This is a genomic window from Micromonospora sp. HM134 (assembly GCF_007833915.1).
Taxonomy (GTDB): Bacteria; Actinomycetota; Actinomycetes; order Mycobacteriales; family Micromonosporaceae; genus Micromonospora; species Micromonospora wenchangensis.
The window spans coordinates 57672-169412 of record NZ_CP041061.1; the positions used below are offsets into that span (position 1 = coordinate 57672).

The window sequence follows — 111741 nt, forward strand, 5'->3', positions numbered from 1 at the left end:
CCGGCGGCGGCCCTGTTCACCGCCCGGCTGACCCGGGTCCGCCCGGAACCGCCCGGCCCGGACGAGTTGCCCGCCCTCACCGCGCTGGTCCGCCGCCTCGACGGCCTGCCGCTGGCGATCGAGCTGATGGCGGCCCGGGGCCGCATCCTCGACCTGCCCGAACTGCTCGACCGGTACGGCGACCGGGTGCTCGACCTGGCCGGCCCGGATCTCGGCGGGCGGGGCTGGGAGGCCGCGCCGCCGCGGCGTACCGACGAACCGGCCCGGTCCACGGTCGCGGTGACCCTGCGCGAGGCGGTCGCCACCAGCTACCGGCTGCTCGACGGGTGGGAGCAGGCCGCGTTGCGCCGGCTCTCGGTGTTCGCCAACCGGTGGTCGGTGGAACTGGCCGAGGAACTGCTCGCCGACGAGGCCGACCGGGACCCGTCGGTGGTGGTCGACCCGGTGCCGCTGCTCGACCGGCTCGTCGAGTTGGGCCTGCTCAGCGTCCGGGGTGCCGGGCCGCTGCGGTTCCGCCTGCTCGACGCGGTCCGCGAGTACGCCGTCGAGCAGGCCGCCGGCCGGGGCGAGCTGACCGCCGTCCGTCGCCGGCACGCGGTGGTGATCACCCGGTTGGTGGCCCGTACCGCACCGGACCTGGTCGGGGCGCGACAGCCGGCGGCCGTCCGTCAGCTCGACGAGGCGACCGGGGACATCGGCGCGGCACTGGCGCACGCCGCCGGGGACGATCCGGTCACCGCGCTGCGGCTGGCCGCCGAGCTGACCCGCTGGTGGCGGATGCGGGGGCGGGACGTCAGCGGCCGGCAGTGGCTGTGCCGGCTGCTCGCCGATCCCCGTACCGCCGACGCCGATCCGGTGCTGCGGGCCTGGGCGCTGCTCGGGGTGGCCCGGCTGGCCGCCGAGCACGGCGCGGCGGCGCAGGAACTGCCTGCCGCCCGTGCCGCGCTCGCGGTGCTGGCCGGTCGGGCCGACGTGGCCGGGGAGCTGGCGGCGCGGACGGTCCTCGGCACCCTGCTGGTCGCGACCGGCGGGTACGACGAGGCGGCCGAGCAGGCGCATGCGGTGCTGACCCTGGCCACCCGGCACGGCCGGACCCGGGACATGGCGGTCGCCCAGCACCATCTGGCCTGGCACGAGATCCGCCTCGCCGACCTGTCGGCGGCCCGGCGGCGGCTGGCCGCGGTGGACCGGCTGGCCGCCCAGTGCGGGGAGCCCCGCCTGCGCCTGCTGGCCCGTGCCGACCTGGCCGAGGTGGCCCGGCTGGAGGGTCGCCACGGTGACGCGGTGGACCAGGGCCGGCGGGTCGTCGCCGCGCTGGCCGGGGTGGGTGATCCGGGGCACCGACGGCGGGTGCTCGGCACGGTGGGGCTGGCGCTGGCCCGGTCGGGTCGGCTGGACGAGGCCGCCGAGGTCCTGGCCGAGCTGCGCTGCGACGGCCGTCCGGGGCTGCCCGGGTCCCGGTCGGAGGCGGGCGCGGCCGGGGGTCGTCCGGGCGGCGGCGGGCCGGTCCGGGCGGAGGAGTCGGTCTGCGCGCTGATCGAGGGCACCATGGCCCAGCACCGGGGGGACCGGGAGTTGGCGGCGGAGTGGTTCGCGGTGGCGGAAGCTGCCGGTGCGGCCGGTCAGGACCGGCGGGACGTGGTCGAGGCCCTGGTCGGGTTGGCCGTGAGCACCGGCTCCGCCGAGGTGCGGGAGCGGCTGGCGCAGGCGTGCCGGCGCGGCGGCATCCGGCTGCTGCCGGACGAGGAACGTCTGCTGGGCTAGGCGCGGGGGTGGCGCGAGCGAACGAGCCCCCTGGTCAAACCCCTCGCTCAATCGCTCGCGCCGGCACCCCCCGGTGCTCCCCCGCGCGATGAAGGCTAGCCAGCCGGGCCGTCCGTTTTGCGGCGATCGGCGGCTCTGCGACCGGTGGGGCCGACGGGTTCTGCCGCTTTTTCTGCCGGTCCGCCGGCATCCTGTTGGCGGGCGGTCAGCAGGACGGCGGCTCGTCGGTCGGCGCCTGGTCGGTGCTGCCGGCGGTCGCCCCCGGGTGGACGGCGTCGCGTACCCGGCGCAGGCCGTCCAGCATGGCGGCGAGGGTCCGGGGTTCGAGTTGACCGGTGAACCACTGCTCGATGATCTGGAGGTGGCCGGGCAGGGTCTCGTCCAGCCGCTGCATGCCGGCCGGGGTGACCACCGCGTACGAGCTGCGCCGGTCGGACGGGCAGGCGCGACGCCGGAGCAGCCCGTCGCGCTCCATCCGGTCCACCACCCGGGTGACGCCGCTGGTGGACAGGGAGGTCTGTGCGGCCAGGTCGGTCATCCGCAGTTGGTTGCCGGGGGAGCGGGCCAGGCGCATCAGCACCTCGAACTCGACCGCGGAGACGCCGTGCTCCTCGTACTGCGCGGTGAACCGGGCGGTCAGCCCGGCGTGCGCCTCGACCAGGAGGCCGACGGCGGTGATCCGGGGGTCGTCGAACACAGTCTCGTCCACCTGGCCATCCTAGCAGTGCTTGACACGGGGAATATTGCTGCGGTTATAGTTGCTCAGGCAGTCGTTGGGCTACTAAACAATCTTCCCCGGAGGGCAGTTACATGACCAGCACCGAGTCGGTTACCCGCGACTGGGACGGCCTCACCATCCCCGCTGCCGGCACCTACCTGCTGGACGCCGCGCACAAGCGGGTCGGCTTCGTCGCCCGCCACATGATGGTCAGCAAGGTACGCGGCGAGTTCGCCGACGCCACCGCCACCATCACCGTCGCCGAGGACCCGTTGCAGTCCTCGGTCACCGCCACCATCCAGGCGGCCAGCATCAACACCGCCCAGGCCGACCGGGACGGCCACCTGCGCAGCCCCGAGTTCCTCGACGTCGAGCAGTTCCCGACGCTGGAATACCGCAGCACCGCCGTGAAGTCCCACGACGGCAACGAGTTCGTCCTGCTCGGTGACCTCACCATCAAGGGCGTCACCCGCCAGGTCGAGCTGGAGGTCGAGTTCGAGGGCGTCGGCCGCACCCCGTTCGGCACCGACGTGTTCGGCTTCACCGCCAGCACCGAGATCGACCGCGAGGACTTCGGCCTGACCTGGAACGTCGCCCTGGAAACCGGTGGCGTGCTGGTCGGCAAGAAGATCAAGATCGAGATCGAGGGCGAGGCCATCCGGCAGGCCTGAGCCCGGCACGTCGAAGCCCCCGCTCACCGCGAGCGGGGGCTTCCCCGTGCCCGCGTGCGGATTGTCACTGTCCGGCGACGGCGACATCCGGTGCTGGTGGACGGCCGCTGGGTAGAGAAGCGGGACAGCGCATACCCGGTGGGCACTGGCCCCGGCGCGTGGGCGCTCTTATGGTGGTTCACACTGCGCGCCGGGACGGTCACCGCCCCGCGCGTCTCACGCCTGGAGGAAACATGGGTAGGGACGTCGAGCAGGGCGCGTTCTCCCGGGAGGACCGGGTCCGCTACCGGCAGAAGGTGCGGCGCTGCCTGGACGTCTTCGCGTTGATGCTCGACGACTTCGGTTTCGACGCCGACCGGCCGATGACCGGTCTGGAGATCGAACTCAACCTGATGGACCCGGACGCCGAACCGGCGATGCGCAACGACGAGATCCTCGCCGCCATCGCCGACCCGCTCTTCCAGACCGAACTCGGCCAGTTCAACCTGGAACTGAACGCCGCGCCCCGGCTGATCGAGGGGGGCGGCTTCGCCCACTACGAGAGCGACCTGCGCAGCAGCCTCACCCGGGCCGACGAGCGGGCGGCCCGCTCGAACGCCCGGATCGTCATGGTCGGCATCCTGCCCACCCTGACCGAACGGCACCTGGTGGCCGACAACCTCTCCACCAACGAGCGGTACCGGGTGCTCAACGACCAGATCGTCGGCGCCCGGGGCGAGGACATCGAACTGGACATCCGGGGAGTCGAGCGGCTGCGGACGCACACCGACTCGATCGTCCCCGAGGCCGCCTGCACCAGCCTCCAGTTCCACCTCCAGGTCGCGCCGGACAGCTTCGCCGACTACTGGAACGCCTCCCAGGCCATCGCCGGCGTCCAGGTCGCCGTCGGCGCGAACTCGCCGTTCCTCTACGGCCGGCAACTCTGGGCCGAAACCCGGATCGCCCTGTTCCAGCAGGCCACCGACACCCGCCCGGACGAGCTGAAGGCCCAGGGGGTACGCCCCCGGGTGTGGTTCGGGGAACGCTGGATCACCTCGATCTTCGACCTGTTCGAGGAGAACGTCAGGTACTTCCCGCCGTTGCTGCCGATCTGCGCCGACGAGGACCCGGTCGAGGTGCTGCACGCCGGTGGCGTCCCGCAACTGTCCGAGCTGCGGCTGCACAACGGCACCGTCTACCGCTGGAACCGCCCGGTGTACGACATCATGAACGGCCGCCCGCACCTGCGGGTGGAGAACCGGGTGCTGCCGGCCGGCCCGACCGTGGTCGACATGCTGGCCAACGCCGCCTTCTACTTCGGGCTGGCGCGCGGGCTGGCCGAGTCCGACCGGCCGATCTGGAGCCAGCTCACCTTCAGCTCCGCCGAGGAGAACTTCCACGCCGCCGCCCGACGGGGCATGGACGCCGTGCTGCACTGGCCCCGGCTCGGCGAGGTGCCGGTCACCAAGCTGGTCCTCGACACGCTCCTGCCGAAGGCGGCCACCGGGCTGGACCGGTTCGGTGTCGCCCCCGCCGAACGGGACCGGCTGCTCGGCATCATCGAGCAGCGCTGCCGTACCGGCCGCAACGGCGCGGTCTGGCAGACCGAGACGGTGTGGGCCGCGCAGCGGCAGCGCAACCTGGACCGGGACGCGGCGCTGCGCCACATGGCCAACCGGTACGCCGAACTCCAGCGCAGCAACGAACCGGTGCACACCTGGCCGGTGGACTGAGCCCCGGGGCGGCGGTCGACGGTCAGGGGGTGCGGCGACCGGGGCGGGGCCTGGGCACGGCGGGCGGGTCCGTCGGGCGCACCCCCGCCGGGTCGCCCTCCGGCTGGCCGCCACCGGGCGATCCGGGGTCCTGGTCCGTCCGGGGTCCGGCGGGCGTCGCACCGGCTGCCGGGGCGCTGCGACCCCGGCGGACCGGCCGGGCCCGACCGACCGCCGAGGGAGCGGAACCGCCCCCGGCGTCCGGCAGCGGTGCCGGGTCACCGCCCGGGTCGGCCGGACCGGTCGTGCCGGTGGGGGAGGTCGACTCCCGGTCGGGGGCGGTGTCCACGGGGCCGGTCGGCGGGTCCGCCGCAGCGGCCGGGAGGTCGGGCCGGGTGTCCGGTTCGGCGGGTGCGACCGGGTCGGTGCCGGCCGGCAGGTCGTCCGGTTCGCCGGCACGGGGACGGGGCACCGACGGCGTCGTCCGGGCGGCGGCCCGTCGTTCGGCCCGCTGGGCGAGCGAGGCCACCAGCACCGACCCGGCCGCGCCGACGATGACCGCGTAGGGCGCGACGAGGTGGGCGGAGACCTGGGCCGGGGAGATCGTGGCCAGCCGGGGCACGGCGAGGAAGTAGGCCACCGCGACGAGCAGCGGCCCGGCGGCCCCGGAGACCACCGCACCGAGCCGCAGCTCGGGCGTCCGGGCGGCCCGTCGGGCGGCCGACGCGCCGATCAGCAGGGCCGAGCCCAGGGCGAGCAGCGCGCCCGGCCAGTAGAGGTGGTCCCGCCACCAGAACCGGGGGCTGTCCTGGGCGATCTGCCAGATGCCGAGCTGGGCGCTGGTCAGCCCCCGGCCGGCGAGCACCCCGTCGACGACGGAGACCACGGCCAGCAGCCAGAGCCAGCCGACGGTGGCGATCACGTTCGTCGCGGCGGCCCGTGAGTGCAGCGCCCAGACCGCCACCACCAGCCCCACCAGCACGCCCACCCCGGCGTACCCGGCCGCGACGGTCTGCGGCGAGAAGGTCTCCGGTACGGACGCGGCCCGCGACGGCACCGCGACCAGCAGTACGGTGATCAGCGCGCCGACCGCGCCGGCCACCGCGAGGGTGACCCGGTGCAGCGCGCTACCGGCGGCGACGTCCCCGCCCCGCTCGTGCAGCCGTTGGGCGCAGACCGCCCCGGCGACGGTGGAGACGGCGGCGATCCAGGTCGCCCAGGCGAGGCTGGCGAACCAGGACGGCTCGGTGGCTCCGGCGTCGACCGGCGTCCAGTTGATGATGCCCAGGCCGTAGCCGAAGCCCAACTGCGCGGCGCCCACACCGGCGGCGACGCCCAGCGCGGTGAGCACCGATCCTCCCCAGCCGCGTCCCGCCATGCCGGGACTGTAGCGTTCCCTGGTCGAGGCGGCGAGTCGGACGACCGCCGGAGCACGGCCGGTGACCGCTGGGCGGCGGCCGGTACCGTTTCGGGGACGAGGCGGGGGAGCGGCATGGACGACGAGTACACCGAACAGGACAGTGTGGAACGGGACCGGCCGGGCCGGGGCACGTTGCTGCTCGGCGGCACCCTGGCGACGGTCCTGCTGGCCGCCGTCGGGGGCACCGTCGGATGGGTGCTGGCCGACCCCGGCGACCCGGAGACCGGCGCCACCCCGGCAGCGGCGGCCAGCGGACCGTCCACCCCGGTCGACGCGCCGACCACCGCCCGGCCGACCACCGCGCGGGCCACCACACCCCCGCCCCCCGCCGCCACCGGTGGTGGGTTGACCGTGCCCCGGCTGGTGGGGCTCGACTTCGAGAAGGCGCGGGACGCGCTGCACGACCGGAAGCTCGGCTGGCGGCTGGTGTTCGGCACCGGATCGGGCCGGACGGTGACCCGTACCGTGCCCGCCCAGGACACGTCGGTGAAGCCGGGCACCACCGTGCGGGTCGAGGTCAGCGGGCCGGCACCCGAGGTCGAGGTGCCGGACCTGATCGGCGAGGACTGCGACGACGCCGCCGACGAACTGGGCGAGGTGGGCCTGTTCCCCCGGTACCCCACCGGCAACCGTGGTGAGGTCACCGCCCAGGTGCCGGCGGCCGACGCGACCGCGCACTGGAACGACCAGGTCGCCATCTCCTGCGGTGACCGACCGACGCCGACCGCCGGGGCGACGCCGACGGGCTGACGGGCGGGTCGCCGCGCCGGTCCCGGTGGATGCCGGCCCCGACCGTTACCGTGGTGGGGCCGAGGGCCACGCCCGCCTGGCCGGCCCGGGGCCGCGCACGGTGGGTCGAGCGCCCGCCGTCCGCCAGGTGGCGAGAGGACGTGCGATGAGCGACGACCGCCAGGACCCACCCGCCGACGACGCGACCCGCCCACTGCCCCGCCCACCCGACGACGCGACCGGCCGGCTGCCGGCTGCCGACCGGACCGCGCCGCTGCCGGCGGACCGGCCCCCGGCGGGTGGGCCGCTCCCGGTCGACGCCACCGCCCGGCAGGAGCCGGTGGACGCGACCCGCCCGCTGCCACCCGCCGACGGGACGACCCGGCCCGAGCCGGCCGGTGCGCCGGTCTGGTCCGGTCGGGCCGGGGTGCCGCCGCCACGGGCCGCCGACCCCCGGGAGCCGGCCGAGTGGTACGCCGAGGAGCAGCGCGGCCGACGCTGGTGGACGCCGATCCTGCTGGGGGTGCTCGGGCTCGTCCTGCTGGGGCTGGTCGGGGTGGGGATCTGGCTGGCCCTGCGGGCGGTGGACACCCCGTCGGACGGGACACCGACCCCACCGCCGACGGCCGTGCCGACGACGGGCGCCGCCCCGAGCACCGCACCGCCCACCACCGCGCCGACCACCGGGCCGCCGACGACCCCACCGACCACCGCGCCGTCGACCGAGCCGGCGGCGATCGCGGTGCCGCCGCTGGTCGGCCTCTCCCAGGAGACGGCGGAGGCGCTGCTGGGGCGGCTCGGGTTGTCCTCCCGGGTGCAGACGCGGGAGTCGGACCGGCCACCCGGCACCGTCCTGTCCACCGATCCGGAGGCCGGCCGGCCGGTGAGGCCGGGTGACGAGGTGACCCTGGTGGTGGCCGCCGAGCCGTCGGCGTCGCCGACCGGCACCGCCACCCCGACCGCCACCCCCACCGGGTGACGGGCCCGGGGCGTTCCGCCGGCCCGGCTCACCACATCCGGCGTCGGGTCCCCACCAGGCCCAGCCCGGCCAGGGAGATGGCCAGCCCGAGCAGGCCGGAGTAGAACAGCGACTGGGCGACGGTCTGCGGGTCGTCCGACGGGTGCCGGGGCTCGGCGAGCGCGGAGGCCCCACCGCCGCCGACCCCGGACTGAGTCGTCCCTCGGTCCCCGCCCGGGTCGGCCGCTTCGTCGCCGTCGGCCGGCAGGTCGTCCCCGGGTGGGGTGTCGGGCCGGCTCCCGGCGGGCGGTGCCGGCTCGGGCCGCGTACCGTCGCCGGGCGGGGCGTCGGCGGGCTCGGCCACGGTGATCTCGGGGGCCGGCACCGGCTCGGCGAGCCGGGTGGCCGACTCGGCCGGGTAGCGGGCCACCACCACGAGGGTGAGGACCGTGCCGATCAGGACCAGCAGCCCGAAGGCGTGTCCGAGGCGGGACCTGTGGTGCCGCCGCGCGGCGGGCAGATAGACCATGGCCATCCCAGGTTCAGGGGCCGGATACGCGCGGGGTGGAGACGTTCGCCGGGGTGGGCGTACCGAGTCTATGGCGGCGGTACGCCCTCCGGCCGGGTAATCGGGGAGTCAGCCCACCGCGATCGGCGCGCGGTTGACCGGCCGGCGCGACCGCGCGGTGTGCTGACGCGGTACGGCTGCGGCCCGCAGCTGGGTCAGCCCGGCCCGCTGGACGAAGATCGAGCGGCGGCTGACCGCGTCGCCCGCGGCGTTCAGCTGGTAGCCGTCGAGCCAGAGCCAGCCGTCGTACGTCGGCCAGTCGAGCACCCGGATCACCCGGAAGGTGATCGGTCGGAGGAACTGCACACTGGCGGCGCGGGTCACGTGCAGAACGTCACCGGAGCGGGGAAGCACATGGGCTCCTGGGAGGATATGGCCGGCGTCGCGTGGCCGGCCGGTGCGGAACGGGGACGGATGCGTTTCCGGCGACGGGGTTGTGCCTCGCGGGCCGGTGCTCGTTGTGGTGGTGGCCGGGGGCGTACCCGCTGGTGGTGGATCGCGCCACCCGGCCATCACCCGGCTGCTCACGGGTGTTACCGCTCCCGCCGCCGCAGCCTTCGGGCGTGCAGCGGCGGGGTCATCAACCCGGGGCAGGTCTCGTGGACTCCTGCGGCCCGGGGCACCCACCCGGCCGGGCGAGCCCCGGGTGATGATCACACCGGGAAATCGACCGGAAACGGTGAGTGACTCGAACCATACGGACAGAGTGCATCAGTGTGATGCGGGATGCAAGTTGCACGTAGACTTTTGCCGATACGCGAAGGCGACACGTGAACCGGGCGCTTGATCACGCCGACTCCGGAGCGGCACACTGGACGCGGTTCCGCCCGACGCGGCCGGCCGACGACCGGTTCCACCCCTTTGCCGCGAACGATCGCCCGCCGCCCGTCGGTCGCGCCCCCGGCGGGTGTGGACGCAGGCGCGATCGACCGGAGGTAACCGGGTGAGCGCGAGGCACCAGCTTCCCCCGTCATCGGCACCTGGGGCGATGCGATGAGCGAACGGCGGAGCCCCACCATCCGGCGTCGTCGGCTCGGGGCCGAGCTGCGCCGCCTGCGCGACGGTGCCGGAATCACCATAGAGGCCGTCGCCGAGCAACTGGAGTGCTCCGCCTCCAAGGTCTCGCGGATCGAGACCGGACACACCTCCGCGACACCCCGCGACGTGCGGGACATGCTCCGCATCTACGGGGTGGTGGGCGTGGAGAGCGAGGAACTGGTGCAGATCGCCCGCGAGGCGCGGCAGAAGGGGTGGTGGCATCCCTACAGCACGGTGCTCGTCGGGGCGTACGTCGGCCTGGAGGCGGCGGCCGGCTCCATCCGCGCGTACGAACAGCAGGTCGTGCCCGGTCTGCTGGAGACCGAGGAGTACGCCAGCGCGATGATCCAGGCCGCCCGCCCGGACTTCACCGCCGACCAGGTGCAACAACGGGTGCGTGTCCGACTGGGCCGTCAGTCGTTGTTGACCCAGGACGATCCGGTCGATCTGTGGGTGGTGCTCGATGAAGCGGTGTTGAGTCGGCCGGTGGGCGGTGACGCGGTGATGCGTAACCAGCTCAGGCGGCTGGTGGAGGTGGCCGAACTGCCGAACGTGACGTTGCAGGTCCTGCCCTTCGAGGTGGGAGCGCACGCCGGCATGGACGGGACGTTCACCATTCTCAGCTTCCCCGAATCGGTTGATCCGGATGTCGTGTACGCGGAGAACGCCACGGGTGGGCTCTTCCTGGAGAAGAGCGACGAGCTACAGAAGTACAGCTTCATCTTCGATCACATTCGAGCAGTGGCCAGGCGACCGGAGGAGTCCATAGCACACATCGCAGAACTGGCAGAGGAGCCGTTGTGGAAATGGCGACCAAGAGGTTCCCCGAGGACCTGACGCAGGCAACCTGGTTCAAGAGCTCAAGAAGCGGGCCGAACTGTGACAACTGCGTCGAGGTGGCTTACGTGATCGGGGCGGTCGGGGTACGGGACTCGAAGGACAAGACAGGTCCCGCCCTCGTATTCGCCCCCGGGGAATGGAACGCCTTCGTCGCCGACGCTCGGAACGGCGCGTTCGGCCAACACTGACCAACGCAGCGTGGCGTTGACCGCGGGCCGGTCGGGGGACACTCCCCGGCCGGCCCGTCGCCACTCGCGCCCCGGGTCGTTGAACCCCTCGGTACGGCGCTGGTCGACGATCCGCCGCAGGTGGCGGCAACCGAGCGAGGCAGGCGATACGCAGATGACGACGATCGGCTCAGACAACCTCACCAACGGCCCCGGCAAGACCGAACGGTTCGGCGGGAAGTACCGTGGCGCGCGCCGCGACACCGTGCTCACCGAGGTCGGCGCCGCCGACACCGAGTTGGGCCGCGACAACACCCCCGCCCCCGAGCAGGCCGGCTCGTCGCTGTCGCTGCCCTCGCTCGACCCGAACCCGCTCACCGAGCCGTCGTTCCCGCCGGCCGGCTGGCCGACGGAACCCCCCGAGTCGCTCGTCGACCACCCGCTGCTGCGCGGCCTGCTGCTGGAGCTGCCGCCGAAGGGCAGCGTCCCGCCGCCGGGCTGGCTGGACCGGTGGTTCGAGGCGACCCGGGCGATCCTGGAACTGCTATACGTGCAGGGAGCCGGCCGCAGCCGATGAGGCGGGCAGCCCGGCCAGCGCGGGGCGGGTGCCCGGCAGGGTCCGCTCGGCGAGCCGGCTGTGCCGCAGCCCGTGGCGTACCCCGATGGCGAGGACGGCCAGCCCGCCGACGGTGAGCGCCACCCCGGTCACCCCGGTGCCGGCGCTCAGGTCGAGCCCGCCGGCCCGCAGCAGGCCCGGCAGGGTGGCCAGCGCGGTCACCTGTACGGGCAGCCCGATCAGCGGGTGCCCGGCGGCGGCCCGCAGGCCGTACGGCGCGGGGGTCTCCGGCGCGGCGGTGAACGCGCCCGCCCCGGCCCGCAGCCGGCGGACCCGGCGCACCGTGCAGGCGGCCACCGCGAGCGCCGGCACGGCCACCAGCGGAAGCTGCCCGGCGGCCCGGTCGACCGGGGTGTCCCCGCCGCTGATCGTGCCGGCGGCCAGCACCGTCGCGGTCAGGGCGAGCCCGGCGACGGAGAGAGCGAGCAGCCATCCGGTACGCCGTCGCAGGGCGCGGGCCCGGTCCAGCCGGGGGAGTCCGTCCGCCACGACGCCGGCGGCGAGCCAGACGGCGGCGATCGACAGCAGCACGATGAGATGCCCATCCATGGACACAGCCTTGCCCACAACGGCGGGCGGCGAATCCGGGACGAGCCCCTGTTCCCACCCCGGAGCATCCCGTAGGGGTGGCCGTGTCCCGGCCGGTCGGTCCAGCGGCACGGGACCGACCGGGTCGTCATCCCCGGCCGGTCGTCCGCAGTGGACGGATCAGACCGCGAAGGTGGCCGGCCGTTCGGTGGCCGGAGCCGGCGGCCGGGCCTTCCACAGTCCGGTCTTCTGGCCGGCGAGACGGGTCAGGTAGGCCGGGTTGAGGATGACGTACCGCCGCCAGAGCCGCTTCGGCTCCAGCCCGAGCCGCCAGAACCACTCCAGGCCGGCCCGCTGCATCCACGGCGGCGGCTGCCGGAGCAGGCCGGCGTGGTAGTCGAAGGCCGCGCCGACGGCCATCAGCGGCATGTCCAGCAGGGGCCGCATCGCGTACGTGAAGACCTCCTGGCGGGGGCAGCCCAGGCCGACCAGGACGAGCCGGGCGCCGCTGGCCCGGATCCGGTCGGCGATCTCGACGTCCTCGCCGGGCTGCACGGCGCGGAACTTCGACGGCTCCACCCCGGCGATCTTCAGGGCCGGGAACATCCGCTCCAGCGCCGGGATGAGCTTCGCCAGCGTCTCCTCGGTCGACCCGTACAGGTAGACCGGAAGGCCCTCGTCGGCGAAGCGGCGCAGCACGTGCAGGGTCAGCGTCGGGCCGTAGACCCGGTCGGCCAGGCCGGCGTGGTGCAGCAGGTTGAGCGCCCAGCGCACCGGCTGGCCGTCCGGGGTGACCACGTCGAACGAGTTGAGCCGGGCGTTGTGCGCCGGGTCGAGGACCCCGGTCATCACCCCGTGCACGGCCAGCGCGGTCAGCGCCAGCGGCCGGCGGTCCCGGGCCGCCGCGACCACCTGTTCGGTCGCCGAGGCGTAGTCGGTGGCGTCGACCAGGACGCCGAGGACGTTCCGCTTGCCCTGCCCGGTCATGCTCCCGGCACCCACTTGTCGACGTTGGCCTGGTAGATCTCCCGCATGATCATGGGTACGTCGTAGACCTGCTTCCAGCCCGGGTAGTCGGCCTGGAACGCCTCGTTCGAGCCGATCCACCACTTGTGGTCGCCGATCCGGTTCGCGTCGACGTACTCGGTGATCATTTCCTGGCCGGTGATCTCCTCGGCCAGGGCGAACGCCTCCCGGTTGGAGGTGTTGGAGTGCCGGCCGCCGCCCAGGTTGTAGACCGCCGCCGAGCGCGGCTCCCGGAAGAACGCCTCGAACGCCGACACCACGTCCGAGCTGTGGATGGCGTCCCGGACCTGCTTGCCCTGGTACCCGAAGATCTTGTAGGTGCGGCGTTCCATGTTGGCCCGCATCACGTACCCGAGGAAGCCGTGCAGCTCGGTCGCCGAGTGCGCCGGGCCGGTCAGCGTGCCGCCCCGGAAACAGGCCGTCCGCATGTCGAAGTAGCGGCCGTACTCCTGCACCATCACGTCGGCGGCGACCTTGGAGGCCCCGAAGACCGAGTGCAGGCAGGCGTCGATCGACATGTCCTCGCGGATGCCCTGCTCGTACGGGTGCCCCGGCTCGATCTCCCACCGGGTCTCCTGCTCCACCAGCGGCAGGCTGTTCGGCCGGTCGCCGTAGACCTTGTTGGTCGAGCAGTGGATCAGCGGCGCGGCGATGCAGTGCTCCCGCACGTTCTGCAGGATGTTGAGGGTGCCGACGGCGTTGACGTCGAAGTCGGTGAACGGGTCCCGCACCGCCCAGTCGTGCGACGGCTGGGCCGCGGTGTGGATCACCACGGCGATGTCCCGGCCGTACCGGGCGAAGAGCTTGCCGAGGGTGTCCCGGTCGCGGATGTCGATGCTGTGGTGCGCGTACGCCGACCCCAGCTCGTCGGCCAGCCGCCGGACGTTCCACGCGGTCGAGGCCTCGGCACCGAAGAACTCCTGCCGCATGTCGTTGTCGATGCCGACCACGTCCAGGCCGAGCCCGGCGAAGTGCCGGACCGCCTCGGAACCGATCAGACCGCCCGACCCGGTCACCAACGCGACACTCACACGACACTCCTGGTCAAGGTAGGAGGCTGGAAAAAACCATCGGAGCATAGCCTGACGTCCGGTACGCCCCGATACGAAGTGAGGGCCCCGCAGCTACGGAGCCCTCGTCTGGTGGTGGGGATGGGGGGAGTTGAACCCCCACGTCCTTTCGGACACACGGACCTGAACCGTGCGCGTCTGCCATTCCGCCACATCCCCGTGGCACGACCCTCGAACGCGGTCGGAAGCGTCGACCCCGCCGTCTCCGGCGGGCCCGGAACATCCTACCCGGTCCTGTGGTCTCGCCTCGACCGGTTACCGTTCCTGCGAGCGGTCACCCTTCGTGGCGGACGAAAGAGTAGCACGGTCCGGAGGGCCGCTCCGAACGGGCCGCCGCGCGGTGGCCGAGCGGCGCGCGAGCTGCATGCGCGCCGTCCAGATACCATCATGTCCTCGGGACCCGAGGAGGAGCCGGTGAGCGTGCTGCAACGCTTCGAGAAGCGTCTGGAAGGCCTGGTAGAAGGGGCCTTCGCCAAGGTCTTCAAAGGGGTGGTCCACCCCGTGGAGATCCTCAACGCCATGCAGCGGGAGGCCGAGGCGCACAAGGCCATCCTCGCTGGTGGCCGCACCCTGGTGCCGAACCGCTACGTGATCGATCTCTCCCCGTACGACCACAGCCGGTTGGCGCCGTACGCCGCCGCCCTGGCCCAGGAGCTGGCCCAGTCGCAGGCGGAGTTCATCGGCGAGCAGGCGTGGACGGTCTACGGCGACGTGATCGTCGAGGTCGAGCGTGGCGAGGGGCTGGACACCGGCATGTTCCGGGTCACCGCCGAGGTCTACACCGGCGGCGAGGTCGCTCCGGTCTCCTCCCCGGGCGGCTACGACCCCGGCCCGCCGGCCTACCCGTCGTACGACCAGGGGGGCGGCTACGGCCCGCCGCCCGGCCACGGCGGCGGCGCGCGCAACGTCCGGCTGGTCTCCGGCGACGGCCGTACCTACCCGTTGCAGATGGGCTCGACCGTGATCGGCCGGGGTGACCAGGCCAACCTGCGCCTGCCCGACGTCGGGATCTCCCGCCGACACGCCCGGCTGGACTTCGACGGCGGCCAGGTCGTGCTGACCGACCTCGGGTCGACCAACGGCACCATGGTCAACGGCCAGCGGGTCTCGGCCGTCGCCCTGAACCCGGGCGACATGATCCAGCTCGGCACCACGACGCTGACCTTCCGCGTGGACGGCTGACCCGCCTTGCCGGAACTCGTCATCACCGTCGCCCGGTTCGGGTTCCTCATCCTGCTGTGGATCTTCGTGTTCACGGTGGTCGGTGTCATCCGTCGGGATCTCTTCGCGGGCGCCCGGTCGGGGCGGCTGGTGGCCGCGCCGCGCGCGGTCGGGGCCTCCACCCAGCAGCAGGCGGCGAAGCCGGCGAAGGTGAAGCGGGGTCGGGCGGCCCACCAGTTGGTGGTCACCGCCGGCCAGCTCGCCGGCACCCGGATCACCCTCGGTGAAGCGCAGATCACCATCGGTCGGGCCGAGGACTCCACCCTCGTCATCACCGATGACTACGCCTCCGCCCGGCACGCCCGGCTGGTGCCCCGGGACGGGCAGTGGTTCGTCGAGGATCTCGGTTCGACTAACGGCACGTACCTCGATCGCGCTAAGGTCACCGGACCAACCCCCGTCCCCCTCGGCGTGCCGATCCGTATCGGCCGCACCTCTCTCGAATTACGGCCATGACTCTGACCCTGCGCTATGCGGCCCACAGCGACCGCGGTCTGATCCGAGACGGAAACCAGGACTCCGTCTACGCCGGGCCGCGGCTCCTCGCCGTCGCCGACGGCATGGGCGGCATGGCCGCCGGTGACGTCGCCAGCAACATCGTCATCGGTGCCATGGCGCCGCTCGACGAGGACGTCCCGGGGGACGCGCTCGTCGACGCGCTGCGATCGGCCGTGGGCACCGCCAACCAGCAGCTCCGCGACACGGTGGACGCCAACCCGCAGCTGGAGGGGATGGGCACCACGCTCACCGCGACCCTCTTCTCGGGCAGCAAGCTCGGCATGGTCCACATCGGTGACTCGCGGGCCTACCTCCTGCGCAACGGTGAGTTCTCCCAGATCACCAAGGACGACACCTACGTCCAGATGCTCGTCGACGAGGGGCGGATCAGCGCGGAGGAGGCGAGCAGCCACCCCCAGCGCTCGCTGCTCACCCGCGCCCTCGACGGCCGGGACATCGACCCGGAATACAGCGTCCGGCAGGTGCTGCCCGGGGACCGCTACCTGATCTGCAGCGACGGCCTCTCCGGCGTGGTCAGCGCGGAGACCATCGGTGACAGCCTGCGCGAGTACACCGACCCGCAGCAGTGCGTCGAGCGGCTGGTGCAGCTCGCCCTGCGCGGCGGCGGCCCGGACAACATCACCGTGATCATCGCGGACGCCACCGACCAGGACATCGTCGAGGCGAGCCCGATCGTCGGCGGGGCCGCGGCCCGGGACCGGGGTATGGCCACCGCCGCCGACGACTCGACCCCGGCCGCCCGCGCGTCGGCGCTGTCCGCGCCGCGTCCGGCCGCGCCGGAGGAGCCGGCGGCCAACCGGGACGACGACCCGGAGCGCCCGCGCCGGCCGCTGCGCACCGCGGCGATGCTGGCGGCCCTGCTGGTCATCCTCGGTGGTGGCCTGTTCGCCGGCTGGAGCTACACCCAGCGGCAGTACTACGTCGGGGCGACCGACAGCGGGCAGCTCGCGGTCTTCCGCGGCGTCCCCGGCCAGGTGGCCGGCCTCGACCTGTCCAGCGTGCACTCGACCAGCCAGGCCAAGCTCGACGACCTCACCCTGGCCGCCCAGGAGCAGGTCAAGCAGGGCATCCAGGCCAAGAGCCGACCGGACGCACTGCGCCGGCTGGCCGAGCTGACCAGCGACGACCCGACCAACCCGAACCTCAAGCCGGTCTGCCCGCCGGTGCCGCCGCTGATCACCGGCTCACCCGTGCCGGCGAACTCGTCGGCGCCGGCCGTCCCGGGCTCACCCAGCCCCGGCGCGACCGGGGTCCCGGGTGCCAACGGCACTCCCACGCCGCCCACCACACCCGACGCCTCGGCCTCCGACGCGGTTCCGCCGGCCGGAGACCCGGCGGGCTGCCGGTCGCCCGAGTGACCGTCGGCTGAGATCCGAGGGACACCTCCTTGACCGCAGCGGCCCACCCGGTAGTCTCGCCCGTCGCGACGGGCGAGCGGCCCGGCGTACGTCTGGCGCGGTCCCGGCGTAACGCCGAACTGTCCCTGCTGGTGCTGGCGATGGTGCTGGTGGCCGCGTACGGGGCGATCGTCGAGGCGAACCTGCTCGACACCGTCACCCGCGACTTCTGGATGCCGGCCGCCGCGCTCGGGCTGGTCTTCCTCGGCATGCACCTGGTGATCAGGTGGCTGGCGCCGTTCGCCGATCCGGCCCTGCTGCCGGCGGTCGCTCTGCTCAACGGCATCGGGGTGGGCTTCCTGCGCCGGCTCGACCTCGGCAAGGCCGCCCCGGCCGACCGGGAGACGCTTGCCATCTTCGCCGGCACCGGCGGCCGGCAGCTGGCCTGGACGCTGGCCGCGGTGGTCCTCGCCGCCGGCCTGCTGGTGCTGATGCGTGACCACCGGGCGGTCTCCCGGTACGCGTACACCCTGGGGCTGGCCGGCATCGTGCTGGTGATGATCCCGGCGGTGCTGCCCGGCCGGTTCTCCGAGATCAACGGCGCGAAGCTGTGGATCAGGGTGGGCGGGTTCAGCATCCAGCCCGGTGAGTTCGCCAAGCTGGCGCTGCTGGTCTTCTTCGCCTACTACCTGGTCCGCAAGCGTGAGGTGCTCTCGCTGGCCAGCCGCCGCATCCTCGGCATCGACTTCCCGCGCGGCCGGGACCTCGGCCCGGTGCTCGGGGTGTGGATGATCAGTCTGCTGGTCCTGGTCTTCGAGAAGGACCTCGGCACCTCGCTGCTCTACTTCGGCATGTTCGTGGTGACCCTCTACATCGCCACCGAACGGGTCAGTTGGCTGCTGATCGGTCTGGTCCTCTTCTTCGGCGGCGCCTACCTCGCGTACGTGCTCGGGGGCACGGTGGGTGGCCCGTTCGCCAACTTCTACACCCGCGCCGAGATCTGGCTCGACCCGTTCGCCGAGCCGTACGACCGGGGTTACCAGCTGGTGCAGGGGCTGCTCGGTCTGGGCAGCGGCGGCCTGTTCGGCTCCGGGCCGGGCGCCGGGGAGCCGCTGGAGATCCCCGAGGTGCAGAACGACTTCATCTTCGCCGGCATCGGTGAGGAGATCGGCCTGTTCGGGTTGACCGCGCTGCTGGTGGTCTACCTGCTCATCGTCGAGCGGGGGCTGCGGGCCGGGCTGGCGGTGCGGGACTCGTTCGGCAAGCTGGTCGCCGGTGGTCTCGCCTTCACCCTGGGCCTGCAGGTCTTCGTGATCGTCGGCGGGATCAGCAAGCTCATCCCGCTGACCGGTCAGACCACCCCGTTCCTCTCCGCCGGTGGTTCGTCGCTGATGGCGAACTGGCTGCTCATCGCGGTGCTGCTGCGGATCTCCGACGCCGCCCGGCGGCCGGTGGCCCAGGGTGGCGGCACGGCGGGCCGACCCGGTGGTGGTCCGCCGGAACAGCTGCACGGTGCTCCCACGGAGGTGATCCGCCCGTGAACGCGCCCCTGCGCCGCGTCGGCGTCGTCGTCATGGTCCTGTTCGGGCTGCTCTTCGCCAACCTGAACTGGATCCAGGCCTACAAGGCGGACGAGTACCGCAACAGCGACTACAACGGCCGGGTCCAGGTGGCCGAGTACGAGCGTCGGCGGGGCAACATCGAGGCCGGCGGCACCGCCGTGGCCACCAGCAAGGAGACCGGCGGCAAGCTGAAGTTCCAGCGCACCTACCCCGGCGGGTCGAAGTACGCCCACGTGCTCGGTTACAAGCCGGTCAACCTGGCCGACACCGGCATCGAGCGGTTGGAGAACGACTTCCTCGCCGGTACCAGCGACGCCCTGCTCGGCAACCGGATCAAGGACATGTTCACCGGTGACGAGACCGGCGGCGGCAACGTGCTGCTGAGCATCTCCAAGCGCGCCCAGGACACCGCGTACGAGCAGTTGCGCAACAACCGCAACGGGGTGAAGAAGGGCGCGGCGATCGCCATCGACCCGCGTACCGGTGCGGTGCAGGCGCTCGTCTCGATGCCCGGCTTCGACCCGAACCCGCTTGTCGACCACGACACCAACGTGGCCTCGGCGGCCTACAACAAGTACGAGCAGGACCCGGACGGCCCGCTGAAGAACCGGGCGCTGTCGGAGGTCCTGCCACCCGGCTCCACCTTCAAGATCGTGATCGCCGCCGCCGCGTTGGAGAACGGGGTCGGCAAGGACACCGAGATCCCGGCCGGGGCGAGCTGGACCCCGCCGACCTCGGGCACGCCGATCCGCAACGCCGCCGCGTCGATCTGCCCGGAGGCGCAGGTCACCCTGATCGACGCGGTCACCGAGTCGTGCAACACCGGCTTCGCCCAGCTCGGCGTCCGGCTCGGCGCGGACACGGTGAAGGAGAAGGCCCGACAGTTCGGCTTCGAGCAGGACGACCTCACCGTCGGCCAGCTCGGCGAGGGGGGCCTGCCGGTGGCGGCCAGCCGGACCGGGGACATGCAGAACCCCGACGGCGGCACCGACCCGGCCGCGCTGGCCCAGTCCTCCATCGGCCAGAACAACGTCCGGATGACCCCGTTGCAGGGGGCGCTGATCGCCGGCTCGGTCGCCAACAAGGGCCGGCAGATGCGCCCCTACCTGGTCAAGCAGCTCCTCGGGCCGGACCGCACCACCAGCTACTACAACGCCCAGCCCCGGGAGCTGCGCCAGCCGGTCAGCGGCCAGGTCGCCGACGACCTGCGGGACATGATGGTCAGCGTGGTGAAGAACGGCACCGGTCGCTCCGCCGACATCGACGGCTACACGGTCGGCGGCAAGACCGGCACCGCCCAGTCCGCCCCGGACCGGCCCGACCACGGCTGGTTCATCGGCTTCGCCCTGGACAAGAACGGCAACGCCGTCTCCGCCGTCTGCGTGGAGCTGGAGCAGGCCGGCAGCGGCGGCAGCGCCGAGGCGGCCCGGATCGGTGGCCGGATCATGCAGGCGGCCATCGCCGATGCGGGGGGCCGCTGACATGCTCAGCCCCGGGGTGCAGCTCGGCAACCGCTACCGTCTCGACGAGCGGATCGCCAGCGGCGGCATGGGCGACGTGTGGCGCGGCACCGACCAGGTGCTGGGCCGTACGGTGGCGGTGAAGAGCCTGCTTCCGGCGCTGCTCGACGAGCCCGGCTTCGCCGAACGCTTCCGCGGCGAGGCGCGCACCATGGCCACCATCAACCACCCCGGCGTGGTCGACGTCTACGACTTCGGCAGCGACCAGCAGATCGCCTTCCTGGTGATGGAGTACGTCGAGGGTGACGCCCTGTCGGCGACGCTCAGCCGGGTCGGCCGGCTCACCCCGGCCCGGACGATGGCGCTGCTCGCCCAGGCCGCCGACGCGCTGCACGCCGCCCACGAGAAGGGCATCGTGCACCGCGACGTCAAGCCGGGCAACCTGCTCGTGCGGCCGAACGGCACGCTGGTGCTCACCGACTTCGGCATCGCCCGGTCCGAGCTGGTCGGCCAGCTCACCGCCGCCGGGTCGGTGCTCGGCACCGCCTCGTACATCTCCCCTGAGCAGGCCACCGGCGCGGTCGCCACGCCCGCCTCCGACGTGTACGCGCTCGGTGTGGTGGCCTACCAGTGCCTCGCCGGCCGGCGGCCGTTCGAGGGGGACAACCCGCTTGAAATCGCGATGAAGCACGTGCGGGACACTCCCCGCCCGCTGCCCGGGGACATTCCGCCGCCGGTCAAGGCGATCGTGGAGCGGGCGATGGCCAAGGAGCCCGGCCACCGTTGGCCGAGCGCCGCCGCGCTCGCCTCCGTCGCCCGGCAGGCTAAGCAGGCCCTCTCCCAGCAGGCCCGTGCCGGTGGCGGACATCCCGGCCCGGTCTCCGGTGGCCCGGTGTCCGGGGCACCGGCGTCCCCGGCCGGCCCGATGGCCCGCGCCCAGGTGCCCGCCGTACCCCGGCAGCAGTCCGGCGTGCCGGCCCACCCGCACCGGCCGGCGGTGAGCGGGCAGGCACGGCCCCCGGTGGGTGGGCAGCAGGCCCGGCCGGCGATGGGTGGGCAGCAGGCCCGGCCGGCGGTCGCGGCCCGGCACCCGCAGCCGCAGCCGCAGTCACAGCCGGTGAACCAGCGTCCACCGGCCCAGGCCAACCCGATGACCCGGCCCTACCCGCAGCAGTCCCGGGGGGCGGCCCCCGTGCCGTCCGCCCAGCTCCGCGCGGACCGGCCCGTGTACGCCCGGCAGCCCCTCCCACCCCCCGCCCCGCCCGCCCGTTCCCGGTCCGGCATGGTGGCCCTGGCGATCCTGCTGGCGGTGCTGGTGCTGGTCTGCTCCGGTGTGCTCGCGTACGCGACCCGGCAGGGCAACCTGGCCACCGATCCCGGTGCGCCGGGCACGACGTCCGGCGCGCTGAGTGCCCTCGGACGCGACGATCCGGCCGGGACGTCGTACCGTCGGGTGGTACGGCTCGGACCGGGTGCCGGCGAGACGACGACGAGCGAAGGACGACGAACGCGATGACAGCCCAGGCCCGCCTGCTCGGTGGCAGGTACCAGGTCGGCGAGCTGCTCGGTTACGGCGGCATGGCCGAGGTGCACCGCGGTCGGGACCTCCGGCTCGGTCGGGACGTCGCGATCAAGATGCTCCGGACGGACCTGGCCCGGGACGCCACCTTCCAGATGCGGTTCCGGCGGGAGGCGCAGAACGCCGCCTCGCTGAACCACCCGGCGATCGTCGCCGTCTACGACACCGGCGAGGAGACCGCCCCGACCGGGGAGACCCTCCCGTTCATCGTGATGGAGTTCGTGAACGGGCGGACCCTCAAGGAGGTCCTCGGCGTCGAGGGGCGGCTCCAGCCGCGCCGGGCGCTGGAGATCTGCGCCGACATGTGCGCGGCCCTGGAGTTCAGCCACCGGCACGGGATCATCCACCGGGACATCAAGCCCGGCAACGTGATGCTGACGCAGACCGGTCAGGTCAAGGTGATGGACTTCGGCATCGCCCGCGCGCTGGCCAGCGGCGCCACCACGATGACGCAGACCAGCGCGGTGATCGGCACGGCCCAGTACCTCTCCCCCGAGCAGGCGCGCGGCGAGGCCGTCGACGCCCGCTCCGACGTGTACGCCGCCGGCTGCGTGCTGTTCGAGCTGGTCTGCGGCCACCCGCCGTTCGTCGGTGACAGCCCGGTCAGCGTGGCGTACCAGCACGTGCGGGAGGCCCCGCCGACGCCGAGCGACATCAACCCGGACGTCACCCCGGCGATCGACGCGATCGTGCTCAAGGCGCTGTCGAAGAACCCGCTCAACCGCTACCAGAGCGCCGGTGAGATGCGGGCCGACCTGCTCCGCGCCGCCGCCGGCCGGCCGGTGATGGCCACCCCCGTCCTGAGTCAGGACGAGACGACCCCGATGGCCGCGGCGGCGAGCGGCTACCCGACCCAGGTGGTGGGGCAGCAGACCCGGCAGATCCCGGCCCGGGTCGGTGACCCGCAGCGGCGCAGGAGTTCGGCCTGGGTGATCGCGGCGTTCGCGGCGGTCGGCGTCCTGGCGGTGATCGCCCTGGTCGCGGCGCTGCTGATGAACGGTCAGGAGCCGAAGAAGAGCCCGGTGCCCAACCTGGCGGGCAAGACGCAGGACGTCGCGTTCGCCGAGATCCGCAACTCCGGCCTGGTGCCGGCGACCGGCGACCAGGTCTTCGACAGCACCTGCAAGGTGGGCACGGTGGTCAGGCAGGACCCGCCGGCCGGCACCGCGCTGGAGGAGAACGGCCAGGTGACGGTGAGCCTCTGCGGCGGCAAGCCCGAGGTCAGCATCCCCAATGGCCTCAAGGGCAGCAAGGTCGAGAGCGCCCAGACCCGGCTCAAGGACGAGAAGTTCACCGTCAAGGTGGTGACGAAGGACAGCGAGGAGAGCGAGGACATCGTTCTCGACGTGTCCCCGCCCGAGGGCGAGAAAGTGCCGGAGGGCACCGAGGTGACCCTGACCGTCTCCCGGGGCAACGTCCGGGAGGTGCCGGACGTCAAGGACCTCAGCCAGACGGAGGCCACCCGGGCCCTGCAGAACGCCGGTTTCAAGGTCAACCCGGAACTCGGCTCGGAGGTGCCGGCGGACGAGGCCGGCAAGGTGCAGAGCCAGAACCCGAAGGCCGGCACCAAGAAGGCCAAGGGGAGCACGGTCACCATCGTGGTGAGCGTGCCGGAGGTGACCGAGTCGCCGACGCCGCCGGCACCGACCACGCCGGTGCCGACCACCACACCGCCCGGTGACGGCACGGGGGGCGGGTTCCCGCTGCCCACCCCGCCGTTCCGCAGCGACGACGACTGACCCGTACCCCCGGACGTACCGGGCCCGGTCCGCAGGGACCGGGCCCGGCTCTGTCGGGGGCACGACGGCGCGGGTCTGCCCGCCGGACCGGGACGGACAGGCGTCGAGGGTACGGCGGGCGCGGGCCGGGACGGAGAGGCGTCGGGTGGGCGGCGGGCCGGTGCGGCGGCCCGTCAGAGGGTGGCGAAGGCGGCCCGGCGGCGGGCGTCGACCTCGGCGGCCAGCTCCGGGGCGCGTTCCAGGGCCTCCGGGTGGCCGCACGCGGAGACCCAGTTGGCCAGCATCAGGTGGCCGCCCTCGGTGAGCACCGACTCCGGGTGGAACTGCACCCCCTCGATCGGCAGCGTCCGGTGCCGCATCGCCATCACCACGCCGGAGGCCGTCCAGCCGGTGACCTCCAGCTCGTCGGGCAGCGTCTCGGGCAGCACCGCCAGCGAGTGGTAGCGGGTGGCGGTGAACGGGTCGGGCAGGCCGGCCAGCACCCCGACCGAGTGGTGCCGCACCTCGGAGGTCTTGCCGTGCAGCAGTTCGGGGGCCCGGGTGACGGTGCCGCCGAACGCCTCCCCGATCGCCTGGTGGCCCAGGCAGACGCCGAAGATCGGCAGCTCGCCGGCGTACCGGTGGATGACGTCGAGGCAGATGCCGGCACGGTCCGGACTGCCCGGCCCCGGCGAGAGCAGGATGCCGGCCGCGCCGACCCGACCGACCTCGGCGACGTCGATCTCGTCGTTGCGCCGGACCTCGCACTCCACCCCGAGCTGCCCCAGGTACTGCACGAGGTTGAAGACGAAGGAGTCGTAGTTGTCGATCACGAGGACGCGCATGGGCTCACCGGCTTGGGGAGGGGGCGGGCGGGGTGTTGTTCCGGTCGGTGTCGTACGGCAGGTCGTGCCCGTCGCCGGCCGGCGCGTCCGGGTCGACGGCGGAGTCGCCGCCCGGGTTGCCGGAGTCCTGGGTGACCTGCACGTCGTCGAAGGGCAGCAGCGGCTCGGCCCAGGGGAACACCACGTACCAGAGCAGCGCCACCGTCGCGGTGGCGAGCAGCACCGAGCCGATCAGCTTGCCGGGCAGCCCGAAGGGCAGCTTGCGCCAGATCCAGGAGTACATCGTCGTCAGCCCCTCAGCTCCGGCGGCGGGCCCTGCGACTTGGGCTGCGTACGGTCGAGCTCGGCGTGGACGATCAACCGCTGGTAGTTGTCGAACTTCGGGTTGCAGGTGGTGAGGGTGAGCAGCTTGCGGGTGGGTTTCGCGTTCGGCTCGCCGGGCACCGGGGCGACCACCTCGACCTGGTCGGGGCGGACGATCCGGGACTGGTACACCTTGTAGACGTACCAGTCCTGCTTGCCCTCCAGGAGGATCGCGTCGCCGGACTTCAGCTCGTCGAGACGCCAGAAGGTGGCCCGGTTGCGGTGCCCGGCGACGGAGAAGTTGCCCACCTCGCCGGGGAGCGCGCTCTTCGGGTAGTGGCCCGGGGCGTACCGGATGTCCTCCTGGGTGACGCCCTCGACGACGACCCAGTTCTTGTCGAGGCTGGGGATGTAGAGCCCGGCGATGGGCTGGCCCTCGGCCGGGGCGACCGCCTTGGCCGGACCGGGGCTGACCGTCGGGTCGCCGGTCGGGCCCCACGCCTGGGCGAGTTGCTGGTTGAGCTTGCTCTGGTGGGCGTCGACCAGGGCGGACTTGCCCCAGATCTCGTATCCGGCGAAGAGGAGCACCACCAGGCCGAAGGTGATCAGCACCTCGCCGCTGACCCGGACGCCGGTCCGCAGCCGGGAGGCGAAGGTGGGCCGGGTCAGCTCCGAGTAGACGCTCTTGTAGCCCTTCCCGGTCTGCTCCGGGCGTAGCTGCACCACCCGTTCACCGCGGCGGGGTGGCGGGGGCGGGACGGGGTCGCCGGCCCCGTCGGGTTCGGGGGCGGGTGGCACCGCGCCCATCAGCGCGGTGGAGTCGAGCGCCGGGCCGGTCGGCCGGGCCGGCAGCACCGGGAGCAGCGCCGTCGCCGCCGGGTCGACCGTGCGGTCCGGCTGCCGACCGGTGGACGCGGGCGGGATGGGGCGGCCCGGCCAGGCGGGCGGCGGCTGGCGGGTGGGCAGCACCGGTGCGGGCCAGGGGCCGGCGGGTCTCGGGTCGGCGGCCTGCGGGCGGGCGGTGGCGGGCGGCGTGGACCGGTCGACCGGGGGGAGGAAGGCGGTCGGCCCGTCGTGCTGGTCGGGGCGCGGGTCCCCGCCCTGCCGGGTCATCGCGGCACCGTCGCCGATCGCAGCGCCGTCGAGTCCTCGAACGCGGGCACGGTGACGGAGCCGACGTGCTCGGAGTAACCGAGCTGGTAGTGGTCGACCGCCTGCTTGAACAACCCGACTCCCTGAGAGCCGGCGAGGGCCTGCTGGAGGGCAGCGGGATCGCCGATTGCTACGATCTTGAATGGTGGCGAGTACACCCGGCCGTGCAACAGCAGGGTGTTACCGACGCAGCGTACCGCGCTGGTGGAGAGCACGCGGACGTTCATGATGGACATGGCCTCCGCACCTCCGGCCCACAGCGCGTTGACCACCGCCTGCACGTCACCCTGGTGGACGACCAGGTCGTCGTTGGTGGCCCCCTTGGGCAGGGTGCCGTCGCTGCGCCGGGGGGCGTCGTTCAGCTCGACGGTCACCCCGGGCCCGGTGAGCGCGGTGAACCCGGCCGCCTGCTGGAGCGCCTGGGCGCGGTCGCGCTGCTCCTTGATCGGTTCGTCGGTGTCGGCCAGGGCGGCGGTCTCGCCCTCCACGTCGGCGCGCAGCCGGGCGGCCCGCAGCTCGCTTGCGGCCACCTGTTCCCGGCGGTCCTCGATGAGCTGGGTGAGCTGGGGCCGGCGGTCCTCGCGCAGGGCGGTGCCACCGGCGGTGGTCGCCGTGGTGGTGAAGAGCAGCCCGGCCGCGGCGGCGATCAGCGGCACGCCTACCGACCAGCCCGGCCGGCGCTGCCGGGGACGGCGTGGCAGGAAGGCGGCGACCGCCCGGCGCATGGCCTTCTGCCAGGACGCCGCACCGGATGTGTACTCCACCGAGCGTTCCTCTCCCGTCGTGTGGTGACGCCCGTCACGACCCGGGACGGTCACCGGCGTCGCGTCGACCCGCCCGATCCGGTCACCGCGTGCACCGGATCGACCCCATTCATGGCCTGGAGCGGCCTTCGGGACTACGCTAGCTGTCGAACATTATTGGCCATGGACCGTCGCCCCCGCGCCCGGTTGTCAGGCCGGACGAGGTCGTCACCCCTCTGGAGAGCGTCGTGCCCAAGTCTCAGGTCCGTAAGAAGAAGGTGTACACCCCGCCGACGGACGTTCGTCCGACGACAACGGCGGCGACGCGCAAGCCTAGCCCGGTGTGGCTGCCGGCGACCGCTGTCGCGCTGATCGTCGGCGGCATCGGCTGGCTGGTGGTCTATTACCTCTCCGAGCAGGAGTACCCGGTCGCCTCGTGGGGCTACTGGAACCTCGCGGTCGGGTTCGGCGCGATGGTGGGCTCGCTGATCCTGCTCTCCCGCTGGCGTTGAGCGCGGCGCTCCGGCGCGCTCCGCGACACGTCCCAGGTCACCCCGGACGGCCCCAGCCCGGCGCTTCGGCGTCGGGAGCCCTATGGTGTCCGCAGGGCGGCGTGGCCTGGTGCGAGAAGACTCACGTTACCGTTGGGTAACTTTCGCGTAGGCTGCACTGCATGACCGAGCGGAGCGAGGTCATCGACCGGTCCGGTCGGGGGTGCGGCGGCGTCACGCCGGCCACCCCCTGAGCCGGCCCCCGGTCGCCGAGCCGCTCGACAGGCAGCAGACCGGGAGGCCAACTCGATGGGCAGCGTCCAGATCGTCACCACGGTCCTCGCCGCCGCCATCACCGCCGTGGCGGTGTGGCTCGCGGTGCGCGCGGTGCTGAAGATGGTGGCCGTCATCCGGCTGGGGCAACCCGCGCCGGAACGGTTCGCCGACAAGGGCACCCGGGCGAAGACGATGCTGGTCGAGACGGCCGGCCACACCCGGATGCTCCGGTGGGGCGTGGTGGGTGCCGCGCACTGGTTCGTGATGGTCGGCTTCATCGTGCTGTCGCTGCTGGTGCTGGAGGCGTACTTCGAGGTCGTCTCACCGACCGGCGGCCTGCCGCTGATCGGCGGCCTCGCCGTCTACGGCCTGGTCACCGAGGTGATCGCGGTGCTCGGCACGGTCGGCATCGGAGTGCTGATCGCGATCCGGGTCCGCAACCGGCCGACCCGTCCGGGCGGGCGCTCCCGGTTCACCGGTTCCACCATGTGGCAGGGCTACTTCGTCGAGGCGGTCGTCCTCACCGTGCTGATCATGGGGTTCGTGATCCGCGGCTTCAAGGTCGCCACCGACCACTTCGAGTACCCGGTCTGGGCCACCCCGGTGAGTCACGCCGTCGGCGCGCTGCTTCCCGCCTGGCCGGCCGGCGTCAGCATCGCCGCCCTCATCAAGATCGCCATCTCGATGACCTGGCTGATCGTCATCGCGCTGAACGTGACGATGGGCGTCGCCTGGCACCGCTTCCTGGCGTTCTTCAACATCTTCTTCAAGCGGGAGCCGGCCCGGCCCGCCGGCTCCGGGCTCGGCCCGCTGCGCCCGATGACGAGCAACGGCAAGCCGCTCGACTTCGAGGAGGCCGACCCGGAGAAGGACCAGTTCGGTGTCGCCCAGGTCGAGCAGTTCACCTGGAAGGGCCTGCTCGACTTCAGCACCTGCACCGAGTGCGGGCGCTGCCAGTCGCAGTGCCCGGCCTGGAACACCGGCAAGCCGCTGTCGCCCAAGCTGCTCGTGCTCAGCCTCCGCGACCACGCGTACGCCAAGGCGCCCTACCTGTTGGCCGGCGGCGGCAAGGACCTCACCGGCGAGGAGAAGGCCACCGCAGCGCAGCTCGCCCACCTCGACGTGCTCACCCTCGCCGAGGCCGAGAAGCCGCTGATCGGCGACGCCGAGGCCGGCGGCGTCATCGACCCGGACGTGCTGTGGTCCTGCACCACCTGCGGGGCCTGCGTCGAGCAGTGTCCGGTCGACATCGAGCACGTCGACCACATCGTCGACATGCGCCGCTACCAGGTGCTGATCGAGTCGAGCTTCCCGTCCGAGGCCGGCGTCATGCTGCGCAACCTGGAGAACAAGGGCAACCCGTGGGGCGCCCCGCAGAACACCCGCGAGGACTGGACCAAGGGGCTGGGCTTCGAGGTGCCCCGGGTCGGCGAGGTCGACGACTTCGAGTACCTGTTCTGGGTCGGCTGCGCCGGGGCGTTCGAGGACCGGGCCAAGAAGACCACCCGGGCGGTCGCCACCCTGCTGCACGAGGCGGGCGTCTCCTTCGCCATCCTCGGTGAGGGCGAGACCTGCTCCGGTGACCCGGCCCGCCGGATCGGCAACGAGTTCGTCTTCCAGATGCTCGCCCAGCAGAACGTCGAGACCCTCAACGAGGCGTTCGAGGGCCGGGAGCAGGCCAAGCGCAAGATCGTCGCCACCTGCCCGCACTGCTTCAACACCCTCGGCAACGAGTACGGCCAGCTCGGCGGCGAGTTCGAGGTGGTCCACCACACCCAGCTCCTGGCGCACCTGGTCAGCACCGGCCGGCTCACCCCGGTGCAGCCGGTCGACGGCGGCGTCACCTACCACGACCCCTGCTACCTGGGCCGGCACAACCGGGTCTTCGCCGCCCCGCGCGAGGTGCTCGGCAGCGCCCTCAACGGCGGTGGTAGGGCCGACGCCGACCTGATCGAGATGCCGCGCAACAGTGAGCGCTCCTTCTGCTGCGGTGCCGGCGGCGCCCGGATGTGGATGGAGGAGAAGATCGGCAAGCGGATCAACGTGGACCGGGTCGAGGAGGCCATGTCCACCGGGGCGCGGACGGTCGCCGTCGGCTGCCCGTTCTGCTCGACGATGCTCAACGACGGGGTCAACGGCAAGGGAGCCGGCGAGCAGGTCGAGGTGGTCGACGTGGCCAGCGTGCTGCTGCGCTCGGTCAAGCCGGACACCGCACCCGGCGGGAAGGAGACCGCGCCGGCCGCCGGCTGAGGTCGTACCGTCGCCGTGGGCGGACGCACGACGGCGACGGCACCCACCGGTGCCGCCGCCGTGGCGGTGGTTCACAACGCCGTAACGGTCAGGACGTCGTGGTGGTGATGATGGCGGCCGTGGTGGTGACCGTGGTCGCCACCATGATCGCGGCCTGGGTCTCCTCGATCGCCTTCTTCGTCGCCGCGGACGCCCAGTCCCCGTCGGCGATCTCCGTGGTGCGGGCCTTCAGCCGCTCCTTCGGCAGTTCCCGGAAGAGCTTGCGGTCCAGCCCCACCGCGCGGGTCAGGCCGAGCAGCGCGGCCGTCCGGGCCTCCACCGGGCCGTCGGCGAGCAGCGCGTCGACCATCCGCTGCCGGGCCGCCGTCTCCGCCACCGGCTCCGCGCCGGTCGGCGACGGGTAGCGGGTACGCGGGAAGACCAGCAGCACCCGGTCGGACTCCCGGCGCAGCACCCCCTCTTCGACCAGGCCCGACAGCACCCGGTCGGGCAGCCCCTTGGCCAGCCGGCTGATCCAGTCCTTGGGGCGGCGACGCTTGCCGTCGGCGGCCACCTGGGCGAGGGCGTCGTCGAGCACCGGGCGGCCGACCGGCGTCGGGTCGGTCACCACCAGCCGGTCGTCGGCCACCTCGACCCGACCGGCGAGCGCCAGTTCGAGCAGCACCGCGCCGGACAGCCCGTAGTCGAGGTGCGGCCGGCCGAGCCGGTTCACGCCGGTGTCGTCGTAGGCGAGCAGGACCAGTTCGTCAGCGAGGGTGAGCGGTGCCATGCCGTCCACGCTAACCCCGTGGCGCGAACCCCGCCCGTGGGCGACCCGGCGGTGACGCCGGTGACCGTGTGCCACGCACCGGTGACCGCCGGGGGTGGATCTGAAACAATCACGTCCATCGACTCACTGCTGCTCGGCACGCTGCTGCCCCTGGCCGGCTTCGTGCTGCTGACCGCCGGCAACGCGTTCTTCGTCGCGGCCGAGTTCGCCCTGGTCACCGTCGACCGGGCGGAGATCGACAGGCGGGCCGAGGCCGGCGACGCCACCGCCGCCACGGTACGCCGGGCGCTGCGCGAACTGTCCTTCCAGCTCTCCGGGGCGCAGCTCGGCATCACCCTCACCGCGCTGCTCACCGGCTACCTGGCCGAGCCCGCCCTGTCCCGGCTGTTCGCCCCGCTGCTGGCCCCGCTGGGCGGGACGGACCGGTTCGGCCCGCTGCTCGCCCTGGCGCTGGCCACCCTGCTGTCGATGCTCTTCGGTGAGCTGGTGCCGAAGAACCTGGCGCTGGCCCGGCCGATGCCGGCGGCGCTGGCCACCGCCGGCCCGATGCGGGCCTTCTCCCGGGCCTTCGGCTGGCTGATCCGGGCGCTGAACGACTCGGCGAACCGGCTGGTCCGCCAGCTCGGCGTGGAACCGCAGGAGGAACTGGCCAGCGCCCGCTCGCCGGAGGAACTCGGGCTGCTCGCGGCCATCTCGGCCCGCGCGGGCGCGCTGCCGCCGGACACCGCGATGCTGCTGCGCCGGACCATCCGCTTCGGCGACAAGCGGGCCGCCGAGGCGATGACCCCCCGGGTGGACGTGATCGCGCTGCGGGCCACCGCCACCGTCGCCGAACTGCTGGACCTGTCCCGGCGGACCGGCCGGACCCGGTTCCCCGTCTTCGAGGAGACCCTCGACCTGGTCACCGGGGTCGCGGCCGTGCCGGACGCGCTCGGCGTGCCGCTGGCCGCGCGGGCCCGCACCACAGTCGCCTCGGTCGCCCGCGAGCCGGTGTACGTCCCGGAGAGCCTGGACCTCGACGGCGTGCTGGCGGCGCTGAAGGCCGCCGGTGCCGACCTGGCCATCGTCGTCGACGAGTACGGCGGCACCGACGGGGTGGTGACCGTGGAGGACCTGGTCGAGGAGCTGGTCGGGGAGATCGCCGACGAGTTCGACCCGGCCACGGTGGACGACGCCCACGCCACCGGGCTGACCGTGCCGGGCGGGGAACGGACCGTCCTGGTCGACGGGGTGCTGCGGGAGGACGAGCTGTTCGAGCAGACCGGGTTCCGGCTCCCCGAGGGCCCGTACGAGACACTGGCGGGCTTCCTGATGGCCCGGTTGGGGCACATCCCGCTGCCGGGCGAGACGACCCGGGCGGACGGCTACGCGTTCACCGTCGTCGAGGTGGAGCGGCACCGGATCGAACAGGTCCGGGTGGTCCGCCCCGAGGAGCCGCACGCCGATGACTGAGCTGCTGGTGGCGGTGGTGCTGCTGCTCGGCAACGCGTTCTTCGTGGGCAGCGAGTTCGCCCTGATCGCGTCGCGTCGTACGGTGGTGGAGCCGATGGCCGCCACGTCGAAGCGGGCCCGGTGGGCGTTGTCGGCGATGAACCAGATCCCGCTGATGATCGCCGGGGCGCAGTTGGGCATCACCGTCTGTTCGCTCGGGTTGGGCGCGATCGCCGAGCCGGCCCTGGCCCACCTGCTGGAGCCGATGTTCCACGCGGTGCTGCTGCCGGCGGGCGCGGTGCACCCGGTCTCCTTCCTGATCGCGCTGGGCGTGGTGGTGTTCCTGCACACCGTGGTCGGCGAGATGGTGCCCAAGAACATCACCCTGGCCGGGCCGGAGCCGTCGGCGCTCTGGCTGGGGCCGGCGATGCTGGCGTTCTGCCTGGCCACCAAGCCGTTGCTGCTGGCGATGAAGTGGGCGGCGCGGCAGGTGCTGCGGCTGTGGGCGGTGGAGGCGACCGACGCGGTCAAGACGGTCTTCACCGCCGAGGAGTTGGCGGGGCTGGTCGCCCAGGCCCGCACCGAGGGGCTGCTCGACGCCGAGGAGCACGCCCGGATCACCGGGGCGTTGGCGTTGCACGACCGTACGGCGGCCGACGCGCTGCAACCGTGGTCCACGGTGACCACGGTGGCCGAGGACGTCTCACCGGCGTCCCTGGAGGTGCTGGCGACCGGCACCGGCCGGTCCCGGTTCCCGGTGGTGCAGCGTTCCACCCGCCGGGTGCTGGGGTTCGTGCACGTCAAGGACGTCCTCGGGTACGCCGGGGTGGCTCGTCGCGCGCCGGTGCCGGCCGAGGTCTACCGGCCGCTGGCGGTGGTCCCGCCGGACCGTACGCTGGCCGATCTGCTGCTGGCGATGCGGCGCGAGCGGCGGCACATGGTGCTGGTGAGCGACGGTCGCCGCCCGCTGGGTGTGGTCACGCTCGACGACGTATTGACTGCCATCGTTGGAAAATGAGTGCACACCCTTTGTGTGCAAGCGATTGCACTGATGTGATGGAGTGCCCACCCGCCTTGATTCCCCACCGCGACTGCCCCTAATGTTGCACCGGCCGCTGTGGGACGTCTGCCTCCTTCTTCCCCTTAGCGAGGCGCCCGGCGGTCGGTTGCAAAGGAGTCGACGCCGGTGGCAACCATGCCCCCTCACCGTCACGCCCAGGGCCAGCCGCACGCACGGCCGGCAGCCCTCCGGCGGGTCGCCCGCCGCCTGCTCACCCTGGTCGCGGCGGTCGCCGTCGGTGCCGGGATGCTCGCCGTGCCGGCCCACGCCGCGCCGTCGCCCGAGGAGATCGAGGCGGCCCTCGACAAGCAGTGGGAGCAGATCGAACCGACCATCGAGAGCCACCACAAAGTCCAGGAGCAGCTGAAGGTCAACCGCAAGAAGGCCGCCGACCTCCAGAAGAAGATCGAGCCGCTGGCCCTGCAGAGCGAACTCGCCCTGGGCCGGGTAGGCGACCTCGCCTCCCGCTACTACAAGTCCGGCCCCTCGCAGGAGCTGAGCGCGCTGCTCACCACCACCAAGCCGGGCACTCTCGCCGCGCAGCTGACCATCCTGGACCGGCTCGCCGCCGAGCAGCGCCGGGAGGTCGAGGCCGTGCTCGTGGTGCGCCGCAAGTACGACGCCGAGAAGCAGAAGCTCGACACGCTGATCGCCGCCGAGGTGAAGCAGGAGAAGGAACTCGCGGCCAAGAAGAAGCAGATCAACGCCGAGATCAAGCGGTTGCAGGCGGCGATGCCGAAGACCACGGTGAAGGTGAACGGCTGCCCCACGATCAACGGTGTGGTCAGCTCCGCCGCCCGGACCGCGATCGCGACCGCCTGCGCGCAGGTCGGTGACCCGTACGTCTGGGGTGCCACCGGGCCGAACTCGTTCGACTGCTCCGGGCTCACCCAGTTCGCGTACAAGGCGGCCGGCATCTCGCTGACCCACTTCACCGGTGCGCAGTGGAACGAGGGCAAGGCCATCCCGCGCTCCGAGGCCCGCCCCGGCGACCTGGTGTTCTTCTTCAGCGACCTGCACCACGTCGGGCTCTACCTGGGCAACGACATGATGGTGCACGCGCCCCGGACCGGTAAGCCGGTCCAGGTGACCAGCATCAACTACATGCCGGTGGCCGGCTTCCGCCGACCCTGACCAGCGCATACGCCAACCCCCGGCCCGATGGGCCGGGGGTTGCGTGTTTTCCGGTCACGTAGTGTGCCGGCCCGGCGGGTTGCGGATCGATAACGACCGTCTCTACTCTGGTCAATCGTCGGTCGGCACCAGGTCCGCCCCACCCGGGGTGGCGTCGACCGGCACCGCCGAGTCGCCTCCGGGCGAGCCGGGGACCCAGGTACGCCGGGGTGAATCCGCGACCACCGCGGTAGGGCGCTCCCTTCCCGCCCGAACCCGTCAGCTAACCCGGTAGGCGGTCGAGGAAGAAGGAGCCCGGAGCCCGGTGGCACACCATGCCCCGCGGCCACCGTCGCACCGGACGACCCAGGTCGCCCGGAACACGACGGTGCCGCGCCCACGCTGGTCCCGCTTCACCACCACCCTCGCCACCCTGGCCGCTGCCGCTGTCGTGTTGACCGGTGGCCCCACGGCGGCGCACGCCGACCCCTCGGTCGCCGAGATCGAACGGCAGATCGACCAGGACTGGAACAAGCTCGAACCACTCATCGAACAGCACAACGCCACCCGCACCGACCTCGCCGCCAAGCGCCGGCAGGCCGACGCGCTCGGTAAGCGCATCGCCCCCCTGCAACGCCGCGTCGACCAGGCGATGAACCAGGTCAGCGGCCTCGCCGTGCAGGCGTACAAGGGCGAGAACGTGTCCACCGTCAACGCCCTGCTGGGCAGCCGCAGCCCGAGCCAGGTGGTCGAGCAGCTGGGGCTGCTGGACCGGTTCGCCAGCCGCCAGCAGCGCGAGGTGCGGGAGGTCGCCCAACTACGCGACGAACTCGCCGCGACCAAGGCGCCGCTGGACGAGATGGTCGCCCAGCTCACCCGTACCGAAGCGCAGCTCGCGGCCCGCAAGAAGCAGATCAACACCGAGATCGACAGGTTGCAGAAACTGCGGCTGAAGGTCTACGGCAACGGCGGCGGTGGCAAGCTGCGCCCGGCCCCGTGCCCCGCCGGCTACCCCGGTGGTCCGGCCGGTACGGCGGTCAAGTTCGCCTGCGCCCAGATCGGCAAGCTGTACGTGTGGGGCGCGGCCGGCCCGGACAACTACGACTGTTCCGGGCTGACCATGGCGGCCTGGGCGAAGGCCGGGGTGTCGTTGCCGCACAACGCCCGGCAGCAGCGCCAGGTCACCGACCGGGTTAGCCGGGCCGACCTGCGCCCCGGCGACCTGGTCTTCTACTACTCCGACCTGCACCACGTCGGGATGTACGTCGGGGACGGCTGGGTCGTGCACGCGTCCCAGGCCGGCAAGCCGATCACGATGAAGCGGGTCGACGACGGACCGGTCAACAGCTACGGCCGGCCCGGCTGAGCCACCGCGTCCGGGCCCCGGCCAGGGGCCCGGACGCGGCACGCCACGTCAGCGGATGGGCCAGGTACGCCAGTTCTGCCAGGAGCGGCTGGGGGTCGGCCCCCGCTGGCCCTGGTAGCGCGACCCGTACACGGCGGAGCCGTACGGGTGCTCGGCCGGCGAGGAGAGCCGGAAGATGCAGAGCTGACCGATCTTCATGCCCGGCCAGAGGGTGATCGGCAGGTTGGCCACGTTCGACAGCTCCAGCGTGACGTGGCCGGAGAAGCCCGGGTCGATGAAACCGGCGGTCGAGTGGGTGAGCAGTCCCAGCCGGCCCAGGCTCGACTTGCCCTCCAACCGGCCGGCGAGTTGGTCGCCGAGCGAGATGACCTCAAGCGTGGAGGCGAGCACGAACTCGCCCGGGTGCAGCACGAACGGCTCGCCCGCCGGCACCTCGACCATCGACGTCAGGTCGTCCTGCTGCACCGCCGGGTCGATGTGGGTGTAGAGGTGGTTGTTGAACACCCGGAACAGCTTGTCGAGGCGCACGTCGATGCTGGACGGCTGCACCAGACTCGGCTCGAACGGCTCCAGCGCCAGCGCGCCCGCCTTGATCTCGGAGACGAGGTCCCGGTCGGAGAGCAGCATCGGGACACCATATCCAGCGCCCCGGCCGGACCCGCCCACCGGGCCGCCCCACCGGCCGGCGTCGTCGCCGCCTCCGAGGCGTACGTCGGGCCGTTCGACCTGCGTGTCGGACTGTCTTTCGAACGCCTGTTCGATAGAATGACGGCATGGCATCCTGGTCCGCATTCGCCGCCGACGAGCCCCGACTCGCCGACGGGATCCGCCTTCTTCTCCAGCAGTACGGGTCGGGTTTCGGCTACCTGGCCACCGTCCGCGCCGACGGCGGGCCCCGGGTGCACCCGGTCTGCCCGCTGGTCACCGACGGCGGGCTGTTCTGCTTCGTGGTCGACTCGCCCAAGCGGCGTGACCTCGAACGCGACGGCCGCTACGCGCTCCACTCGTTCCCGCCCGAGGAGAGCGACGACGAGGCGTACGTCGCCGGTCGTGCCGAGCCGGTGACCGACCCGGCCCGGGTGGCGCTGGTGGCCGAGATCGGCCGGGCCGCGCCCCAGGTCGACTGGCGGCTCTTCGAGTTCAGCGTCGACGTCGCCATGCTCACCCGCCGCGACCAGGGCGGCCCGTTCAGCGGCGACGCCGGGCGGCCTTCCGTACAGGTCTGGCTCGATCCGGTGCCCGGCCGGCACGGTGTCGCCGGCCTGCCCGACCAGCGACCGTCCCGGCGCGGTCGGCACGGGTTCGACACCCGCCGCACCGCCGCCTGACCCCCCCCGGAAACGACGGTGCCGGCCCCGTCCCGGAGGGACGGAGCCGGCACCTGACGCTGTGCCGTGCAGCCGGTCAGGCCGACGCGCGGTACGCGGTCCAGGCGTTCACCATGCGGCTCGCCTGCCCAGGGGTGAACTGGTACATGCACGAGTCGTAGGTGTAGTCCATGAAGTTGGTGATCGGGTCCTTGCCGGCCGCAGTGCAGGTGTCCCGGCCGGTCGGGCACTCGAAGGCCGGCTCACGCTCGGCCGGGGTGTCCGAGACGCCGTCGCCCGAGCCCGAGCAGCCACCCTGGAAGGTGTGGTAGAGGTTCAGCCAGTGGCCGACCTCGTGGGTGCCGGTGTCGCCCAGGTTGTAGTTGGTGGCGGTGCCGTTCGGCAGCGACTCGCCGAGCACCACGACGCCGTCCATCACGTCCAGGGTGCGCTTGGGGAAGGTCGCCCAGCCGAGCAGGTCGTCGCTCAGCTCGCCCAGGTAGATGTTGAGGGTGTTCTTGCCGCCGGTGCGCAGCGAGGTCTTCATCGACCGCTCGGCCGGGGAGCCCTGCACGATCGGGTACCACGATGCGTTGGTGACCCGGTTGATCTTCTGAAGCTGGAAGGCGAACCCGGTGGCGGCCCCACCGGTCGCACCGCTGTACGCCTGGTTCAGCACGCTGATCTGCGAGTTGATCATCGAGTCGGGGATGTTGCCCCCGGCCCGGGTGCTGTCCCGCTGGATGACGTGCACGACGACCGGGATGGTGATCGGGGCCAGCGCCACCGTCACACCCTCGGTCGAGCCGGTGCGGTAGCTGGACTTCGACCGCAGGGCGCTGTTACGCAGGGCGGCGGCGAACTCCGCCTCCCGCTCCTGGACCTGCTTGGCGGTCAGCTCGTTCGGGTCGTGCCGCTTGTGGGCGGCCTTGCTGCCGCCACGGACGCGGGCGTCGGAGTGAACGTCCGCGTGGGCGTCGGCCGGCTCCGCGCAGGAAGTGTTGCCGGGGGCTGCGGAGTACGCGGAAGCCGCAGGTACGACGCCCACCGCAGCGGTGCTCAACAGCAGCGCGAAGGTCGTCGACGCGACACCGGCGGCACGCCGGGTCAGCAGGTTGGGACGCAGTCCCATGGGCCCACCTCTTTCTGGCGGCGCGGCAGGGGGTATGTCGCGCCGAGGTCGTGAACGTGGGGGTGACGTTACAACTGATCGACACGTTTGAGAACGTCCCTAAGCTGCTTCTGTGAAACATCTGACCGTTTCATTTGCGCCCTTCGTGTCCGGATGGTCACGACTGGTTGTCGACGGCGCGCGGGGGTGCCCGGGTGCGCGGGCGTGGTCACCTCAGGTACAGTGGTCCCGCTTGCGGGTGTAGTTCAATGGCAGAACATCAGCTTCCCAAGCTGACAGTGCGGGTTCGATTCCCGTCACCCGCTCCACGTGCGTAAGCCCTGGTCAGGACACGCGTCCCGCCAGGGCTTACGTGTCTCTAGGTCATGTTGCCCGGCTTGCGCCGGGCCGCCCTGGTCGCCTCGTCGATCGCGCCGGCGATGCCACGGTCGGCCTCCCTGACGCGAGGGTGTCACCGGTGCCCGCCCGACCGCACCCACTGCCGAGCAGCACCGGATTCACGGGAGCCCTGCGGCCTGAGGAGCTGCCGGTCGTCGCATGGCTGAGCGAGCGGGCATACACCTGGCGCGTCCTTTAGACCTGATGACGTAAACGACTCACACCGGTGGCGGCACCGGCATCGACGTCAGCACCGCCGCCGCCCAACACCTGCCGCGTGCCGTCCGTCGCGGAGACGGGAACGCCGCCCAGGATGGACACGCCGTGTCCGGGGTCGCAGGACCCCGTTGCCTGCCGCCCGTTGCCTGCCGCCCGACGCCCGTCGCCCGACGCCCCTCACCCCTCACCCCTCGCCCGTCGTCCGACGCCTGCCGTCCGCCGTCCGTCGCCTGCCGTCCGATGCCCCTCGCCCGTCGCCTGCCGTCCGTTGCCTGTCCTCCTTGGCCTGCTGGCCTGATTCGTTGACGACATCAGCTCGAAAGGACGCGCTAGGACTACCTGACCCCGGGCCGACCTGGGCGACAGTCCGGGGCGGAAACCTCGACACTTCCCCGTCGGGGATCATGTGGGTGCCATCGCCCCTGCTCCGAGGAGGTCGCCGTGCCGGCGAAGCTGACCCGGGACGAGGCCGTCGTCCTCGTCGAGCGGATCATGCGGCTCGACTATGCCGACGACGGCGAGCTGAACGACTGGCTGGACAGCCTCGAACGCGACCCCGTCTGTCCGGACGTCTCCGATCTGATCTTCACGACCATCCCGGAGCTGACGGCCACCGAGGTCGTCGACCGCGCGCTGGCCTACCGGCCGATCGCGATGCGGGCCACCCCGTGGCCGGAGACCGAGGAGCAGGCCCGGCCTGACTGACCCAGGTGCGCACGTGCGCGGCCGGCGCGGGAACGGCGGGGCCGGGGCGGCACGTACGCTGGCGATCATGCGGATTGGCATCGTGATCCTTCCCGACCAGCGCTGGCCGGAGGCGCGTCGGCGCTGGCAGCAGGTGGACGAGTGGGGCTTCGATCACGCCTGGACGTACGACCACCTGGGGTGGCGGGACCTGGTCGACGGTCCCTGGTTCGACTCGATGTCGACGCTGACCGCCGCCGCCATGGTCACCGACCGGGTCCGGCTGGGCACCCTGGTCGCCTCACCCAACTTCCGGCATCCGGCGGCGTTCGCCCGGCAGGTCACCACCCTCGACGACGTCTGCGGCGGGCGGCTGCTGCTGGGCCTCGGCGCGGGCGGCATCGGCTTCGACTCGGCGGTGCTGGGCGGGGAGACGCTGCCGCCCCGGCCGAGGGTGGACCGGTTCGGCGAGTTCACCGAGCTGCTGGACCTGATCCTGCGGGAGGACGGCACCACCTGGCGGGGCGACTGGTTCAGCGCGGTGGACGCCCGGAACAACCCCGGCTGCGTGCAGCAGCCCCGGGTGCCGTTCGTGATGGCAGCCAACGGGCCCCGGTCGATGCGGCTGGTCGCCCGGTTCGGTCAGGGCTGGGTCACCACCGGCACCGGTGAGGAGGAGCTGACGGCCTGGTGGGACGGGGTGGCGACGCTCTGCGCCCGGATGGACCGTACCCTCGACGAGGCCGGCCGCGACCCGGCGAGCCTGCCCCGCTACCTCTCCCTGGACTCGGCGCCGGTCTTCTCGCTGCGCAGCGCCGACTTCTTCGCCGAGCAGGTGGCGCGGGCGGCGGCGCTCGGCTTCACCGACGTGATCACCCACTGGCCCCGGGCCAGCAGTTGGTACGCGGGCGACGAGGCGGTCCTGGCCGACGTCGCCACCCGGCTGCTGCCGGAGCTGCGCACGGCCTGACGGGTGCCACCCCGGGGGCTGGTTCAGGTGCCGAGATCGCCGGCGGGCGTCCCGCCGTCGCCGGCCGAGACCAGCCGGAACCGGATGCAGACGATCGCGGTGTCGTCGGTGACCGGGGTGCCGACCCGCGCCCAGTAGCCGGCGTGCCCCGCCCGCCAGTCCTCGATGGACCGGTCCCCCTCCCCCTCGGAGCGGGCGAAGTCCCAGGAGACCCCGGCGAAGGGGACCACCTCGATCCCGGTCACCTCGACCACCCCGACGAGGGCGTCCCGGTCGTCGACCAGGGCCAGCCGTTCGCCGACGTGCTCCAACTCCTCGGTTTCGTCGGCGTACTCGGTGAGCAGGCCGGCGGTGGCCGTCTTCACCCCGGCCAGCACCAGCGTGTTGAGCGTGGTGCGCAACTCGCCGGGGGTGCCGAGGGCGAGCGTGCGGAGTCCGCCGATCCGTGGCCACATGCGGCCGAGGCTACCGCCGCGCCGATTTCCGTCGCCCGGTTTCGATGCCCCCCACGGTCGGCTCCGCCGTCGCTACGGTGGGTCCGACGACGAAGAGGAACCATGGACCGACGCGCGGTGCTCGTCCCCGGACGGGGCTACGACACCCACTACCCGCTGTTCGCCTACCCGGGTGAGGGCCTGCGCCGGGCGGGCTTCGACGTCCACGAGATCGGCTGGCAGCCGCCGGAGGGGATCGGGATGGACGGCGCGCCCCCGTCGGTGGCGATGGACTGGGTCGCCGGGCAGGTCTGCACGGCGGTCGAGGAGTTCGTGCGGCTCACCTGGCCGGGCTGACACCGGGCCGCAGGTCAGGGCAGGTCGGCGGGGGTGAGCAGCCCGCGTACGCCCAGTTCGGCGGCGACCGGGTCGGGCAGGTCGACGACCACGGCGGCGACGCCGACCCAGTGCGCGCCCCGGGCCTCGCAGAGGTCCCGGACGGCCCGTACCTGGGCGCCGGTGGCGACCCAGTCGTCGACCATGAGCACCCGGTCGTCCGCGCCGAGCCGGTCGTCGCGTACCGCGAGGTCGACCTGCCGGCCCCGGAAGTCGGGGGGGCTCTGCGCCCAGGTCAGCGGGCCGGCGGGGAGGCGTCCGTCGCCGGGCTTGTGGGCCGGGACGAAGCCGACGCCCAGGGCGGTCGCGGCGAGCGGCCCGAGCATCAACCCGGTCACCGCGGGGGCGACGACGACGGTGGGCCGGTCGGCGCGGAACGGCTCGACCAGGGCCGGACCGAGCCAGGCCAGCACCTGCGGGTCCCGCCACCAGCGGGAGACGTCGCTGACCAGGTGGCTGCTGCCGGGCCCCGGATCGACCCAGGCGAACAGTTCGGCGAGGCGGGCACGCAGCGCGGTGGTCATGCCCACATCCTCGGCGGCGAATGCCACCGGTGGCATTCTGGCCCGTGCGGCCCAGCGGTCCTCGGCTGATCGGTCACACGTATCACTGTAATTCTGGGCATACCACCATGATCACGTTGACTTCGGAAGTGCTTCTCTCGTTACGGTCCGAGCCGTTATGCAGGCATACGAAAGGACCGAGCCGGTGGTTGGCAGGCACTCCCGTACCCGGATCTTCTCCTCGCCCGCCGGCATCGCCGCCACCGCGGCGCTCGGTGTCGCGCTCGCCGTCGGCGGCACCGTCGGCGCGGTGCAGCTGACCGCCGACGACGCGCCGGCCACCGTGGTCGTCGACCCGGTCGCCCCCAGCGCCGCCACCACCACCGACGCACCGACCCCGAGCCCGAGCCCGAGCGCCACCGCCTCCCCGAGCGCCAGCCCGTCGCCCACCGTCACCGCCAGCCCGAAGGCCACCCGAACCCAGGCCGCCTCCCGGAGCAAGCCGCGCACGGCCGCACCCAAGCCGTCCGCCACCACGAAGAAGGCGGCCCCGAAGAGCACCGTGGTCGACAGCGGCTCCTGCGGTGCGTCCTTCTACGACGAGGGCCAGTTGACCGCCAACGGGGAGAACTTCGACCCGAGCGCGATGACCGCCGCCCACAAGACCCTGCCGTTCAACACCAAGGTCCGGGTGACCAACCCGGCCAACGGCAAGTCCGTCACCGTACGGATCAACGACCGTGGCCCGTTCATCGACGGGCGTTGCATCGACCTGTCCCGGGCCGCCTTCGCCGCGATCGCCTCGGTCGACCTGGGTGAGCTGACCGTCAGGTACGAGGTGCTGGGCTGACGGCGAACGGTGGCACCAGCGGGACGGCCGGGCAGAACACCCTCAATCGTGGGGCTAGGTTCATTCTCCGGCCCGGTTCCATCAGGCATGCTGTCCCACGTACGTAAACATGCCTTCCAGTTGGGCCGAGGCCCACTGAGTCCCGGGTCCCGCGCCGGCGTCGGCGCGGCCGTCGGGCTGCTCGCGCTCGTCTCGGCGATCGAGTCGGCCGACGGCCGTGCGGTGCACTACGTCGCGCTGATGGCGGTGGCGCCGATCCTGGCCGCCGGCTTCGCCTCGTGGCGCGCGGTGGCCGGGGTGGGTTTCCTCGCGCTGCTGCTCGGGGCGGGTTTCGCGGTGGCCGATCCGGCGATGAAGCTGACCACGGCGGTGTCGCTGGTCGGGATCGCCTTCGCCACCGTGGTGGCGGCGAGCGTGGCGGCGGTCCGGCAGGGGCAGGTGGAGCGGATCGGCGAGTTGTCCAAGTTGGCCTCGGTGGCCCAGCAGGCCGTGCTGCGTCCGCTCGGTCCGCAGGTCGGCACCCTGGCGGTGGCGGCCCGGTACATCTCCCCCACGGCCACCGCCGAGATCGGCGGCGACCTGTACGAGGCGATCGACACCCCGTACGGCGTCCGCATGATCATCGGGGACGTGCGGGGCAAGGGGCTGGACGCCGTCCGGCTCGCCAGCATCGTGCTCGGTTCCTACCGGCACGTCGCGTACGAGCGGCCCGACCTGCGGGCGGTGGTGGCCGACCTGGACCGGGCGGTGGCCCGCAACGTGGGGGACGAGGACTTCGTCACGGCGGCCGTGGTCGAGGAGCGCGGCGGGACGCTGACCATCGTCAACTGCGGCCACCCTGCGCCGCTGCTGCTGCGCCGGGGTGCGGTGATCCCGCTGGAGCCGCCCGCCCCCGCCCCGCCGTTGGGGTTCATGCCGGTGGTCCGGCCCCGGGTCGAGCGGCTGGAGCCCGGGGACCGGCTGCTGCTGTTCACCGACGGCCTCGGCGAGGCGCGGCGGGACGGCGAGTTCTTCCCGACCGCCGACCGGGCCTGGCGGCTGCTCGGCCACGGCACGGTCGGCGACGGTCTGGCCTCCCTGGAGACCGCGTTGGTCGAGTGGGTGCACGGCCGGCTCGACGACGACATCGCCCTGGTCCTGATGGAGTACACCGGCCCGCGTAGCGGGGTGACGGTGGCGGTGCCCTCGTGGGAGGTCGGCGCGGCCGAGAGCTGACCGCCGGGTGTGTAACCGCCGTCACTTCCGCGCCCGGGTTGTCGCTGCCTACCCGTGAGTAATACAGTGGGGGTTACTGATCGGTAACACCTGTCCGGAAGCGGGGCCAGCGAACATGACCCACTACAAGAGCAACCTTCGGGACCTTGAGTTCAACCTGTTCGAGGTCTTCGGGGCGGACCAGACGTTCGGCCAGGCGCCGTACACGGACCTGGACGTCGACACCGCCCGCAGCTTCCTCTCCGAGGTCGACCGCCTGGCCCGCGAGGACCTGGCGGCCAGCTACCAGGACAGCGACCGCAACCCGCCGGTCTTCGACCCCGCCACGCACACCGCGCCGCTGCCGGAGTCGTTCAAGAAGTCGTACCAGGCGTTCATGGACTCCGAGTTCTGGCGGCTGGACCTCCCCGAGTCCCTGGGCGGCAGCAGCGCCCCGCGCGCCCTCTGGTGGTCGCTCGCCGAGCTCGTGCTCGGCGCCAACGCCCCGGTCTGGATGTACGCCTCCGGCCCGTCCTTCGCGCACGTGCTGCACGTCGAGGGCACCGAGGAGCAGCAGAAGTGGGCCAAGCTCTTCATCGACAAGCAGTGGGGCTCCACGATGGTGCTGACCGAGCCGGACGCCGGCTCGGACGTCGGCGCCGGCCGTACCCGCGCCGTCCAGCAGCCCGACGGCTCCTGGCACATCGAGGGCGTGAAGCGGTTCATCACCTCCGGTGAGCACGACCTGAGCGACAACATCGTGCACTACGTGCTGGCCCGCCCGGTCGGTGTGGAGGGCGTCGGCGGGCCGGGCACCAAGGGGCTGTCGCTGTTCGTCGTCCCGAAGTTCCACTTCGACGCCGAGACCGGTGAGCTGGGCGAGCGCAACGGCGTCTTCGCCACCAACGTCGAGCACAAGATGGGCATCAAGGTCTCCAACACCTGCGAGGTGACCTTCGGCGAGCACGGCGTACCGGCCAAGGGCTGGCTGCTGGGCGACAAGCACGACGGCATCCGGCAGATGTTCATGATCATCGAGTACGCCCGGATGATGGTCGGCACCAAGGCGATCGCCACCCTGTCCACCGGCTACCTCAACGCCCTGGAGTACGCGAAGAACCGGGTACAGGGCGCCGACCTGATCCAGCAGGCCGACAAGGCCGCGCCCCGGGTCACCATCACCCACCACCCGGACGTCCGTCGTTCGCTGCTGATGCAGAAGTCGTACGCCGAGGGCCTGCGGGCGCTGGTCTGCTACACCGCCACCTGGCAGGACAAGGTCGCGCTCGCCGAGGCGGCCGGCGACGAGAAGGCGACCAAGCTGGCCAAGCGGGTCAACGACCTGCTCCTGCCGCTGGTCAAGGGCGTCGGCTCGGAGCGGGCGTACGAACTGCTCGGCCACGAGGCGCTCCAGACCTACGGCGGTTCGGGCTTCCTCCAGGACTACCCCCTGGAGCAGTACGTCCGGGACGCCAAGATCGACACCCTGTACGAGGGCACCACCGCGATCCAGAGCCTCGACCTGATCTTCCGGAAGATCGTCCGGGACAACGGCAGGGCGCTGACCGCCGTCGCCGGGGAGATCCAGGAGTTCATCACCACCGAGGCCGGCAACGGGCAGCTCAAGGAGGAGCGGCTGGCGCTCGGCCGGGCGCTCGCCGAGATCCAGAACATCCTCGGCGTGCTGACCGGCTGGCTCGGCGAGGCCCAGGGCGGCGACGCCCGCAGCCTCTACAAGGTCGGCCTGAGCAGCCGCCGTTTCCTGCTCGCCCTGGGCGACCTGGTGGTCGGCTGGCTGCTCCAGAAGCAGGCCGACGTGGCGCTGAAGGCGCTGGCCGGCGAGGTCTCCGCCACCGACCGGGCGTTCTACACCGGCAAGGTGGCCGCCGCCCGGTTCTTCGCCCGCGAGGTGCTGCCCCGCATCGGCGCCGACCGGCGGATCATCGAGGGTGCCGACCTGGACATCATGGACCTCCCGGAGGAGGCGTTCTGATCCCGGCCGGTCGATAGTTCGCAACGGGGCCGATGTTGCGGTATCCGAACGCCTGGATACCGCAACATCGGCCCCGTCGCACCTGCCGCCCCCCGGATTTGCCCGCCCCGATCCCGGTAGGCGGGGGGCTGGGCGGGTAAGCCGCGCGGACCACGTCGTCAGGGCACGCCCAACGGCCACCGCACGGGGGAGTGCAGCGCACATGGGTATCGGTAGCGGCATCTTTCTCATCGCGCTCGGCGCGATCATGACGTTCGCCATCCGGGCCAACGTCTGGTGGATCGACCTGCGCGCGGTCGGCTGGGTGTTCATCCTGGCCGGGCTGGCCGTACTGCTCACCACGCTGTGGTTCTGGCAGGACCGGCGTAAGCGGGCCCGTACCCTCATCGTCGAGGAGAACCGGCTCTCCCACCCGACCGCGATGATGCCGCCGCCGCCCGACCCGCCGCCGCCCACCGCACCCCCGTCCTGACCGCGCGGCCGTCCCGGTTGCTGCCTGAGGGGTCAGCCGCGGGCGGTGTGCCGGGCGATGATCGGGGCGGCGCCGGGGGTCAGCTCCGCCCACGGCACCGCTGCCCGGTGCACCACCAGGTCGGTGGTCCGCAGCCCCTCCCGGTCGGCCCGTTCCGGGTCGAGCAGCGCCGAGAGCAGCGAGACGCCCGGATTGTGCGCGACGAGCAGCACCGTGCCGGCCTCCGGTTCGACCGTCCGCACCAGGTCGAGCAGATCGTCCGGGTGTGCCTCGTACGCGGCGGCGGCGTACCGCACCACCGGAGCCGTCCCCGCCGGGCCACCCTCCGGCGGGGACCCGGTCATGCCCAGCGCCACGTCGTGCCAGGTCTGCCTGGTCCGGCGGGCCGCCGAACAGATCACCACGTCGGGGAGCAGACCCTGCCGGGCCAGCCACGCACCGGCGGCGGCGGCGTCCGCGTGGCCCCGGGCGGTCAGCCTGCGTTCCACGTCGGGGCCGGTCGTGGGCTGTTCGGCCTTGGCGTGCCGGAGCAGCACCAGTGTCCGTGTCTCGGCCTCGCCGTCCGTCATGGCACCAGCTTGCCTGATTGGCGCGGGTGTCGCCTGGGTAAGTCGATGGATGCCACTCGCTCATCGATGCCCTCGATGGCCGTGGCGGGTGGGTAACGCCAGCTGACAGCCAAGGAGGCGACGTCATGGGCATCGGTGCCAGCATCTTCCTCATCGCGGTGGGCGCGATCTTCGCGTTCGCCGTCGACGCCAATCTGGGATGGCTCAACCTCGACGTGGTCGGCTGGGTGCTGATGCTCGCCGGTGTCGTCGGGCTGCTGACCACCCTCTACTTCTGGAACAGCCGCCGCCGGGCGGTCGTCACCACCGCGGTGCGGCAGGACCAGGTCGTCGCCGACCGGGTCGTGCCGGTGCAGGGCGACCGGGTGGTGCGCGAGGAGTACCGCGAGACGCGCGGCTCGGGTTACCCGGTCTGACCGTCCCGCACCCCACGATCTCGAGGGCCCCGCAACGGCGCGGGGCCCTCGAACTGTCTGCGGTTCTTTCCCGGGGCTGGGCGGGGTCAGGCGAAGAGGGCGAAGTAGATCGCGATGTGGTGACAGAGGGCGGCGATCAGGGTGCAGGCGTGGAAGAACTCGTGGTGGCCGAAGACGGTGGGCCACGGGTTCGGCCGGCGCAGCGCGTAGAAGACGGCACCGACGCTGTAGACCGCCCCGCCGACGGCGAGCAGCACCAGCACGGCGACCCCGCCCTGGCGCAGGATCTGCGGGAGGATCGCCACCGACACCCAGCCGAGGGCCAGGTAGAGCGGTGCGGAGACCCAGCGTGGGGCGTGCGGCCAGATCAGCTTGACGGCGACCCCCGCCAACGCCCCGCCCCAGACCAGGCCGAGCATCAGGACGGCCGTCGGCCGGTCGAGCAGCAGGACGCAGAGCGGGGTGTACGTGCCGGCGATGAACACGAAGATCATCGAGTGGTCCATCCGGCGCATGATCTGGTAGCCGCGCTCCGACCACACCCGGCGGTGGTAGAGGGCGCTGGTGCCGAACAGGCCGCAGACTGTCACGCTGTAGATCAGGCAGCTGACCAGGGGTGTCCAGCCGGGCCGGGTGGCCGCGATCGCACTGAGCACGATGCCGCAGACGAGCGCGACGAAGAACGCGTAGGTGTGCAGCCAGCCGCGCATCCTGGGCTTACCGATGTCGACAGGCTTGAGTCGAAGCGGTGCGGAGGTGGTCACGCAACCAGGTTACGGCACCGTAGGTTACTTCTAGGTAGTGCGACCCGTCACCACACCGGTCGGGTCCACCTACCCTGGACGGCCCATCGATCGGAGAGTATGGCGCAATGCGGATCCGACCCGTGGGCCGGCACGCCCTCCTGCTCGACTGCGACGACCCCGCCCAGGTGGAGCGGTGGCGGGCCGAGCTGTGGCGACGTCGGGAAGCCGGTGAGCTGAGCGCCGCCGAGATCGTCCCGGCCGCCGGCACCGTACTGCTCGACGGGGTGCCCGACCCGGCGTCGACGGCCGCCCGGATCGCCGGCTGGACCCCCGACCCGGCCGTCACCACCGCCGAGGTCGCCACCGTCGAGGTGCCCACCGTGTACGACGGGGAGGACCTGCCCCGGATCGCCGCGCACTGGCGACTCACCGTGCCCCAGGTGGTGCACCGCCTGGAGAGCACCGAGTTCCGGGTGGGGTTCTGCGGGTTCGCCCCCGGCTTCGCCTACCTGACCGGGCTGCCCCCGCAGTACGCGGTGCCCCGACTGCCCACCCCGCGCCCCCGGGTGCCGGCCGGCTCGGTGGCCCTGGCCGGGCCGTACGCGGGGATCTATCCGAGCGCGTCGCCGGGCGGCTGGCTGCTGGTGGGGCGGACCACGCTGACCCTGTTCGACGTGTCCGCCGACCCACCCGCCACCCTCACCCCCGGCACCCGGGTCCGGCTGGTGACCGGATGACCGCACCGCAGGACACCACAGGTGCGATCGAGGTACGGCGGGCGGGACCGCTTACCACGGTGCAGGATCTGGGGCGGCCCGGGTGGGCGCACCTCGGCGTACCCCGGTCGGGGGCGCTCGACCCGGCGGCGCTGGCGCTGGCGAACCGGCTGGTCGGCAACCCGGCGGACGCCGCCGGGTTGGAGCTGACCCTCGGCGGCGGTGAGCTGCGGCTGACCCGGGCCGCCACGGTGGCGGTGACCGGGGCCGACGTCGACGTCCGGGTCGACCGACGGCCCGGTGACGTGGGCCGGCCGCTGGCGGTGCCGGCGGGCGCGGTGCTGCGGATCGGTACGCCCCGGCACGGGCTGCGCACCTGGCTCGCGGTCGACGGCGGGATCGCCGTCGCGCCGGTGCTCGGCAGCCGGTCCACCGACACCCTGTCCGGCCTCGGACCGCCCCCGGTCCGCGACGGCGACCTGCTCCCGCTCGGCCGACCGGCCGGCCCACCCGCCCCGGTGGACTTCACCGTCGGCCGGCCGGTGCCGGACGAGCTGCGGCTGACCCTGCGCCCCGGCCCGCGCGCCGACTGGTTCACCGCCGGGGCGATGGTGCTGCTGCTCGGCACGGCGTACACGGTGAGCCCGGTCAGCGACCGGGTCGGCGCGCGCCTGCGCGGCGCGGCGCTGCCCCGCGCGGTGGCCGGCGAACTGCCCAGTGAGGGCGTGGTGCTCGGGGCGGTGCAGGTGCCCGCCGACGGCCAACCGTTGATCTTCCTGGCCGACCATCCGACCACCGGCGGCTACCCGGTGATCGGGGTGGTGGACGACGTGGCGGGGCTCGCGCAGGCCCGGCCGGGGACTACGGTGAGGTTCCATGGACCTCAACGCTGACCTCGGCGAGGGATTCGGCATCTGGCGGCTCGGCGACGACGAGGCGCTGCTCGACCTGGTCACCTCCGCCAACGTGGCGTGCGGCTTCCACGGTGGCGACCCGTCGACCATGCGCCGGGTGTGCGCCGCCGCCGCCGAACGTGGCGTCGCGGTCGGCGCGCAGGTCGGCTACCGGGACCTGGCCGGCTTCGGCCGCCGGCACATCGCGTACGGCTTCGACGAGCTGCGCGACGACGTCACCTACCAGCTCGGGGCGCTCGACGCGTTCTGCCGGCCGTACCGCACCCGGGTCCGCTACCTCAAACCGCACGGCGCGCTCTACCATGCGGCGGCCACCGACGAGGTGCAGGCCGCCGCCGTGGTCGCCGCCGTCACCGGGTACGACCACGAACTGCCGGTCCTGTGCGCGCCCGGCTCCACCCTCGCCCAGCTCGCCGTCGGCGCGGGACTACGGGTGGTCGCCGAGGGCTTCGCCGACCGGGGCTACCTGCCCACCGGGGCGCTGGTGCCGCGTGCCGCGCCGGGCGCGCTGGTCACCGACCCGGAGGAGGTGGCCGTCCGGGCGGTCCGGATGGCCACCGAGCGCACGGTGGTGGCGGTCGACGGGACCGTGGTGCCGTGCCCGGTCGCCTCGATCTGCCTGCACGGGGACAGCCCCGGCGCGGTCGCCTCGGCGGCCCTGGTGCGGGCCGCGCTGATCGACGCCGGGGTCACCCCGACCCCGTTCGCCTGACGGCTCGCGCTCAGGCGTCCAGGCCGCGCAGCACCAGCGGGACCCGGGTCGCGCCGTCGTCGACCACCCGCACCGGGACGCCCCAGTCCTGCCGGGTCAGGTGGCAGGCGGCGTGCTCGACGTCGGCGTCGCAGGTGGCGGCCTGGGCGGTCACCTGGAGCACCCCCTGCGGTACGGCCGGGTCGATCACCAGTCGACGGGACAGCTCGGTGCCGGTGCCCGCCCCCTCGACCAACAGTTCCGGCGGCGAGGCCGAGACGACCAGCCGGGTCGACGGCCCGTACGTCTCGTCCAGCTTCTGCCCCGGGGCCGGCGTGAAGATCACCTCCAGGGTCACCTCGCCGGCCGCGACGTCGGTGGGTTTGCGTTCCAGCCGGTGCCGGGGACCGTCCACCGTGTCCGCCCCGGCGGCGGTCAACGCGCCCGGGGCGAGCCGGGTCAACCGGTGCGCGGCCGACTCCACCACCAGCACCCCGCCGTCGGCGGTGAGCACCAGGTCGCTCGGCTCGGCCAGCCCGTCGGCCACCGTGGCGACCAGCCCGGTCGCCGGGTCGAACCGGCGTACCGCGCCGTTGTAGGTGTCGGCGATCAGCACCGAACCATCGGGCAGCGCGCACACCCCCAGCGGATGCTGGAGCAACGCCCGGTCGGCCGGCCCGTCCACGTGCCCGAAGTCGAACAGCCCCTGCCCGACGGCGGTGCCGAGCACGCCGTCCTGCACGTACCGGATGGCGCTGGTCTCGCTGTCGGCCACCCACAGCCGCACGCCGTCGGCCGAGACGGACAGGCCGGACGGCTGGGCCAGCCACGCCTCGGTCAGTGGGCCGTCGCGCAGGGCCTCGACGGTGGTGCCCGCGTACATGCCGGTGGTCCGCTTGACCGGGTCGAACCACCAGAGCTGGTGGATGCCGGCCATCGCCACGATGACCTTGTCGTCGTACCAGGCCAGGTCCCAGGGGGAGGAAAGATCGACGGAGCGCGCGTCGTGGGCGTGGTCGTCGACCGTGGAGCGCCACTGCCGGCCGGTGCCGGCGACCGTGGTCACCTCGCCGGTGTCCAGGCGTACGCCGCGCAGCAGGTGGTTGACGGTGTCGGCGACCAGCAGGTCGTAGCCGGCGACCTCGGCCACGTGCGGGGGCAGCAGGCAGAGTCCCTGCGGCTCGGCGAAGCCCGCCGAGGCGGCCGGCCCGTCGACCCGACCCCGCTCACCGGAGCCGATCCGCCGGACCAACGTCTCGCCGTCGGGGGCCAGCTCGACCAGGCTGTGCCGGGCCGAGTCGGAGACCAGCAGGTTCCCGCCGTCGAGCAGCACGGCCTTGCCGGGGAAGCGCAGCGTCGTCTCCGGCGGCGTCGGCGGCACGTACGGCCCGTCGCCCCGGTGCAGGGTGCCCTTCGCCTCGTGGGTGGCGATCAGGTCGTCGACCAGCCGGATCAGGCCCTCGGCGTGCCCCTCGCCGGCCATCGTGGCGACCACGTAACCCTCCGGGTCGACCACCGCCAGGGTGGGCCACGCCTTCGCCGCGTACTGCTGCCACATGTCCAGCTCGGGGTCGTCGAGCACCGGGTGGTGCACGCCGTACCGCTCGACGGCGGCGGCCAACGCGGCCGGGTCCTTCTCGTGCTCGAACTTCGGCGAGTGCACCCCGACGACGACGAGCACGTCGGCGTACTTCTCCTCCAACGGGCGCAACTCGTCGAGTACGTGCAGGCAGTTGATGCAGCAGAAGGTCCAGAAGTCGAGCAGAATGATCTTTCCCCGCAGGTCGGCGAGCCTCAGCTCCCGCCCACCGGTGTTCAACCAGCCCCGACCACGCAACTCTGGTGCCCGTACCCGTGCGCTCATGCCCCCATCGTGCCGCACCGCCGGGCGGCTGGCCGCACGAAGGGCGACCGGGGAGTCGTTGACGACACTCAGCCCTCGGGTGGCCGAGCCCAGGACAGGAAACGGTCGGTGAGATTGTTCGGCCGGCCGCTGTCGAGCTGGGTGAGATGGTCTTCCGCCTCCCGTTGCAGCGTCGACAGCAGGGCCAGCAGAGCCGGCCGGTCGTCGGCGAACGCGGCGAGCAGGGCGAGTTTCGCCTCCCCGCACGGCCACGGGTTCGCGTCGAGGCGGCACAGCCAGATCGGGCGCAGGGGTCGGTGGGCGAGCCCGTCGAGCGGCGTCACGCCGACACCGCCGACCCGCGAGCTGCCGACCTGGTCGCTGCCCGTGGGGCGGGCGGCCGGGCCGCTGTCGGCGGCGGGGAGGGGAGCCAACGCACCCCGGCGCGGCGGACGTACAGCTCGCGCCGTCGTCGGGCCAGGCCGTCCGGCCCCAGCTCGTACGCCTCGATCCAGGCCCAGCCATCGTACGTGTGGCGGTCGGTCAGCTCGCGGATCACCCGTACCGTGATCGGCCTGACGAACTGCGGGCTGGCCTCGCGGGTCAGGTGGAGCAGGTCGCCGCCCCTCAGTTTCGGTTCCCTCATCGGCCCGGCCCCCGGTTCCGGCTCTCCGTCCAGCGACCCGGCAAGACGACGTTCGTGATCCGGCCCGGTCCCCGGTAGGGCGGGATGAAGGGGCCGATCGGGCCGGGCACGATCGGCGGCGCGGGCGGTGGTGGTGGGGGCGGCGGGGTTGGTTGGGGTGGGGGCTGCGGAGCGGGCTTCTTCGGCTTTTTGGACACGACTCTCCCTGTGACGGCGTGGCGGCGGGCTGCCCCGGTGCTGCTGTCGGGGCAGCCCGACCACGAACGCGACCGCCGGGCTTCTCCGCGCCGGTCGCGCCGTTCCGTCTTCCACCCTGGACTTCCGCCCGTTGGCTTCGGAATAGTGATCAGGTGATTGCGGAGCGCAGCGGAACGTTGTGAGCTGGCAAGGAATGCAGAGGGCCGCCATGGAAGGGTGTGGAAGCGGTGGGAATCTCTCCGTCGGAGTACCTTCTTCGTGAACTGCGGCGACGTCGGGCGGCTGCCGGGCTCACCCAGACGCAGCTCGGCGAGCGAATCTTCTGCTCGGATTCCCAGGTGAGCGCGATCGAGACCGGGGTGAAGCCGCCGACCCTGCCCTACCTGGCGTCGGTGGACGAGGCGCTGGGAACGGAGGGTTACTTCACGACCCTCTGGGACGAGTTGGTCAAGAGCGATGCGGCCCCGGTATGGCTACGCGAGTGGATCGAGATCGAGCGCGAGGCGACCGCACTTCGCTGGTACGAGCACGCCTTCGTGCCCGGCCTCCTACAGACCGAGGGGTATGCCCGGGCCACCTTCCAGGCGGCCCGGGTGCCGACCGTGGAGCTTGACCGGCGAGTCGCGGCCCGGCTCGAACGGCAGGTCGTCCTTGACCGTGACCCTGCACCCCAACTCTTCGTCGTCCTGGACGAGGTCGTCCTCCGACGGGCGTGCGGTGGGCCTGCCGTCATGGCAGAGCAGCTTGCGCACCTCATAGCCTGCGCTGAACGACCGCATATCCAGTTGCGCGTCGTCCCGATGTCCGCTGGCATGTACCCGGGCCTGGCTGGGGCATTCATCATTGCTGACATGCCCGACGGCTCCCGGACCGGATACATCGACAACCAACTGGCGGCACAGGTCGTCGGGCAGGCTGAGCTGATTGCCGACCTCGGTGTGTCATGGGACGCTATCCGAGGTGAAGCGTTGCCGCTGGGCCTGACCCTGGACCTTCTCACGGAAGTAGCGAGGACATGGACCTGACCGGTGCCACGTGGCGGAAGTCTTCCCGCTCGTCCACCAATGGCGGCGCGTGCGTCGAGGTTGCCGGGAATCTGGTCGACGCGGTCGGCGTGCGGGACAGTAAGGACCCGAACGGCCCTGCTCTCGTCTTCGCCCCGGCTGCCTGGCGAGCATTCGTCGGTCGACTCCCCGAACGGGCCTGAGCGTTCCAGTGCCGATGCGCTCGGTGCATCGTTGGCGGCCGTTCGCCAGCCCGCGTGTCAGCGGGTCAGATCAACGGTGACGGTGACGCGGCCCCGGTCGTCGCGGCGGGCCACCGCGTGCCCGGCCCGGTCGACCCCGTCGAGGTTCAGCGAGATCGGGCCGCCCGCGCCCAGGAAGTTCCGCCACCACTGCTTGGCGTCGGGCATCGCGACCTGGATGACCACCGCGTCGCCGGTCTGTCGGTACGCGACCGGCGTGCTGAACGTCCGCCCGGAACGGCGACCGGTGTAGGTGACCACGGTCAGGTGCCGCCGGAGGAACCGCCCCCAGCGTGGCGACGACCGCAGCGCCATGACCCGGGCGTTGAACGTCCGTGCCAATCCCGAGGGGAACGATCCTCGTTGACCCATCTGGGCCTCCGTCGTCGATGTGAAAGCTCCACGCCGACCGTAACACCGCCCGGTCCCCGCCGAACGTGAGTCAGAGCCGCGATTGCCGGCCGCTACGGGGCCGGGGGACCGGTATGCCTGTCAGTCATGTTTATGCCTGTCAGGAATACCGCTCTCCAGGTAAGGCATGGGTCGCCGCCGCCACGCCCGGAGGGGTGCGGTCGCCGCGCCAGAGGGAAGGCACCGAGGGCAGCGGTCACGGCGGAGCCGCGCGGGAAGGTCCGACCCTGCCCGCGCGGCCCCGGACGGGACGGTCAGCAGCGACCGACCATCGTCTTCACGTCGTAGGTGGTGTTGACCCAGGTGTCGGCCACGTAGCCGGTCACGCCCGTCGCCGGGTTGGTGATCCGGTCCCAGGTGGACGACGGCCAGTAGCCACCGCTGACGTACTCGCCGAAGGTGTAGCAGGCGATCCGCACGGTGGTGCCGTAGGCGACGGAGCCGGCGATGCCGTAGGTGGTGCCCGGCCCGGTGCGGATGTTGAGCGACGGGTTGGCCAGGATCGTGCCCGTCACGGCCGGCGGGTCGCCGGTGCCACCCAGGCGGGCCACGGCCGCCTGCGCGGCCGACAGGTAACCGGCGTACGCCCCGTTGTTGTACGTCGACCAGGGCTGCCAGTTGCTGCCACCGCTGGAGATGCTGTAGGCGGCGTTGGCGTTGCACTGGGCGGTGTACGCGCAGGTGTCGGTGACGGTGGGGTGGTAGCAGTTGTTGATCTGCCACAGCCCCCGGTCCAGCGAACCGTTGGGGCAGCCGGCGGTGGGGCCGTTGCTGCCGACCGCCGACGGGTTGCAGGAGGACTCGGCCATCGCCACGGCCACGGCGGTGACCAGCGGGTTGTTCCGGAAGCCGGCGGCGTAGGCGACCTGGGCGCACAGGTCGATACCGACCGCGTTGACGCCCACCCGGTTCGCCTTCGCGCCGATGGCGGGGCCACCGACACTGGCCGGCTCGACCTGGTCGGCCGGGCGGGGAGCCGGGGCGGAATGGGCGGCACCGGTGGGTGCGGCGGTCGCGGGGGTGGGCATGGCACTGACGCCGACGACGGCGACCAGTGTCAGGCCGAGGGCCAGGCGCAGGGCGCGCCGGGCCGCAGGGGCGGCAAGGGGGAGACGCATCAGGATCCTTTCAGCGGACGACCGGAAGGGGAGCCGGGTGGGATGGGGGCGTCAGCGCCCGGTCCACTCCGGGTCGGCGTAGGACCAGCCGAGGTACGGCGCACCGGGCCAGCTCTGCGAGACGCGACGGACGGTGGCCGCCGAGGTGATGTAGTTGCCGTTGCCCTCGGAGAGCATCACGTGGCCGTAGTACCCGTTGATCGACGCGGCGGCGTAGAAGACCAGCGCGCCGGCCGGCGGGGTACCCGTGGTGCGGATCAGGCCACGCGAGTACAGCGAGTTGTAGTGCACGATGGCGGACGCGTAACCGCTGGCGGCCCGACCGTAGGCGTGCCCGACGAAGTTGTCGCACCAGCCGTCCCACTGGTGGTTGGAGTCACCCAGGTCCCCATTGGTGTACGCCTGGCCGATGACCGACCGGGCCCAGGCCAGCGCGCGGTCCTCGCGGGTGCCGGTCGGCGGCGGGGTGGTGGTGCACTCCGGCTCGTTGGGCAGGTACTGGTTGAACCCCGGCGTGTTGGTGTAGTAGTCGCTGATCCAGCCGCTGGCCGGGGCGCTGATCCGGTGCCAGACCGAGTTGCCGGAGATGTTGCGTCCGCGTACGGCGCACTCGGCCGTGAACCCGGTGCCGTCGCCGAGGACGGCCACCGTACCGGCGTTCGCGTCGTACGGGCTGGTGCGCACCATCAGGCCGGCACCGCCCGTACCGGCGACGCTGTAGCCGGTGATCCCGGCGAACGACGGTGCGGCCGTGCCCACCAGGACCATCGCCGTGACGCCGCAGGCGGCGAGGACCCGTACGACGAACCTCGGCAGTGCTCGGCGGGGTGTGCGGCCCGGGGGGTTCGAGCCGTTCGGCTGGTACACGCGGTTCTCCTGTCGAGAGGTCGGCGCCGCACCGGCAGTGGTGCGGCGTACCCGTCGGACGGTGCTCCGTGCGGTCCGGTATCCCCGGGGCGAACGTCGATTTCGAGCCGAACGGATGCGTGTCAGGCCCGACGCTCGCCGTGAGATCATATTCACCGGCACCTATCCGGCGGGTGGCTGCTCCGGGGTCGATCCTGTCGTGGCACCCGCCTGTAAAGCACTGGCTTGACGTGCGTTGACACCAGGGTTTACACGCAGGGGAGGGTCCATGACGGGTCGAAGCGGACGAGTCGGCGAGCAGGTTTCCGGCGATGCCCGGCACCACCAGTTCGTCGCTGATCTCGCCCGGCTCCGGCGCGATGCCGGACAGCCGTCACTGCGCAGGATGGCGGCGACCGCCCACTACTCGCACACCGCGTTGGCGGGGGTGCTGTCCGGTGCCCGCCTGCCGTCGCTGGAGCTGACCCTGGCCTTCGTCCGGGCCTGCGGCGGCGACGAGGCGGCCTGGCGGGACCGGTGGCACCGGGAGGCCGCACCGGACCAGGCCACCGGACCCGCCCCCGGTGGGCCGGCAGCCGAACCGCCGCAACGGTCCACACCGGAGGCCCCACCGTCACCGGGTCGACGTGCACCGGTGCCCCGGTGGGCACTGGTCGCCGCAGCCGGGGTCACCGTGCTCGTCGCCGGCTCGGTCGTACCGATGATCGCCGACCGGGAGCCCCGGACGAACCGGCCCTCGGAGCGGGCGGTCGACGCGTCCGGCCCGGCACCCACCGACGCCGCAGCCACCGGCGGCGCGCCGGTCGCCGACGGGGCCGACCCGCAGGAGGAACGCTGCCAGGTGGACGCCGTCAGCGCGGAAACCGTCCCGGTGCCCGACCCCGACCCGACGCAGCCCACCTACGGCAGCCTGACCCTGCGCTACTCCCCGCGCTGCCAGGCGGCCTGGCCGCTGTTCGTCTCCACCGAGCGGGTGCCGACCGGGGCGACCATCCGCTTGGCGGCCACCCGCCCCGTCGACGGCGCGGCCAGCCGGTTCGACTACCCGTTCATGATCAAGAGTCAGGTGTACAGCGTGTTCGGCAACGTGCTGCGGACCACGCGGGGCTGCGTGTCGGTCACCGTCGACATCACCGTGGCCGACAACAGCAGCGTCCTGGCCAGCGCGCGTACCCCGTGCGTGCAGCTCGGTGCCCGGACATGACACTGCCCTCCGCACCGGCGCGGAGGGCAGTGGTGGGCTCGTCGGTCAGACGTGCTGGGTCTCGGTCGTCGACGGGTGCAGCTCGGCGGTGGTCCCGGTGACGAAACGGCCGGTGCTCGCGCTGCGATGGACCTCCTGGTCCCCGCCGTTGCCGACCTGCTCGGTGGTCGTGTGCCGGGGGTCCCGCTCGGTGGTGCCCTCCGTGACGAAGCGTCCGCTGCGAGCGCTGCGGTTGACCTCGTTCTCGTTGCCTGCCATGGGGTGACCTCCTCGGGCTACGTCAATGTCCTCTTAGACTGCCCAGTCCGCACGGCCCGAAACACCGACGGCGGGGACCCGGTCCGCCCGGGTCCCCGCCGTGTCGGTACAGCCGTTACTGGCCGGCCGGCTTGAGGCAGAGCACCCGGTCGACCCCGCCGCCCTGCAACACCACGTGCGGCTGGGCCGGGTCGGCGCACTTCTCCTTGACGTCCACCTTGGAGACGACCGTGAAGGCACCCTGCTCGTCGCAGCTCGCCGCGCTCGCGCCGGTGCCGGACTGCTTGACGCAGGAACCGACGGCCGGGTTGAACGGGGCCGGCTTGGCGTCGTCCGAGCCGATCTTGCCGAGGAGCATCAGCAGGCCCAGCGGGACGGCCAGGATCAGCACCGCCACGATCAGCACCAGGGCCAGCACCCGCCCGTTGCGTACCTTCGGCGTGGGCTGCTCGGCCTTCTGCTCCGGCTCGGCCTCCGGCTTGAACGCGTCGAAACGCCCCTGCTCCTCCGGCTCACCCGGCCAACCGGTGGAGCCGGACGGCTGACCGCCCGACCCGAACTGCTGGCCGCCCGGCCCGAACTGCTGCCCGGCGGGCGGGAACGGTGAGGCGTACCCGCCGTGGGCCGGGTCGTGCGCCGGGTGGCCGTACCCCGGCACCGGTGCGGCACCGGCCGGCGCGCCGCTGGTCGGGCCGGCCCCGAACGGCTCGGCCGGCCGGTCCGCCGGCCCGTGCGGACGGGTGCCGTTCATCGGCCGGTTGCTACCCGCCGCGTCGGCGAAGGCGGGGATGCCGCCGCCGAACGCGGGCGGGGCGGCCGGCGGCGCGGACGACGGTGCGTCACCGCCGAAGCCGTGCTGCCGCTCCGGCTCGTCGAAGCGGGGACCGTCGAACCGGGTCCGGTCCTGGTCGTCGAAGCGTTGCCGTTCCGGCTCGTCGAAGCGGGGCTGCTCGGGGCCGTCGAACCGGGTGCGGTCCTGGTCGGCGAACCGGGCATCGTGCTGCTCGGGCCGGCGGGGGTCCGACTCGTCGGCCTCCTCCGGCGGCTCCGGGCGGGCCGGCCGGCCGTACACCCGAGGTTGCGGGACGACCGGGCCACCCGGATGTGCCCCCTGGTCGCTCGGGGGCGCGACCCGGCTGGCCGTCGGCACCGAGGCGCTGGCCGAGGCGCGGCCGACCGCACCGGGCTCCCCGGCGTCGGCCGTCGGCACGGCGGCACGGCCGGCACCCTCGGACTCGGGCGACAGCCGCTGCGCGGGCAGGGCCGGGCCGGCCGGCAGCTGCGGCTGCTCCGGCGCGCCCCAGCCGGCCGCCTCGCGGCCGTGCGGCTGCTGCTCCCCGGGGCCCCCGAACGGGGCCGGCGGCACGTAGTCGGCAGGTGGTGCGGCGGCCAGGCTGGCCCCCGGAACGCGCTGCTCCTGCGGCGGGAGCGGCACCATGTTGGCCGGGGAGATGCCGGGAGCGGGCCCCGGCTGGTAGATCGGCTGGTCGTCGCCACGCCGGGGCTCCCAGCCGCCCTCGGCCGGCTGGCCGGCGGGCTCGGCGCGACCCCACGCCTGCTCGGGTGCCCACGGCTCGCCCTCCGGCACGACCGGACGTTCGGCACCGGGCCACGGCGGCTGCTGGTGGTCGTTGCCGGCCCAGGCGGGCGGACCGTCCGGTGCGGCGACCGAGGCGGACGAGCGCGCGGGCTGCTCCGGTGCCGCCCAGCCGGCCCCGGACTCCGGTCGCTCCGGCGACGGTACGGACGCCGCACCCCGCTGCGCGGCCGGTGCCGGCCACTCCTGACCCGACGCCGGGTCGTCCTGACGCGACTGGTCGGCGCGGGCGGGCGCGCCGCCCGGCCAGCCGTCCGGGGTGGTCTGCTCGCGCTGACCCTCCCACCGGGCCGTGGCGGGCTCCTCCGGTGCCCCCCACTGTGGCTGCCGGTCGCCCTGCGCGCCGTTCGGCCAGTCGCCGGAACGGCCGGAGTCGTCCGGGCCGGGGCGGTTGGCGGCCCAGCCACCCGAGCGGGCCGGATCGTCCTCGGTGGACCAACCCTCGGCACCCGGGGTGGGACCCGGTGACACGGGTGCGCCGGGGCCTCCGGCCTCCGGCTGCGGCCACGCCGCCGTCTGGTTCGTGGGCTCCGCCGGGGCCGGTACGGGCACCGAGGCCCGGCCGGCGGGGCGGTGCGGCTCGTCGGCGCGGGGCTGCCCGGCCGCCCATCCGCCGGAGGTGCCCGGCGCGTCCTGGGGCTGGGCCGGCCAGCCACCCCGCGCCGGGTCCGCTCCGGCCCGGTCGTCGGCCGGCCAACCGGCGGAACGGTTCGGCTCGTCCTGCTGCTGCGGGGCGGGGGCGGTGCCCCAGCCGTTGGCGCCCGGGGCGGCCTCCCGGGCCGGGGAGTCCTGACCGGACCATCCGGCGGGGGAGGTCGGCGCGGGGTCGGCCGGCGGGGACCAGCCGCCGCCGGCCGGGTTGTCGGGCTGCGGCACCCGGGCGGCACCCCGGGCACCGGCCTCGGGTTGCGCCCAGGCGGGTGCGGGCTGCTCGGCCTGCGGCCAGCCGGGCTCGCGCGACGGCGCCCAGCCGGGCTGCGGCGAGGGGTCGGGCTTCCCGGCGGCCGGCGCGGTGGCCCAGGCCGGCTGCTCGGGCTGCCCGGCCCAGGCGGGCTGGGGCGGGCCGGCCGGCGGGTTCCACGCCTCGGTGGACGGTGCCGCGCCGGGCGGCGGGGTCCACGCCTCGGTCGGCTCGGACTGCTGCGGAACCTGCGCGCCGCCCCAGGCCGCCGGCTGGTCGGGTGCCGACCAGGACGGACCGGGCGGGTTGGCCCGGCCGGTGGGGGGTGGTGGGGCCCAGCCGAGGTCGGGGGTGGCGGGGACGCCGTACCCCTGGTCCTGCTGGGGCTGCCGGTCGCCGTACGGCGCCGGTCCACCGGAGCCCGGCGGCGCCTCGCCCGGCTCCTGGCCGGGACGGTGCTGGCCCTCGGACGTCATGGGTGCGCCTCCTCCATCACATGTCGGCCGCCGATGCCGTCCGTCCGGTCGGCCGTGTCGCCGGTGCCCGGCGGTTCGGCCGTGCGGTCTCCCCGCACGGTATCCGGTACGCGCGCGCGGCCCCCATGCAGCACCGGCCGTCACTCCGCGTCGCCGGACGGTGTCGATCGGCTTCCATCCGTCGCGATCGGTGTCCGGGTCGGCGGGTGGCGACCGGAACCACCGTACCGGGCGTCGTGGCGAGGTGGAATCCCGGTCTCAGCGGGTTCGGAACGCCGATGACCCGCCCGGGGCCCGGGCGGGTCATCGATCTGGAGGAGGGAGAGGAAAGTCGGTGCCGGGTCAGCTCATGTGACGCTGGGCGATCGCGAGGATCTCCTCGCGGACCGCCGGCGAGTTGGCGGAGCGCAGCGCGTGCTCGATGGCACGGGCCCGACGGTTGGCGTCACGACGGGTGCGGATTCGCTCGATCATGCTCATGGTGGTCTCTCCTCCGGCTATTCGGTTGTCAGCCCCTTGATGACTCCATTGAACACCCGTCGGGCGCCGATCGCCATCGATTATTAGGTGAGCTGCAACACGGGCCTAAGGATCGTAGGTCATCGAGCGATCTGGGCCACTATTTCTTCTCTCAATGGCAACGGCCGGTGTGCCGGGCGTTCACCCTGGGCACACCGGCCGTCGCCGGACGTCACGGTCAGGTCCAGGCGAGCAACGCCGCCTCCGGGTCGGCGAGGAAGTCCCCGATGTCACGCAGGAACTTCGAACCCAGCTCGCCGTCGATGATCCGGTGGTCGAAGGAGAGCCCCAGGGTGGTCACCTGGCGCGGCTTGACCTTGCCCTTGTGGACCCACGGCAGCTCACGGACCGCGCCGAAGGCCAGGATCGCCGACTCACCCGGCGGCAGGATCGGGGTGCCGGTGTCCACCCCGAAGACCCCGACGTTGGTGATGGTCAGGGTGCCGCCGGACATGTCCGCCGGGGAGGTCTTCCCCGCCTTGGCCGTCTGCACCAGACCCGTCAGCGCATCGGCCAGCTCACGCAGCGTGAGTCGGCCCGCGTCCTTGATGTTCGGCACGATCAGGCCGCGCTCGGTGGCCGCCGCGATGCCCAGGTTGACGTACTCCTTGACCACGATCTCGTCGCCGGCCCACGTCGAGTTGACCATCGGGTGCCGCCGGACCGCCAGCAGCACCGCCTTGGCGACCAGCAGCAACGGCGAGACCCGGACGTCGCGCCAGTCCCGCCGTTCGCGCAGCCGGTCCAGCGCCTTCATCGTCCGGGTCACGTCCACGGTCAGGAACTCCGTGACGTGCGGGGCGGTGAACGCCGAGCGGGACATGTTCTCGGCGGTCAGCCGGCGTACCCCCTTGACCGGGATGCGCTGCTCGCGGTCCGCGCCGAAGCTCGCGGCCGAGGTGGCCGGCGAGGTCGCCGTCAGCGGCTCGGCCACCGCCGTGCTCCCCGCCACCGCCCGCTGGACGTCCTCCCGTGTGATCGAACCGAGCGGCCCCGACCCGGCCAGCGCGGCCAGGTCGACCCCGAGATCCTTGGCGAGCTTGCGCACCGGCGGCTTCGCCAGCACCGGACCACCCGCGCTCGGTCGATCATGGACTTGTGGTGCCGGTTTTACGGCGACAGGGGCGTTTTTGCCCCCCACCACAACTCCATGATCGGCTGGGGCTGAGGGCTTGCGGGGGCGGCGCTTGGCGGGTGCGTTGCGGGGGCCGTAGCCGACCAGGACGGCGGTTCGGCCACCCGGGGCTACGCCGCCGATCAGACCCGGCTCGACCATGCCCTCGGCCGGGGCGACCTGGACCGCGGCCAGTGAGTCGGCCGACGGGGTGGGCAGGTCCGACCCGGCGGCGGCGGTCGTCGACTCCGGCACCGGCCCGGCCCCCGGGTCGGTGTCGATCGCGATGATCGGGGTGCCGACCTCGACCGTGCTCCCCTCCGGGTGGAAGATCGAGCGCACCTCGCCGGCCCACTTCGCCGGGATCTCCACGGCAGCCTTGGCCGTCTCCACCTCGACGATCGGCTGGTTCAGCTCGATGACGTCGCCCACCTTGACCAGCCAGGCGAGGATCTCGCCCTCGGTCAGCCCCTCACCCAGGTCGGGCAGGTTGAACTCCTTGATCCGGGACATCGCGCTCACCAACCGAAGGTGCGGTCGACGGCGTCGAGCACCCGGTCGAGGTCGGGCAGGTACTCCTCCTCCACCCGGCTGGCCGGGTAGGGGGTGTCGAAGCCGGTGACCCGCAGCACCGGGGACTCCAGGGAGTAGAAGCACTCCTCGGTGATCCGGGCCGCGATCTCCGAGCCCAGCCCCAGGTTGCCCGGGGCCTCGTGGACGACCACGCACCGGCCGGTGCGCCGCACCGACTCGTACGCGGCGGTCAGGTCCAGCGGGGAGAGCGTACGCAGGTCGACGACCTCCAGCTCCCGGCCGTCCTCGGCGGCTGCGGTCGCCGCGTCCAGCGCGGTGCGCACCATCGGGCCGTACGCCAGCACGGTCGCGTCGGTGCCCGGCCGCACCACCCGGGCGGCGTGCAGCGGGTACGCCCCGGACAGCGGGGTGTCCAGGTCGACCGGACCCTTCTCCCAGTAGCGGCGCTTGGGCTCCAGGAAGACGATCGGGTCGTCCGAGGCGATGGCCTGCTGGATCATCACGTAGGCGTCCTGCGGGTTGGCGCAGGTCACCACCTTCAGCCCGGCGGTGTGCGCGAAGTACGCCTCCGGCGACTCGGAGTGGTGCTCGACCGCGCCGATGCCGCCGCCGTAGGGGATCCGGATCACCATCGGGATGGTGACCTTGCCCTGCGAGCGGTAGTGCATCTTGGCCACCTGCGACACGATCTGGTCGTACGCCGGGTAGACGAAGCCGTCGAACTGGATCTCGCAGATCGGCCGGAAACCCCGGATGGCCAGGCCGACGGCGGTGCCGATGATGCCGGACTCGGCCAGCGGGGTGTCGATCACCCGCTGGTCGCCGAAGTCCTTCTGCAGGCCGTCGGTGATCCGGAAGACGCCGCCGAGCTTGCCGACGTCCTCGCCCATGATGACGACCTTCGGGTCGTTCTCCAGGGCCCGGCGCAGACCGGTGTTGAGGGCCTTGCCCAGGGTGAGCGTCTCCGTGGCCATCAGTGCGCGCTCCCCTCGAACGACTCCGAGTACCTGCTGAACTGGTCCCGCTGGGCGTCCAACTCGGGCGAGCCGTGCGGGTAGACGTGGTCGAACATGCTGACCGGCTGCGGGTCGGGCAGGTTCAGCACCCGTTCGCGCAGGTGCACCGCCTCGGTGCGGGCCTGCTCGTCGACCTCGGCGAAGAAGTCGGCGTCGGCGAGCTGCTGCCTGTCGAGGAACGCCTTCATCCGGGCGATCGGGTCCTTGGCCTGCCAGGCCTCGACCTCGCTGGCGATCCGGTAGCGGGTCGGGTCGTCGGAGGTGGTGTGCGCCCCCATCCGGTAGGTGTACGCCTCGATCAGGCTGGGGCCCTGGCCGAGCCGGGCGTTGTCCAGCGCGTGCCGGGTCACCGCGTACGAGGCGAGCACGTCGTTGCCGTCCACCCGGACGCCGGGGAAGCCGAAGCCGCCGGCCCGCCGGTACAGCGGGACCCGGGTCTGGCGTTCCAGCGGCTCGGAGATGGCGTACTGGTTGTTCTGGCAGAAGAACACCAGCGGGGCGTTGAAGACGCTGGCCCAGACGAACGCCTCGTTGACGTCGCCCTGGCTGGTGGCGCCGTCGCCGAAGTAGGCGATCACCGCCTCGCCGTCCTCGGTGCCGGTCTTGCCGTCCATGTGGACGCCCATCGCGTACCCGGTCGCGTGCAGGGTCTGCGCCCCGATGACGATCGTGTACATGTTGAACTTGAACTCGTTCGGGTCCCAGCCGCCCTGGTCGACGCCGCGGAACAGGCCGAGCGGCATGATCGGGTCGATGCCCCGGCAGTAGAGGACGCCGTGCTCCCGGTAGGTCGGGAACGCCATGTCCTGGCTGCGCAGCGCCCGCCCGGAGCCGACCTGGGCCGCCTCCTGGCCGAGCAGCGAGGCCCACAGGCCCAGCTCGCCCTGCCGCTGCAACGCGGTCGCCTCGGCGTCGAGCTTGCGGACCAGCACCAGGTCGCGGTAGAGGCCGCGGTACTCCTCGTCGGTGAAGTCGACGCGGTACTCGGTGCCGTCCGGGCCGGTCGCGCTCTCGATCCGCTCGCCGGCCGGGGTGAGCAGCTGTACGAGTTCCGGTTCGCCGGTCGTGGCCCGCCGGGACCGGGGTGCGGCTCGCCGGCCGCGGCTGGAGACCGCAGGGTCGCCCTTTGCCATCCGTCTCTCCCTGTCGTGTCTGTGCCCGAGCCGGGGGGTCACCCGTCCGCGCACAACGTGCGCCGGCCCGGCTGTTGCCGGACTGGTTCCTGGCGGTCGTGCCTAGCCCCGGTGGGGGTTGCCGCACGACCTGAGCCGGATCCATGGTCGAACCCGGTTCGGGAGCGTCGGCCACCAGCCACGCCTGCCACGGGGTACGCGGAGGGGCGGCTGCGTTGCCGTCGTGCCTGAATGATTGCAGAGGAGGTGAGCGGCCCCACAGTATGGCCCTCCCGCCGGTGGTGACATGTCCGCTTGGTGACCAGTGGACTTTTTTGTCGCCGCGCCGGCCGTGCCGCCGTCGGCTGTCGTCACCATGCCGGTCGGGTGACGGACTTTTTGTGTGTCGACACGCTGTGGTGCCTGGTGAACTGGGCGTCACTGGGTCAAGCTGACCGGTAGTGGTGGGCGTTTGGCGAATAATGTCCGTTCTGATCCGTGCTGCCCACCGACGAACACGTCCAGGTCGACGAGGGAGTGTGCGGTGTCCGAGCCAGGTGACGGTCCTCCGATCCCCCTCCTCGGGCGGCACCGGGCCGGCGGCGGCAGCTACCGGCGGATGATCGGCGTCCACCGGGCCCCGGGCCTGGGCGGGCCGCACCGGGGCTACCTGTTCACCGTCGCCCTGCTCGCCGGGGCCGCCTCCATGCCGGTCCTCGCCGCGATCAGCGCCGGCTCCGCCACCGTGGGCAGCACCGCGCTGCCGGACGGTGGCACCCCGTTCCTGCCCACCCCGTCGGTCGGCCCGGTCGTCGTCCCGGTGCCCGCCACCGGCCAGCCGGCCCTGCCGCCGACCGCCCCGACCGACGCGCCCCCGCCACCCGCGCCGGCTCCCGGCACCGGCGGCACCGGCCCCACCCACCGTCCCGCGCCACCGCCGCCGGCCCCCGCCGTCACCCCCCGTCCCGTCCGCCGGACGCACGCGCCGGCCGCCCCGGTCCGCCCCACCCCCACCACCTCGCCGAGCGCCGGACCGAGCCCGAGTGCCGAACCGAGCGCCGAACCGACGGCCACCTTCTCCGAACCGCCGCCGGACCCGTCACCGACCTCGGCCCCCTCCGACACCCCGACGCCGGTACCCACCCCCGGCCCGACGTCGACCCTGGAGCCCGACCCGACGCCGGGGCCCACCGTCGGACCGTGCCCCACCGTCACGGTCACCGTGGTCCCCACCCCGCGTCCCCGTCCCACCGTGACGGCCATCCCGACCCGCGCCCCCCGTCCCGCCCGGCTGCGGGACGACACCCGCCCCGTGCCGCGCGTCGGACCGGCCCCCGCCCGGGCGTCGGCCCCGACCGGCCGCCCGTCGGCCACCCCGGCCCCCGCGCCGCAGACGCCCGCGTTACCCGCGCCGACCAGCCACGACAGCACCGACCCGGACGGTACGGTGACGAACGACGCCGGCTGAACCGCCCACGGTGCGGACGCCGACGGCCGACCACCCCGGCGCGACGGACCGGCCGGCACGACAAGCGGGGGCGGAACGCTGAGTACGCGCGACGAGGGCGGTGACCGGCCGGCGGACGACCCCGGACCCTCCCCGACCCGCGACGGCCCGTCCTCCCCCGACCCGGCCCCCGTCGGGCCGGTGGGGGCGGCGACCCGGGTGGCCCGGTGGGTGACCGAGGTGACCGCGCCGGCCGTCCTGGTCACCGGGCTGACCGTGGTGATCGGCTGGCACGGCGCGGGTGGCGTACGGGGGCTGGCCTGGGGGCTGCTCGCCACGATGTTCGCCGCCGGCATCCCGTTCGCGTACATCCTGGGCGGGGTACGCCGGGGCCGGCTCACCGACCATCACATCGGTCGACGTGAGCAGCGCCGGGTGCCGCTGCTGTTCGGGCTGGTGTCGGCCGCCGCCGGGCTGGCCCTGCTCGCGGCGCTCGGTGCGCCGCGCCCGGTGCTGGCCCTGGTCGCCACCGGGGTGGTCGGTCTGGTGGTGGCGGTGTCGGTCAGCCACTGGTGGAAGATGTCGATCCACTCGGCGGTGGCCGCCGGCACGCTGGTGGTGCTGGTGCTCACCTTCGGCCCCCGGCTGCTGCCGGCCGTTCCGCTGCTCGGCCTGGTCGGCTGGTCCCGGGTCCGGCTGCGCGACCACACCGTCGCGCAGGTCGTGGCCGGCGGGCTGGTGGGGGCCATGGTGGCCGGGCTGGTCTTCGCGGCGCTCTCCTGAGCACTCCGCCGCCCCGGGTGGCCGTCGGCAGGGGCCGTCAGGGCTCGGGGCGGAGCATCGGTGGGTGGAGCCGGGTCGCCGGACCCCGGCGGAACAGTTGGGCGGGCCGCCCCCGGTCGCCCTCGGTGGCGCGGCCGACGGGGCTGACGAAGCCGGGGGTGCCGGTGACCTTGCGGTGGAAGTTGCGCGGGTCCAGCCGGGTCCCCCAGACCGTCTCGTAGACCGCCCGCAGTTGGGCCACGGTGAACTCGGGCGGGCAGAACGCGCCGGCCAGTGGGGTGTACTCCAGCTTCGCGCGGGCCCGTTCCAGGCCGTCGGTGACGATCAGGTCGTGGTCGAAGGCGAGCTGGCCGGGAGCGAGCCGGGTGACCGGCACCCACTCGGCCGAGGCGGCGTCCGAGCCGGCTACCGGGGCGGGCAGGTCGGGTAGCAGCGCCAGCCAGGCCACGGTGACCACCCGCCCGCGCGGGTCCCGGCCGGGGCGGCCGTACGTGCCGAGCTGTTCCAGGTGGCCGGCCGGCTCCGGCAGCCCGGTCTCCTCGGTCAGTTCCCGGGCGGCGGCGTCGGGCAGGTCCTCGTCGATGCCGACGAAGCCGCCCGGCAGCGCCCACCGGCCCTGGTCCGGCGGGATGCCCCGGCGGACGAGCAGCAGGTGCAGCGCGTCGGCGCGCACGGTGAGCACCACCAGGTCCACCGTCACGGCGAAGGGCGGGTAGTCGGTCATCGCTTTATCACCACCTTGACGATAACCTACCAGAGCGGTTATCGTCGTAGCGACGAAAAAGGGGAGGGTGAAGCCATGGCCGACGTGACACGACGACTCTTCCTGCGCCACCTGCGCGGGACACCGACCAACTGGGTACGGCTCCACGTCGCCGGGCGGGTCCGGCGGGAGGGCACCGGCCAGTCGTTCTGGTACCGGCCGCTGACCGCCGTCCTGAGCGAGGTGCCGGTGGACGACCGGGAACTGCCGCTGCTCTTCCACGCCCGTACCGGCGACTTCGCCGACATCACCGTCCAGGCCACCGTGACCTACCGGGTGGCCGACCCGGCGCTCGCCGCCGCCCGGCTCGACTTCTCGGTCGACCCGCGCACCGGCCGGGCCCGCTCCCGCCCCCTCGACCAGGTGGCCACGCTGCTGGCCGAGCTGGCCCAGCAACCCGCCCTCGACCTGCTCGCCCGGGTGCCGCTGGCCGAGGCGCTGACCACCGTGGCACCCGTGCGGGAGGCGGTCTCCGCCGCGCTCGGCACCGAGCCCCGGCTCGCCGACATCGGCGTCGCCGTGGTCAGCGCCCGGGTCGTCGCCGTCCGGCCCGAACCGGAACTGGAACGCGCCCTGCAGACCCCCACCCGGGAGGCCGTGCAGGTGCAGGCCGACCGGGCCACGTACGCCCGCCGGGCCCAGGCCGTCGAACAGGAACGCGGCATCGCCGAGAACGAACTCCAGAACAAGATCGAGCTGGCCCGTCGGGAACAGCAGCTCGTCGAGCAGCACGGGGCGAACGCCCGCCGCCGGGCCGAACTCGACGCCGCCGCCGAGCTGGCCGCCGCCCACGGCAAGGCGGAACGGGAACAGGTCGCCAACACCGCCGCCGCCGACCGGGCCCGGGTGCTCGCCACCGCCGAGGCGGAGAAGGAGCGCCTGCTCGCCGCCGGCACCGCCGACAAGGAACGGACGCTCGCCCTGGCCAAGGCCGAGACGGTACGCGCCGTCGGCGCCGCCGAGGCCGAGGCGGAGGCGGCGAAGCTGGCCACGTACGCCGAACTGCCGCCGGCGGTGCTCCAGGCACTCACCGTGCGGGAACTCGCCGGCCAGCTCCCCCCGATCGGCCAGCTCACGGTCACCCCCGACCTGCTCGCCGACCTGCTCGGCCGGCTCACCGGCCCGACCGGGACGGTCGACCGGTGAGCACCACCCTGGCCCCCCGGGTGGTGGTCGTCCGCCGCCCCAGCGAGCTGGACGAACTGCTCGCCCGGCACGGCACCCGCGCGGCGGCCCAGTGGTACCTGCGCGCCCGGGGGCGGGACCTGGCCGAGGTGGTGGACCGGCACGAGGCACTCCAGTCGGCGCTGACCGCCGTCGGGGCCGCCGTCCCCGCCGACTGGCGACGCGGCACGGTGGACCGGGACGACCTGCCCCGGTTCCTGTTCGGGCCGGAGGACGTCGTCGTCGCCGTCGGGCCGGACGGACTGGTCGCCAACGTGGCGAAGTACCTCAGCGGGCAACCCGTCCTCGGCGTCGACCCGGAGCCGGGCCGCAACGCCGGGGTGCTGGTCCGGTGCACCGGCGACCAGGTGGCCGCCCTGCTGCCGGCGGTGGCGGCCGGGGCCGCGCCGCTGCGGCACCGGGCCATGGTCCGGGCCACCCTCGACGACGGCCAGGAACTGGTCGGCCTCAACGAGGTGTACGTCGGGCATCCCTCCCACCAGTCGGCCCGCTACCTGCTCGACGTGACCTCCGACGGCCCGCCCCGCCGGGAACGGCAGTCGTCCTCCGGGGTGGTCGTCGGCACCGGCACCGGGGCGACCGGCTGGTGCGCCTCGATCGCCCGGGGCCGGCCGGCCGCCGTCGCGCTCCCCGCCCCGCAGGAGCCGGCGCTGTGCTGGTTCGTCCGGGAGGCGTGGCCGTCCCCGGTCACCGGGGCCGACCTGGTCGCCGGCCGCCTCGACGGCACCGGCACGCTGGAGCTGACCGCCGAGTCCGACGGCCTGGTGGCCTTCGCCGACGGCTTGGAGACCGACCGGTTGACGCTGCGCTGGGGCCAGCGCATCCGCGTCGACGTCGCCCCCGGCCGGCTGGCCCTGGTCGAGCCCTGACCGGCGGCCGGCCGGTCAGGGGGTGTCGTCGCCGAGGCGCTGCCGGTTGGCCTCGATCCAGGCGTCCAGCGCGACCGGGTCGTCCGGGTCGACGCCGTCGGCCATCAACTGGGCCACCGCCGCCGTCGCCGGGCTGCGCCGCTCACCTGTCGAATAGAGCCGGGCGAACTCCGGCACCAGTTCCTCGATCGCCTCGTCGGTCTGGGTGACGGCCCGCTCGGGCAGCCCCCGTCGCCGCGCCGCGAACGCCGTCCAGGCGCGCAGCACCCGGGGCAGCAGCGCCGCGTCGTCCATGTCCAGCACCGCCCGCCGGTGCACCCAGTCGAGCAGGAACAGCCCGGCCACCGCCGGACTCCAGCGCAGCGGGTCGGCGTCCGGGAAGCTCGCCGAGTGGTCGAAGAGCAGCCCCAGGCAGAAGTGCAGCGAGGCCAACTCGGCATCGCCGTCGAGGGTGTTCAGCCCGTACCGGGCCGCCTCGGGGGCGGCCAGGAAGGCCCGGACCAGCGCGGTGCGCTCGTCGGTGGAGAGCGGTTCGGCGGGCCAGCCGGTGGTGTCGGCGCTCGCCTGCGGCAGCACCGCCAACCGCGCCCCGACCAGCGCCCGGTCGGTGGCGAGCGAACCCTCGGCGGGCAGGTCGCCGAGGTCGTCGGTGATCTCCAGGTGGCGGCCAACCTCGCCGTGCATCCGGGCCGGGTCCTCCTCCCGGAACCAGGTCAGGTCGTCGTCGGCGCACATCTGCCGGACCTGCGCGAGGATGCGCTCGGCCGGACCGCCGACGAAGACGTCCTTGGTGATCCCGATGTTGTGGTCGACCAGCGCGACCAGGGCGTGCTCCGGGCCACCCGACTCGTCGTCGTAGGCGAAGGTGGCCAGGTAGGAGGTCTGGTCGCCGTACACGTCGCCGTAGGACCAGGTGCCGGTGAGGTGGACCCGGCCGAGCTGGCCGGCCCAGGCCGGCGCCTGCGCGCCGGGGCGGACCTTCGCCGCGCCCTCGGCGGTCGGGACCAGCGCGGCGAAGACCTGACGGATGGTGGTGGCGGCGGCCGTGCGGCGGCGGGAGGTGGCGGCGAGGAAACCGGAGACGAATTCCCGGACCGCCGCTTCCCGGTCGGTCTCGGCGATCGCGTAGACGCTGCCCAGCAGCGCCGTGCCGAGCATCTCGGCGTCGAGCGCGCAGTCCAGCCTGGTCACGTCGCGGGCGGCGGACAGCACCGCGTCGTAGGGGGTCTGTGGCGTGGCCATGGCACGACCCTACGCCGCCGCGCCGCCCCGGACACCCGTGCCGACGCCCGCGTTCACCGGCCGGTGGCCGGGCGTCCGTCGATGGCCGTCGGGGCGGGCCACGTTTCCCGCCGGAGGTCAGCCGGCGGCGTCCTGCCAGGCGCGGCGGGCGAGGGCGTACCGGTCGATCAGGTCCCGTACGGGGGTGAGGACGTACTCCGCGCCGACCCGGGCGACCTCCTCGGTGAGCCGCCGTTCGGCCCGCTGCCGGGCACTTCGGGCCGCCCACCGGATCACCGGCCCGGTCACGGCCGCCACCAGCAGGCCGGCGAGCAACCCGCCGAGCAGCAGCACGGTGGGCAACGGCGTCTCGCCCACCCGGGGGTACTCCAGCGCCGGCAGCCCGAGGGCGCGCAGCGCGTACCCGAGCACCAGCCAGCCCAGCCCGACCACGGCGGCGAGGGTGACCAGCCACTGGACGCCGCCCACCAGCCGCCACCACAGCGGCCGGCGCTCCATGCCCAGGTCGGTGCCGGCGACCGCCGCGTCCAGCGCGTCCGGCAGGTCGGCCAGGCGGGACCGGGCGGCGGCGGTCACCGCGGCCGGCCAGGGGGCGGGCAGGCCGTCGCCGGAGCGGTCGCCGACCGCGCGGATGGCCAGCCCGAGGGCGGACTGCTGGGCGACCGTCGGTTCGGGCACCGACGTCGCGGCGAGCGGGGTGTGCGCCGACTGCTGCGGGTCGGTCGCCGGGCCGGGCAGGTGCAGCCGGCGCAGCGGGTCGGGGCGCAGCCGCCGCCAGCCGCGGACCAGCGGCCAGCCGGTCGCGGCACCGGCCCGCTGCCGGTACGCCCCCTCGACCGCGCCCGTCACCGTGGGCACCCCGGCCGCGTCGGCCAGCGCCCGGTCCAGGGTGCGGATCGTCTCCGCGTCCGGGGTGTGCCCCGGGGCCTCGACGGCGACCAGTTCCCCCAGCGCGGCCGTCACCGTGTCGGCGTCGCCCCAGAGCCGGCGCAGCGCGGCCTGCCGGTCCGACACCGCCCGTTCCAGCGCCTCCCGCAGCCCGGTCATCCCGTCCGGCTCGACCGCCGTGGTGGCCAGCAGCGGCACCCCGTCGAGCCCGTCGACGTCGAGCAGCCGACGCAGGTCGGCCAGCACCCGGGGCAACTCGGCCGGGGGCAGCCGGTCGGCCTGGTTGAGCACCACCACCGTCACGTCCCGGTGCCGGTGGAACTCGCGCAGGTAGCTGGTGTGGATCACCCGGTCGGCGTACTTCTGCGGGTCGACCACCCAGACCACCAGGTCGACCAGGCCGAGCAGGCGGTCCACCTCCAGCCGGTGGGACCGCTGCACCGAGTCGAAGTCGGGCAGGTCGAGCAGGATCAACCCGTGCAGGGCGGACTCGTCGTCGCCGTCGAGCGCGCTCTCCCGGACGAACCGGTGCCGGGGCAGCACGCCGACCCAGTCGAGCAGCCGGGTGCCGCCGTCCAGCGGGCCCCACACGCAGGCGTGCGCGACGCCGGTGGTGGGCCGGCGCACCCCGACCGGGGAGAGTTCCAGCTGGGCGAGGGCGTTGAACAGGCTGGACTTGCCGCTGCCGGTGGCCCCGGCCAGCGCGACCACGGTGTGGTCCCGGGACAGCGACAACCGGGTGCCGGCCCGCTCGACCAGGGTGTGCGCGCCGACCAGTCGGGTGTCGGGCACCTCGCCGTCGACCGCGTCGAGGAAGCGGCGCACCGCGTCGAGCCGGGCCACCAGGGCATCGGCGTCGACACGCTGGTCACCCCGGAGCGCCTCGCGCATCCGGCCGACGATGTTGGTCACCGGATGCCGTCCTCGGGGGTCGGGGTCGGGGTCGGTAGCGCCGGGCCGGCCCGGTCGGCGAGGCCGCTGCGGTGCCGGGCCACCTCGACCCGGCCGGCGGCCCGGCGCAGGCCGGCGGCGGCCTCCGGGCCGGACCGGGCGGCGTCGGTGCGGGCCAGGTAGCGGGCCGCCTCCTCGTCGAGCAGCGTGCCGACCCGCTCCAGCAGGTCGGCCCGGGCCTTCGCGGCGAGGGTACGCACCGCCTGGTCGCCGAAGATCGCCTGGAGCACGGCCTGCGCGGCGACGGTGGTGCCCGCCCCGGTGGCCACCTCCAGACCGGTGGGGATGAACGCGGTGGAGGCGAAGACGGCGATCATCACGGCCAGCCCGGTGGCGTTGACCGCGTACGCGGCCGTACGGGCCACGAACCGCCGGTCGCCGCCCTCGTCGCGGACCAGCTCCAGCACGGCACGCTGCCAGTCCCGGACCAGCCGTTCGGCCCGTTCGGGCAGGTCGGCCGAGGCGTGCGCCAGCGGTGGTTCGAGCAGCGCGGCCCCGGCCGGGTGCGCCTTCCAGGCGGTGTACGTGTGCTCCGCCGCCTCGGCGGCGACCCCGCGCAGCAGGGTGACCAGTTGCGACTCGATGGCGTTGCGCAGCTCGGTGGCGGGGGTGGCGGGCCGGCCGGTGACCGCGGCGACGAGCCGGTCGCGCAGCCGGCCGATCCGGGCCTCCAGCGTCCGGAAGAACTCGCCGGTGCCGACGAACTCCTGCCAGCGGGCGAGCACCTCGCCGCGCAGCAGCCGGCCGTCCTTCAGCCCCTCGGTCACGGTGCGGTGCGCGCCCTGGTAGGCGGCCCGGACCCGGTCGTCCAGCGCGTCGGCGGCGGCCACCTGCTCGTCGGCGGCGTCGGCGAGCGCCTCCACCGTGGGGTGCAGCGAGGCGAGCGCGCCGTCCAGGGTCTGCCGGACCACGGCGGCGCGGGCCTCGGCGTCGGCGGCGAGCCGGGCGAACCAGCCGCCCAGCGGCGCGGTCACCCGGTCGGGCAGCAGGCCCTGGCCGTCGACCCAGGTCTCGGGCAGGACGAACAGCGGCGCTGCGCCCAGTTCCTGGGCGGCGAGCATCTCGGACAGGTGGGCGGCGATCTCGTCGGCGGCCTCGGGCGGCACCCGGTCGAGCACCATGGCGATCGCGGCCCCCCGGGAGCGGGCGGTGCGCAGCAGTTCCCAGGGGACGGCGTCGGCGTACCGGGCAGCGGTGGTGACGAAGAGCCAGAGATCGGCGGCGGCGAGCAACTGACCGGCGAGGGCGCGGTTGGCGTCGACCACCGAGTCGATGTCGGGGGCGTCGAGGAAGGCCAGCCCCGGTGCGAGGGCGGGGGCGGTGACCAGGTGCAGGGTGCCCGGGTCCTCGCTGGGCTCGTTGGTGCGGGTCAGGCCGGGCAGCAGCTCGCCCTGGCGGAACCAGGCGGCGTCGGCGGGGTTGCAGACCAGCACCGGGGAGCGGGTGGTGGGGCGGAGCACCCCGGCGGCGCTGACCCGGGCCTGGACCAGGCTGTTGACCAGGGTGGACTTGCCCGCGCCGGTGGAGCCGCCGACGACCACGAGCAGCGGGGCGTCGAGCCGGGCCAGCCGGGGCAGCAGGTAGTCGTCGAGCTGGTCGGTCAGCGCCCGGCCGGTGTGCCGCGCCGGCTCGGCCGAGGGCAGCGCCAGCGGGAACCGGGCCGCGCCGATCGCGGCCCGCAGGCCGGTGAGGGCGGCGGGCAGGCCGTTTCCGGTGGGGCCGGGCGGCGTCTCGTCGGTCTCCGACGACCCGGTGCGGGCGGCGACGGTGGGCGCGCCGGACCGGGTGGCGGGATCGCCGTGCGTCGTCACCGCTAAAGCGTGCCCGACCGATGCAACAGAGACAACCGGAGGGTAGTAACGGTCAGGTTGCGTCGGGTCGGCTCAACTCGACTTGCGCTTTGGCGATCGCGTGGCACTATTGAGTCAAGTTCACTCAACTTGTGGTGCGGTCGCTCCGGGCGGCCCGCCGGGCAGGCCCTCTGACCTGCCCCATCCGTTACGAAGCGAGGAAGCGAAGATGGCACGTGCGGTCGGTATCGACCTCGGCACGACGAACTCCTGCGTCAGCGTTCTCGAGGGCGGTGAGCCCACCGTCATCGCCAACGCTGAGGGCTCGCGGACGACCCCGTCGATCGTCGCGTTCGCCCGCAACGGCGAGGTGCTCGTCGGTGAGGTCGCCAAGCGCCAGGCGGTGACCAACCCGGACCGGACCATCCGCTCGGTCAAGCGGGAGATCGGCACCAACTGGACCGTCGACATCGACGGCAAGAAGTACACCCCGCAGGAGATCTCGGCGCGCACGCTGATGAAGCTCAAGCGGGACGCCGAGGCCTACCTGGGCGAGCAGATCACCGACGCGGTGATCACCGTGCCCGCCTACTTCAACGACGGCCAGCGCCAGGCCACCAAGGAGGCCGGCGAGATCGCCGGCTTCAACGTGCTGCGGATCGTCAACGAGCCGACCGCGGCGGCCCTGGCGTACGGGCTGGACAAGGGCTCCAAGGAGCAGACCGTCCTGGTCTTCGACCTGGGTGGCGGCACCTTCGACGTGTCCCTGCTGGAGCTGGCCGAGGGCGTCGTCGAGGTCAAGTCGACCAGCGGTGACAACCAGCTCGGCGGCGACGACTGGGACCAGCGCATCATCGACCACCTGGTGAAGACGTTCCGGGGCGAGCACGGCATCGACCTGGGCCAGGACAAGATGGCGCTCCAGCGGCTGCGCGAGGCGGCCGAGAAGGCCAAGATCGAGCTGTCGGCGGCCACCACCACCAACATCAACCTGCCGTACATCACCGCCGGGTCGGCCGGCCCGCTGCACCTGGACGTGACGCTCAGCCGCGCCGAGTTCCAGCGGATGACGCAGGACCTGCTGGACCGCTGCAAGGGCCCGTTCGAGCAGGCCGTGAAGGACGCCGGCATCAAGATCGCCGACGTCGACCACGTGATCCTGGTCGGCGGCTCCACCCGGATGCCGGCCGTCACCGACCTGGTCAAGCAGCTCACCGGCCGCGACCCGAACAAGGGCGTCAACCCGGACGAGGTCGTCGCCGTCGGCGCCGCGCTCCAGGCCGGTGTGCTCAAGGGCGAGGTCAAGGACGTCCTGCTGCTCGACGTGACCCCGCTGAGCCTGGGCATCGAGACCAAGGGCGGCATCTTCACCAAGCTCATCGAGCGCAACACCACCATCCCGACCAAGCGCTCCGAGGTCTTCACCACGGCCGACGACAACCAGCCGTCGGTGCTGATCCAGGTGTTCCAGGGCGAGCGGGAGATCGCGGCGTACAACAAGAAGCTCGGCACCTTCGAGCTGACCGGCCTCCCGCCGGCCCCGCGCGGCGTGCCGCAGATCGAGGTCACCTTCGACATCGACGCCAACGGCATCGTCAACGTGCACGCCAAGGACCTGGGCACCGGCAAGGAACAGAAGATGACGATCACCGGCGGCTCCTCGCTGCCGAAGGACGACATCGAGCGGATGCGCCGGGACGCCGAGGAGCACGCCGACGACGACAAGCGTCGCCGGGAGGAGGCCGAGACCCGCAACGTGGCCGAGGCGCTCCAGTGGCAGACCGAGAAGTTCCTCGCCGAGAGCGGCGACAAGCTGCCCTCGGAGAACCGGGAGCAGCTCAACGAGGCTCTCGGTGAGCTGCGCGGCGCGCTCGGCGGCCAGGACATCGAGAAGATCAAGTCGGCCCACGAGCGGCTCGCCCAGGTCTCCCAGCAGGCCGGTTCGCTGCTCTACTCGCAGCAGGCCGAGCAGCCGGGCGCGGCCGGTGCGGGCGCGGGTGCCGGAGCCGGTGCGGGTGCCGCCGGTGCCGCCGGGGCCCCGAAGGCGGGCGGCCCGGACGACGTGGTCGACGCGGAGATCGTGGACGAGGACAAGAAGTGACGGTCCGCGCCACCGCACAGGGAACGAGGTAGTCGTATGACGGAGAAGCCACGAGCCGCCGACCCGGGCACCTCCGGGTCGACGCCGGGTGGCTCCGCGCCCACCGACGACGGGCCGCGGGTCGTCATCCGGGACAACCGCAAGCTCGGCAAGACCGAGGAGACGCCCGCCGCCGCCGACGCCGGGGCCGACGTCCCGGCCGAGGGGCTGGTCGAGGAGTCCGAGGTGGTGGTCGACGAGATCGAGGCCGAGGCCACCACCCTCGACGACCCGGCGCCGACCGGTCCGCCGGTGGTGGACGCCCCCGCGCAGCCGGTCGACGGCAGCGCCACGGGCTCCCCGCTCGGGGCCGAGCTGGAAGCCCTCCGGGCCGAGCTGGACGAGCGGACCCGGGACCTGCAACGGGTGTCGGCGGAGTACGCCAACTACCGCAAGCGGGTGGACCGGGACCGGGGCGTGGTCCAGGAGCAGGCGACCGGTTCGGTGCTCGCCGCGCTGCTGCCCATCCTGGACGACCTGGACCGGGCCCGGGAACACGGCGACCTGGTCGGCCCGTTCGGCACGGTGGCCGAGCAGCTCACCACGGCGCTGGGCAAGTTCGGCCTGACGCCCTTCGGTGAGCAGGGCGACCCGTTCGACCCGACCCGGCACGAGGCGGTCGCGCACCAGACCTCACCGGACGTCGACGAGCCCACCTGCGTGCAGGTGATGCGTCGGGGTTACCTGCTCGGCGAGCGGCTGCTGCGGCCGGCCATGGTCGCGGTCGCCGACCCGGAATAGTGCACGGCCATCCGGTCGCCCCGCCCGCCCGCAACGGTGGGCGGGGCGACCGGGCCACATCTCACGGAAGGGGGTGGACCGGTGAGTTCCAAGGACTGGATCGAGAAGGACTTCTACGCCACGTTGGGCGTGGAGAAGTCCGCCTCCTCGGACGAGATCAAGAAGTCGTACCGGAAACTGGCCCGGGAGTCGCACCCGGACCACAACCCCGGTGACCCGAAGGCCGAGGAGCGGTTCAAGGCCGTCTCCGAGGCGTACGCGGTGCTCGGCGACGACGCCAAGCGCCGCGAGTACGACGAGATGCGCTCGCTGTTCGGCTCGGGCGCGTTTCGTCGGGGCGCGCGCGGCGCGGGTCAGCCCGGCGGGGCCCCGTTCGACGTCTCCGACCTGTTCGGCGGCGGTGGCGGCGGGGACAGCCGGTTCGGTGGCGGCGGCTTCACCGACCTGTTCAGTTCGATCTTCTCCGGTGGCGGTGGCGGTGGCGCCGGCCCGACCCGGGCGCGTGGCCCGGCCCGGGGCCGGGACGTGGAGGCCGAGGTCGCGCTCGACTTCGGCGACGCCGTCCGGGGTGTCACCCTGCCGTTGACGTTGCGCGCGCCGGGGGTGTGCGACACCTGCCACGGCAACGGCGCGAAGCCGGGCACCCAGCCGACCGCCTGCCCGGTCTGCCACGGCGCCGGGGTGACCACCCGGGACCAGGGGTCGTTCAGCTTCTCCGAGCCGTGCCGCAACTGCCAGGGTGTCGGGACGGTCGTCGAGGAGAAGTGTCCCGAGTGCCAGGGCACCGGCGGGGTCACCAAGACCCGCACGCTCAACGTCCGGTTCCCCGCCGGGGTGGCGGACGGCCAGCGGATCAGGCTGGCCGGGCGGGGCGAGCCGGGGCAGCGCGGTGGGCCGGCGGGCGACCTGTTCGTGCAGGTGAAGGTCCGGCCGGACGACCTGTTCGGGCGTACCGGTGACGACCTGACGCTGGCCGTGCCGATCACCTTCGCCGAGGCGGTGCTCGGCACCGACCTGCGGGTGCCCACGCTGGACGGCGCGGTGACCCTGCGGGTCCCCCCGGGCACCCCGTCCGGGCGGGTGCTGCGGGCCCGGGGCAAGGGTGTCGTACGACGGGACGGGCGGGCCGGTGACCTGCTGGTCACGCTGGACGTGGTGGTGCCGGCGACGGTGTCGGACGAGGCGCGGGCGGCGCTGGAGTCGTTCGCCGGGGCGACGCCGCCGGCGGCCCGGGAACATCTCGACGCGCGGGTGCGTCGGGTCGGTTGACCGGTGGACGGGTGCGGAGGTGAGTGGGATGTCGGACGGGTTCGTCGGTTCGGGTGACCCTGCCTACGAGGCCAAGGTGCTGATGATCTCGGTTGCGGCACGGATGGCGGGAATGCACCCGCAGACGCTGCGCCAGTACGACCGGCTCGGCCTGGTGCAGGCCGGCCGGGCGGCCGGTGGCGGTCGACGCTACAGCGTGCGGGACGTCGTCCTGCTGCGCGAGGTGCAGCGGCTCAGCCAGGACGAGGGCGTCAACCTGGCCGGCGTGAAGCGGATCATCGGGCTGGAACGCCTGGTGGAGGAGGCCCAGCAGCGGGTGGCCCGGCTGGAGGCGGAGCTGGACGCCGCGTACCGGCGGATCGCCGAGCTGGAGACGTTGGCCAGCGGCTTCTCCCGGGGCGACCTGGTGCCGACGAACCGCACCTCGACGGCGCTGGTGGTGTGGCGTCCCCGCCGTGCCCCCGGGCGCTGACCCCCGGCGTTCCGCCGCACCGTTCGGGGCCGGCCCGGCATGATCAACACTTCTGGCCGCGAATAGCGGTGTCCCCTCGACGGGATGCCGCTATTCGGCGTATCTAGCGCGAATTCCCTGCGGGGATTACGCATTCCCCCGCCGTGGGGAGGGGTGTCCCGTTAACCTGTGAATCAGGCGTAAGCGGACCAATCCGGACTCCGAGGGTGGGGGGAACCGTGGCGGAATCGGCGAAGAAGGTGGCCCGGCAGGCGGAGGAACGGCTCGACCGGGTGGCCGAGAACGTCCGGGAGAAGTTCGACCGGGTCACCGAGGGCAAGTTCTCCGACACGGTGAAGGACGGCAGGTTCGCCGATCGGCCCACCCCCGGGAAGGACCGGGAGCAGACCGAGGCGAAACGCCGTGAGCAGGGAGGATCGCAACGCTGACGATCCGCCGACGTGCGGGCCGGGACCCACGGGGGGTCCCGGCCCGTTCGCCGTCCGGGCGGGTCCGGCGCGGACCGTGACGTCAGCCGAGACGACGGTTGTCCCGGACCAGGCCGCCCTCGCACCAGTCGTGGTAGGTGAAGAGTTCCTGCCGGGCCAGCAGCATCCGGCTGTTGTGCGCCCAGTTGCGCACCAACTCGTCGCCGTCGCGCTCGGCCTGCTCCACCAGCTTGCGGAACCGACGCCGGGGATGGGCGCGGAACTTCGTCCGGATGCCGTCGGCGGCGTAGATGTAGAGGCAGTGCAGGGCGAAGCGGCGGGCCGGACAGGCCGGGTCCCGGGCCAGCTCGAAGAGGGTGAGCACCAGGTGGTCGCCCGCCACCAGCAGGTCCCAGTCCTGCGGCAGCGAGGTCAACGGCACCGAGTCGGGTTGGTACGCCCAGGCCCGCAACTCCGCCGGTGACGGATCGACGGGGTTGGCGAAGCCGCGGAACGTCGGACCGTGCGCGCTCACCGGCAACCTTCCCGCTCACGCCCGCGGGATGCCTCCGTCCCGCCTGCGAGCCCCTGGCCTGCTGGGGCGCAACGCTAGCCGCCGCCCCCGGCCGGCGGAAGACCTGCCGGGAAGCAATTCGGCAACGGATGCCCCGGCCAGGCCGACCCGTGCGGTCGACCTGGCCAGGTGAAACTCAGTCCGTGGCGGGTACCGGTCGGGGCTGACGGGCGGCGATCCTCCGCCGGAGCCGCTGCTTGAACCAGGGCATGTCGGGCAACCGGGCGAGCATCGGGCCGGTGACCACGGTGATCAGCACGTACGCCGTGGCGAGCGCCGCCAACCGGGGTTCGACGGTGCCGGCGGCGACCGCGAGACCGGCGATGACGATGGAGAACTCACCACGGGGCATCAGGGCGAAACCGGCCCGCCAACGACCGGGCTCGGCGATCCCGGCCCGCCGAGCCGCCAGGTAGCCGGTGACCAGCTTCGTCCCCATGGTGACCACGGCCAGCAGCAACGCGGGCAGCAGCACCGGCGGCATGTCCCGGGGGTCGGTGACCAGGCCGAAGAAGACGAAGAAGACGGCGGCGAACAGGTCCCGCAGCGGGGAGAGCAGCTCGGTGGCGTGGTGCGCCACCGGCCCGGACAGGGCGATGCCGACCAGGAACGCCCCGACGGCGGCGGAGACCTGGAGCCGGGCGGCGATCCCGGCCACCAGCAGGGTCAGGCCGAGCACCCCGAGCAGCAGCGCCTCCGGGTCCTTCGCCGACAGGGCCGCGGAGATCAGGTGACCGAAGCGGATGGCGACGACCAGCACGACCACCACGGTGAGCACCGCGATGCCCAGCGCCATCCCACCCTTGACCAGGCCCACGCCGGCCAGCAGCGCGGTCACCAGCGGCAGGTAGAGCGCCATCGCCAGATCCTCGATGACCAGCACGGAGAGGATGACCGGGGTTTCCCGGTTACCGACCCGGCCGAGGTCGCCGAGCACCTTGGCGATCACCCCGGAGGACGAGATCCAGGTGATGCCGCCGAGTACCACGGCCGCCACCCAGCCCCAACCGAGCAGCAGCGCGAAGCCGAACCCGGGCAGGGCGTTGAGGACCGCGTCGATCAGGCCGGCCGGGGCCGCCGAGCGCAGGTTGCCGACCAGCTCGTTGGCGCTGTATTCCAGGCCGAGCATGACCAGCAGCAGGATGACGCCGATCTCGGCGCCGACGGCGAAGAACTCCTCGCTCGCGGCCAGCGGCAGCAGACCGCCGTGGCCGAAGGCGAGGCCGGCGAGCAGGTAGAGCGGGATGGGGGAGACGCCGAACCGGCGGCTGAGCCGACCGAGCAGCCCGAGCAGCAGGAGGAGAGCGCCGACCTCGACCAGTAGAGTTGTGGTTTCGTGCATCCGCCTCAGCCGTCCGGGTCACTGTCGGCGAGGATGGCGGTCACCCCGTCGAGACCCTGCCGGGTGCCGACCACGACCACCACGTCACCGGCCGCGAAGCGGAAGGTGGGATCGGGCGAGACGTTGACCTCGCCCTGCCGGAGCACCGCCACGATCGAGGCGCTGGTCCGGGTACGTGCCTTGGTGTCACCGAGCCGCTTGTTGACGTACTTCGACCCGGCCGGGATGGCGATCTGCTCGGTGAGCAGCCCGGCCGCCTGCTCGCGCAGGCCGGAGAGCTGACCCAGCATCAGCGACGCGCCGAGGATGTCGGCCAGCGCCTCGGCCTCGTCGTCGGTCAGCGGGATGTCGTGCTGACAGGAGTCGGGATCGTCCGGGTCGTAGAGGACCAGGTCGCGGCGGCCATTGCGGTGGGAAACCACCCCGAGCCGGCGGCCGGACTCCGTCATCAGGTCATGACGGACGCCGATTCCCGGTAGGGCGGTCTGTTCGACACGTACTCGCACGGACGAGAGGCTATACCCTGTCCTCCACCTCGGCCCGACGGATGTCTGCCCTGCTCGCGAGCGTTCTACGGCCCGGCACCGGCTGTGGTCGCCGGCTCGCCGGTCGGTAACCGCGACCCGCGCTGCGGGATCAAGGGGTGGTTCTGCGCGGTGTGACGTAGGTTCCCTTGCCCTGATGACCTTCGATGAGGCCCTCCGCCTGAAGGATCAGCAGTGCGGAGCGCACGGGCTCGGCGGAAACCTCGTAGTGCGCGATCAACTCACGCAGGGATGGCAACTTGTCGCCTGGCGAATACTCGCCGGAGGCGATCTTGTCGCGGATGTCCTGGGCAATGCGCTGACGGTCGGAAACTCGGGGCATGGCGGCAACTCCTGGTAGGCCCCAAGATCCTCTCATGGCAGCACATGACCCGCCAAGACTTCGCGTGCTTTGCATGGCGAGTGATTGCCTTCCAATGGTTTGCATTGTATGTTGCTTCGGCGGGGCCTTCAGTGGAAAGCCTGGTAGGCAAACCGGCCTCCGGTTGGCATCCGTGGGCTGGCACGACTGGGCCAGAAGATGCGTCAGTCGTGCCAGCCCTGAGATCGACATGGACCTCGTCGGTGGCGTCCATGCGAAAGCGGCCCTGTCGTCGTACTGCCGAAGTGGGCTGCGACGGCAGGGCGGGCAGTCCGGCCGAGCCGACAGCGCGGCCGGGCTGCCCTTCCAGCACCGCGACACCGAACTGTCCAGCGAAGGAGCGCCATGGCGTACGAGTCGCCGCACCCACCGTCGAAGCTCGACCTTGGTCAACTCAGGTGGGGCGATATTGCGGTGTCCGAGCCATCGCTATACCGCCATTGGGCCGATACTGCTTCGGCCCGCCCGGGGTGGCATGAGCCGGGTCGGACGGGTGAGGAGGCGTGACCGGGCGGTATGTCGTACACCTGCCGGTGGTCGCTGCGGATCTGGCGCGGGCCAAGATGCTCGCCCGGACGGCGGCCCGCTCGCTGGCCTTCCTCGCTCACGTCGACCCCTGCGAGACCACCGTCTCCGCCGAGGATGACCAGGGGCTACGCCACCGCGTCTTCTGCGACAACCGACTGGAGACCGGCCGCCGGTGTGTGCTCCGGGCCGACCATGAAACCCCGTGCACCTCCCGCCTGCCCCGCCGGCCACCGAACGCCACCCGCCTGCCCCGTTGATCCCACCTCAGCCCACCCCGACCGGTCGGCAGTGTGACCCACGCCACGTTGGCAGAGTTGAGCGGAATAGGCTCAACTCTGGTGGTGTCTCTTACTAGTGGACACGCCGATCCCGGGGGAGCCCATGAACACCGAACGACTCACCACCAAGAGCCGCGAAACCATCACCGGTGCGGTCGCGCTGGCCAACCAGCGTGGTCACGCCACCGTGGAACCCTGGCACCTGCTGCTGGCCCTGCTCGACACCGACGGCTCCACCGCCGCCGGCCTGCTGCGCGCCGTGGGTGCCGACCCCGCCGAGCTGCGCCGGGTCGCCCAACGCTCGGTCGACGCGCTGCCCGCCGCGCGTGGGTCCAGCATCGCCGAGCCCACCCTCGCCCGCGAGTTCGTCAACGCCATCGGGGCCGCCGAGCAGATCGCCCGGCCGCTCGGCGACGAGTACACCTCCACCGAGCACCTGCTCGCCGGCCTGGCCCGGGTGGGCGGCGCGGTGTCCAACGCGCTGAAGTCCGCCGGGGCCACCGAGGAGAACCTGGTCGCCGCGTTCCCGACGGTGCGCGGCGGCGACCGGCGGGTCACCACCGCCGACCCGGAGCAGACCTACCAGGCGCTGGCCAAGTACGGCGTCGACCTCACCGCCAGCGCCCGGGACGGCAAGATCGACCCGGTGATCGGGCGGGATTCCGAGATCCGTCGGGTGATCCAGGTGCTCTCCCGACGTACCAAGAACAACCCGGTGCTGATCGGCGAGCCCGGCGTCGGCAAGACCGCGATCGTCGAGGGCCTGGCCCAGCGGATCGTGGCCGGCGACGTACCGGAGTCGCTGCGGGACAAGAAGCTGGTCTCGCTCGACCTCGGCGCGATGGTCGCCGGTGCGCAGTACCGGGGCCAGTTCGAGGAGCGGCTCAAGTCCGTCCTGGAGGAGATCAAGAACTCGAACGGGCAGGTCATCACGTTCCTCGACGAGCTGCACACCGTGGTCGGCGCGGGCAAGGGCGAGGGCTCGATGGACGCCGGCAACATGCTCAAGCCGATGCTCGCCCGGGGTGAGCTGCGGATGGTCGGCGCGACCACCCTCGACGAGTACCGCGAGCACATCGAGAAGGACCCGGCCCTGGAGCGCCGGTTCCAGCCGGTGCTGGTCGGTGAGCCGACCATCGAGGACACCATCGGCATCCTGCGCGGCCTCAAGGAGCGCTACGAGGTGCACCACGGCGTCCGGATCACCGACGCCGCCCTGGTCGCCGCCGCGTCGCTGTCCGACCGCTACATCACCGACCGGTTCCTGCCGGACAAGGCGATCGACCTGGTCGACGAGTCCGCGTCCCGGCTCCGGATGGAGATCGACTCCCGGCCGGTCGAGGTGGACGAGATCGAGCGGGCGGTACGCCGGCTGGAGATCGAGGAGATGGCGCTGGCCAAGGAGCCGGACGCCGCCTCCGCCGAGCGGCTGGACCGGCTGCGCAAGGAGCTGGCCGACAAGCGGGAACAGCTCACCGCGCTGTCCGAGCGCTGGCAGACCGAGAAGAGCCACATCACCAAGCTCTCCACCGCCAAGGAGGAGCTGGAACGCCTGGGCGGCGAGGCCGAGCGGGCCGAACGCGACGGCGAGCTGGAACGCGCCGCCGAGCTGCGCTACGGCCGGATCCCGGCGCTCAAGGCCGACCTGGCGACGGCGGAGCAGGAACTGGCCCGGCTCCAGGCCGACGGCGCGATGCTCAAGGAGGAGGTCGGCGCGGACGACATCGCCGCCGTCGTCGCCTCCTGGACCGGCATCCCGGCCGGTCGGCTCCTGGAGGGCGAGACCGCCAAGCTGCTGCGGATGGAGGAGTCGCTGGGTGGCCGGGTGGTCGGCCAGGCCGAGGCCGTGGGCGCCGTCTCCGACGCGGTACGCCGGGCGCGGGCCGGCGTCGCCGACCCGGACCGCCCCACCGGCAGCTTCCTCTTCCTCGGCCCGACCGGCGTCGGCAAGACCGAGCTGGCCAAGGCGCTGGCCGAGTTCCTCTTCGACGACGAGCGGGCCATGGTTCGCATCGACATGAGCGAGTACGGCGAGAAGCACTCCGTCGCCCGCCTGGTCGGTGCCCCGCCCGGCTACGTCGGCTACGAGGAGGGCGGGCAGCTCACCGAGGCGGTGCGCCGCCGGCCGTACTCGGTGATCCTGCTGGACGAGGTGGAGAAGGCCCACCCGGACGTCTTCGACATCCTGCTCCAGGTGCTCGACGACGGCCGGCTCACCGACGGTCAGGGTCGTACGGTCGACTTCCGCAACGCGATCCTGATCCTGACCTCCAACCTGGGTTCGTCGGTGATCAGCGATCTGACGCTCGCCGACGAGCAACGCCGCGAGGGGGTGCTCGCGGTGGTCCGTTCGCACTTCAAGCCGGAGTTCCTCAACCGGCTCGACGACATCGTGGTCTTCGCCGCGCTGCGCGGGGACGACCTGCGGTCGATCGTCGACATCCAGCTCGACCGGCTGCGTCGCCGGCTCGCCGACCGCCGGCTGGCGCTGGACGTCAGCGAAGCCGCCCGGACCTGGCTCGCCGAGCACGGGTACGACCCGATCTACGGCGCCCGGCCGCTGCGCCGCCTGGTCCAGTCGGCCATCGGCGACCAGCTCGCCAAGGCTCTGCTGGGCGGCGTGGTCCGGGACGGCGACACGGTACGGGTCGACCTGTCCGACGACAAGGACGGCCTGGCGGTCACCGCCGCCTGACCCCCACACCCACCGGGCCGACCCCGCCACCCCGGCGGGGTCGGCCCCTCCACCGCCCCCTCTCCCCTCCCTGCCGACCGCCCCGGTGATCAAGAGGTTTACGTCACCGGGAGCGCTCTCCGGTGACGTAAACCTCTTGATCACTGCGGTTGGGCGGGGGCTGAGTGCGGGGGCGCGGTGGGTTGGGCGGGGGTGGGGTGGGTGGTCAGTGCCGGGGCGGGGAAAGGAAGGGGGCATGTTCGGGATGCGGAAGAAGAGTGGCGATCCGGAGCTGGACGCCGCCGTGCGGGAACTCGCCGGGGCGGACACCGTCGCCTTCGGCGGGGTGGGGTTCGCCGGCACGCTGCTGCCGGCGACCGAGGCGTACCGGCGGGTCGAGGAGGCGTTCGCGCAGCGCCCCCGGCAGGCCCGCGAGCAGGTCGACTGGCTGCTGCGGCACGGGTCGCCGGCCGGGCGGGCGTACGCGGCGACGCTGCTGGAACGGGTCGACCCGGCGGCGGCCCGGGCGGCCTGGACAGCACTCGGCGACGACGACGGCGAGTTCACCACCTTCACCGGCTGCACGATGGGTGCCACCACCCTGCGCGGGTACGCGGCCGACCGGCTGGCCGGCCCGCACCCCGACGAGAACTCTCGGTAACTGACCGCTCACTCAGAATTCGCTGAGTTTCCCCAGGTGCGCGGGGTGCGCGGGGTTGTTACCGTCTCCGCCGATGCACTTGGGGAGGTGGTCGGGGTGAACGGTCCGGTCGCGTACGTCGTGGCGACGTTGGGATGTCTGATCGGGGTCGCCGGGATCGTGGTGGCGGCGGTGGCCCTCAGCCGGAGTCGGAAGCCGAACCGCCCGACGCCCGCGAAGGACCCGTTCCGCGACACCGACTCCGACGCCCTGCGCGGTGACCCCCGCAAGCTCAAGCCCGGCGACATCGTCGAGATCCGCGGCGTCTCGTACGCGGTCCGCGGCTCGGTGCACCTGGTCGAGGGCGGCTGGAGCTGGGCCGAACACCTGCTGGACACCGTCGAGGGTGACAAGCGCTGGCTCTCCGTCGAGGAGGACCCGGACCTGGAACTGGTCCTCTGGACGGCCGAGCCGGCCGCGACGATCACCCCGGGCGCGCCCACCCTCGACTTCGCCGGCCGCCGCTACTCCTGGGAGGAGTCCGGCCAGGCCCGCTACTCGGCCACCGGCAGCACCGGCCTCGACCCGTACGGCACCGTCCGCTACCAGGACTACCGGGGCCAGGGCGGCGAGCGGCTCTCCTTCGAGGCGTACGGGGAGGCCGGCTGGGAGGTGGGCCGGGGCGAGCGGCTGCACCGCGCGGACGTGATGGTGTACCCGCAGGCCGGCCCGGTGGGGTCCTGATCGTGCTGGTCAGCCTGGACACCCCGTACGTCGACACCTGCGCCGCCGACCTGAGCCTGGCGCTCGGTGGACCGGAACGCCCCGCCCTGCACATCCGTGACCTGACCCTGCCCGGCGACGTCCGGCTGCGGCTGCGCCTGCTCGGCGCGTCCCACCAGGTCGTCCTCACCGTCCCGGCCGGTGCCGACGCGACCGCCCCCGACCGGCCCGGCGGGGCGGACGGGCTGGTCGAGACGGTCGCCTGCCTGCCCGGAAGGCCCCCGCACCTGCCCGGCGACCTGCACGACGAGGCGGGCGGCTACCGGTTCACCGCCACCGTGCTGCGTCCCGCCGAGGGGGAGTTGCACACCCGGATCGCCGCGCTCCGCGTCGAGCTGACCGACGACCCGTACGCCCTGGTCGGGGTCTTTCCCGGGGACCCGGACGCGGTCACCGCGCTGGCCGTACGCCCCGACGCGCCGGACGGGACGGTGGGCTGGCGCACCTGGCACGCGTACCCCCAGACCAACGAACTGGTCCTGACCGAGACGGTGGTGACGCTCCCGCGCACCCCACAGCCGGTTCTGCGAGCCCCGCAGTCGCGAACGGAGGAGACGCCGTGAGCGTGAGGAGTGAGCCGGTTCTGCGAGCCCCGCAGTCGCGAACGAAGGAGACACCGTGACCTACCGACGCTGGTTCGTGGTGGGGGTGGCCTTCGCGGTCGTCGGCGCGCTGGTCGCCGCCTTCGCGATCTTCTACGGCAACTTCTCGCCCCGGGGCTACATCGAGGACCGCTACACCCGGGCGGCGAGCCGGGACATCGGGCGGGACGCCGTCGCGTACACCTCGAACCGGACCCCGAGCCAGGTGGCCAAGGACGTCACCGACGCCTGGAAGCCGGCCGACCAGTACGTCGACGGCAGCGGCGTCTACCTGCGCTACGACGACGACTCGCTGGTGATCCTGCCGATCGCCGCCGGCTCGGTGATCCTGCTGGAACGGATGCGCACCGCCTACCCGCGGTACCACTCGACGGTGGGCAACCACTGGGGCTGGGGGCGGGGCAGCACGGTACGCGGTGGCGGCCCCGGCTCCGGCAAGTGACGCGCACCGATCCCGACCGAACGAACCCCTGGAGCACGCTGTGCAGAACCTGGTCACCGACCTGCTGGTCACCCTCGCCTACGGGGTGGTCGGTGTCGTCCTGATGGCCGTCGGCTACGTGCTGGTCGACGTGGCCACCCCGGGCAAGCTCCACGAGCTGATCTGGACCGAACGCAACCGTAACGCCGCGCTGCTGCTCACCTCGAACCTGGCCGGCGTCGGCATCATCGTGGTGGCCGCGATCGCCGCCAGCGAGGACGACTTCGTCCTCGGCCTGGTCGGTGCCGCCGCGTACGGGATCGTCGGGCTGGTCATCATGGCGTTGGCGTTCGTGCTGCTCGACGCGCTGACCCCGGGCAAGCTGGGCACGCTGCTGGTCGACCCGCAGCCGCACCCGGCGGTCTGGGTGTCGGCGGTGGTGCACCTCGCCACCGGCGCGATCATCGCCGCCGCCATCAGCTGATGACCACGGCGAAGCAGCCGGCGAAGGCGAAGCAGAACACGGGCACCTGGGTCGTCTGGCTCATCCTCGGCCTGTTCGTGCTCTGCTGCGTGGGAAGCAGCATCTTCAACCGGGACTCCGGCGGCACGGCCGTCCCCGCCCCGGCGGCCGACGAGCGGGCCGACACCGTGCCGCTCCTCGCCCAGGCCGCCACCAGCCAGGGCATCTGCTACGGCTGGCGGCTGGAGAAGTCGTACGACTCGACGGTCAGCGTCGGCTCCAACCTCGGCGACGGCGTCGCGGTGAGCGAGGACGCCCGCTGCCCGCGCTGGGTCGAGGCCCGCGCCCGGATCACCTACACCGCGGAGAGCAGCGAGAGCAGCGACTCGGCGTACGTCACCGTGGTCGGCTCGCCCGACCTCGCCCCCGCCGACCTGGCCTCGGTGCAGGCCGGGCTGACCCGGTTCGGCCTGGAAGAGGACGTGTTCGTCGACGACCCGGGCTGGGCGATCTGCCGGGCCGCCGTGGCGTTGCCGCTGCTGGTGGCCGAGGCCGGCGTCGCCTCGCCGGCCCCCACCCCGACCGCCGACCCCGGCGCGACGGCGGCTCCGCTGCCGGACGCCGGCAGCGACTTCTGGCGGGACCGCTGGGGTTCGCTGCTCGCCGCCGCCGGTCTGCTGCTGGTCGCCGCGCTGCTGCTCACCGTCGGGTTCGTGCAGCGCGGCCGGCAGCGCGCGGCGGCCCCGGCCGGGCGTACCCGGGGAACGCCGTGACCACCGAGGTGCCGACGGCGGTCGACGGCGGCCCGGCGGCCCGGCCGCACTGGCGGTGGGCCCGCGCGGCGGTGCTGGTCGCGGTCTTCGTCTGCGCCGCCTGCGGCCTGGTGTACGAGCTGGCCCTGGTCGCGCTCGGCAGCTACCTGATCGGCGACACGGTCGGGCAGGCGTCGATCGTGCTCGGCGTGATGGTCTTCGCGATGGGCGTCGGCGCGCTGGTCGCCAAGCCGTTGCAGCCCCGGGCCGCCGCCGCGTTCGCGGTGATCGAGCTGACCCTGGCCCTGCTCGGCGGCCTGTCCGTGCTCGGCCTCTACGCAGCGTTCGCCTGGCTCGACCTGTACGGCCCGGCGCTGGTCGGCACCGCGTTCGTGCTCGGCCTGCTGATCGGCGCGGAGATCCCGCTGCTGATGGTGATGCTGCAACGCATCCGCGAGCAGGCCGCCGGCAGCGCGGTCGCCGACCTGTTCGCCGCCGACTACGTCGGCGCGCTGCTCGGCGGGCTCGCCTTCCCGTTCCTGCTGATCCCGGTCTTCGGCCAGCTCAAGGGCGCGCTGGTGGTCGGCGCGGTGAACGCGGTGGCCGGCCTGGCCCTGGTCTGCACGGTGTTCCGCGGCGAGCTGAGCCGCCGGGCCCGGCTCGTGCTGGGCGCCGGGTCCGTGGTGGTCGCCCTCTGCCTGGGGTACGCCTGGGTCACCGCCGCCGACTTCGAGGTGACCAGCCGCCAGCAGCTCTACCGGGACCCGGTGGTGCACGCCGAACGCTCCCGCTACCAGGAGATCGTGCTGACCCGGTCGGTACGTGAGGTCGGCCATACCGACACCGACCTGCGGCTGTTCCTCAACGGCGACCTCCAGTTCAGCTCGATCGACGAGTACCGCTACCACGAGGCGCTGGTGCACCCGGCGATGCGCGGCCCGCGCGGTGAGGTGCTGGTCCTCGGTGCCGGCGACGGCCTCGCCGTCCGCGAGATCCTGCGCTACCCGGACGTACGCCGGGTGACCGTGGTCGACCTCGACCCGGCGGTGGTGGCGCTGGCCCGCTCCGAGCCGCAGCTACGCGCGCTCAACGGCGGCTCCCTCGACGACCCCCGGGTCCGGGTGCTCAACACCGACGCCTTCGGCTGGCTCCGTACCGCCGCCGAACGCTTCGACGTGGTCGTCGCCGACCTGCCCGACCCGGACGAGACGGCCACCGCCAAGCTCTACACCGTCGAGTTCTACGCCCTGATCCGTTCGGTGCTCGCCGAGGGCGCCCGGCTGGTGGTGCAGTCCGGGTCGCCGTACTTCGCGCCCCGGTCGTACTGGTCGATCGAGGCGTCGGTACGCGAGGCGGGCTTCGCCACCGTGCCGTACCACGTCGACGTGCCGTCGTTCGGTGACTGGGGATTCGTGCTCGCCGCCCCGGGCGGGACCCCGCCGCCGCTGGAACTGCCGGCCGACGCGCCCCGGCTGCGTTTCCTCGACCCGGCGGTGCTGCGGGCGGCGGCGGCCTTCCCCGCCGACCGGGGTCGCCTCGACGTGCCCGCCTCCACCCTGTTGCGGCCCAGGGTGCTCGACTACGCCCGCAGCGAGTGGCGCGGCTACTAGCCTCGGGATGATGTCACCGTCGCTGCGCCGCCGGCTGCCACCGCGTGCGGTGGACGCCGCCGCGTACCTCCAGGCGTTCGTGCTGTCCGGGGTGGCGACGGTGCTGGTCACCCGGGCGTTCCTGCGGGCGACCGGCTACCCGCAGCTCGGCGGCGGCGGCCTGCACATCGCGCACGTGCTCTGGGGTGGCCTGCTGATGACCGTCGGCCTGGGCGTCGCGCTGGTCTTCCTCGGCGGGGCCGCCCGGATGACCGGCGCGGTGCTCGCCGGGATCGGCTTCGGGCTGTTCATCGACGAGGTCGGCAAGTTCGTCACCGCCGGCACCGACTACTTCTACCGGCCGGCCGCCGGCATCATCTACGCCGTCTTCGCCCTGCTGGTGGTGATCACCCAGGCGTTGCGCGAACGGATGCGCCTGACCTCCGGCGAACGGGTGGCGAACGCGTTGGACGTGATCGTCGGCGGGGTCGGCCGGGGGCTCACCGACCGGCGACGGATCGCCACCCTGCGACTGGTCCGGGGTGCCGGCCCGGAGGTCGAGTCGGCGGTGTCCGCGCTGCTGGACGTGGTGCCGCGCCGGGAACCGCCGCCGCGGCGGTTCTGGCAGCCCTGGGTGGCCCGGCTGCGCGACGCGTTGGTCCGGTTGACCGCCCAGCGCTGGGTGGTCCTGCTGGTGGTGGCCTACCTGGTCGTCGAGCCGGTGGCGACGGTGGTGGCGGTGGCCACCGAGGGGGTGACCGGCGAGTTGGACCAGGCCGGTGAGTGGGGCGCGGTGCTGGGGGTGTCCGCCTCGGCGGTGGTCGCCGGGGTGCTGAGCATCCGCGCCGCGTTTCTGCTCCGCAATGACCGGCGGGCCGCGTTCCGGCTGTTCAAGCTGGCGCTCCTGGTCGACCTGCTGTTCGGGCAGATCTTCAACTTCACGGTCAACCAGTTCGACGCGGTGACCGGGCTCGCGGTGGACCTGCTCCTGCTCGCCGTGGTGACCGCCGAACACCGCCGGTTGGTCCGCCAGTCGTGACCGGGGCCGGTGATTCGGCAGTCCGACCAGCGGGTACGGCTCCGTCGTACCCGGTGCGACGGGACTGCGGACGTTACCGTGGTGCGGTGATCTAGGAAGGAGAATCATGGTCGATTCCCACAGCACGCCCGCCCGGACCCGTCCGGGTCTGGTGACGCTCTCCAGCTACCTGCTGATGTTCTTCGCGGCGCTCCAACTGATCGGGCTGATCCTGACCCTCGCGATCAGCGGAAAGCTGCGCCAGGCGTTCGAGGACGCCTTCGAGGGGACCGCGAGCGAGGTCGAGGGCCTCGGCACCGCCGTCGTGGTCTTCGCCGTAGGCGCGTCCGCCGTCCTGCTGCTGATCGCGCTCGCCCTCGTCGTCCTGGCGATCTTCAACAACCGGGGCAAGAACGGCAGCCGGATCGCCACCTGGGTGGTCGGCGGCATCATGGTCTGCTGCGTCGGCGGTGGGCTGGTCAACGGTGCCGCGGGGTTCAGCGGCTCCACCGGCTCCACCTCCGGGGACGCGCCGAGCGCCGAGGAACTGGAACGCAGCATGAACGCCGTGCTGCCGTCCTGGTACAACCCGGTCAGCACCCTGCTCGGGGTGGTCAGCCTGCTCGCCCTGCTGGCGGCGCTGATCCTGCTCGCCCTGCCGCAGTCCAACGAGTTCTTCCGCAAGCCCAAGGCGGGCTGGGAGCCGCCGGTCCCGGGTGCCACCTACCCGGCCGCGCCCGGCTACCCGCCCACCCCCGGCTACCCGGCGACGCCGGACTACCTGCAGCCCGGTGCGCCCGGCCAGCCCGGTGCCCCCGGCCCGTCGTCGGCTCCGGGCCAGCCCGGCCCGTCGTCGGCCACCCCCGGCGTGCCGGACCAGCCGCAGTCGTCCGACGGTCCGTCCTGGTCGCCGCCGTCGGGCGGGGAAACCGACCGGCCCACCGGAGGCAGCGGCCCGGACGACCCGCAGCGGCCCGCCGGCAGTTGACGGGCGCGTAACAGCGACACCGACGATTCCCTCCGAGTAGGTTGCACACCGACGCCTACCGGAGGGAATCGTCGTGTCGTACCCGGATCAGGTGCCGGACCGCCGCCCGCCGGTCGTCACCGTGGCGGCGGCGCTGCTCGGGCTGATGGCGCTCGCCGCCGGGGTCTACGCCGTCACCAGCCTGCTCGCCCTGGGCGGCACGATCGACCGGTTCCGGGGCGCCGTCGCCGGCACCGCCGCCGACCCGGGTGACGTCGACGGGGTGGTCCGGCTGCTGCGGATCAGCACGGTCGGCGCGGCGGTGTGGACGGTGCTGGTGGCGCTGCTGCTGGTCGGCCTCGCCGGTGGACTGCTCGCCCGGCGTCGGGCGGCCCGGGTCGGCGTCTGGGTGGTCTGCGGGCTGGGCCTGCTCGCCGGAGGGTGCGCCCTGGTCGTGCTGGTCGGCCAGCGGGTCAGGCCGCTGCGGCTGGGCAGCGGCGACCAGGGGGTGGCCGACCTCTTCACCACCCTCGACGACGCCTACCCCTCGTGGTGGGTGCCGGTGAACGCGGGCGTCTCGGTGGCCCAGGCCCTCGGCTACCTCGTGGTGGCCGTGCTGCTGGCCCTGCGGCCGGCGAACACCTGGTTCACCGGTCGGCGGCCGGCGCGACCCGGGTACGGGCCCTCCTCGTTCACCGCCGCGCCCTATCCGTCCCCGGTGTCCGCGCTGCCGCCGGAGCCCGGCCCCGAGGAGCAACCGTGACCGTCGACCGAACGACGCCCGGCCGGTGCGCGTTGATCACCGGTGCCACCGCCGGCATCGGCGCGGCGTTCGCCCGGCAGCTCGCCGCCGAGGGTTGGGACCTGGTCCTGGTGGCTCGGGACGCCGCGAGGCTCGACGCCACCGCCGCCGAGCTGACCGGCCGGTACGGCAACCGGACGGAGGTCGTCTCCGCCGATCTGTCCACCGACGACGGTTGCGCCCGGGTGGAACGGCGACTGGCTACCGGTGACCCGGTGGACCTGCTGGTCAACAATGCCGGATCGAGCCTGAACCAGCCGTTTCTGCGGTCCACCGTCGCCGACGAGACGCGGTTGCTCCGGTTGAACGTGCACGCGGTGCTACGCCTGACCCACGCGGCACTCGGACCCATGACGAGGCGCGGTAATGGGACAGTGATAAATGTCTCTTCGGTCGCCGGCTTCGGCCCGGTGATGCCGGGCTCCACCTATCCGGCCAGCAAGGCATGGGTCACCAGTTTCAGCGAATCGATCGGGCAGTCGACCCGCGCGGCAGGGGTGCACGTGATGGCGCTCTGCCCTGGCTACACCCGCACCGGCTACCACGAACGCACCGGCATCGACATGTCCGGCATGCCGCGGTGGATCTGGCTCAAGGCCGACGACGTGGTCGCCGAAGCCCTGCGTGACCTGCGAAAAGGCAAGACCGTGAGCGTTCCCGACTGGAAGTACAAGCTGGCCGTGGCGAGTCTGCGGCACGTGCCGCGCCGGCTGCTGCGCGGCGCCTTCCGGGACCGGCGCGGGCAGGTCGACCCGGCGGGGCAGTGAACGGCACGCGGTGCAGGTCGACGCGCCGGTGACCCGGCGTGGCAGCGCAACTCTGCCGGTGCGGTCGCGCAGCGTAGCCGTCCATCGCCAGTCATCGAGCGCCCGCGTGGTCGATCCGGGTGGGCCGCACACACGACCCACAGACTTGCGCAGTACCCTCTATCGCCATGGGGGACCACGACGACCTGCGTAAATTCATCACTGACCTGGCTGTGGTCCATGGCCGGGTCGTGCTCTCCTCGGGGCGGGAGGCGGAGTGGTACGTCGATCTGCGTCGCGTGACTCTCCATCACCGGGCCGCTCCCCTGGTCGGTCGGGTGATGCGGGAGCTGACCGCCGACTGGAATTACGACGCGGTCGGTGGGTTGACCCTGGGTGCCGATCCGATCGGCATCTCGATGTTGCACGCCGCCGCAGAGACCGATCGACCCCTGGACGCCTTCGTCGTCCGCAAGGCCGGCAAGGCGCACGGTCTCCAACGGCGGATCGAGGGTCCTGAGGTGGCCGGCCGGCGGGTACTGGCGGTGGAGGACACCTCGACGACGGGCGGCAGCGTGTTGACGGCCGTCGAAGCTCTACGCGAGGCCGGGGCGGAGGTCGTGGGCGTGGCGGTGATCGTCGACCGTGGCGCCAGCGACGTGGTACGCGCCGCCGGACTGCCGTATCGGGCGGCCTATACGTTGGCTGACCTCGGCCTTGTGGCGTAAAAATTTGCCGATTCGGATCTGCTGATATGCAGGCGGATCGATGCTGCTGGTGGAAGGATGGAATACGTGGGAACTGCGTTGGCTGAAATGACCATGCCTCAGATCTCGCCGCTTGCCGGCGAGCCGATCGAACGTGCCGACGCCGAGCGGCTGGCGGGGGTCCTCAAGGCCCTCGCCGACCCCGCCCGGCTGCGGCTGCTCAGCCTGATCCAGTCGGCGCCCGAGGGCGAAGCGTGCGTGTGTGACCTCACCGCGCCGCTCGGCCTCTCGCAGCCGACGGTCAGCCACCACCTCCGCATCCTCACCGAGGCCGGCTTGCTGGAGCGGGAGAAGCGTGGTGTGTGGGCCTACTACCGGCTGGTGCCGTCGGCGATCGCCACGATCGCCGACCTCCTCACGCCGCCGCGCAAGCGGGCCACCAAGAAGGCCCGCTGACTGAACCCGTTCGTCCCGTCCAGGGGCGACGTCCGATGACGGACCAGGGGTGGCGTCATCGGGTGGTGACGGCTGTCCGTCACCGGTCAGTTCGCTGATCCACCACCGTGCCCGCGGTGGCGTACGCGTACGCAACGGCCGGTCCTCTCCCCGAGGGCCGGCCGTTGGTCGTCCGCCGGTCAGTGGCCCTGACCGTGTTCCGGGTACCGCCCACCGTCCTGCGGCGGGCGCTGCCCGTACGTCTGCGGCGGGAACCGCTGGTCGTGGCCGGGCTGCTGGCCGTACGGCTGCTCGCCGCCGGAGGGCTGCCCGGGGTGCGGCTGCCGGGGCTGGTCGTGATGGTGGTGCTCGACGGCGTCCCGGACGGCCTCCACCGTGCCGACCGCGGTCGCGGCGGTGATCACGGCGACGGCCTCACCGCGCCGACGCGCCCGGCGGTCGCGGAGGAACTCGAAGAAGATCGGCAATACCGAGAGCAGGATGATCAGCGCGACGACCGGCAGGATGTACCTGTCGATCTTGTCGCCGATGGCGTTGTAGATCTGGTCGGCGAGCAGGTAGCCGATCAGCAGGATGCCGTCCACCCAGAGGATCGCGCCGACGACGTTCCAGAGGAAGAACTGCTTCGCCGGCATGCCGAGCACACCGGCCACCGGGTTGAGGAACGTCCGCACGATCGGAATGAACCGGGCCAGCACGACGGCCTTGGCCGGGCCGAACTTCTGGAAGTAGAACTCCGCCTTCTCCACGTACTCCTTCTTGAAGAGGCGGGAGTTGGGGCGGTCGAACATCCGCCGGCCGTACCTGGCACCGAGCCAGTGCCCGAGCTGGGCCCCGACGATCGCGCAGATCGGCCCGCCGATCAGCAGCCCGGCCAGCGAGAGCCGGGTGCCGTCGCCGAAGATCGCGTCGGCCACCGGCGAGGCGGCGACCCCGGCCAGGAAGAGCAGTGAGTCACCGGGGAAGAAGAACCCCACCAGCAGACCGGTCTCGGCGAAGAGGATCACCCACACGCCGATCAGCCCGAAGGTCTGGAGCAGATCCTTGGGGTCGAGCGGGTTCAGCGCGACCGTCTCGGCGACCACCCGCGTCTTCTCACCTGTGTCCACGGCCACACACCATACCGAGCCCACGAACCGCCGGTCGCGGCACGCGCCCCTTCGACCGGGATCTCACCCCCGGACGCCCCGGTTCAGGCCACGGGGTGCCCGGGTCGGGCCCCGATGCGCCCGGGTCGGGCCACGAAGCTGTCCCGGGTCAGGCCACGAAGCGCGACCGGAGACGCCGGGCCGCCAGGTAGCTAACGATCCCGGCCACCAGCAGCAGGCCACCGACGGTGACCAGCAGGCCGGTCGGAGAGCCGGTGATCGGCAACGAGCCGTCGTCGCCGCCCTGACCACCCGAGGTGGGGTTCACCAGGATCTTCGCGGTGTCGTTGCTCGGGTCGAGATCCTTCGCGCCCACCGGGCCGTTGCTCAGCTCGACCTTGCCCGTCAGGGTGCCCGCCCGATCGATGCGGAACGAGAACGGCAGGGCGACCTTTCCGCCCTTGTGGATGAGGTCGTACTGGTAGCAGGAGTACGCGCGGGCACCCGGCCGGCCGCCCTCCTCGTCCTGGATGTCGGCGTCGAGGCAGTTCTTGGGCACCTTGACGGCGGTGACACCCTTCGGCACGGTCATCTCGATGATGGTGTAGAAGTCACGGCCGCCATTGGACGACGAGGCCGGCCCCCGGTTGGTGTAACCGATTGTGACCGGCACGGTCTCGCCCACCTTGGCGGTGATGCGCACCTCGTCGGCGGCCAGGTCGGCCCGCTGGTCGCCGGTGACGGTCAACTCGACGGGCGTTTCGTTGTCGGCCGGCTTGACGTCGGTCTGCGGTGCCCGGGACGCGCCGACGGGCAGCTTCCCACCGGTCGGCTCCAGCCGCAGCACACCGCCGGTGCCCTGCTGGTCGAGCGTGTACTTGGGCCGCTCGTCCGCCCAGTCCTGCGGGGTCAACCAGGTGGCGGTGCCGGTCTGGATGTTCGGTGCCGAGACGTCGCCGGGCACGGTGACACCGAAACCGCCACCGACCCGGAACACCCGGCCCGGCGCGATCTCGTCGTCGAAGGTGCAGACGAACAGGTTCGGCGTCCAGTGGTTCAGGCCGCCCTTGCTGCCGTAACGGCAGTTCTGGTAGCGCTTCGACGGGGTGAGACCGTACATGGCCGACACGAGGAGCACCGCGCCCTGGGCGGTCTCCTGCCCCTGGTTGCCGACCGACAGCCCCACCGGCACCGTGGCACCGGGACCACCGGTCAGCGTCACCGCGGGACCCGCCACCAGATCGACCCCCTCGCCGATGGTGACGGTCGAGGTGGTGCTGCTCGTACCGAACCTGGAGCTGGTCACGGTAAAGCGGATCTTGCCATTCTGACCCACCTTGGCGCCCGCGCGTGGCAGCACCGGAATCAGGAGCAGGTCATGGCTCTCGCTGTCGATGGCCGAGCAGGTCAGGACGGTGCCCTCGCGGGTGCAGGCCGAGCCCAGCGGATCGCGCACGTCGGCGAAGGCATCGACGGCGCTGTAGTCCACGGTGACGGTGTGCTCAAGCGGGGGCTGATCGCCCCGCCAGACGAGGGACACCCGTCTGCCCGACCCGCCCGGGGCCAGGGTGATGTTGTCGGCGACGATGTCGAACCCTGCCGCCGCGACCACCTCGGGAGAAGCGCCGGGAATGGCGGGGGCGGCCAGGGCAGGGCCGGTGGAGGCGGTGACGAACGCGCCCACCACAGCGAACCCGGCCAGCCAGCGTCGCATCGTGTGCTTCCGCATCAATGTTCCTGTCCTGGAAGGGGCGCAGTCGTGACGTAGCGTACGGAACAACTCGGGCGGTGACCGCCCCGCTCGGCCGGGCAGTGGGCCGAACGGGCCGAACGATCGGCGACTCCACCGCAACGGCCACGGTCTGCCGTGCCGTCGGGACGACGGTGGGCGTCGCCGACCGTCAGAGCCGGGGGTCGACCGGCTCCGACTCGCAGGCCAGGATCGCGAATACCAGCTCGTGCCGACGCCACAGCGGCGCGTCGGCGGCGTAGGCGTCCAGGGCGGCCAGGCCGAGCGCGTGCTCGCGCAGCGCCAGGCCCCGCTTGCGCCCCAGCGACCGGCGACGCAGCGCGGTGAGCTGGGCCGGATCGGTGTAGCCGGGACCGTAGATGATCCGCAGGTACTCCCGTCCCCGGCACTTGATGCCCGGCTGGAGCAGCGAACCGCGCGCCGACCTCGCGGCCGGCCCGGCGTACGGCTTGACCACCATCCCCTCGCCACCGGCCCCGGTCAGCGTCAACCACCACCCGGTGGCTACCGCCACCGACGCCTCGTCGGCCAGCTCAACCACCTGCCGCCGGGTCGGCGTGAAGAACTCCGGGTCGGCCGCGCAGAGCCGGTCGGCCAACGCCAGGTGCCAACCGTGGTCCCGGCCGGTGAAGGTCAGCGTCGCCCCGGCCAGCACCGCGAACGGCGCCAGGGTCACCCCGCGCAGCCCCTCGGTGGGTGCCACGTACGCGCGGTACGCCGCCGAGTAGCCCTCGACCTCGACCCGCCGGGCCGCCATCCGGTCCCGCAGCGCGGCCACCGGCAGGCCCCGGGCCGCCGCCGCGTCCAGCGCGGCGAGGGCCGCCGGCAGCGCCGCCCGACCGGCCGCCCCGACCCCGGCGTACTGCTCACGGATCAGCCCACCCGCCTTCGCCGACCAGGGCAGCAGCTCACAGTCCAGCAGCAGCCGGTCGGTGCCCAACTCGTCCCACAACCCGGCCGCGCCGACCGCCGCCCGGACCCGGTCCAGCAGCTCCCCGTCCAGCGGCGGACCGAAGAACGGCCGGCCGGTACGGGTGTGCACCACCCCACCGCCGAACGGGCCCGGTTCCCGCTCGACCAGCACCACCGCGCGGGAACCCATGTGCTTCTCCTCGCACACCACCCGCTGCACGCCGGCCGACCGGTAGTCGTCGAACGCCTGCGTCGGGTGCTCCAGGAACCCCGGCACGGTCGACGTCGAGCAGGGCGCCATCGTCGGCGGCAGCCAGACCAGCCGACCCGGGTCCACCGCGAACCGGCTCATCACCTCCAGCGCGGCGGCGGCGTTCTCCGCCGGCACGGTCAGCTTGCCGTAGGCGTGTTCCAGGTGCCGCCGCCCGGTCACGTCGGCCAGGTCGAGCACCGTGTCCGGGCGGCTCGGGGTGCTGACCAGCGGCCGGGCCGGGGCGTACCACTCCCGCTGGGCGTCGACCGAGATCAGCTCCCGCTCCGGGTAGCGCAGCGCGGTGAGCTTCCCGCCGAAGACGCAGCCGGTGTCGACGCAGATGGTGTTGTTGACCCATTCCGGGGTCGGGGTCGGGGTGTGCCCGTACACGACCGTCGCCGAGCCCCGGTAGTCGCGCGCCCACGGGTAGCGCACCGGCAGGCCGTACTCGTCGGTCTCGCCGGTGGTCTCGCCCCAGAGCGCGAACGAACGGACCCGGCCCGACGCGCGGCCGTGGTAGGCCTCCTTCAGGCCGGCGTGCGCCACCACCAGCCGGCCGCCGTCCAGCACGAAGTGGCTGACCAGGCCGTCGATGAAGGTCGCCACCCCGGCCACGAACGCCGGGTCCTCGGCGTCGAGCTGCTCCATCGTCTCGGCCAGGCCGTGGGTGAGCTTGACGTCCTGGCCACGCAGCTTGCGCAGCAACTTGTGCTCGTGGTTGCCCGGCACGCAGATCGCGTGCCCGGCCGCCACCATGCCCATCACCAGGCGCAGCACGCCGGGGGAGTCCGGGCCGCGGTCCACCAGGTCACCCACGAAGACGGCGGTACGACCAGCCGGGTGCACCGCGTCCACCGGGCGACCCGCGTCGTCGCGGTGCAGCACGAAGCCCAGCCGCACCAGCAGCGCCTCCAGCTCCGCCCGGCAGCCGTGCACGTCACCGACGATGTCGAACGGCCCGGTCAGCTCCCGCCGGTCGTTGAACAGCTTCTCCAGCCGGATCCGCGCGGCGTCGATCTCCTCGACCCCGCGCAGCACGTGCACCCTGCGGAACCCCTCCCGGGTCAACTGCCCGTACGACCGGCGCAGGTCACGCTGCATCCGGGCCAGTACCTGCCGGCCGTGCGTCCGGTCGGCGCGGGCCTGGGTCCGTTCCCAGGCCAACGCCTCCGGCACGTCCAGCACGATCGCCACCGGGAACACGTCGTGGTCCCGGGCCACCTGCACCAGCCCGGCGCGGGCGTGCGGCTGGAGGTTCGTCGCGTCGACCACGGTGAGCCGGCCCCGCCGCAGCCGGACCCCCGCCACGTGGTGCAGCGCCCCGAACGCGTCGGCCGAGGCGGACTGGTCGTTCTCGTCGTCGGCGACCATCGCCCGGAACGCGTCCGAGGCGAGCACCTGACTGGGCGCGAAGTGCCGGGCGGCGAAGGTGGACTTGCCCGAGCCGGAGACGCCGACCAGCGCCACCAGGGCGAGTTCGGGAATGTCGAGGATGGTCATCGGGTCGTCTCCTGGCTGCCCACGGCGGTGAGGACGGCGAGCTGGGTGGGGTGGCCCAGCTCGGGGTCGTGGTCACCGATCCCGCTGATCGTGGCCGTGTAACCGTGGTCGGCGGCCACCCGCCCGACCCACCCCGCGAACTCGGCACGGGTCCACTCGAACCGGTGGTCGGGGTGCCGGAACCGACCCGCCGGCAGCCCCTCGTAACGCACGTTGTACTCCGCGTTCGGGGTGGTCACCACGACCGTGGCCGGCCGGGCGTGACCCAGCACGGCGTCCTCCAGCGCGGGCAGCCGGGCCGGGTCCAGGTGCTCGACGACCTCCATCAGCACCGCCGCGTCGTAGCCGCGCAACCGGTCGTCCCGGTAGGTCAGCGCCGACTGCCACAGCCGGACCCGGTCCTGCTGCCGCTGCGGCAACCGGTCCAGCCGCAGCCGGCGGGCGGCCACGGTCAGCGCCTGGGCGGAGACGTCCACGCCCACCACCTCGGTGTAACGCCGGTCGGCGAGCAGCCCGGTGAGCAGCGCGCCGCCGCCGCAGCCCAGGTCCACCACCCGGCTCGCCCCGCTGGCCGCCAGCGCGGCGAGTACCGCCTCGCGCCGCCGTACCGCCAGGGACGCCCGCCGGGGGTCGGCCACCGCCGTCGCGCCGTCCGCCGGGCCGGTGGACCCGTCGACACTGTCGTCCGGCACGGGCACGTCGGCCAGCCGCAACTCGGCCAGCCGGGCCATCGCCTGCCCGGCCAACGCCCGCCGGTGGGCCAGGTAACGCCGGGTGATCAGCGCCCGCCCCGGGTGGTCGGCGAGCCAGCCCGCCCCGGCCCGCAGCAACTTGTCGATCTCGTCCGGGGCGACCCAGTAGTGCTTGGCGTCGTCCAGCACCGGCAGCAGGACGTACAGGTGGTTGAGGGCGTCGGCGAGCCGGACCGTGCCGGACAGGCAGAGGTCGACGTACCGGCTGTCACCCCATTCGGGGTGCTGCTCGTCGAGCGGGAGCGGGGCTGCGGTGACCGCCCAGCCCAGCGGGGCGAACAGCCGTACCGCCAGCTCCGCGCCGCCCCGGCAGCGCAGCACCGGCACCCGGATGCTCAGCGGGATCGCCGAGCCGGCCAGCTCCGGACGGTCCCGGGACACCCCGCGCAGCGCGGACCGGAACACCGTCGACAGCGCGGAGGAGAGCAGGCTGGACGCGGCGTAGGCGCGGTCGTTGACGTACTGCCCGAGGGTGAAACTCTCCGGTGTGGACGCCGCCCGCTTCCGACCCACCCCGAGACGCTGTGGGTCGACCTCGACCAGCAGGGCGGCCGTGCACCGCCGCGCTGTCGCCTCCGGGTAGAAGACGTGCGCGGTGCCCGTCGGCAGGTCGAACTCCTGCACCCGGTCGGGGTGCTTGACCAGCAGGTAACCGAGATCGGTCGCCGGCTGGTGGGTGGTGGTCAGGGTGAGCAGCACGCGCCCATGATTCCAGCGCGGCCGATCCGGCGTCGTCCTGATTCCCCTCGGGCCGCTCGCAGCCAGGGGTACCGGCGGGGGTCAGGCCGTGAAGCGGGTCCGGCGGCGACGGGTCACCACGAAGCCGGCGACGCCCGCCGCGACCAGCAGGGCACCGGCACCGGCGACCAGGGTGACGGACTGACCGGTGATCGGCAGGGTGCCACCGTCATCCTCACCGTCACCACCGCCGACTCCGCCCGGTCCGGCGACGCCGGACTTGACGACGAGCGTGGCCCGGTCGTTCGCGGCCGGGTCGCCTGCGGCGAGGCAGCCGTAGAGGTCCGCCCCGGGTTCACCGCCGTGCTCCCACGGGTTCCACGACTTCTCGTCGTTCCGGTCGTACGGGGCGCACTCCCCGGAGACCTCGACCGCCTCGGTGCCCTTCGGGATCTCGACCGTCACGAACGGTCCGCTGAGCCGCCACGTCTGGACGGTGGCCGGGCCCAGGTTGGTCCAGCCGACCCGTACCTCGACCCGGTCGCCCACCTTGCCGCTGGCGCTGGCACCGTTGGCGGCCACATCGGCCGGATTGTCACCGCCGACGTTCAGGCCGACGACGGTGAAGCTGTTCCACCGGTCGACGTCGGTCTGCGGCACGGACGCCTGCCGGGCCGTCCGCACCTCGACCAGTTCCAGCTTCCCTCCGGTGCCGGGCCTGCCCGGCGGAAGTGGATAGGCGGGGTTGTCGATGATCAGCTTCCAGTCGTCCCTGGTCCACCAGTCGACGTAGCTGTCGATCCTGCTGCCGGAGCGGGCCTGCCGGTCCAGGGTCACCGGAAGCCTGCTGGAGAGCCGTCCCTGCCCGGCCGGTCGGGCCCGCACCGTCAGCGGTAGTCGTCCTCGTCGGCGGTGACCACCCGGGCCTGCTCCATGGCGTCCCAGTCGTCGACCTCCAGGCCCCGGTGCGGCTCGGCGTCGGTCTCGTCCGGGCCGATCACGGCGGCCTGCTCGACCGCGTCGGCCGGCTCGGCCTCCAGGTCGCGTTCCTGCGGGTCGAGGTGGTCGCTCGGGGTGAAGTCCTCGTCGGGCTGACCCATCGTCCCTCCCTGGATGCGGCGGCCTGTCCACCCCACCGTACGGGCTGGTGCGGGAGGTCGCCCGGTGGGCGCGGGAACGCGGGAACGTCCCACCGGGGACGCCGGGCGGTGTCAGGATGGGGCGGTGGGCTTCCTGATCCGGTTGGTGATCACGGCGATCGCGCTGTGGGTCACCACGCTGATCGTGCCGGGGGTCGACGTCTCCGGGCGCAACGGCGCGAACACCGCGTTCACCCTGCTCGTGGTGGCGCTGATCTTCGGCGTGGTCAACGCGGTGCTCAAACCGGTGATCAAGGTGGTCGGTTGCGTGTTCTACCTGCTCACCCTCGGGCTGTTCGCGCTGGTGGTGAACGCCCTGCTGTTCCTGCTGACCGACCGGATCGCGCGCGCGGTCGACCTGTCGTTCCGGGTGGACGGTTTCTGGGCGGCCTTCTGGGGGGCCATCGTGATGGCCGTGGTGACCTGGCTGATCAGCGTCGCCGTGCCGGACGGCCGGGAGGCCCGGTGAGGCCGACCGGTGGACGGTCACCGGGGCGGTTGTGTCCGCCGACGCCTCCTACGGGATACTGCCGACGGTGGACAGCGCGGTCCGGCGCACCCATGGAAGACAGCGGCCAGCGTGGCCGAGAGCGGTAAGTAAGGAGCGTTCCCCATGCCCATCGCTTCCCCCGAGGCTTACGCGGAGATGCTGGACCGGGCCAAGGCCGGCCGGTACGCGTACCCCGCGATCAACGTGACCTCGTCGCAGACCCTGAACGCGGCGCTGAAGGGCTTCGCCGACGCGGAGAGCGACGGCATCATCCAGGTCTCCACCGGTGGCGCGGAGTACCTGTCCGGCCCGTCGGTCAAGGACATGGTGACCGGCGCGGTGGCGTTCGCCGCGTACGCGCACGAGGTGGCCAAGAAGTACCCGGTCAACATCGCGCTGCACACCGACCACTGCCCGAAGGACAAGCTGGACGGGTTCGTCCGGCCGCTGATGGCCATCTCCCAGGAGCGGGTGAAGGGCGGCCAGGAGCCGCTGTTCCAGTCGCACATGTGGGACGGTTCGGCCGTGCCGGTGGCGGAGAACCTGGAGATCGCCGCCCAGCTCCTCGACGAGGCCGCCAAGGGCAAGATCGTCCTGGAGATCGAGGTCGGCGTCGTCGGTGGCGAGGAGGACGGCGTCGAGAACGCCATCAACGACAAGCTCTACACCACCGTCGAGGACGGCCTGGCCATGGTCGAGGCGCTCGGCCTGGGCGAGAAGGGCCGCTACATGGCGGCGCTGACCTTCGGCAACGTGCACGGCGTCTACAAGCCGGGCAACGTCAAGCTCCGGCCGGAGATCCTCAACCAGATCCAGGAGGCGGTCGGCGCCAAGTACGGCAAGGACAAGCCGCTCAGCCTGGTCTTCCACGGCGGCTCCGGCTCGCTGCTGGAGGAGATCCGGGAGGCGCTCGACTACGGCGTCGTGAAGATGAACATCGACACCGACACCCAGTACGCCTTCACCCGGCCCGTCGCGGACCACATGTTCCGCAACTACGACGGCGTACTCAAGATCGACGGCGAGGTCGGCAACAAGAAGCAGTACGACCCGCGTACCTGGGGCAAGCTGGCCGAGGCCGGTCTCGCCGCCCGGGTCGTCGAGGCGTGCGAGCACCTGCGCTCCACCGGCACCCGGATGAAGTGACCCTGACGTACCCCGTCAACGGCCGGCTCCCCACCCGGGGGCCGGCCGTCGCCGTCGGAGCCCGGCCAGCCGGGCCGGACGTCAGGCGGTCGCGGTGAGCACCCGGACGGCCTCCCGTACGTCGTCGGTGAGGTGGATGCTGCCGGACAGGTCACCGAACGGCGACCCGGCGAACAACGGCCGCAGCAACGACTCGATCGGCAGCTCCCGCGTCCAGTACGCCCGGTCCAGGAAGACGTACGCCCCGCTCGCCCCGTCCGTGCCGTAGTACGTCTTCGTGGCCGCCTGGAACACCTCCTGCACGGTGCCGGCCCGGCCGGGCGCGAAGACGATCCCGCCCCGGGCCAGCCGCAGGATGGTGTCCTCCCGGATGGCGTTGGAGAAGTACTTCGCGATCCGCCCGGCGAACAGGTTCGCCGGTTCGTGCCCGTACAGCCAGGTGGGGATGGCCAGCCCACCGGAACGGGCCCAGTCCAGCCCGGGGCCGCGCTGCTGCGGCACGGTCGCCGTGTAGCGGTCCCGCACCGCCAGCGCGGCGGCCGTGTAGCGGTCGTGGTCGGTGAAGTCGGGGGCCACCGCCAGCAGGTCGATCGCCGTGTTCAGCTCCTGGGCCGGCCAGGCCGACAGGAACGCGCCCAGGTTGGCCGCCTCCATCACCCCGGGCCCGCCGCCGGTCACCACCAGCCGGTCGGCCCGCGCCAGCTCCCAGCCCAGCACCGCCGCCATCCGGTACGGCACACTGCCGCGCGGCACCGCGTGCCCGCCCATCACCCCCACCACCGACTGCGGCCCGTGGGTGGACAGCCAGGTCCGGGTCGCGTCGGCCAGTGCGTTGTCCACACCGTGGTCGTGCAGCCGCTGGCCGAGGGCCTCCTTCACGTCGGGCAGGGCGCCACCGTGGGCGCGGAAATGCTCGTAGACCCGGGTGTCGTACATCCCGGCGAACCCGGCGGCGGCGAACCCCTCGGCCAGGTCGGTCGGGGTGTAGAGGTGGGCCGGCTGGGTCGGGTACGGCAGGCCGGAGAAGGGCGGCACCACGTTCGCCCCGCGCCGGACCAGGTCCGCGCCGACCTCCCGGCCGGCGAAGCGGCAGCCCACGAAGAGGGTGCCGGTCACGTCAGAGGCGGTCAGGTCGGGCACCGGGTCGAGGTCGAGGCGGAGCCCCTGCACGGTCAGCCCGGCGAGGCTGTCGGCGGCCAGGTGCCTGTCGAACTCGGCCCGGGTCTCGATCTCGTCATGACTGGTGTCGTGCGGCGCGATGACGTCCGCCGGAGGTGGGGTGGGCACCCCGCCATCCTGCCCCCACCCCGCCACCGTGCACCGGGGCAGGGGTACCGACGACAGAAGCCCGGCGACCGAGGTCGCCGGGCTTCTGCGTAACCGGGTCCTGGGGAGGCTCCGGACCAATAGTTGTAGTGGAAAATATCTTCGGGTGGCATGGGCCGCAGGGCCGGTACGGTCCGCCGAGGGTTCACCCGACGGGGCCGAGGGTTCACCCGCCAGGGTCCCCGACGTGACGTAGACCTCCACCGTTCAGCCAGCGTACCCACCCGACCCCCTCGCGCCCCCCGGGGCGAAGCGGGTTGAATGGGGCGATGCAGAACCTGTTGCCTGAGCCTCCGGCCACCCTCCTGCCCGCGCACGACGACGCGGACGCCGCGCTGGCCGCCGCCGCGGAGCAGGGCACCGACGAGGCGTACGCCGAGGTCGCGGCCCGCTTCCCGACCCACAGTGCGGCCTGGGCGGCGCTGGCCACCCGGGCCCTGGACGGTGGCCAGGTGGTCGCGGCGTACGCGTACGCCCGTACCGGTTACCACCGTGGCCTGGACCAGTTGCGGCGCAGCGGCTGGAAGGGGCACGGCCCGGTCCCCTGGTCGCACACCCCGAACCGGGGCTTCCTGCGCTGCCTCTACGTCCTGTCCCGGGCGGCCGGGGAGATCGGCGAGGCGGACGAGGCCGCCCGCTGCGCCCAGTTCCTCCGCGACTGCGACCCGGCCGCCGGGGACGCCCTCGCCAGCGCCTGACCGACCGGTCGACGCCGGCCCGCCCCGACAGTTCGTGCGGGGTGGGCCGGCGTCGCCGTTTCCTGCGTGGTGCCGCCGTTTCCCGTGTCGCCGTTTCCCGGGCCGGTCAGAGCCCCTCGGCCACCGCCGCCGCGATCTTCAGCCAGGCGTCCCGGGTGGCCGAGGAGAGCCCGCCGTACCGGATCGGCTCGCCGGTGTCGATCAGCCGCTCGTACGGCGCGAGCAGCACCGCCCTCGTCCGGGCGGCGAAGTGCTCCTGGATGGCCGGCAGGTCGATCTCCTTGCGCGACGGGGGCATCGACACCACCGTCACCGCCTGCCGGACCAGCCGGTGCCGGCCGCTCTGCTCCAGGTGGTCGAGCATCCGGGCGGCCGTCTCCGCCGAGTCGTTACGGGCCGACATGGTCACCACCAACTGGTCGGTGGCGTCCATCGCGGCCTGCCAGTTCTGCGCCCGGACGTTGTTCCCGGTGTCCACGAAGATCAACTTGTAGAACCGGCTCACCACCTCGCGGATCTCGGCGAAAGCCGCCGCCGTCAGCATCTCGCCCCCGGTGGCCGACTCGTCCGAGGCGAGCACGTCGAACATCCCCTCGCCCTGCGAGCGGACGTACTGCGACAGGTCGCCGATCCGGCCGTGCGGCCCCTGGAACTGCCCGAGGTCCCGCAGCATGTCGCGCACCGTACGGGAGTGGAAGTCCTGCTGCGCCCGCATCCCCAGGGTCCCCTGGGTCTCGTTGTTGTCCCAGGCCAGCACGTAACCCCCGCGCTTCTGCCCGAAGGTCATCGCGAGCAGCAGGATGGCCACCGTCTTGCCGGCCCCACCCTTGGGATTGACCACGGTCACCTGGCGCAGCCCGCCGAAGTTGCGGCGCACCATCTCGATGTCCCGCTTCACCTCCTGCTCGTGCTGCCCCGGGGGGAGCTTCACCAGGCCGATCTTGTTCACCATGGCCCGGACGCCCATCGTGGCGATCGGCTCGGCCGGCCGGATCTGCCGGCGGCGGGCGAAGTCCTCGGCGGTCGGCGCGATCCCGCTCTCCGGCGACCATCCCATCTCGGGGTAGCCGGCCGGCGAGAGCGGATCGGGATAGACCGGCGTGGGCGGGGGCGTCCCGCCGGAGGTCGACGGCTCCGGCCAGGACGGCCGGTACCACCCACCGGCGACCTGCTGCCCCGGCGCGGGTGGTTCCGCTGCCGGTTGCGGCCCCGGAGCCGCCTGGCCCGCCGCCTGCTGGGGTCCGGTCTGCTGCCCTGCTGCCTGGTGCGGTCCGGGCACCGGCTGGCCGGGTCCGGGTTGCTGTCCCGGTGCCGGGTACCCGTGGACCGGCTGTTCGGGCAGCGACAGGCCGGGTTCCCACGGCTCGGGCAGCGACAGGTCAGGCGCTGGCGGCTCGGGCCGGGAGAGACCAGGCTCCGGCCGTTCGGGCAGTGGCAGGCCGGCTTCCGGCGGCTCGGGCAGGGACAGGCCGGGTGCCGGCTGGGTGGGCAGCCCGGGGCCGCCGGGGTCCGTCGACTCCGGTCGGAGCGGGCCGGGAACTGCCGACCCGGTTCCGGGCGGATCGAACCGGGTGTCGGCCGGTCCCGCTGCGGTCGGCTCGGGCCGGCCCGGTGCCGTCGGTTCCGGTCGGTCCGGGCCGGTGTCCTCGGGTCGGAACCCTCCCGGGACGCCGGGGCCGGCGGCGGCCGGAGGGGGCGGTGGCGGTCCGGCGGGTGCCGGGTGGGGCGTGCCGTCGGCTGCGGTCGGATGCTCCGGGGCCGGCTGCGGCCCGACGGCGGCGCGGCCCGTGGGCTCGTGCTGTCCACCGGGCAGGTGCGTCGACCCACCGGGTGTGTGCGTCGACCCACCTGGCTCCTGTTCCCGCCCACCGGGCACGTGCACCGGCCCGCCGGGTCCAGGGGCCGCTGCCTGCGGATGGCCGACCCCGCGTACCGGTGCGGTGGCCGGACCGGTGGCCCGGTCGGGCTCGTCGATACCGGTGGAGAGCCGTTGGGGCGGCAACGCCCAGGGTGACTCGCCCCGCCCCGTGTACTGTGCCGGCACCGCCGCCACGACTGCCGGGTCGGCCTCCGGTATCTTGGAGGATTTCGGCCCCGCCGGGGGCCCGAACTTTCCAAGATTCAACTCGGTCGGGTCATCTCCGTGGGCCACGACGCTCCCGTTGCGCGGAGGGGATGGTGGGGCGGGGTGGGACGGGCTGTTCGGCGGGGGCGTCGGAGCAGCCGACGTGGACGGTCCGACCCCGTGACCACCCCCGGCCGGCGGTGCGGCAGCGGTCGACGGGGCGACGGGGGCCGGCGGTGCCGGTGGACCGGCGAGCGACGGGTCCAGCGTGAAGGGCAGGTCGAGATCCACCCGCCCGGTCCGCCCCGGGCCCGTTCCACCGGCCGGTGCGGTCGGCCGGCCCGCGCCGCCACGATCCGCCGGGGCGGCGTACCCGGGAGAGGCGTAGCCGGGTGGGGGGTCGTAGCCGGGGGAGTCGTCGTACCGAGGGGGAAGATGGGTCGGGGGGGTCGGCTCGGGCAGGTCGGGCACCCAGCCGTCACCGGGCGGGCCCCAGCCGCCGTCGGGCGGCAGGGGCGCGACCTCCGCCGCGAGCGACGGGTACGCCGTCGGCGGGTAGACCGGCGTGGGCTCGGCGGCCCAGTGCGGCACCGGCTCGACGGGATCGGGCGGCCAGAGTGGTTCGATGTCCCGCTCCGGCCCCGGCTGCTGGCCGGGCTGCCCCGCCCGGTCGGCGTTGTCGTCCACCACGGATCCTCCCCACTCCTCCCGCCGAGGATAGGCCGTCCCGTTCCCGTTACGCCGGGTGACGGACGCGGGGAGCGGTCAGCCGGTGAAGACCGCCCAGGCCCCGGGCTCGGTCCACCAGGACCGCTTGCGGCTCAGCTCACCCTCGACGCCGTCGTCGAGGAAGGGCACCCGCTCGTCCCGGGGGATCACCGCCACCGCCCGGCCCCGGGCCCGACGGACCTCGTACCTGATCTTCTTCTTCCTACCCAACGTCCGGCGGGTCGGCACGGGAACGGCCACCGCGACCTCCACCCGACCGTCGGCCGGGTCGGGGGCGGTGAGCAGCGGCAGCGAGTCGAGGGTGGCGTAGCCGCCGGCGTTGCCGATCGCGCAGGCCAGGATCGGGTCCGCGCCGTCGGAGAGCACCGCGTCGTCCACCTCGACCCGGCCACGCCAGTGCAGCGGGCGGCCCGCCTCGTCGGCGGCACCGAGCAACGCCCCGTCCAGGGTCACCGAACCGCCGTCGTTACGCAGCAGGTCGAGCCGGCGTACCCCGCCGTCGAGCACGGCCGCCGCCACCGCCGCCGGGTCCCGGGGCAGGCCGAGCTGCGCGGCCAGGTCCCGGTGCGGGCCACCCCGGGCCGGATCGAGCGGGAGTACGCCGATCGGCGGCAGGTCGGGCACCGTACGGTTCCCGGCCAACTCGGCGGGACGGCGGCTGGGCGGTGGGGCGTACCGGCGGACGAGCCGACGCACGACGGCGCGCAACTGGGCGTCGCTGGCGACGGCGACGACCAGCCGGACCTTGCTGTCCGGGTCGGGCCAGGCGAGGCCGTCGGGGCGGGCCGGGGCGTCCAGCCGGGCCAGCACCTCGTCGACCTCGGCGTCGGAGCGGGCGACGACGGTCTCCACCCGGGCGCCCCGCGCGGTCAGCGCGTCCGCGCAGGTCAGCACCGGTACGCGCGGCGTCTCGCAGCGCTCACCGTCCTGCGGCCCGGCCGGTTTCCCGGTGGCCTCGGGAGCACCGCCGCAGCAGGCGTCACCGCTGCCGCAGCCCCCGCCGGGAGCGTCCCGCTCGGAGCCGAGGGTGAGCAGCACCACGTCGTACACTCCGGGCCTCCTGCCTCGCGACGTGAACCCCTGCCGGCCACGCCGTTTCTACTTGTTAGCCTGACACCCCGGGCTCGCCAACCGGTCGCCACCTGGCACCCGAGCCTTCTGGAGGCGGACAAGATGCCAGCGATCGTGCTCATCGGCGCTCAGTGGGGCGACGAGGGCAAGGGCAAGGTTACCGACCTGCTGGGTGAGCGGGTCGACTACGTCGTGCGCTACTCCGGCGGCAACAACGCCGGCCACACGGTGATCACGCCGGACGGGCAGAAGTACGCGCTGCACCTGATGCCGTCAGGCGCGCTCTCCCCGAGCGCGATGATCGTC

The 111741-nt window shown here is 73.0% G+C and carries 111 protein-coding genes, 2 tRNA genes and 1 riboswitch (2 of these 114 running past the window's edge); of the genes, 65 read left to right on the top strand and 48 right to left on the bottom strand.

The annotated features are described in order from the left end of the window. A protein-coding gene (locus FJK98_RS00290) for a helix-turn-helix domain-containing protein (RefSeq protein WP_145917216.1) crosses the window boundary here: on the top strand, nt 1–1764 show its 3' portion. The gene continues 858 nt to the left of window position 1, outside the view; only the last 1764 of its 2622 coding nucleotides appear in the window; its start codon lies beyond the left edge, outside the window; its stop codon occupies nt 1762–1764. Between the two features lie 205 nt (nt 1765–1969). Here FJK98_RS00290 and FJK98_RS00295 read toward each other — a convergent pair whose 3' ends face one another. Further along, on the bottom strand, nt 1970–2473 hold the full coding sequence (locus FJK98_RS00295; RefSeq protein ID WP_145917217.1) for a MarR family winged helix-turn-helix transcriptional regulator: 504 nt from the start codon (nt 2471–2473) through the stop codon (nt 1970–1972). Nucleotides 2474–2574: 101 nt separating this feature from the next. Here FJK98_RS00295 and FJK98_RS00300 point away from each other — a divergent pair, with 101 nt between their 5' ends. Together FJK98_RS00300 and FJK98_RS00305 are read left to right on the top strand one after the other, a co-directional pair. Beyond that, nucleotides 2575–3153 (top strand): YceI family protein, encoded by a 579-nt coding sequence (locus FJK98_RS00300; RefSeq protein WP_088645742.1) that lies wholly within the window; start codon nt 2575–2577, stop codon nt 3151–3153. 233 nt (nt 3154–3386) lie between these two features. Further along, on the top strand, nt 3387–4865 hold the full coding sequence (locus FJK98_RS00305) for a glutamate--cysteine ligase (RefSeq protein WP_145917218.1): 1479 nt from the start codon (nt 3387–3389) through the stop codon (nt 4863–4865). A gap of 22 nt (nt 4866–4887) precedes the next feature. On the opposite strand, the gene FJK98_RS00310 is transcribed toward FJK98_RS00305, so the two are convergent. Then, nucleotides 4888–6222: a hypothetical protein gene (locus tag FJK98_RS00310; protein ID WP_205789340.1), complete on the bottom strand. Its 1335-nt coding sequence runs from the start codon at nt 6220–6222 to the stop codon at nt 4888–4890. A gap of 114 nt (nt 6223–6336) precedes the next feature. On the opposite strand from FJK98_RS00310, the gene FJK98_RS00315 reads away from it, so the two are divergent. Together FJK98_RS00315 and FJK98_RS00320 are read left to right on the top strand one after the other, a co-directional pair. Next, nucleotides 6337–7014 (top strand): PASTA domain-containing protein, encoded by a 678-nt coding sequence (locus tag FJK98_RS00315; protein WP_145917219.1) that lies wholly within the window; start codon nt 6337–6339, stop codon nt 7012–7014. Between the two features lie 145 nt (nt 7015–7159). Further along, nucleotides 7160–7972, top strand: a complete 813-nt coding sequence (locus tag FJK98_RS00320) for a PASTA domain-containing protein (protein ID WP_145917220.1) — start codon at nt 7160–7162, stop codon at nt 7970–7972. 28 nt (nt 7973–8000) lie between these two features. On the opposite strand, the gene FJK98_RS00325 is transcribed toward FJK98_RS00320, so the two are convergent. Together FJK98_RS00325 and FJK98_RS00330 are read right to left on the bottom strand one after the other, a co-directional pair. Next, entirely contained in the window at nt 8001–8486 is a 486-nt protein-coding gene (locus FJK98_RS00325; protein WP_145917221.1) for a hypothetical protein, read from the bottom strand. 102 nt (nt 8487–8588) lie between these two features. Next, on the bottom strand, nt 8589–8873 hold the full coding sequence (locus tag FJK98_RS00330; RefSeq protein ID WP_088645737.1) for a hypothetical protein: 285 nt from the start codon (nt 8871–8873) through the stop codon (nt 8589–8591). Between the two features lie 639 nt (nt 8874–9512). On the opposite strand from FJK98_RS00330, the gene FJK98_RS00335 reads away from it, so the two are divergent. From FJK98_RS00335 to FJK98_RS00345, 3 genes are all read left to right on the top strand, one after another. Further along, entirely contained in the window at nt 9513–10394 is an 882-nt protein-coding gene (locus tag FJK98_RS00335; RefSeq protein WP_145917222.1) for a helix-turn-helix transcriptional regulator, read from the top strand. Beyond that, nucleotides 10364–10585: a DUF397 domain-containing protein gene (locus tag FJK98_RS00340; RefSeq protein WP_088645735.1), complete on the top strand. Its 222-nt coding sequence runs from the start codon at nt 10364–10366 to the stop codon at nt 10583–10585. Before FJK98_RS00335 ends, FJK98_RS00340 begins: the two co-directional genes overlap by 31 nt. A gap of 154 nt (nt 10586–10739) precedes the next feature. Next, the gene (locus FJK98_RS00345) at nt 10740–11141 is read left to right on the top strand and encodes a hypothetical protein (protein ID WP_145917223.1); all 402 of its coding nucleotides are present in this window, start codon (nt 10740–10742) and stop codon (nt 11139–11141) included. On the opposite strand, the gene FJK98_RS00350 is transcribed toward FJK98_RS00345, so the two are convergent. The 4 genes from FJK98_RS00350 to FJK98_RS00365 form a co-directional block, all read right to left on the bottom strand. Continuing rightward, the gene (locus FJK98_RS00350; RefSeq protein ID WP_240762527.1) at nt 11109–11729 is read right to left on the bottom strand and encodes a hypothetical protein; all 621 of its coding nucleotides are present in this window, start codon (nt 11727–11729) and stop codon (nt 11109–11111) included. The two genes, FJK98_RS00345 and FJK98_RS00350, sit on opposite strands and share 33 nt — an antisense overlap. Nucleotides 11730–11888: 159 nt before the next feature. After that, nucleotides 11889–12695, bottom strand: a complete 807-nt coding sequence (locus FJK98_RS00355; RefSeq protein ID WP_088645762.1) for a WecB/TagA/CpsF family glycosyltransferase — start codon at nt 12693–12695, stop codon at nt 11889–11891. Beyond that, nucleotides 12692–13813 (bottom strand): NAD-dependent epimerase/dehydratase family protein, encoded by a 1122-nt coding sequence (locus FJK98_RS00360; protein WP_194823545.1) that lies wholly within the window; start codon nt 13811–13813, stop codon nt 12692–12694. The genes FJK98_RS00355 and FJK98_RS00360 overlap by 4 nt, the downstream gene beginning before the upstream one ends. Before the next feature lie 64 nt (nt 13814–13877). After that, nucleotides 13878–13963, bottom strand: a tRNA-Leu gene (locus FJK98_RS00365). A 228-nt stretch (nt 13964–14191) separates the two neighbouring features. Here FJK98_RS00365 and FJK98_RS00370 point away from each other — a divergent pair. The 7 genes from FJK98_RS00370 to pknB are packed head-to-tail and all read left to right on the top strand — an operon-like array spanning nt 14192 to nt 23221. After that, a complete protein-coding gene (locus FJK98_RS00370) occupies nt 14192–14986 on the top strand; it encodes a DUF3662 and FHA domain-containing protein (protein WP_088645731.1) in 795 nt (264 codons plus the stop codon). Between the two features lie 6 nt (nt 14987–14992). Next, nucleotides 14993–15481, top strand: coding sequence for an FHA domain-containing protein (locus tag FJK98_RS00375; protein WP_088645730.1), 489 nt, complete (start codon nt 14993–14995; stop codon nt 15479–15481). Continuing rightward, entirely contained in the window at nt 15478–16902 is a 1425-nt protein-coding gene (locus tag FJK98_RS00380; protein WP_145917225.1) for a protein phosphatase 2C domain-containing protein, read from the top strand. The genes FJK98_RS00375 and FJK98_RS00380 overlap by 4 nt, the downstream gene beginning before the upstream one ends. Before the next feature lie 29 nt (nt 16903–16931). After that, complete coding sequence (locus FJK98_RS00385; protein ID WP_145917226.1) at nt 16932–18422, top strand: FtsW/RodA/SpoVE family cell cycle protein; 1491 nt, start codon at nt 16932–16934, stop codon at nt 18420–18422. Continuing rightward, the gene (locus tag FJK98_RS00390) at nt 18419–19924 is read left to right on the top strand and encodes a penicillin-binding protein 2 (protein ID WP_145917227.1); all 1506 of its coding nucleotides are present in this window, start codon (nt 18419–18421) and stop codon (nt 19922–19924) included. Before FJK98_RS00385 ends, FJK98_RS00390 begins: the two co-directional genes overlap by 4 nt. 1 nt (nt 19925) lies before the next feature. Beyond that, the gene (locus FJK98_RS00395; protein ID WP_145922491.1) at nt 19926–21419 is read left to right on the top strand and encodes a serine/threonine-protein kinase; all 1494 of its coding nucleotides are present in this window, start codon (nt 19926–19928) and stop codon (nt 21417–21419) included. Continuing rightward, nucleotides 21416–23221: a Stk1 family PASTA domain-containing Ser/Thr kinase gene (gene pknB / locus FJK98_RS00400; protein WP_145917228.1), complete on the top strand. Its 1806-nt coding sequence runs from the start codon at nt 21416–21418 to the stop codon at nt 23219–23221. Before FJK98_RS00395 ends, pknB begins: the two co-directional genes overlap by 4 nt. Before the next feature lie 173 nt (nt 23222–23394). Here the strand turns inward: pknB and FJK98_RS00405 are convergent, their stop codons facing one another. Genes FJK98_RS00405 through FJK98_RS00420 form a run of 4 tightly spaced genes read right to left on the bottom strand, consistent with a single transcriptional unit; the run spans nt 23395 to nt 26264 of the window. After that, nucleotides 23395–24045 (bottom strand): aminodeoxychorismate/anthranilate synthase component II, encoded by a 651-nt coding sequence (locus tag FJK98_RS00405; protein ID WP_145917229.1) that lies wholly within the window; start codon nt 24043–24045, stop codon nt 23395–23397. 4 nt (nt 24046–24049) lie between these two features. Then, complete coding sequence (locus FJK98_RS00410; protein ID WP_145917230.1) at nt 24050–24328, bottom strand: hypothetical protein; 279 nt, start codon at nt 24326–24328, stop codon at nt 24050–24052. 5 nt (nt 24329–24333) lie between these two features. Next, nucleotides 24334–25461, bottom strand: a complete 1128-nt coding sequence (locus FJK98_RS00415; protein ID WP_145917231.1) for a class E sortase — start codon at nt 25459–25461, stop codon at nt 24334–24336. Then, nucleotides 25458–26264 (bottom strand): DUF881 domain-containing protein, encoded by an 807-nt coding sequence (locus FJK98_RS00420; RefSeq protein ID WP_145917232.1) that lies wholly within the window; start codon nt 26262–26264, stop codon nt 25458–25460. The genes FJK98_RS00415 and FJK98_RS00420 overlap by 4 nt, the downstream gene beginning before the upstream one ends. A gap of 227 nt (nt 26265–26491) precedes the next feature. Here FJK98_RS00420 and FJK98_RS00425 point away from each other — a divergent pair, with 227 nt between their 5' ends. Together FJK98_RS00425 and FJK98_RS00430 are read left to right on the top strand one after the other, a co-directional pair. After that, a complete protein-coding gene (locus FJK98_RS00425) occupies nt 26492–26755 on the top strand; it encodes a cell division protein CrgA (protein ID WP_145917233.1) in 264 nt (87 codons plus the stop codon). Between the two features lie 288 nt (nt 26756–27043). Next, nucleotides 27044–29260: a (Fe-S)-binding protein gene (locus tag FJK98_RS00430; RefSeq protein ID WP_145917234.1), complete on the top strand. Its 2217-nt coding sequence runs from the start codon at nt 27044–27046 to the stop codon at nt 29258–29260. A gap of 88 nt (nt 29261–29348) precedes the next feature. On the opposite strand, the gene FJK98_RS00435 is transcribed toward FJK98_RS00430, so the two are convergent. After that, a complete protein-coding gene (locus tag FJK98_RS00435) occupies nt 29349–30029 on the bottom strand; it encodes a GPP34 family phosphoprotein (protein WP_145917235.1) in 681 nt (226 codons plus the stop codon). A gap of 144 nt (nt 30030–30173) precedes the next feature. Here FJK98_RS00435 and FJK98_RS00440 point away from each other — a divergent pair, with 144 nt between their 5' ends. From FJK98_RS00440 to FJK98_RS00455, 4 genes are all read left to right on the top strand, one after another. After that, nucleotides 30174–31481 carry a hemolysin family protein gene (locus tag FJK98_RS00440; RefSeq protein ID WP_145922492.1) on the top strand — a complete coding sequence of 436 codons (1308 nt, stop codon included), beginning with the start codon at nt 30174–30176 and terminating at the stop codon, nt 31479–31481. Continuing rightward, the gene (locus tag FJK98_RS00445; RefSeq protein ID WP_145917236.1) at nt 31474–32478 is read left to right on the top strand and encodes a hemolysin family protein; all 1005 of its coding nucleotides are present in this window, start codon (nt 31474–31476) and stop codon (nt 32476–32478) included. The genes FJK98_RS00440 and FJK98_RS00445 overlap by 8 nt, the downstream gene beginning before the upstream one ends. A gap of 177 nt (nt 32479–32655) precedes the next feature. Next, the gene (locus FJK98_RS00450) at nt 32656–33654 is read left to right on the top strand and encodes an NlpC/P60 family protein (RefSeq protein ID WP_145917237.1); all 999 of its coding nucleotides are present in this window, start codon (nt 32656–32658) and stop codon (nt 33652–33654) included. Nucleotides 33655–33809: 155 nt separating this feature from the next. Continuing rightward, nucleotides 33810–33946, top strand: a riboswitch (cyclic di-AMP (ydaO/yuaA leader). Between the two features lie 12 nt (nt 33947–33958). Beyond that, nucleotides 33959–34999: an NlpC/P60 family protein gene (locus tag FJK98_RS00455; protein WP_145917238.1), complete on the top strand. Its 1041-nt coding sequence runs from the start codon at nt 33959–33961 to the stop codon at nt 34997–34999. Between the two features lie 48 nt (nt 35000–35047). Here the strand turns inward: FJK98_RS00455 and dcd are convergent, their stop codons facing one another. Then, nucleotides 35048–35626, bottom strand: a complete 579-nt coding sequence (gene dcd / locus FJK98_RS00460) for a dCTP deaminase (protein WP_145917239.1) — start codon at nt 35624–35626, stop codon at nt 35048–35050. Between the two features lie 146 nt (nt 35627–35772). Between dcd and FJK98_RS00465 the strand changes: the two genes are divergently transcribed. Beyond that, a complete protein-coding gene (locus tag FJK98_RS00465; RefSeq protein ID WP_145917240.1) occupies nt 35773–36327 on the top strand; it encodes a pyridoxamine 5'-phosphate oxidase family protein in 555 nt (184 codons plus the stop codon). A gap of 76 nt (nt 36328–36403) precedes the next feature. Here FJK98_RS00465 and FJK98_RS00470 read toward each other — a convergent pair whose 3' ends face one another. Beyond that, nucleotides 36404–37438, bottom strand: a complete 1035-nt coding sequence (locus tag FJK98_RS00470; RefSeq protein WP_145917241.1) for a zinc metalloprotease — start codon at nt 37436–37438, stop codon at nt 36404–36406. 234 nt (nt 37439–37672) lie between these two features. Between FJK98_RS00470 and FJK98_RS00475 the strand changes: the two genes are divergently transcribed. From FJK98_RS00475 to FJK98_RS00485, 3 genes are all read left to right on the top strand, one after another. Beyond that, nucleotides 37673–37746: transfer RNA gene (locus tag FJK98_RS00475), tRNA-Gly, on the top strand. Between the two features lie 730 nt (nt 37747–38476). Further along, entirely contained in the window at nt 38477–38740 is a 264-nt protein-coding gene (locus FJK98_RS00480) for an e9imm peptide (RefSeq protein ID WP_145917242.1), read from the top strand. 67 nt (nt 38741–38807) lie between these two features. Next, on the top strand, nt 38808–39689 hold the full coding sequence (locus FJK98_RS00485; protein WP_145917243.1) for an LLM class flavin-dependent oxidoreductase: 882 nt from the start codon (nt 38808–38810) through the stop codon (nt 39687–39689). A gap of 23 nt (nt 39690–39712) precedes the next feature. Here the strand turns inward: FJK98_RS00485 and FJK98_RS00490 are convergent, their stop codons facing one another. Then, nucleotides 39713–40144, bottom strand: coding sequence for an ASCH domain-containing protein (locus tag FJK98_RS00490; protein WP_145917244.1), 432 nt, complete (start codon nt 40142–40144; stop codon nt 39713–39715). Between the two features lie 102 nt (nt 40145–40246). On the opposite strand from FJK98_RS00490, the gene FJK98_RS33485 reads away from it, so the two are divergent. After that, on the top strand, nt 40247–40480 hold the full coding sequence (locus FJK98_RS33485; RefSeq protein ID WP_194822803.1) for a hypothetical protein: 234 nt from the start codon (nt 40247–40249) through the stop codon (nt 40478–40480). 14 nt (nt 40481–40494) lie between these two features. Here the strand turns inward: FJK98_RS33485 and FJK98_RS00500 are convergent, their stop codons facing one another. Beyond that, nucleotides 40495–41043 (bottom strand): phosphoribosyltransferase family protein, encoded by a 549-nt coding sequence (locus FJK98_RS00500; RefSeq protein ID WP_145922493.1) that lies wholly within the window; start codon nt 41041–41043, stop codon nt 40495–40497. 184 nt (nt 41044–41227) lie between these two features. On the opposite strand from FJK98_RS00500, the gene FJK98_RS00505 reads away from it, so the two are divergent. The 4 genes from FJK98_RS00505 (at nt 41228) to FJK98_RS00520 (ending at nt 45531) form a co-directional block, all read left to right on the top strand. Next, nucleotides 41228–41872 carry a septal ring lytic transglycosylase RlpA family protein gene (locus tag FJK98_RS00505; protein ID WP_145917245.1) on the top strand — a complete coding sequence of 215 codons (645 nt, stop codon included), beginning with the start codon at nt 41228–41230 and terminating at the stop codon, nt 41870–41872. Nucleotides 41873–41959: 87 nt separating this feature from the next. Then, nucleotides 41960–43087, top strand: coding sequence for a PP2C family protein-serine/threonine phosphatase (locus FJK98_RS00510; RefSeq protein ID WP_145917246.1), 1128 nt, complete (start codon nt 41960–41962; stop codon nt 43085–43087). 115 nt (nt 43088–43202) lie between these two features. Continuing rightward, complete coding sequence (locus FJK98_RS00515) at nt 43203–45059, top strand: acyl-CoA dehydrogenase (protein ID WP_145917247.1); 1857 nt, start codon at nt 43203–43205, stop codon at nt 45057–45059. A 202-nt stretch (nt 45060–45261) separates the two neighbouring features. Beyond that, entirely contained in the window at nt 45262–45531 is a 270-nt protein-coding gene (locus FJK98_RS00520; protein WP_067300694.1) for a DUF6458 family protein, read from the top strand. A 32-nt stretch (nt 45532–45563) separates the two neighbouring features. Here FJK98_RS00520 and FJK98_RS00525 read toward each other — a convergent pair whose 3' ends face one another. Further along, nucleotides 45564–46100, bottom strand: coding sequence for a histidine phosphatase family protein (locus FJK98_RS00525; protein ID WP_145917248.1), 537 nt, complete (start codon nt 46098–46100; stop codon nt 45564–45566). Nucleotides 46101–46225: 125 nt separating this feature from the next. On the opposite strand from FJK98_RS00525, the gene FJK98_RS00530 reads away from it, so the two are divergent. After that, on the top strand, nt 46226–46516 hold the full coding sequence (locus FJK98_RS00530; protein WP_145917249.1) for a DUF6458 family protein: 291 nt from the start codon (nt 46226–46228) through the stop codon (nt 46514–46516). An 86-nt stretch (nt 46517–46602) separates the two neighbouring features. On the opposite strand, the gene FJK98_RS00535 is transcribed toward FJK98_RS00530, so the two are convergent. Further along, a complete protein-coding gene (locus tag FJK98_RS00535; RefSeq protein ID WP_145917250.1) occupies nt 46603–47280 on the bottom strand; it encodes a hemolysin III family protein in 678 nt (225 codons plus the stop codon). Between the two features lie 107 nt (nt 47281–47387). Between FJK98_RS00535 and FJK98_RS00540 the strand changes: the two genes are divergently transcribed. Genes FJK98_RS00540 through FJK98_RS00550 form a run of 3 tightly spaced genes read left to right on the top strand, consistent with a single transcriptional unit; the run spans nt 47388 to nt 49604 of the window. Beyond that, nucleotides 47388–47999, top strand: a complete 612-nt coding sequence (locus tag FJK98_RS00540; protein ID WP_145917251.1) for an allophanate hydrolase subunit 1 — start codon at nt 47388–47390, stop codon at nt 47997–47999. Beyond that, nucleotides 47996–48871, top strand: coding sequence for a biotin-dependent carboxyltransferase family protein (locus FJK98_RS00545; RefSeq protein WP_145917252.1), 876 nt, complete (start codon nt 47996–47998; stop codon nt 48869–48871). Before FJK98_RS00540 ends, FJK98_RS00545 begins: the two co-directional genes overlap by 4 nt. Further along, entirely contained in the window at nt 48855–49604 is a 750-nt protein-coding gene (locus FJK98_RS00550; RefSeq protein ID WP_145917253.1) for a LamB/YcsF family protein, read from the top strand. The genes FJK98_RS00545 and FJK98_RS00550 overlap by 17 nt, the downstream gene beginning before the upstream one ends. 10 nt (nt 49605–49614) lie before the next feature. Here the strand turns inward: FJK98_RS00550 and FJK98_RS00555 are convergent, their stop codons facing one another. The 3 genes from FJK98_RS00555 to FJK98_RS00565 all read right to left on the bottom strand — a co-directional run bounded on the left by FJK98_RS00555 (nt 49615) and on the right by FJK98_RS00565 (nt 52072). After that, nucleotides 49615–51447, bottom strand: coding sequence for an NHL domain-containing thioredoxin family protein (locus FJK98_RS00555; RefSeq protein WP_145917254.1), 1833 nt, complete (start codon nt 51445–51447; stop codon nt 49615–49617). Between the two features lie 68 nt (nt 51448–51515). Beyond that, nucleotides 51516–51770 (bottom strand): flavin reductase, encoded by a 255-nt coding sequence (locus FJK98_RS00560; RefSeq protein ID WP_145917255.1) that lies wholly within the window; start codon nt 51768–51770, stop codon nt 51516–51518. Beyond that, nucleotides 51767–52072: a hypothetical protein gene (locus FJK98_RS00565; RefSeq protein ID WP_145917256.1), complete on the bottom strand. Its 306-nt coding sequence runs from the start codon at nt 52070–52072 to the stop codon at nt 51767–51769. The genes FJK98_RS00560 and FJK98_RS00565 overlap by 4 nt, the downstream gene beginning before the upstream one ends. Before the next feature lie 416 nt (nt 52073–52488). On the opposite strand from FJK98_RS00565, the gene FJK98_RS00575 reads away from it, so the two are divergent. Both FJK98_RS00575 and FJK98_RS00580 read left to right on the top strand, forming a co-directional pair. Next, nucleotides 52489–53295, top strand: a complete 807-nt coding sequence (locus FJK98_RS00575) for a helix-turn-helix transcriptional regulator (RefSeq protein ID WP_370516970.1) — start codon at nt 52489–52491, stop codon at nt 53293–53295. Further along, nucleotides 53286–53477: a DUF397 domain-containing protein gene (locus FJK98_RS00580; RefSeq protein WP_084260977.1), complete on the top strand. Its 192-nt coding sequence runs from the start codon at nt 53286–53288 to the stop codon at nt 53475–53477. The genes FJK98_RS00575 and FJK98_RS00580 overlap by 10 nt, the downstream gene beginning before the upstream one ends. Before the next feature lie 57 nt (nt 53478–53534). Here the strand turns inward: FJK98_RS00580 and FJK98_RS00585 are convergent, their stop codons facing one another. From FJK98_RS00585 to FJK98_RS00595, 3 genes are all read right to left on the bottom strand, one after another. Continuing rightward, nucleotides 53535–53888, bottom strand: a complete 354-nt coding sequence (locus FJK98_RS00585) for a nitroreductase/quinone reductase family protein (protein ID WP_145917258.1) — start codon at nt 53886–53888, stop codon at nt 53535–53537. A 293-nt stretch (nt 53889–54181) separates the two neighbouring features. Then, a complete protein-coding gene (locus FJK98_RS00590) occupies nt 54182–55045 on the bottom strand; it encodes a transglycosylase SLT domain-containing protein (protein WP_145917259.1) in 864 nt (287 codons plus the stop codon). Between the two features lie 51 nt (nt 55046–55096). Then, nucleotides 55097–55912: a hypothetical protein gene (locus FJK98_RS00595; protein ID WP_145917260.1), complete on the bottom strand. Its 816-nt coding sequence runs from the start codon at nt 55910–55912 to the stop codon at nt 55097–55099. 268 nt (nt 55913–56180) lie between these two features. On the opposite strand from FJK98_RS00595, the gene FJK98_RS00600 reads away from it, so the two are divergent. After that, nucleotides 56181–57116 (top strand): DUF2690 domain-containing protein, encoded by a 936-nt coding sequence (locus FJK98_RS00600; protein ID WP_145917261.1) that lies wholly within the window; start codon nt 56181–56183, stop codon nt 57114–57116. A 45-nt stretch (nt 57117–57161) separates the two neighbouring features. Here the strand turns inward: FJK98_RS00600 and FJK98_RS00605 are convergent, their stop codons facing one another. From FJK98_RS00605 to pdhA, 6 genes are all read right to left on the bottom strand, one after another. Then, nucleotides 57162–57374 carry a hypothetical protein gene (locus tag FJK98_RS00605; protein WP_145917262.1) on the bottom strand — a complete coding sequence of 71 codons (213 nt, stop codon included), beginning with the start codon at nt 57372–57374 and terminating at the stop codon, nt 57162–57164. A 115-nt stretch (nt 57375–57489) separates the two neighbouring features. Further along, nucleotides 57490–60348 (bottom strand): hypothetical protein, encoded by a 2859-nt coding sequence (locus tag FJK98_RS00610; RefSeq protein ID WP_145917263.1) that lies wholly within the window; start codon nt 60346–60348, stop codon nt 57490–57492. Between the two features lie 342 nt (nt 60349–60690). Continuing rightward, complete coding sequence (locus tag FJK98_RS33010; RefSeq protein ID WP_168222356.1) at nt 60691–60828, bottom strand: hypothetical protein; 138 nt, start codon at nt 60826–60828, stop codon at nt 60691–60693. 217 nt (nt 60829–61045) lie between these two features. Then, nucleotides 61046–62503, bottom strand: coding sequence for a dihydrolipoamide acetyltransferase family protein (locus FJK98_RS00615; RefSeq protein ID WP_205789342.1), 1458 nt, complete (start codon nt 62501–62503; stop codon nt 61046–61048). Then, nucleotides 62500–63489: an alpha-ketoacid dehydrogenase subunit beta gene (locus FJK98_RS00620; protein ID WP_145917264.1), complete on the bottom strand. Its 990-nt coding sequence runs from the start codon at nt 63487–63489 to the stop codon at nt 62500–62502. The genes FJK98_RS00615 and FJK98_RS00620 overlap by 4 nt, the downstream gene beginning before the upstream one ends. Continuing rightward, nucleotides 63489–64664, bottom strand: a complete 1176-nt coding sequence (gene pdhA, locus FJK98_RS00625) for a pyruvate dehydrogenase (acetyl-transferring) E1 component subunit alpha (RefSeq protein WP_145917265.1) — start codon at nt 64662–64664, stop codon at nt 63489–63491. The genes FJK98_RS00620 and pdhA overlap by 1 nt, the downstream gene beginning before the upstream one ends. Nucleotides 64665–65187: 523 nt before the next feature. Here pdhA and FJK98_RS34605 point away from each other — a divergent pair. Both FJK98_RS34605 and FJK98_RS00640 read left to right on the top strand, forming a co-directional pair. Beyond that, a complete protein-coding gene (locus FJK98_RS34605; protein ID WP_168222357.1) occupies nt 65188–66111 on the top strand; it encodes a hypothetical protein in 924 nt (307 codons plus the stop codon). A 180-nt stretch (nt 66112–66291) separates the two neighbouring features. Beyond that, complete coding sequence (locus FJK98_RS00640; protein ID WP_240762528.1) at nt 66292–66873, top strand: phosphatase PAP2 family protein; 582 nt, start codon at nt 66292–66294, stop codon at nt 66871–66873. A 37-nt stretch (nt 66874–66910) separates the two neighbouring features. Here FJK98_RS00640 and FJK98_RS00645 read toward each other — a convergent pair whose 3' ends face one another. Further along, a complete protein-coding gene (locus FJK98_RS00645; protein WP_145917267.1) occupies nt 66911–67597 on the bottom strand; it encodes an NUDIX domain-containing protein in 687 nt (228 codons plus the stop codon). Between the two features lie 75 nt (nt 67598–67672). On the opposite strand from FJK98_RS00645, the gene FJK98_RS00650 reads away from it, so the two are divergent. Beyond that, entirely contained in the window at nt 67673–68782 is a 1110-nt protein-coding gene (locus FJK98_RS00650; RefSeq protein ID WP_145917268.1) for an SPFH domain-containing protein, read from the top strand. Continuing rightward, nucleotides 68779–69690, top strand: coding sequence for a hypothetical protein (locus FJK98_RS00655; RefSeq protein ID WP_145917269.1), 912 nt, complete (start codon nt 68779–68781; stop codon nt 69688–69690). The genes FJK98_RS00650 and FJK98_RS00655 overlap by 4 nt, the downstream gene beginning before the upstream one ends. 15 nt (nt 69691–69705) lie before the next feature. Here the strand turns inward: FJK98_RS00655 and FJK98_RS00660 are convergent, their stop codons facing one another. The 3 genes from FJK98_RS00660 to FJK98_RS00670 all read right to left on the bottom strand — a co-directional run bounded on the left by FJK98_RS00660 (nt 69706) and on the right by FJK98_RS00670 (nt 74582). After that, nucleotides 69706–70932, bottom strand: coding sequence for a hypothetical protein (locus tag FJK98_RS00660; RefSeq protein WP_145917270.1), 1227 nt, complete (start codon nt 70930–70932; stop codon nt 69706–69708). A gap of 117 nt (nt 70933–71049) precedes the next feature. After that, nucleotides 71050–72711, bottom strand: coding sequence for a GTPase (locus FJK98_RS00665; RefSeq protein ID WP_145922496.1), 1662 nt, complete (start codon nt 72709–72711; stop codon nt 71050–71052). Nucleotides 72712–72728: 17 nt separating this feature from the next. Continuing rightward, nucleotides 72729–74582: a GTPase domain-containing protein gene (locus FJK98_RS00670; RefSeq protein ID WP_145917271.1), complete on the bottom strand. Its 1854-nt coding sequence runs from the start codon at nt 74580–74582 to the stop codon at nt 72729–72731. 208 nt (nt 74583–74790) lie between these two features. On the opposite strand from FJK98_RS00670, the gene dnaK reads away from it, so the two are divergent. The 5 genes from dnaK (at nt 74791) to FJK98_RS00695 (ending at nt 79611) form a co-directional block, all read left to right on the top strand. Next, nucleotides 74791–76662, top strand: a complete 1872-nt coding sequence (gene dnaK / locus FJK98_RS00675) for a molecular chaperone DnaK (protein ID WP_145917272.1) — start codon at nt 74791–74793, stop codon at nt 76660–76662. 36 nt (nt 76663–76698) lie between these two features. Continuing rightward, a complete protein-coding gene (grpE, locus tag FJK98_RS00680) occupies nt 76699–77442 on the top strand; it encodes a nucleotide exchange factor GrpE (RefSeq protein WP_145917273.1) in 744 nt (247 codons plus the stop codon). A gap of 81 nt (nt 77443–77523) precedes the next feature. Further along, nucleotides 77524–78711, top strand: a complete 1188-nt coding sequence (gene dnaJ, locus FJK98_RS00685; protein ID WP_145917274.1) for a molecular chaperone DnaJ — start codon at nt 77524–77526, stop codon at nt 78709–78711. A gap of 28 nt (nt 78712–78739) precedes the next feature. Beyond that, complete coding sequence (locus tag FJK98_RS00690) at nt 78740–79183, top strand: heat shock protein transcriptional repressor HspR (protein WP_145917275.1); 444 nt, start codon at nt 78740–78742, stop codon at nt 79181–79183. 218 nt (nt 79184–79401) lie between these two features. After that, a complete protein-coding gene (locus FJK98_RS00695; RefSeq protein ID WP_145917276.1) occupies nt 79402–79611 on the top strand; it encodes a hypothetical protein in 210 nt (69 codons plus the stop codon). Nucleotides 79612–79693: 82 nt separating this feature from the next. Here FJK98_RS00695 and FJK98_RS00700 read toward each other — a convergent pair whose 3' ends face one another. The 4 genes from FJK98_RS00700 to FJK98_RS00715 form a co-directional block, all read right to left on the bottom strand. Next, nucleotides 79694–80125 (bottom strand): hypothetical protein, encoded by a 432-nt coding sequence (locus tag FJK98_RS00700; RefSeq protein ID WP_145917277.1) that lies wholly within the window; start codon nt 80123–80125, stop codon nt 79694–79696. A 175-nt stretch (nt 80126–80300) separates the two neighbouring features. Continuing rightward, entirely contained in the window at nt 80301–81506 is a 1206-nt protein-coding gene (locus tag FJK98_RS00705; RefSeq protein ID WP_145917278.1) for a cation:proton antiporter, read from the bottom strand. A gap of 5 nt (nt 81507–81511) precedes the next feature. Then, nucleotides 81512–82012, bottom strand: a complete 501-nt coding sequence (locus FJK98_RS00710) for a cation:proton antiporter regulatory subunit (RefSeq protein ID WP_088641912.1) — start codon at nt 82010–82012, stop codon at nt 81512–81514. A gap of 130 nt (nt 82013–82142) precedes the next feature. Continuing rightward, the gene (locus FJK98_RS00715; protein ID WP_145917279.1) at nt 82143–82373 is read right to left on the bottom strand and encodes a winged helix-turn-helix domain-containing protein; all 231 of its coding nucleotides are present in this window, start codon (nt 82371–82373) and stop codon (nt 82143–82145) included. Between the two features lie 542 nt (nt 82374–82915). Between FJK98_RS00715 and FJK98_RS00720 the strand changes: the two genes are divergently transcribed. The 15 genes from FJK98_RS00720 to FJK98_RS00790 all read left to right on the top strand — a co-directional run bounded on the left by FJK98_RS00720 (nt 82916) and on the right by FJK98_RS00790 (nt 95838). Further along, on the top strand, nt 82916–83197 hold the full coding sequence (locus FJK98_RS00720; protein WP_145917280.1) for a hypothetical protein: 282 nt from the start codon (nt 82916–82918) through the stop codon (nt 83195–83197). A gap of 124 nt (nt 83198–83321) precedes the next feature. Next, nucleotides 83322–85913 carry an ATP-dependent chaperone ClpB gene (clpB, locus tag FJK98_RS00725; protein WP_145917281.1) on the top strand — a complete coding sequence of 864 codons (2592 nt, stop codon included), beginning with the start codon at nt 83322–83324 and terminating at the stop codon, nt 85911–85913. Nucleotides 85914–86148: 235 nt separating this feature from the next. Next, the gene (locus FJK98_RS00730) at nt 86149–86553 is read left to right on the top strand and encodes a hypothetical protein (protein WP_145917282.1); all 405 of its coding nucleotides are present in this window, start codon (nt 86149–86151) and stop codon (nt 86551–86553) included. A 96-nt stretch (nt 86554–86649) separates the two neighbouring features. After that, on the top strand, nt 86650–87276 hold the full coding sequence (locus FJK98_RS00735; protein ID WP_145917283.1) for a DUF4178 domain-containing protein: 627 nt from the start codon (nt 86650–86652) through the stop codon (nt 87274–87276). A 2-nt stretch (nt 87277–87278) separates the two neighbouring features. After that, nucleotides 87279–87878: a DUF2617 family protein gene (locus tag FJK98_RS00740; protein WP_145917284.1), complete on the top strand. Its 600-nt coding sequence runs from the start codon at nt 87279–87281 to the stop codon at nt 87876–87878. A 55-nt stretch (nt 87879–87933) separates the two neighbouring features. Beyond that, complete coding sequence (locus tag FJK98_RS00745) at nt 87934–88359, top strand: DUF4247 domain-containing protein (RefSeq protein WP_145917285.1); 426 nt, start codon at nt 87934–87936, stop codon at nt 88357–88359. 40 nt (nt 88360–88399) lie between these two features. Beyond that, nucleotides 88400–88822, top strand: coding sequence for a DUF350 domain-containing protein (locus FJK98_RS00750; protein WP_145917286.1), 423 nt, complete (start codon nt 88400–88402; stop codon nt 88820–88822). Further along, the gene (locus tag FJK98_RS00755; RefSeq protein ID WP_228542844.1) at nt 88822–89574 is read left to right on the top strand and encodes a hypothetical protein; all 753 of its coding nucleotides are present in this window, start codon (nt 88822–88824) and stop codon (nt 89572–89574) included. The genes FJK98_RS00750 and FJK98_RS00755 overlap by 1 nt, the downstream gene beginning before the upstream one ends. After that, nucleotides 89571–91163 carry a polyamine aminopropyltransferase gene (locus tag FJK98_RS00760; RefSeq protein ID WP_145917287.1) on the top strand — a complete coding sequence of 531 codons (1593 nt, stop codon included), beginning with the start codon at nt 89571–89573 and terminating at the stop codon, nt 91161–91163. Before FJK98_RS00755 ends, FJK98_RS00760 begins: the two co-directional genes overlap by 4 nt. Nucleotides 91164–91197: 34 nt before the next feature. Then, on the top strand, nt 91198–92181 hold the full coding sequence (locus tag FJK98_RS00765; protein WP_168222603.1) for a hypothetical protein: 984 nt from the start codon (nt 91198–91200) through the stop codon (nt 92179–92181). Between the two features lie 106 nt (nt 92182–92287). Next, entirely contained in the window at nt 92288–93148 is an 861-nt protein-coding gene (locus tag FJK98_RS00770) for a hypothetical protein (protein WP_228542843.1), read from the top strand. Between the two features lie 73 nt (nt 93149–93221). Then, nucleotides 93222–93890, top strand: coding sequence for a hypothetical protein (locus FJK98_RS00775; RefSeq protein WP_145917289.1), 669 nt, complete (start codon nt 93222–93224; stop codon nt 93888–93890). After that, nucleotides 93887–94696, top strand: coding sequence for an SDR family oxidoreductase (locus FJK98_RS00780; RefSeq protein ID WP_145917290.1), 810 nt, complete (start codon nt 93887–93889; stop codon nt 94694–94696). Before FJK98_RS00775 ends, FJK98_RS00780 begins: the two co-directional genes overlap by 4 nt. A 167-nt stretch (nt 94697–94863) precedes the next feature. Beyond that, a complete protein-coding gene (gene pyrE, locus FJK98_RS00785) occupies nt 94864–95403 on the top strand; it encodes an orotate phosphoribosyltransferase (RefSeq protein ID WP_088641922.1) in 540 nt (179 codons plus the stop codon). Between the two features lie 57 nt (nt 95404–95460). Further along, nucleotides 95461–95838, top strand: a complete 378-nt coding sequence (locus FJK98_RS00790) for a helix-turn-helix transcriptional regulator (RefSeq protein WP_007454255.1) — start codon at nt 95461–95463, stop codon at nt 95836–95838. Nucleotides 95839–96017: 179 nt separating this feature from the next. On the opposite strand, the gene FJK98_RS00795 is transcribed toward FJK98_RS00790, so the two are convergent. From FJK98_RS00795 to FJK98_RS33020, 6 genes are all read right to left on the bottom strand, one after another. Then, nucleotides 96018–96953 (bottom strand): VTT domain-containing protein, encoded by a 936-nt coding sequence (locus FJK98_RS00795; RefSeq protein WP_205789344.1) that lies wholly within the window; start codon nt 96951–96953, stop codon nt 96018–96020. A gap of 142 nt (nt 96954–97095) precedes the next feature. After that, nucleotides 97096–98706: a cell wall anchor protein gene (locus tag FJK98_RS00800; RefSeq protein ID WP_145917292.1), complete on the bottom strand. Its 1611-nt coding sequence runs from the start codon at nt 98704–98706 to the stop codon at nt 97096–97098. A gap of 121 nt (nt 98707–98827) precedes the next feature. Continuing rightward, nucleotides 98828–101341, bottom strand: coding sequence for a polynucleotide kinase-phosphatase (locus FJK98_RS00805; protein ID WP_145917293.1), 2514 nt, complete (start codon nt 101339–101341; stop codon nt 98828–98830). Continuing rightward, complete coding sequence (locus tag FJK98_RS00810; protein ID WP_145917294.1) at nt 101338–102792, bottom strand: 3' terminal RNA ribose 2'-O-methyltransferase Hen1; 1455 nt, start codon at nt 102790–102792, stop codon at nt 101338–101340. Before FJK98_RS00810 ends, FJK98_RS00805 begins: the two co-directional genes overlap by 4 nt. Nucleotides 102793–102873: 81 nt before the next feature. After that, a complete protein-coding gene (locus FJK98_RS00815) occupies nt 102874–103608 on the bottom strand; it encodes an LPXTG cell wall anchor domain-containing protein (protein ID WP_168222358.1) in 735 nt (244 codons plus the stop codon). Between the two features lie 50 nt (nt 103609–103658). After that, on the bottom strand, nt 103659–103871 hold the full coding sequence (locus tag FJK98_RS33020; RefSeq protein ID WP_168222359.1) for a hypothetical protein: 213 nt from the start codon (nt 103869–103871) through the stop codon (nt 103659–103661). A 124-nt stretch (nt 103872–103995) separates the two neighbouring features. Here FJK98_RS33020 and FJK98_RS00820 point away from each other — a divergent pair, with 124 nt between their 5' ends. Then, nucleotides 103996–104379 carry a phage holin family protein gene (locus FJK98_RS00820; protein WP_145917296.1) on the top strand — a complete coding sequence of 128 codons (384 nt, stop codon included), beginning with the start codon at nt 103996–103998 and terminating at the stop codon, nt 104377–104379. A gap of 144 nt (nt 104380–104523) precedes the next feature. After that, nucleotides 104524–105546 carry a class II fructose-bisphosphate aldolase gene (gene fbaA / locus FJK98_RS00830; protein ID WP_088641929.1) on the top strand — a complete coding sequence of 341 codons (1023 nt, stop codon included), beginning with the start codon at nt 104524–104526 and terminating at the stop codon, nt 105544–105546. Between the two features lie 81 nt (nt 105547–105627). On the opposite strand, the gene FJK98_RS00835 is transcribed toward fbaA, so the two are convergent. After that, nucleotides 105628–106833, bottom strand: a complete 1206-nt coding sequence (locus FJK98_RS00835; RefSeq protein ID WP_194821034.1) for an LOG family protein — start codon at nt 106831–106833, stop codon at nt 105628–105630. A 308-nt stretch (nt 106834–107141) separates the two neighbouring features. On the opposite strand from FJK98_RS00835, the gene FJK98_RS00840 reads away from it, so the two are divergent. Next, a complete protein-coding gene (locus FJK98_RS00840) occupies nt 107142–107570 on the top strand; it encodes a DUF3151 domain-containing protein (RefSeq protein WP_145917298.1) in 429 nt (142 codons plus the stop codon). Between the two features lie 106 nt (nt 107571–107676). On the opposite strand, the gene FJK98_RS33770 is transcribed toward FJK98_RS00840, so the two are convergent. After that, nucleotides 107677–109383, bottom strand: a complete 1707-nt coding sequence (locus tag FJK98_RS33770) for a chromosome partitioning protein (protein WP_370517061.1) — start codon at nt 109381–109383, stop codon at nt 107677–107679. Between the two features lie 1017 nt (nt 109384–110400). Then, nucleotides 110401–111414, bottom strand: coding sequence for a hypothetical protein (locus FJK98_RS00850; protein ID WP_145917299.1), 1014 nt, complete (start codon nt 111412–111414; stop codon nt 110401–110403). Between the two features lie 123 nt (nt 111415–111537). Here FJK98_RS00850 and FJK98_RS00855 point away from each other — a divergent pair, with 123 nt between their 5' ends. Next, a protein-coding gene (locus tag FJK98_RS00855) for an adenylosuccinate synthase (RefSeq protein ID WP_145917300.1) crosses the window boundary here: on the top strand, nt 111538–111741 show its 5' end (the start). The gene runs 1086 nt beyond the window's last position; the window shows 204 of its 1290 coding nt (coding positions 1–204); it begins with the start codon at nt 111538–111540; its stop codon lies beyond the right edge, outside the window.

Excerpts from the sequence above, each read along its gene's own strand:
- FJK98_RS00300 (WP_088645742.1), top strand. The coding sequence starts at position 2,575 with ATGACCAGCACCGAGTCGGTTACCCGCGACTGGGACGGCCTCACCATC.
- FJK98_RS00305 (WP_145917218.1), top strand. The coding sequence starts at position 3,387 with ATGGGTAGGGACGTCGAGCAGGGCGCGTTCTCCCGGGAGGACCGGGTC.
- FJK98_RS00310 (WP_205789340.1), bottom strand. The coding sequence starts at position 6,222 with ATGGCGGGACGCGGCTGGGGAGGATCGGTGCTCACCGCGCTGGGCGTC.
- FJK98_RS00315 (WP_145917219.1), top strand. The coding sequence starts at position 6,337 with ATGGACGACGAGTACACCGAACAGGACAGTGTGGAACGGGACCGGCCG.
- FJK98_RS00320 (WP_145917220.1), top strand. The coding sequence starts at position 7,160 with ATGAGCGACGACCGCCAGGACCCACCCGCCGACGACGCGACCCGCCCA.
- FJK98_RS00325 (WP_145917221.1), bottom strand. The coding sequence starts at position 8,486 with ATGGCCATGGTCTATCTGCCCGCCGCGCGGCGGCACCACAGGTCCCGC.
- FJK98_RS00335 (WP_145917222.1), top strand. The coding sequence starts at position 9,513 with ATGAGCGAACGGCGGAGCCCCACCATCCGGCGTCGTCGGCTCGGGGCC.
- FJK98_RS00340 (WP_088645735.1), top strand. The coding sequence starts at position 10,364 with ATGGCGACCAAGAGGTTCCCCGAGGACCTGACGCAGGCAACCTGGTTC.
- FJK98_RS00345 (WP_145917223.1), top strand. The coding sequence starts at position 10,740 with ATGACGACGATCGGCTCAGACAACCTCACCAACGGCCCCGGCAAGACC.
- FJK98_RS00350 (WP_240762527.1), bottom strand. The coding sequence starts at position 11,729 with ATGGATGGGCATCTCATCGTGCTGCTGTCGATCGCCGCCGTCTGGCTC.
- FJK98_RS00355 (WP_088645762.1), bottom strand. The coding sequence starts at position 12,695 with ATGACCGGGCAGGGCAAGCGGAACGTCCTCGGCGTCCTGGTCGACGCC.
- FJK98_RS00360 (WP_194823545.1), bottom strand. The coding sequence starts at position 13,813 with ATGCTCCGATGGTTTTTTCCAGCCTCCTACCTTGACCAGGAGTGTCGT.
- FJK98_RS00370 (WP_088645731.1), top strand. The coding sequence starts at position 14,192 with ATGTCCTCGGGACCCGAGGAGGAGCCGGTGAGCGTGCTGCAACGCTTC.
- FJK98_RS00380 (WP_145917225.1), top strand. The coding sequence starts at position 15,478 with ATGACTCTGACCCTGCGCTATGCGGCCCACAGCGACCGCGGTCTGATC.
- FJK98_RS00395 (WP_145922491.1), top strand. The coding sequence starts at position 19,926 with ATGCTCAGCCCCGGGGTGCAGCTCGGCAACCGCTACCGTCTCGACGAG.
- pknB (WP_145917228.1), top strand. The coding sequence starts at position 21,416 with ATGACAGCCCAGGCCCGCCTGCTCGGTGGCAGGTACCAGGTCGGCGAG.
- FJK98_RS00405 (WP_145917229.1), bottom strand. The coding sequence starts at position 24,045 with ATGCGCGTCCTCGTGATCGACAACTACGACTCCTTCGTCTTCAACCTC.
- FJK98_RS00410 (WP_145917230.1), bottom strand. The coding sequence starts at position 24,328 with ATGTACTCCTGGATCTGGCGCAAGCTGCCCTTCGGGCTGCCCGGCAAG.
- FJK98_RS00415 (WP_145917231.1), bottom strand. The coding sequence starts at position 25,461 with ATGACCCGGCAGGGCGGGGACCCGCGCCCCGACCAGCACGACGGGCCG.
- FJK98_RS00430 (WP_145917234.1), top strand. The coding sequence starts at position 27,044 with ATGGGCAGCGTCCAGATCGTCACCACGGTCCTCGCCGCCGCCATCACC.
- FJK98_RS00435 (WP_145917235.1), bottom strand. The coding sequence starts at position 30,029 with ATGGCACCGCTCACCCTCGCTGACGAACTGGTCCTGCTCGCCTACGAC.
- FJK98_RS00445 (WP_145917236.1), top strand. The coding sequence starts at position 31,474 with ATGACTGAGCTGCTGGTGGCGGTGGTGCTGCTGCTCGGCAACGCGTTC.
- FJK98_RS00450 (WP_145917237.1), top strand. The coding sequence starts at position 32,656 with ATGCCCCCTCACCGTCACGCCCAGGGCCAGCCGCACGCACGGCCGGCA.
- dcd (WP_145917239.1), bottom strand. The coding sequence starts at position 35,626 with ATGCTGCTCTCCGACCGGGACCTCGTCTCCGAGATCAAGGCGGGCGCG.
- FJK98_RS00465 (WP_145917240.1), top strand. The coding sequence starts at position 35,773 with ATGGCATCCTGGTCCGCATTCGCCGCCGACGAGCCCCGACTCGCCGAC.
- FJK98_RS00470 (WP_145917241.1), bottom strand. The coding sequence starts at position 37,438 with ATGGGACTGCGTCCCAACCTGCTGACCCGGCGTGCCGCCGGTGTCGCG.
- FJK98_RS00485 (WP_145917243.1), top strand. The coding sequence starts at position 38,808 with ATGCGGATTGGCATCGTGATCCTTCCCGACCAGCGCTGGCCGGAGGCG.
- FJK98_RS00490 (WP_145917244.1), bottom strand. The coding sequence starts at position 40,144 with ATGTGGCCACGGATCGGCGGACTCCGCACGCTCGCCCTCGGCACCCCC.
- FJK98_RS33485 (WP_194822803.1), top strand. The coding sequence starts at position 40,247 with ATGGACCGACGCGCGGTGCTCGTCCCCGGACGGGGCTACGACACCCAC.
- FJK98_RS00500 (WP_145922493.1), bottom strand. The coding sequence starts at position 41,043 with ATGACCACCGCGCTGCGTGCCCGCCTCGCCGAACTGTTCGCCTGGGTC.
- FJK98_RS00510 (WP_145917246.1), top strand. The coding sequence starts at position 41,960 with ATGCTGTCCCACGTACGTAAACATGCCTTCCAGTTGGGCCGAGGCCCA.
- FJK98_RS00515 (WP_145917247.1), top strand. The coding sequence starts at position 43,203 with ATGACCCACTACAAGAGCAACCTTCGGGACCTTGAGTTCAACCTGTTC.
- FJK98_RS00520 (WP_067300694.1), top strand. The coding sequence starts at position 45,262 with ATGGGTATCGGTAGCGGCATCTTTCTCATCGCGCTCGGCGCGATCATG.
- FJK98_RS00525 (WP_145917248.1), bottom strand. The coding sequence starts at position 46,100 with ATGACGGACGGCGAGGCCGAGACACGGACACTGGTGCTGCTCCGGCAC.
- FJK98_RS00530 (WP_145917249.1), top strand. The coding sequence starts at position 46,226 with ATGGGCATCGGTGCCAGCATCTTCCTCATCGCGGTGGGCGCGATCTTC.
- FJK98_RS00540 (WP_145917251.1), top strand. The coding sequence starts at position 47,388 with ATGCGGATCCGACCCGTGGGCCGGCACGCCCTCCTGCTCGACTGCGAC.
- FJK98_RS00545 (WP_145917252.1), top strand. The coding sequence starts at position 47,996 with ATGACCGCACCGCAGGACACCACAGGTGCGATCGAGGTACGGCGGGCG.
- FJK98_RS00550 (WP_145917253.1), top strand. The coding sequence starts at position 48,855 with ATGGACCTCAACGCTGACCTCGGCGAGGGATTCGGCATCTGGCGGCTC.
- FJK98_RS00555 (WP_145917254.1), bottom strand. The coding sequence starts at position 51,447 with ATGAGCGCACGGGTACGGGCACCAGAGTTGCGTGGTCGGGGCTGGTTG.
- FJK98_RS00565 (WP_145917256.1), bottom strand. The coding sequence starts at position 52,072 with ATGAGGGAACCGAAACTGAGGGGCGGCGACCTGCTCCACCTGACCCGC.
- FJK98_RS00580 (WP_084260977.1), top strand. The coding sequence starts at position 53,286 with ATGGACCTGACCGGTGCCACGTGGCGGAAGTCTTCCCGCTCGTCCACC.
- FJK98_RS00585 (WP_145917258.1), bottom strand. The coding sequence starts at position 53,888 with ATGGGTCAACGAGGATCGTTCCCCTCGGGATTGGCACGGACGTTCAAC.
- FJK98_RS00590 (WP_145917259.1), bottom strand. The coding sequence starts at position 55,045 with ATGCGTCTCCCCCTTGCCGCCCCTGCGGCCCGGCGCGCCCTGCGCCTG.
- FJK98_RS00600 (WP_145917261.1), top strand. The coding sequence starts at position 56,181 with ATGACGGGTCGAAGCGGACGAGTCGGCGAGCAGGTTTCCGGCGATGCC.
- FJK98_RS00605 (WP_145917262.1), bottom strand. The coding sequence starts at position 57,374 with ATGGCAGGCAACGAGAACGAGGTCAACCGCAGCGCTCGCAGCGGACGC.
- FJK98_RS00610 (WP_145917263.1), bottom strand. The coding sequence starts at position 60,348 with ATGACGTCCGAGGGCCAGCACCGTCCCGGCCAGGAGCCGGGCGAGGCG.
- FJK98_RS33010 (WP_168222356.1), bottom strand. The coding sequence starts at position 60,828 with ATGAGCATGATCGAGCGAATCCGCACCCGTCGTGACGCCAACCGTCGG.
- FJK98_RS00620 (WP_145917264.1), bottom strand. The coding sequence starts at position 63,489 with ATGGCCACGGAGACGCTCACCCTGGGCAAGGCCCTCAACACCGGTCTG.
- pdhA (WP_145917265.1), bottom strand. The coding sequence starts at position 64,664 with ATGGCAAAGGGCGACCCTGCGGTCTCCAGCCGCGGCCGGCGAGCCGCA.
- FJK98_RS00645 (WP_145917267.1), bottom strand. The coding sequence starts at position 67,597 with ATGACCGACTACCCGCCCTTCGCCGTGACGGTGGACCTGGTGGTGCTC.
- FJK98_RS00650 (WP_145917268.1), top strand. The coding sequence starts at position 67,673 with ATGGCCGACGTGACACGACGACTCTTCCTGCGCCACCTGCGCGGGACA.
- FJK98_RS00660 (WP_145917270.1), bottom strand. The coding sequence starts at position 70,932 with ATGGCCACGCCACAGACCCCCTACGACGCGGTGCTGTCCGCCGCCCGC.
- FJK98_RS00665 (WP_145922496.1), bottom strand. The coding sequence starts at position 72,711 with ATGCGCGAGGCGCTCCGGGGTGACCAGCGTGTCGACGCCGATGCCCTG.
- dnaK (WP_145917272.1), top strand. The coding sequence starts at position 74,791 with ATGGCACGTGCGGTCGGTATCGACCTCGGCACGACGAACTCCTGCGTC.
- grpE (WP_145917273.1), top strand. The coding sequence starts at position 76,699 with ATGACGGAGAAGCCACGAGCCGCCGACCCGGGCACCTCCGGGTCGACG.
- FJK98_RS00690 (WP_145917275.1), top strand. The coding sequence starts at position 78,740 with ATGTCGGACGGGTTCGTCGGTTCGGGTGACCCTGCCTACGAGGCCAAG.
- FJK98_RS00705 (WP_145917278.1), bottom strand. The coding sequence starts at position 81,506 with ATGCACGAAACCACAACTCTACTGGTCGAGGTCGGCGCTCTCCTCCTG.
- FJK98_RS00715 (WP_145917279.1), bottom strand. The coding sequence starts at position 82,373 with ATGCCCCGAGTTTCCGACCGTCAGCGCATTGCCCAGGACATCCGCGAC.
- clpB (WP_145917281.1), top strand. The coding sequence starts at position 83,322 with ATGAACACCGAACGACTCACCACCAAGAGCCGCGAAACCATCACCGGT.
- FJK98_RS00730 (WP_145917282.1), top strand. The coding sequence starts at position 86,149 with ATGTTCGGGATGCGGAAGAAGAGTGGCGATCCGGAGCTGGACGCCGCC.
- FJK98_RS00755 (WP_228542844.1), top strand. The coding sequence starts at position 88,822 with ATGACCACGGCGAAGCAGCCGGCGAAGGCGAAGCAGAACACGGGCACC.
- FJK98_RS00770 (WP_228542843.1), top strand. The coding sequence starts at position 92,288 with ATGGTCGATTCCCACAGCACGCCCGCCCGGACCCGTCCGGGTCTGGTG.
- pyrE (WP_088641922.1), top strand. The coding sequence starts at position 94,864 with ATGGGGGACCACGACGACCTGCGTAAATTCATCACTGACCTGGCTGTG.
- FJK98_RS00790 (WP_007454255.1), top strand. The coding sequence starts at position 95,461 with ATGGAATACGTGGGAACTGCGTTGGCTGAAATGACCATGCCTCAGATC.
- FJK98_RS00805 (WP_145917293.1), bottom strand. The coding sequence starts at position 101,341 with ATGACCATCCTCGACATTCCCGAACTCGCCCTGGTGGCGCTGGTCGGC.
- FJK98_RS33020 (WP_168222359.1), bottom strand. The coding sequence starts at position 103,871 with ATGGGTCAGCCCGACGAGGACTTCACCCCGAGCGACCACCTCGACCCG.
- fbaA (WP_088641929.1), top strand. The coding sequence starts at position 104,524 with ATGCCCATCGCTTCCCCCGAGGCTTACGCGGAGATGCTGGACCGGGCC.
- FJK98_RS00840 (WP_145917298.1), top strand. The coding sequence starts at position 107,142 with ATGCAGAACCTGTTGCCTGAGCCTCCGGCCACCCTCCTGCCCGCGCAC.